Origin of the sequence: Vibrio sp. CUB2 (genome assembly GCF_001557945.1) — a bacterium.
GTDB lineage: Bacteria > Pseudomonadota > Gammaproteobacteria > Enterobacterales > Vibrionaceae > Vibrio > Vibrio owensii.
This window is the reverse complement of the sequence record NZ_LNRB01000009.1, coordinates 1-115343: the sequence shown is the minus strand read 5'-3', so window position 1 is coordinate 115343 and position 115343 is coordinate 1. Positions and strand designations below refer to the sequence as shown.

115 protein-coding genes (1 of these 115 running past the window's edge) are annotated in these 115343 nt (G+C 44.5%); 37 read left to right on the top strand and 78 right to left on the bottom strand.

Translation table 11 applies throughout. From position 1 onward, the window contains the following. Positions 1–3477, top strand: partial view of an RNA-directed DNA polymerase gene (locus ATB78_RS16000; protein WP_061009203.1) — the 3' portion only. The gene continues 369 nt to the left of window position 1, outside the view; the window shows 3477 of its 3846 coding nt (coding positions 370–3846); its start codon lies beyond the left edge, outside the window; it ends in the stop codon at positions 3475–3477. Next, on the top strand, positions 3474–3923 hold the full coding sequence (locus ATB78_RS15995) for a hypothetical protein (RefSeq protein WP_061009202.1): 450 nt from the start codon (positions 3474–3476) through the stop codon (positions 3921–3923). Before ATB78_RS16000 ends, ATB78_RS15995 begins: the two co-directional genes overlap by 4 nt. 636 nt (positions 3924–4559) lie before the next feature. On the opposite strand, the gene ATB78_RS15990 is transcribed toward ATB78_RS15995, so the two are convergent. From ATB78_RS15990 to ATB78_RS15975, 4 genes are all read right to left on the bottom strand, one after another. After that, complete coding sequence (locus ATB78_RS15990) at positions 4560–6440, bottom strand: AAA family ATPase (protein WP_061009201.1); 1881 nt, start codon at positions 6438–6440, stop codon at positions 4560–4562. After that, positions 6427–6864 (bottom strand): ABC-three component system middle component 5, encoded by a 438-nt coding sequence (locus ATB78_RS15985; protein ID WP_155647819.1) that lies wholly within the window; start codon positions 6862–6864, stop codon positions 6427–6429. Before ATB78_RS15985 ends, ATB78_RS15990 begins: the two co-directional genes overlap by 14 nt. A 67-nt stretch (positions 6865–6931) precedes the next feature. After that, positions 6932–7537, bottom strand: a complete 606-nt coding sequence (locus tag ATB78_RS15980; protein WP_155647818.1) for an ABC-three component system protein — start codon at positions 7535–7537, stop codon at positions 6932–6934. Positions 7538–7540: 3 nt separating this feature from the next. Then, on the bottom strand, positions 7541–7735 hold the full coding sequence (locus ATB78_RS15975) for a hypothetical protein (protein WP_155647817.1): 195 nt from the start codon (positions 7733–7735) through the stop codon (positions 7541–7543). A gap of 804 nt (positions 7736–8539) precedes the next feature. Here ATB78_RS15975 and ATB78_RS15970 point away from each other — a divergent pair. Further along, positions 8540–8764, top strand: coding sequence for a DUF2188 domain-containing protein (locus ATB78_RS15970; RefSeq protein ID WP_032802037.1), 225 nt, complete (start codon positions 8540–8542; stop codon positions 8762–8764). A gap of 362 nt (positions 8765–9126) precedes the next feature. Here ATB78_RS15970 and ATB78_RS15965 read toward each other — a convergent pair whose 3' ends face one another. Continuing rightward, the gene (locus ATB78_RS15965; protein WP_061009199.1) at positions 9127–9384 is read right to left on the bottom strand and encodes a hypothetical protein; all 258 of its coding nucleotides are present in this window, start codon (positions 9382–9384) and stop codon (positions 9127–9129) included. 405 nt (positions 9385–9789) lie between these two features. On the opposite strand from ATB78_RS15965, the gene ATB78_RS15960 reads away from it, so the two are divergent. Further along, positions 9790–10566, top strand: a complete 777-nt coding sequence (locus tag ATB78_RS15960; protein ID WP_045420528.1) for a hypothetical protein — start codon at positions 9790–9792, stop codon at positions 10564–10566. 69 nt (positions 10567–10635) lie between these two features. Beyond that, a complete protein-coding gene (locus ATB78_RS15955) occupies positions 10636–11382 on the top strand; it encodes a C13 family peptidase (protein ID WP_061009198.1) in 747 nt (248 codons plus the stop codon). 15 nt (positions 11383–11397) lie between these two features. Here ATB78_RS15955 and ATB78_RS15950 read toward each other — a convergent pair whose 3' ends face one another. From ATB78_RS15950 to ATB78_RS15940, 3 genes are all read right to left on the bottom strand, one after another. After that, positions 11398–12093, bottom strand: a complete 696-nt coding sequence (locus ATB78_RS15950) for an AraC family transcriptional regulator (RefSeq protein WP_061009197.1) — start codon at positions 12091–12093, stop codon at positions 11398–11400. Positions 12094–12485: 392 nt separating this feature from the next. Then, positions 12486–12980, bottom strand: coding sequence for a YcxB family protein (locus tag ATB78_RS15945; RefSeq protein ID WP_061009196.1), 495 nt, complete (start codon positions 12978–12980; stop codon positions 12486–12488). A 156-nt stretch (positions 12981–13136) separates the two neighbouring features. After that, on the bottom strand, positions 13137–13472 hold the full coding sequence (locus ATB78_RS15940; protein WP_038878143.1) for a helix-turn-helix domain-containing protein: 336 nt from the start codon (positions 13470–13472) through the stop codon (positions 13137–13139). 189 nt (positions 13473–13661) lie between these two features. Between ATB78_RS15940 and ATB78_RS15935 the strand changes: the two genes are divergently transcribed. Further along, a complete protein-coding gene (locus tag ATB78_RS15935; protein ID WP_061009195.1) occupies positions 13662–14087 on the top strand; it encodes a nuclear transport factor 2 family protein in 426 nt (141 codons plus the stop codon). Positions 14088–14160: 73 nt separating this feature from the next. On the opposite strand, the gene ATB78_RS15930 is transcribed toward ATB78_RS15935, so the two are convergent. The 3 genes from ATB78_RS15930 to ATB78_RS15920 form a co-directional block, all read right to left on the bottom strand. Continuing rightward, positions 14161–14421, bottom strand: a complete 261-nt coding sequence (locus tag ATB78_RS15930; RefSeq protein ID WP_038870892.1) for a DUF5062 family protein — start codon at positions 14419–14421, stop codon at positions 14161–14163. 83 nt (positions 14422–14504) lie between these two features. Continuing rightward, entirely contained in the window at positions 14505–15581 is a 1077-nt protein-coding gene (locus tag ATB78_RS15925) for a beta-eliminating lyase-related protein (RefSeq protein ID WP_061009194.1), read from the bottom strand. Positions 15582–15829: 248 nt separating this feature from the next. Continuing rightward, positions 15830–17056: a DUF819 family protein gene (locus ATB78_RS15920; RefSeq protein WP_009704516.1), complete on the bottom strand. Its 1227-nt coding sequence runs from the start codon at positions 17054–17056 to the stop codon at positions 15830–15832. A 465-nt stretch (positions 17057–17521) separates the two neighbouring features. Here ATB78_RS15920 and ATB78_RS29490 point away from each other — a divergent pair, with 465 nt between their 5' ends. Then, positions 17522–17698 (top strand): DUF6435 family protein, encoded by a 177-nt coding sequence (locus tag ATB78_RS29490; protein WP_104029181.1) that lies wholly within the window; start codon positions 17522–17524, stop codon positions 17696–17698. A 290-nt stretch (positions 17699–17988) separates the two neighbouring features. Continuing rightward, a complete protein-coding gene (locus tag ATB78_RS15915; protein WP_020196319.1) occupies positions 17989–18627 on the top strand; it encodes a hypothetical protein in 639 nt (212 codons plus the stop codon). 153 nt (positions 18628–18780) lie between these two features. On the opposite strand, the gene ATB78_RS15910 is transcribed toward ATB78_RS15915, so the two are convergent. Continuing rightward, the gene (locus ATB78_RS15910) at positions 18781–19194 is read right to left on the bottom strand and encodes a PaaI family thioesterase (RefSeq protein WP_061009193.1); all 414 of its coding nucleotides are present in this window, start codon (positions 19192–19194) and stop codon (positions 18781–18783) included. A 297-nt stretch (positions 19195–19491) separates the two neighbouring features. On the opposite strand from ATB78_RS15910, the gene ATB78_RS15905 reads away from it, so the two are divergent. After that, positions 19492–21252, top strand: coding sequence for an ABC transporter ATP-binding protein/permease (locus tag ATB78_RS15905; protein ID WP_061009192.1), 1761 nt, complete (start codon positions 19492–19494; stop codon positions 21250–21252). Between the two features lie 156 nt (positions 21253–21408). Then, a complete protein-coding gene (rcnR, locus tag ATB78_RS15900) occupies positions 21409–21681 on the top strand; it encodes a Ni(II)/Co(II)-binding transcriptional repressor RcnR (protein ID WP_061009191.1) in 273 nt (90 codons plus the stop codon). Positions 21682–21690: 9 nt separating this feature from the next. Here the strand turns inward: rcnR and ATB78_RS15895 are convergent, their stop codons facing one another. The 6 genes from ATB78_RS15895 to ATB78_RS15870 form a co-directional block, all read right to left on the bottom strand. Next, a complete protein-coding gene (locus ATB78_RS15895; protein WP_061009190.1) occupies positions 21691–21870 on the bottom strand; it encodes a DUF1289 domain-containing protein in 180 nt (59 codons plus the stop codon). Continuing rightward, positions 21871–22308: a hypothetical protein gene (locus ATB78_RS15890; protein WP_005440697.1), complete on the bottom strand. Its 438-nt coding sequence runs from the start codon at positions 22306–22308 to the stop codon at positions 21871–21873. Positions 22309–22532: 224 nt separating this feature from the next. After that, positions 22533–23003, bottom strand: a complete 471-nt coding sequence (locus tag ATB78_RS15885) for an ATP-binding protein (RefSeq protein WP_061009189.1) — start codon at positions 23001–23003, stop codon at positions 22533–22535. 211 nt (positions 23004–23214) lie between these two features. Beyond that, entirely contained in the window at positions 23215–23673 is a 459-nt protein-coding gene (locus ATB78_RS15880; protein WP_009704523.1) for a hypothetical protein, read from the bottom strand. A 112-nt stretch (positions 23674–23785) separates the two neighbouring features. Further along, a complete protein-coding gene (locus ATB78_RS15875; protein ID WP_061009188.1) occupies positions 23786–23977 on the bottom strand; it encodes a hypothetical protein in 192 nt (63 codons plus the stop codon). A gap of 197 nt (positions 23978–24174) precedes the next feature. Next, entirely contained in the window at positions 24175–24861 is a 687-nt protein-coding gene (locus ATB78_RS15870) for a glutathione S-transferase (protein ID WP_155647816.1), read from the bottom strand. A 252-nt stretch (positions 24862–25113) separates the two neighbouring features. Here ATB78_RS15870 and ATB78_RS15865 point away from each other — a divergent pair, with 252 nt between their 5' ends. Then, positions 25114–25506: a hypothetical protein gene (locus ATB78_RS15865; protein ID WP_061009186.1), complete on the top strand. Its 393-nt coding sequence runs from the start codon at positions 25114–25116 to the stop codon at positions 25504–25506. 17 nt (positions 25507–25523) lie between these two features. On the opposite strand, the gene ATB78_RS15860 is transcribed toward ATB78_RS15865, so the two are convergent. Then, the gene (locus ATB78_RS15860) at positions 25524–26528 is read right to left on the bottom strand and encodes a metal-dependent hydrolase (RefSeq protein ID WP_061009185.1); all 1005 of its coding nucleotides are present in this window, start codon (positions 26526–26528) and stop codon (positions 25524–25526) included. Between the two features lie 283 nt (positions 26529–26811). Here ATB78_RS15860 and ATB78_RS15855 point away from each other — a divergent pair, with 283 nt between their 5' ends. Further along, positions 26812–27603 carry a CLCA_X family protein gene (locus tag ATB78_RS15855; RefSeq protein WP_061009184.1) on the top strand — a complete coding sequence of 264 codons (792 nt, stop codon included), beginning with the start codon at positions 26812–26814 and terminating at the stop codon, positions 27601–27603. A gap of 114 nt (positions 27604–27717) precedes the next feature. Further along, positions 27718–29049 (top strand): MFS transporter, encoded by a 1332-nt coding sequence (locus ATB78_RS15850; RefSeq protein ID WP_061009183.1) that lies wholly within the window; start codon positions 27718–27720, stop codon positions 29047–29049. A gap of 75 nt (positions 29050–29124) precedes the next feature. Here the strand turns inward: ATB78_RS15850 and ATB78_RS15845 are convergent, their stop codons facing one another. Further along, positions 29125–30429: a ferric reductase-like transmembrane domain-containing protein gene (locus ATB78_RS15845; protein ID WP_240537407.1), complete on the bottom strand. Its 1305-nt coding sequence runs from the start codon at positions 30427–30429 to the stop codon at positions 29125–29127. Positions 30430–30690: 261 nt separating this feature from the next. Between ATB78_RS15845 and ATB78_RS15840 the strand changes: the two genes are divergently transcribed. Further along, positions 30691–31023 carry a PepSY domain-containing protein gene (locus tag ATB78_RS15840; RefSeq protein WP_041053161.1) on the top strand — a complete coding sequence of 111 codons (333 nt, stop codon included), beginning with the start codon at positions 30691–30693 and terminating at the stop codon, positions 31021–31023. Positions 31024–31080: 57 nt separating this feature from the next. Here the strand turns inward: ATB78_RS15840 and ATB78_RS15835 are convergent, their stop codons facing one another. The 3 genes from ATB78_RS15835 to ATB78_RS15825 form a co-directional block, all read right to left on the bottom strand. After that, positions 31081–31830 carry a phosphatase PAP2 family protein gene (locus ATB78_RS15835; protein ID WP_061009181.1) on the bottom strand — a complete coding sequence of 250 codons (750 nt, stop codon included), beginning with the start codon at positions 31828–31830 and terminating at the stop codon, positions 31081–31083. A gap of 132 nt (positions 31831–31962) precedes the next feature. After that, positions 31963–32292, bottom strand: a complete 330-nt coding sequence (locus tag ATB78_RS15830; RefSeq protein WP_033006297.1) for a YceK/YidQ family lipoprotein — start codon at positions 32290–32292, stop codon at positions 31963–31965. 246 nt (positions 32293–32538) lie between these two features. Further along, entirely contained in the window at positions 32539–33015 is a 477-nt protein-coding gene (locus ATB78_RS15825) for a YHS domain-containing (seleno)protein (RefSeq protein WP_061009180.1), read from the bottom strand. A gap of 110 nt (positions 33016–33125) precedes the next feature. On the opposite strand from ATB78_RS15825, the gene ATB78_RS15820 reads away from it, so the two are divergent. Next, complete coding sequence (locus ATB78_RS15820; protein WP_061009179.1) at positions 33126–33965, top strand: AraC family transcriptional regulator; 840 nt, start codon at positions 33126–33128, stop codon at positions 33963–33965. Here ATB78_RS15820 and ATB78_RS15815 read toward each other — a convergent pair. The 3 genes from ATB78_RS15815 to ATB78_RS15800 all read right to left on the bottom strand — a co-directional run bounded on the left by ATB78_RS15815 (position 33952) and on the right by ATB78_RS15800 (position 36660). Beyond that, complete coding sequence (locus tag ATB78_RS15815) at positions 33952–34302, bottom strand: DUF3147 family protein (RefSeq protein ID WP_005440716.1); 351 nt, start codon at positions 34300–34302, stop codon at positions 33952–33954. The two genes, ATB78_RS15820 and ATB78_RS15815, sit on opposite strands and share 14 nt — an antisense overlap. Before the next feature lie 677 nt (positions 34303–34979). Beyond that, positions 34980–35609 carry an SGNH/GDSL hydrolase family protein gene (locus ATB78_RS15805; RefSeq protein ID WP_061009177.1) on the bottom strand — a complete coding sequence of 210 codons (630 nt, stop codon included), beginning with the start codon at positions 35607–35609 and terminating at the stop codon, positions 34980–34982. 205 nt (positions 35610–35814) lie between these two features. Then, complete coding sequence (locus tag ATB78_RS15800) at positions 35815–36660, bottom strand: enoyl-CoA hydratase/isomerase family protein (RefSeq protein ID WP_033006300.1); 846 nt, start codon at positions 36658–36660, stop codon at positions 35815–35817. A gap of 326 nt (positions 36661–36986) precedes the next feature. Here ATB78_RS15800 and ATB78_RS15795 point away from each other — a divergent pair, with 326 nt between their 5' ends. Beyond that, positions 36987–37973 (top strand): zinc-dependent alcohol dehydrogenase family protein, encoded by a 987-nt coding sequence (locus ATB78_RS15795; RefSeq protein ID WP_045477829.1) that lies wholly within the window; start codon positions 36987–36989, stop codon positions 37971–37973. 114 nt (positions 37974–38087) lie between these two features. Here ATB78_RS15795 and ATB78_RS15790 read toward each other — a convergent pair whose 3' ends face one another. Then, entirely contained in the window at positions 38088–39053 is a 966-nt protein-coding gene (locus tag ATB78_RS15790; protein WP_061009176.1) for a phytanoyl-CoA dioxygenase family protein, read from the bottom strand. A 166-nt stretch (positions 39054–39219) separates the two neighbouring features. Between ATB78_RS15790 and ATB78_RS15785 the strand changes: the two genes are divergently transcribed. After that, positions 39220–40110, top strand: coding sequence for an AraC family transcriptional regulator (locus ATB78_RS15785; protein WP_061009175.1), 891 nt, complete (start codon positions 39220–39222; stop codon positions 40108–40110). A gap of 90 nt (positions 40111–40200) precedes the next feature. Here the strand turns inward: ATB78_RS15785 and ATB78_RS15780 are convergent, their stop codons facing one another. The 4 genes from ATB78_RS15780 to ATB78_RS15765 form a co-directional block, all read right to left on the bottom strand. Then, complete coding sequence (locus tag ATB78_RS15780) at positions 40201–40641, bottom strand: YtoQ family protein (protein WP_061009174.1); 441 nt, start codon at positions 40639–40641, stop codon at positions 40201–40203. Between the two features lie 33 nt (positions 40642–40674). Then, positions 40675–41304: a DUF1349 domain-containing protein gene (locus tag ATB78_RS15775; RefSeq protein ID WP_039839469.1), complete on the bottom strand. Its 630-nt coding sequence runs from the start codon at positions 41302–41304 to the stop codon at positions 40675–40677. A 199-nt stretch (positions 41305–41503) separates the two neighbouring features. Next, positions 41504–42106, bottom strand: a complete 603-nt coding sequence (locus ATB78_RS15770; protein ID WP_061009173.1) for an NAD(P)H-dependent oxidoreductase — start codon at positions 42104–42106, stop codon at positions 41504–41506. 25 nt (positions 42107–42131) lie between these two features. Then, the gene (locus ATB78_RS15765) at positions 42132–43025 is read right to left on the bottom strand and encodes a haloalkane dehalogenase (protein ID WP_061009172.1); all 894 of its coding nucleotides are present in this window, start codon (positions 43023–43025) and stop codon (positions 42132–42134) included. A gap of 133 nt (positions 43026–43158) precedes the next feature. Here ATB78_RS15765 and ATB78_RS15760 point away from each other — a divergent pair, with 133 nt between their 5' ends. Then, positions 43159–43725: a TetR/AcrR family transcriptional regulator gene (locus tag ATB78_RS15760; RefSeq protein ID WP_039839472.1), complete on the top strand. Its 567-nt coding sequence runs from the start codon at positions 43159–43161 to the stop codon at positions 43723–43725. 334 nt (positions 43726–44059) lie between these two features. Continuing rightward, on the top strand, positions 44060–44233 hold the full coding sequence (locus ATB78_RS30125) for an AraC family transcriptional regulator (RefSeq protein ID WP_346393701.1): 174 nt from the start codon (positions 44060–44062) through the stop codon (positions 44231–44233). Positions 44234–44331: 98 nt separating this feature from the next. On the opposite strand, the gene ATB78_RS15750 is transcribed toward ATB78_RS30125, so the two are convergent. Together ATB78_RS15750 and ATB78_RS15745 are read right to left on the bottom strand one after the other, a co-directional pair. Then, on the bottom strand, positions 44332–45480 hold the full coding sequence (locus tag ATB78_RS15750) for an AI-2E family transporter (protein ID WP_061009170.1): 1149 nt from the start codon (positions 45478–45480) through the stop codon (positions 44332–44334). A gap of 233 nt (positions 45481–45713) precedes the next feature. After that, positions 45714–46343, bottom strand: a complete 630-nt coding sequence (locus tag ATB78_RS15745; protein WP_061009169.1) for a DJ-1/PfpI family protein — start codon at positions 46341–46343, stop codon at positions 45714–45716. Between the two features lie 311 nt (positions 46344–46654). Here ATB78_RS15745 and ATB78_RS15740 point away from each other — a divergent pair, with 311 nt between their 5' ends. Next, positions 46655–47227, top strand: a complete 573-nt coding sequence (locus ATB78_RS15740) for a YceI family protein (RefSeq protein WP_061009168.1) — start codon at positions 46655–46657, stop codon at positions 47225–47227. A 118-nt stretch (positions 47228–47345) separates the two neighbouring features. Here the strand turns inward: ATB78_RS15740 and ATB78_RS15735 are convergent, their stop codons facing one another. From ATB78_RS15735 to ATB78_RS15705, 7 genes are all read right to left on the bottom strand, one after another. Continuing rightward, the gene (locus ATB78_RS15735) at positions 47346–47978 is read right to left on the bottom strand and encodes a cytochrome b (protein WP_061009167.1); all 633 of its coding nucleotides are present in this window, start codon (positions 47976–47978) and stop codon (positions 47346–47348) included. Between the two features lie 138 nt (positions 47979–48116). Then, positions 48117–51005, bottom strand: coding sequence for an Ig-like domain-containing protein (locus ATB78_RS15730; RefSeq protein WP_061009166.1), 2889 nt, complete (start codon positions 51003–51005; stop codon positions 48117–48119). 830 nt (positions 51006–51835) lie between these two features. Continuing rightward, a complete protein-coding gene (locus tag ATB78_RS15725) occupies positions 51836–52696 on the bottom strand; it encodes a hypothetical protein (RefSeq protein ID WP_061009165.1) in 861 nt (286 codons plus the stop codon). Positions 52697–52819: 123 nt separating this feature from the next. Continuing rightward, positions 52820–53698 carry a helix-turn-helix domain-containing protein gene (locus tag ATB78_RS15720; protein WP_061009164.1) on the bottom strand — a complete coding sequence of 293 codons (879 nt, stop codon included), beginning with the start codon at positions 53696–53698 and terminating at the stop codon, positions 52820–52822. A 224-nt stretch (positions 53699–53922) separates the two neighbouring features. Further along, positions 53923–55242, bottom strand: coding sequence for a peptidoglycan DD-metalloendopeptidase family protein (locus ATB78_RS15715; RefSeq protein ID WP_061009163.1), 1320 nt, complete (start codon positions 55240–55242; stop codon positions 53923–53925). Between the two features lie 226 nt (positions 55243–55468). Beyond that, positions 55469–56017, bottom strand: a complete 549-nt coding sequence (locus ATB78_RS15710; protein ID WP_061009162.1) for an ATP-binding protein — start codon at positions 56015–56017, stop codon at positions 55469–55471. A 43-nt stretch (positions 56018–56060) separates the two neighbouring features. Further along, on the bottom strand, positions 56061–56636 hold the full coding sequence (locus tag ATB78_RS15705; protein WP_276279125.1) for a substrate-binding domain-containing protein: 576 nt from the start codon (positions 56634–56636) through the stop codon (positions 56061–56063). 602 nt (positions 56637–57238) lie between these two features. Between ATB78_RS15705 and ATB78_RS15700 the strand changes: the two genes are divergently transcribed. Further along, positions 57239–58570: a cytochrome ubiquinol oxidase subunit I gene (locus ATB78_RS15700; RefSeq protein ID WP_061009161.1), complete on the top strand. Its 1332-nt coding sequence runs from the start codon at positions 57239–57241 to the stop codon at positions 58568–58570. A 2-nt stretch (positions 58571–58572) separates the two neighbouring features. Continuing rightward, a complete protein-coding gene (locus ATB78_RS15695; protein WP_061009160.1) occupies positions 58573–59565 on the top strand; it encodes a cytochrome d ubiquinol oxidase subunit II in 993 nt (330 codons plus the stop codon). A gap of 74 nt (positions 59566–59639) precedes the next feature. Here the strand turns inward: ATB78_RS15695 and mnhG are convergent, their stop codons facing one another. The 8 genes from mnhG to ATB78_RS15655 form a co-directional block, all read right to left on the bottom strand. After that, positions 59640–59939 carry a monovalent cation/H(+) antiporter subunit G gene (mnhG, locus tag ATB78_RS15690; RefSeq protein ID WP_045384992.1) on the bottom strand — a complete coding sequence of 100 codons (300 nt, stop codon included), beginning with the start codon at positions 59937–59939 and terminating at the stop codon, positions 59640–59642. Further along, positions 59939–60217 (bottom strand): cation:proton antiporter, encoded by a 279-nt coding sequence (locus tag ATB78_RS15685; RefSeq protein ID WP_032802226.1) that lies wholly within the window; start codon positions 60215–60217, stop codon positions 59939–59941. The genes mnhG and ATB78_RS15685 overlap by 1 nt, the downstream gene beginning before the upstream one ends. Positions 60218–60227: 10 nt before the next feature. Then, the gene (locus ATB78_RS15680) at positions 60228–60704 is read right to left on the bottom strand and encodes a Na+/H+ antiporter subunit E (protein ID WP_038896553.1); all 477 of its coding nucleotides are present in this window, start codon (positions 60702–60704) and stop codon (positions 60228–60230) included. Further along, entirely contained in the window at positions 60701–62269 is a 1569-nt protein-coding gene (locus tag ATB78_RS15675) for a proton-conducting transporter membrane subunit (protein WP_061009159.1), read from the bottom strand. Before ATB78_RS15675 ends, ATB78_RS15680 begins: the two co-directional genes overlap by 4 nt. After that, positions 62266–62619, bottom strand: coding sequence for a Na+/H+ antiporter subunit C (locus tag ATB78_RS15670; protein WP_061009158.1), 354 nt, complete (start codon positions 62617–62619; stop codon positions 62266–62268). Before ATB78_RS15670 ends, ATB78_RS15675 begins: the two co-directional genes overlap by 4 nt. Further along, positions 62619–65225: a hydrogen gas-evolving membrane-bound hydrogenase subunit E gene (gene mbhE, locus ATB78_RS15665; RefSeq protein WP_061009318.1), complete on the bottom strand. Its 2607-nt coding sequence runs from the start codon at positions 65223–65225 to the stop codon at positions 62619–62621. The genes ATB78_RS15670 and mbhE overlap by 1 nt, the downstream gene beginning before the upstream one ends. A 299-nt stretch (positions 65226–65524) precedes the next feature. After that, positions 65525–65716, bottom strand: coding sequence for a hypothetical protein (locus tag ATB78_RS15660; RefSeq protein WP_045384984.1), 192 nt, complete (start codon positions 65714–65716; stop codon positions 65525–65527). Positions 65717–65799: 83 nt separating this feature from the next. Continuing rightward, positions 65800–66735: a universal stress protein gene (locus ATB78_RS15655; protein WP_061009157.1), complete on the bottom strand. Its 936-nt coding sequence runs from the start codon at positions 66733–66735 to the stop codon at positions 65800–65802. A 497-nt stretch (positions 66736–67232) separates the two neighbouring features. Between ATB78_RS15655 and ATB78_RS15650 the strand changes: the two genes are divergently transcribed. The 3 genes from ATB78_RS15650 to ATB78_RS15640 all read left to right on the top strand — a co-directional run bounded on the left by ATB78_RS15650 (position 67233) and on the right by ATB78_RS15640 (position 69462). Next, a complete protein-coding gene (locus ATB78_RS15650; RefSeq protein WP_039839501.1) occupies positions 67233–67796 on the top strand; it encodes a carboxymuconolactone decarboxylase family protein in 564 nt (187 codons plus the stop codon). Between the two features lie 127 nt (positions 67797–67923). Beyond that, complete coding sequence (locus tag ATB78_RS15645) at positions 67924–68622, top strand: IclR family transcriptional regulator (protein WP_061009156.1); 699 nt, start codon at positions 67924–67926, stop codon at positions 68620–68622. A gap of 147 nt (positions 68623–68769) precedes the next feature. Continuing rightward, positions 68770–69462, top strand: a complete 693-nt coding sequence (locus ATB78_RS15640; RefSeq protein ID WP_061009155.1) for an SDR family oxidoreductase — start codon at positions 68770–68772, stop codon at positions 69460–69462. 212 nt (positions 69463–69674) lie between these two features. Here ATB78_RS15640 and ATB78_RS15635 read toward each other — a convergent pair whose 3' ends face one another. The 3 genes from ATB78_RS15635 to ATB78_RS15625 form a co-directional block, all read right to left on the bottom strand. Further along, positions 69675–70826: a carbohydrate porin gene (locus tag ATB78_RS15635; protein WP_081096607.1), complete on the bottom strand. Its 1152-nt coding sequence runs from the start codon at positions 70824–70826 to the stop codon at positions 69675–69677. A 228-nt stretch (positions 70827–71054) separates the two neighbouring features. Further along, complete coding sequence (locus tag ATB78_RS15630; RefSeq protein WP_061009154.1) at positions 71055–72305, bottom strand: aromatic amino acid transporter; 1251 nt, start codon at positions 72303–72305, stop codon at positions 71055–71057. A gap of 309 nt (positions 72306–72614) precedes the next feature. Then, a complete protein-coding gene (locus ATB78_RS15625; RefSeq protein WP_045477775.1) occupies positions 72615–73250 on the bottom strand; it encodes a LysE family translocator in 636 nt (211 codons plus the stop codon). 569 nt (positions 73251–73819) lie between these two features. Here ATB78_RS15625 and ATB78_RS15620 point away from each other — a divergent pair. Both ATB78_RS15620 and ATB78_RS15615 read left to right on the top strand, forming a co-directional pair. Continuing rightward, positions 73820–74488: a winged helix-turn-helix domain-containing protein gene (locus ATB78_RS15620; protein WP_009704576.1), complete on the top strand. Its 669-nt coding sequence runs from the start codon at positions 73820–73822 to the stop codon at positions 74486–74488. Next, positions 74481–74939: a hypothetical protein gene (locus ATB78_RS15615; protein ID WP_061009153.1), complete on the top strand. Its 459-nt coding sequence runs from the start codon at positions 74481–74483 to the stop codon at positions 74937–74939. The genes ATB78_RS15620 and ATB78_RS15615 overlap by 8 nt, the downstream gene beginning before the upstream one ends. A 28-nt stretch (positions 74940–74967) precedes the next feature. Here ATB78_RS15615 and ATB78_RS15610 read toward each other — a convergent pair whose 3' ends face one another. Continuing rightward, a complete protein-coding gene (locus tag ATB78_RS15610) occupies positions 74968–75579 on the bottom strand; it encodes a ParB/RepB/Spo0J family partition protein (protein WP_061009152.1) in 612 nt (203 codons plus the stop codon). A 127-nt stretch (positions 75580–75706) separates the two neighbouring features. After that, positions 75707–76174: a hypothetical protein gene (locus ATB78_RS15605; RefSeq protein WP_240537405.1), complete on the bottom strand. Its 468-nt coding sequence runs from the start codon at positions 76172–76174 to the stop codon at positions 75707–75709. 244 nt (positions 76175–76418) lie between these two features. Between ATB78_RS15605 and ATB78_RS15600 the strand changes: the two genes are divergently transcribed. After that, a complete protein-coding gene (locus ATB78_RS15600; protein ID WP_061009151.1) occupies positions 76419–77420 on the top strand; it encodes an NADH:flavin oxidoreductase in 1002 nt (333 codons plus the stop codon). 133 nt (positions 77421–77553) lie between these two features. On the opposite strand, the gene ATB78_RS15595 is transcribed toward ATB78_RS15600, so the two are convergent. Beyond that, positions 77554–78114: a hypothetical protein gene (locus ATB78_RS15595; RefSeq protein WP_061009150.1), complete on the bottom strand. Its 561-nt coding sequence runs from the start codon at positions 78112–78114 to the stop codon at positions 77554–77556. Positions 78115–78185: 71 nt separating this feature from the next. Continuing rightward, positions 78186–78530, bottom strand: coding sequence for a hypothetical protein (locus tag ATB78_RS15590; RefSeq protein ID WP_054823880.1), 345 nt, complete (start codon positions 78528–78530; stop codon positions 78186–78188). Positions 78531–78696: 166 nt separating this feature from the next. Between ATB78_RS15590 and ATB78_RS15585 the strand changes: the two genes are divergently transcribed. Beyond that, entirely contained in the window at positions 78697–79374 is a 678-nt protein-coding gene (locus ATB78_RS15585; RefSeq protein ID WP_009704583.1) for a response regulator transcription factor, read from the top strand. A gap of 14 nt (positions 79375–79388) precedes the next feature. Here the strand turns inward: ATB78_RS15585 and ATB78_RS15580 are convergent, their stop codons facing one another. The 9 genes from ATB78_RS15580 to ATB78_RS15540 all read right to left on the bottom strand — a co-directional run bounded on the left by ATB78_RS15580 (position 79389) and on the right by ATB78_RS15540 (position 88036). Next, positions 79389–79919, bottom strand: a complete 531-nt coding sequence (locus ATB78_RS15580) for a type II secretion system protein (protein WP_061009149.1) — start codon at positions 79917–79919, stop codon at positions 79389–79391. A gap of 15 nt (positions 79920–79934) precedes the next feature. After that, positions 79935–81206 carry a HAMP domain-containing sensor histidine kinase gene (locus ATB78_RS15575; protein WP_041053241.1) on the bottom strand — a complete coding sequence of 424 codons (1272 nt, stop codon included), beginning with the start codon at positions 81204–81206 and terminating at the stop codon, positions 79935–79937. An 11-nt stretch (positions 81207–81217) separates the two neighbouring features. Further along, positions 81218–81910: a response regulator transcription factor gene (locus ATB78_RS15570; protein ID WP_061009148.1), complete on the bottom strand. Its 693-nt coding sequence runs from the start codon at positions 81908–81910 to the stop codon at positions 81218–81220. Between the two features lie 17 nt (positions 81911–81927). Next, a complete protein-coding gene (locus tag ATB78_RS15565) occupies positions 81928–82470 on the bottom strand; it encodes a prepilin-type N-terminal cleavage/methylation domain-containing protein (RefSeq protein WP_061009147.1) in 543 nt (180 codons plus the stop codon). 40 nt (positions 82471–82510) lie between these two features. Further along, positions 82511–84208: a GGDEF domain-containing protein gene (locus ATB78_RS15560; protein ID WP_230677167.1), complete on the bottom strand. Its 1698-nt coding sequence runs from the start codon at positions 84206–84208 to the stop codon at positions 82511–82513. Positions 84209–84538: 330 nt separating this feature from the next. Next, complete coding sequence (locus ATB78_RS15555; protein WP_061009146.1) at positions 84539–85012, bottom strand: prepilin-type N-terminal cleavage/methylation domain-containing protein; 474 nt, start codon at positions 85010–85012, stop codon at positions 84539–84541. A 211-nt stretch (positions 85013–85223) separates the two neighbouring features. Next, positions 85224–86885, bottom strand: coding sequence for a SpoIIE family protein phosphatase (locus ATB78_RS15550; RefSeq protein WP_061009145.1), 1662 nt, complete (start codon positions 86883–86885; stop codon positions 85224–85226). Positions 86886–86906: 21 nt separating this feature from the next. Then, on the bottom strand, positions 86907–87167 hold the full coding sequence (locus ATB78_RS15545; RefSeq protein WP_005443088.1) for a hypothetical protein: 261 nt from the start codon (positions 87165–87167) through the stop codon (positions 86907–86909). A 254-nt stretch (positions 87168–87421) separates the two neighbouring features. Then, entirely contained in the window at positions 87422–88036 is a 615-nt protein-coding gene (locus ATB78_RS15540; RefSeq protein ID WP_005450075.1) for a glutathione S-transferase, read from the bottom strand. 284 nt (positions 88037–88320) lie between these two features. Here ATB78_RS15540 and ATB78_RS15535 point away from each other — a divergent pair, with 284 nt between their 5' ends. After that, positions 88321–88896, top strand: coding sequence for a TetR/AcrR family transcriptional regulator (locus ATB78_RS15535; protein ID WP_005375904.1), 576 nt, complete (start codon positions 88321–88323; stop codon positions 88894–88896). A gap of 1 nt (position 88897) precedes the next feature. Continuing rightward, on the top strand, positions 88898–89302 hold the full coding sequence (locus ATB78_RS15530; protein ID WP_061009144.1) for a DUF296 domain-containing protein: 405 nt from the start codon (positions 88898–88900) through the stop codon (positions 89300–89302). Positions 89303–89400: 98 nt separating this feature from the next. Here the strand turns inward: ATB78_RS15530 and nirD are convergent, their stop codons facing one another. From nirD to ATB78_RS15475, 11 genes are all read right to left on the bottom strand, one after another. Further along, a complete protein-coding gene (gene nirD, locus ATB78_RS15525; RefSeq protein WP_061009143.1) occupies positions 89401–89736 on the bottom strand; it encodes a nitrite reductase small subunit NirD in 336 nt (111 codons plus the stop codon). Continuing rightward, complete coding sequence (nirB, locus tag ATB78_RS15520; protein WP_061009142.1) at positions 89737–92256, bottom strand: nitrite reductase large subunit NirB; 2520 nt, start codon at positions 92254–92256, stop codon at positions 89737–89739. A gap of 10 nt (positions 92257–92266) precedes the next feature. Further along, on the bottom strand, positions 92267–93103 hold the full coding sequence (locus ATB78_RS15515; RefSeq protein ID WP_005450080.1) for an ABC transporter ATP-binding protein: 837 nt from the start codon (positions 93101–93103) through the stop codon (positions 92267–92269). An 11-nt stretch (positions 93104–93114) separates the two neighbouring features. After that, complete coding sequence (locus tag ATB78_RS15510; RefSeq protein ID WP_025609899.1) at positions 93115–94080, bottom strand: ABC transporter permease; 966 nt, start codon at positions 94078–94080, stop codon at positions 93115–93117. Between the two features lie 72 nt (positions 94081–94152). Continuing rightward, a complete protein-coding gene (locus tag ATB78_RS15505) occupies positions 94153–95517 on the bottom strand; it encodes a CmpA/NrtA family ABC transporter substrate-binding protein (RefSeq protein WP_005375887.1) in 1365 nt (454 codons plus the stop codon). Positions 95518–95782: 265 nt separating this feature from the next. Further along, positions 95783–96364 carry an ANTAR domain-containing protein gene (locus ATB78_RS15500; RefSeq protein ID WP_061009141.1) on the bottom strand — a complete coding sequence of 194 codons (582 nt, stop codon included), beginning with the start codon at positions 96362–96364 and terminating at the stop codon, positions 95783–95785. Positions 96365–96437: 73 nt separating this feature from the next. Next, positions 96438–97355: a dienelactone hydrolase family protein gene (locus ATB78_RS15495; RefSeq protein WP_005375880.1), complete on the bottom strand. Its 918-nt coding sequence runs from the start codon at positions 97353–97355 to the stop codon at positions 96438–96440. A gap of 229 nt (positions 97356–97584) precedes the next feature. Then, positions 97585–98538, bottom strand: coding sequence for a glycosyl transferase family protein (locus tag ATB78_RS15490; RefSeq protein ID WP_061009140.1), 954 nt, complete (start codon positions 98536–98538; stop codon positions 97585–97587). Beyond that, complete coding sequence (gene cobA / locus ATB78_RS15485) at positions 98535–99440, bottom strand: uroporphyrinogen-III C-methyltransferase (RefSeq protein WP_061009139.1); 906 nt, start codon at positions 99438–99440, stop codon at positions 98535–98537. Before cobA ends, ATB78_RS15490 begins: the two co-directional genes overlap by 4 nt. Positions 99441–99460: 20 nt before the next feature. Next, on the bottom strand, positions 99461–102124 hold the full coding sequence (locus ATB78_RS15480) for a nitrate reductase (RefSeq protein WP_061009138.1): 2664 nt from the start codon (positions 102122–102124) through the stop codon (positions 99461–99463). Between the two features lie 290 nt (positions 102125–102414). Further along, positions 102415–102849 carry an N-acetyltransferase gene (locus tag ATB78_RS15475; protein WP_061009137.1) on the bottom strand — a complete coding sequence of 145 codons (435 nt, stop codon included), beginning with the start codon at positions 102847–102849 and terminating at the stop codon, positions 102415–102417. Between the two features lie 362 nt (positions 102850–103211). Between ATB78_RS15475 and ATB78_RS15470 the strand changes: the two genes are divergently transcribed. The 6 genes from ATB78_RS15470 to ATB78_RS15445 all read left to right on the top strand — a co-directional run bounded on the left by ATB78_RS15470 (position 103212) and on the right by ATB78_RS15445 (position 112284). Next, a complete protein-coding gene (locus tag ATB78_RS15470; protein WP_061009136.1) occupies positions 103212–105428 on the top strand; it encodes an EAL domain-containing protein in 2217 nt (738 codons plus the stop codon). Between the two features lie 220 nt (positions 105429–105648). Next, entirely contained in the window at positions 105649–106905 is a 1257-nt protein-coding gene (locus ATB78_RS15465; RefSeq protein WP_061009135.1) for an aromatic amino acid transport family protein, read from the top strand. 766 nt (positions 106906–107671) lie between these two features. Then, positions 107672–109447 (top strand): diguanylate cyclase, encoded by a 1776-nt coding sequence (locus ATB78_RS15460; RefSeq protein ID WP_240537404.1) that lies wholly within the window; start codon positions 107672–107674, stop codon positions 109445–109447. Between the two features lie 8 nt (positions 109448–109455). After that, entirely contained in the window at positions 109456–109791 is a 336-nt protein-coding gene (locus ATB78_RS15455; protein ID WP_005439286.1) for a hypothetical protein, read from the top strand. Positions 109792–110046: 255 nt separating this feature from the next. Next, complete coding sequence (locus ATB78_RS15450; protein WP_061009133.1) at positions 110047–111825, top strand: S8 family peptidase; 1779 nt, start codon at positions 110047–110049, stop codon at positions 111823–111825. A 12-nt stretch (positions 111826–111837) separates the two neighbouring features. Continuing rightward, positions 111838–112284, top strand: a complete 447-nt coding sequence (locus ATB78_RS15445) for a hypothetical protein (RefSeq protein WP_061009132.1) — start codon at positions 111838–111840, stop codon at positions 112282–112284. 132 nt (positions 112285–112416) lie between these two features. Here ATB78_RS15445 and ATB78_RS15440 read toward each other — a convergent pair whose 3' ends face one another. The 3 genes from ATB78_RS15440 to ATB78_RS15430 all read right to left on the bottom strand — a co-directional run bounded on the left by ATB78_RS15440 (position 112417) and on the right by ATB78_RS15430 (position 115133). Further along, positions 112417–112677, bottom strand: a complete 261-nt coding sequence (locus ATB78_RS15440; protein WP_005439292.1) for a hypothetical protein — start codon at positions 112675–112677, stop codon at positions 112417–112419. A gap of 101 nt (positions 112678–112778) precedes the next feature. Then, complete coding sequence (locus ATB78_RS15435; protein WP_061009131.1) at positions 112779–114071, bottom strand: alkaline phosphatase; 1293 nt, start codon at positions 114069–114071, stop codon at positions 112779–112781. A gap of 132 nt (positions 114072–114203) precedes the next feature. Next, positions 114204–115133 (bottom strand): SRPBCC family protein, encoded by a 930-nt coding sequence (locus ATB78_RS15430; RefSeq protein ID WP_061009130.1) that lies wholly within the window; start codon positions 115131–115133, stop codon positions 114204–114206. Positions 115134–115343: the final 210 nt, after the last annotated feature.

The window sequence follows — 115343 nt, the reverse complement described above, 5'->3', positions numbered from 1 at the left end:
TCGATAGACGATCAGACCGTTTTTACTGCATTGATGATGCTGCTGGCTAACCATGTTGAAACTGAACAGGGTGACACCTCTACTCTGTTTTCTGATGTACACGATAAGGGTTTAATAAACTATGGTAACAGGCTTCACTGTAAGTACGTTGATAACAGTGCATCATACTCCTGGGGTAACAGTAATACATATAGTAAGTTTTTTACCGACTACCAGCGCTTTCTAGAGCGCCCTATCTACTTTGGTCGTGAAGCTAAGCGAGTTAAAACAAGCAAAGAAGAAATCTATGAAATTCATTTAGACTTTTCTAAGTTTTACGACTCTGTTGATCGGACGATACTTGCAGAAAAAATTGAGGATCTGGTCAAAGAAATAACTGGCAAAGAAGCTGATGAATGTATTAGCTACGTTCTAGATCAGTTTGCAGATTGGGAATGGACAGAAGAATCTCAAGACCTATACACAGAAGTGTGTAAAAACGAACACATACAGACCCTAGAAGATAATAAATGTATACCTCAAGGGCTCGTCGCGGGTGGTTTTTTAGCAAACATTTACATGCTTGATTTCGACAAGGACATTGCTGAGCTGATAGGCCAATATCTAGATGAAAACGAAAAGATACTATTAGTAGATGCTTGTCGATATGTGGACGACCTAAGACTGATCATCAAAGCAGACAAAAACGAAGTATCTGAGAATGAAATCCGTGAAGTGATAGCTGCTTACTTCAAACCATATCAAGATAATTTAGGTCTCATCCTTCAACCTCAAAAAACCAAAGTTAAAAAATTCAGCTCTAAAGAAGGAGCAATCTCATCTAAGCTTGCACACATACAAAATAAGTTAAGTGGCCCAATGCCACTACATGAACTAGATGAACAACTTGGACACCTTGAAGGACTAATTGAGCTAACAGATAATCTTGAGATCGAAGACTGGGATAGTAACGAATTCGAAGAAAATTGTATAAGTGAATTAGCTTTTATTGATAGAACTTTCAATGATGTACGTAAAGATACTCTCCTACGTTTTACAGCCAACAAAATCCACTCACTTCTTCGTCAAAAGCGAAGCATGATCGCACAAGAAGTTACCCCTTCTGGAGCCCCTATTCCAGGAGCATGGGATTATCTACAAGAGAGAATGGCTCGAAAACTAATATCAAAGTGGACTAAAGATCCTTCGCTTTTGCTACTTCTAAAAAAAGGACTAGAACTATTTCCTCATGCTCGAATACTGCGCCCAATCTTACAAAGCCTCGAGAGCATCCGAGACCATGATGACCTAGCACTTACCACTTTCGCTGAATATTGCTTAAGTGAAGTACTTCGCCACTCTGCTACCGCAATACATACAAAAGATCGGTGGGCGTTTCCTGCACACTCCGATCCAGAAAGCTACTTTGAATGCCTAGAGGATTACGCATGCAGTAAATTTGAAGTGCTAGATTCCTTTGAGGAGGCATTTAAAGAACAAATTTTGTTCTTTAGTCTTGTTCGTAATGACTCACCTCTTAAAGAGGTTATTAATATTGAACCATTTGATCTGATTACTCAGCTACTAAGTGGTTTCCGCAACGTAAACCTAAAGCAAAAACCTACTGAATTCACTACAGCGGTTTTACTAGCTAACCAACTAGCACTGGACAAAAGAAAAGTCTTGCGTTCTATATCAAGTGCACTGGAATCGATCTATAGTCGGCGTGCTCGCCCAAACGTATCATTTCCCTCACGAAGAGCCAGACAGCTAAATAGAGGAGATCTAAGCGATATATGTGAAAGACTCATGCTAAATAGCCCTGAGCTATTCGAACAATTATACTTAAAAGCGAAATCAACTGACTCAAAGTGGCCTAAGAAAGCCCACTCTTTTGCCAACTATCTTGGTCTAAATGACTATGCCAAAATCAAAGGAAATCTATCTTCCTACAATAGTAAATCAGTATCCCTTCTTTCGGTGATTAGAGCCGACAACAGCCCATTTAAGCATGAGAATGGCATACTTAAGCTAGTTCAATCGTCACTAGCTGAAATAGATAAAAACAACTTCGACACACCTATAGATATTGCAAATACAAAAGTCCGATGTAGTGATTGGGATGACTTGCTAAGCCTAAAATCATCATGTGAGCTCAAAGTCGAGTTAGAATTTTATGATGACGAGACCGAACTATTTCATACTCCCCCTAAATGGCTAACAGAAGAGCACAAACCACTCTATTACATTGGGATGTTCATTCGAAGTTGTCTACTGGGCTCTGTCGACTGGAGTAGCAGCAGCAGTCTCCAGTCTGAAAAACCTGCATATCGCGGTATAAAGTCCAATATGCTAAAAAGGCAGATCGGTATGATGCATTCACCTGAAGCATTTGGAGATAGCAAATCGCCGATGAGTGATTGGCTATCAACATTGTTGTTCAAGCTACTACAATGGCCTGGGGTTGAAAGCAACAATAGCTTATATTCATGGCCGAAAGCCTGGACTCTAGATGAACTAGAAAAGTGTATAAACAATCGAACTAATGACCAAGCTAAGTCATACTGTACACTCTCCAATATGCCAACCTATACAGAAAAAGTAAGGTTAGGATGGCCAAAAGACAAAAAACACCTAAATGTTGTCATGGTTCAATCACTTCTACCTTTGACAAAAGACTTTGATTTAGCTGGCTTAAAGTTAGATACACCAACATACAGAGCTAAGCATAGAAGGCACGTTGCTTCAGTTTCAGAACTAATCTTACACAACATCGCTAGCGTCGATAGTGTGAATGAAGCTCCAAACCTCAAAGGAAAAGTGGATCTTATAATTTGGCCTGAACTTTCTGTCTCACCCGATGACCTAGATATCTTAGAAAGGCTTTCGGATAAAACGGGGGCAATTGTTTTTGCAGGGATTGGCTTTAGCCATATTCAGAATGAGCGTGACCTCAATAACTCAGCTATGTGGATCATCCCAAATAAAGGAACGAATGGCAGGAGATTTATCAAGCGCCTTCAAGGGAAGAAAAACATGACTGTTGGTGAAGTAAACCAAATTATGCCTTGGAGACCGTATCAACTAATCGTAGAAATGATTCATCCTGCTCATGAAGAGAAAGAGGGCTTCAAGTTGACTGGCTCGATATGCTATGACGCCACAGATATTAAGCTAAGTGCCGATCTTAAAGACAAATCACACGCGTATATTATTTCAGCGATGAACAAAGATATTGCGACCTTTGACAGCATGGTTGATGCGCTCTTTTATCATATGTATCAGCATGTTGTACTAGTTAACAGTGGTCAGTTTGGTGGTTCAGTAGCCAAAGCTCCTTACAAAGAGCGATTCCATAAGCTCATTACTCACACACACGGTTCCAATCAAGTATCGATATCGACATTTGAGATGAATATGTTCGACTTTAGAGATTGTGGTCAATCCCTAAGAACTAACAAGAAAACAAAGACACCGCCAGCAGGAAACATGAAATGATTTGCCTCGACACTAACGCTGCTAACTTATTGACGTTTGAATTTTGGAATGAACGAGCTGATATCATAATGGCCGTTGTTGCTGTTCTTGCGCTAATGCTCACATTACAACAACTACGGTCAGGGAGACAGGAGTCTCGAAGAGCAACGGCTTATGCAACTTACCAAGAGTATCTAAAAAACTGTGCAGACAATCCAAAATTTGCTTATGGGAATAAAAACGACATTGTTTCGAATGGAGTCACTCACGAAAAGTACCCATGGTTTGTTTCGCAAATGCTCTTCACATTTGAACAGGTTCTAGAAACGTCAAAATCTGATAAACAATGGAGAACTGCAATACAGTCGCAGCTTGAAAAGCATGCATGGTACCTACAAGGTTCAAATACTGTAGAACGAGAAGAATGGAGTAAAGATCTAATGACTTTAATAAAAGAAGTCATATAAAAGTCGCAAGTTGAGAGACTTGAGAATATTCAGGATGAACTTGCGACAGACTCTTAATTGCTCTACTTCAAGTCAAACGAAAAATGCCCAATGTGTGGAGACATTGGGCGCCCAACAAATCTAGACCACTTTCTTCCAGCAGCTCATTCTCCTCAATATTCATACAGACCAAAGATGATGATGTTTGAAGTAAGTAAACTTCGCGTTTAATGAGTTATTTACGTAAAAAAACGACTGGTTTGGAACAAATTCTCAGTTCGTAAAGTACGGTTCGGGGTTTACGGACTGAACAATCACTCTAAGTGAGAGAGTTCTATTGAAGAGAGAGTTTTCAACTTAGTTAACCAAACCTGATGGCTTCATTTGCCATTAAACGGTAGGAGTTTGCAACTTGGTTATTTTTGAGAAGTATTCCAGATGGCTGATTTAGAACGCTAGCTAGTTTCCATCTTAGTTATCTGTGATCAGTAGAATCTAAATAGACAAAGGCGAACCGATTGGTTCGCCTTTTTTGTTGAAACCTTGAAGTATAATTGCGTAACTATACACACAATTCCAAACTAGAGTAAGAACATAGCGTAAAGATAAATAACGGCGAAGTAGTTGTAATCCGTCACAGATATAAACATCAAAGGTTCATACCCTTAAGGTCTTATTGTGCATATTATAAAAATCACCAACGCAGTACCCACTTTGGTTTAGATTGCTATCAATCATAGATGTAGTGAATATTATTTGATGCTCGACATTGAGAGAATTCGATAGTTTTACGATTTCACGCTGAAATAGTTGGCTTCGCTCTTCGGCCATCCCTTTGTCTTCTATGTTATCCATAAGCAAGAAACGAGGGTACAAATAAGAAGGATCTTCACAAGAGCATTTAAGCATTGCCAGTCTAAATGCGTTTTTTAGATAAACCATAGAACTTGCGGAGAATAGAGCTCTATCATCAATAGTTACTCGATCTTCAGCAAAATCGAACTCAACATTACGACCATCCACAAATATTTCTTCGTGACCAGCATCTGCTTTAAGAATACTTAGCGTCGCTTCTGAAAGCTTTTTCTTTTTCGCTTTAAGTTCATTTTCCATACGCAGAGTTAATCTATTGATTTCATCATCCAGTGAATTGAAATTTGTCTGTAACGTATCTCGCTCATCATACAATCCATAAAGCTTGGCAAATTCTTTCTTACTGTTGTTCAGAGCCTTAATCTCGTTACGCAACCCACCGATGTCAGCTAGTTTTTGTCTCAATTGAATATTCACAGTTCTCTGAGGCTTACGGATAATTTCGAGGTCTCGCTCTAATTCACCCAGTTTAGTTTCAACTTGGTTTAACTCAACTCTCTGTTCACCAAGCCTTTTTTGCTTCTTTTCAATAAGAAGAACAGATTCTGCAATTTGGAACTCTATTTCTTTCCTTACCTTAAAAGTGGGATCAACATTAATTCCTAATTCAGATTTTGTAGTGCCACACAAAGAACAACCTGTTGGTTGTGATTGGACTTCAGCTTGACAAGTTGGGCAATGATTAAACGCAATATCAGAAAGCGCATTTATCGTATCTTGAGTCTCCTTAAGTGCCTTTACTCTTCGACTCAAAGATTCAATAAACATTTTAGAGTCATTTATCTCAAAAGATGTTTTAGCGATTTCCTGCTGGCATGATGTGTAGTTTCCTCTAGCTTCCTGAACTTCCAAAATCAACTTCTTAAGTACTTCATCTTCCGAACTTCCATCTTCCGAAGGAATAGAAAATGCTTCAACTTCAAGTTCTAAGACGTCAATCGCTTTCCGCTTGTCTTCAATCTCACTATCGATTTCTTTAACAGATTTAATTGTGCCACCTAGAAATGAGTGGATAGTTTTAATTTCTTTGATTCGGTTTTCCAATGCCAGTTTCAAGCTCTGTAACCTGACTCTTTTTTCATACAGTTCAAAATCAGATAAGCCGATCAATAACTCACCTATAGCTTGACGCTTATTCGGTGAATCGAACTTATCAAACTTAAAGAGTCGATCTGGTGAAGTCATTTGATCAACATAAAGCATGCGAAGCAATTGATGCATAGTGATACTATTCTTGTCATCCGATTTTGAATAAGGCATGCCAAGCTCTTTAAACAACGCTTGGTAAAAGCTCTCTTTTGTGTTTGCGTTGTATGGATGGCGAGTCCAATCAGTTACAGTGGCAACTGCGGCAGCGTCATAACCTCCGCTGAAGATATCCATACCTTTTCTTCCACCCTCAGCAACTTCTCGCTTTAGCGTAAATACTTTGCCACTTAATGAGGCTTCAACAAATACAAAACTACACTGCCTAGCTTCATTCTTTAGTTTAGTTACATCCCCACCAAGCCCGTAGAATATAAAATCCGAGATCGTCGACTTACCTGAACTGTTAACACCTCGGATAATGTTTACACCTGTCGTAAATTTTTCATCGTAGGCAATACTATTACCTTTGGTAATGACTAGCCTTTTGATAGTTAAAAAAGGTTTATACTGCGTCATATCTGTATTCCATTAAGCCTGTTCTTTTTTTAAGTCCACTCTCCCCAAACACTTCAATCGCATTGAGGGTTTGGAATAACTTACAAAAGAGCACTGTAGTTTCATTTGAGTTATCTTTAATCAGGTTTTGAATTGATGAGTTATGAAACTCCTTCGAAATTCGTAATCTACCGTTATTTTCTTCAAAAATACCTTTCGCCTTAAGGATTTGGAGCGCTTGTATATGGTAGTCTCCCATCTCGGAAAATAGTCTCCTCTTGTCTGGTAGAACTTCGTAAGGTGGGTCAATAGAGCTAAAACTACGCTTTAACGCTGCAATTCCTTTCCTTCTTGGAAACTCAATATCTTTAACAAGGTGGGGAAATAGGTAGAACAAATCGTAAATACGAAGTCGTACTGAATCAAAGTCTTCAAGATCTTGCATACTCGCTATGCTGATAAACCTGAACATACAGTGGTAAAGATCGTTTCTAGGATGATAAATAATCACTTTAGTCCCACTCTATATAGCAATTACCTGTAAGTATATACAGTAGTCCGTATAACTCATCTTTGTCAATATTTAGGCTGCAACCATGGACACTTTCTAATACTGGCTGAATTATTTTGTTTTCGACTAAGTCATTGATTTCATAAATTTTAAAATCCTTAGACTTTATTCGAGGGGAGATCTCATGCAAAAATGTGGTTCTAATATTACTTAGGATGTAAGTGTAGAGTTCTTGAGCCGACCTATAATGCGAATACTGCATTATCTTCTTCGATACACGCTCTTTAACATCCATAGCGTAATCCAATAAAAAGTCTCTATTACCGTCAATCAGCTTTTCACCTAAATTGCGCAACTTACCTTCAACTTTTCGCTCAAGGAAATTGTTGAGCTGATTGGAAAACTCTTTGTACTGTTGATCTGTTTGAATTTCTCTTTCGTGCTCTTCAACAAGTGCCCTCAACCTATGATCTTGGCGATACATTACTGGCGCTTGATGATGGTGTGTTGTTATATGTGTTGAGTTGTCATACACATCTCTTCCTCCAACATTACGCCCAGCACTAACGTTGTCAAAAGAAGTTTTATTTGAATCAAGTACCGACACTTATTACCCTTTTTTGTCCCTACCAACAACGTCACCTCCAGCTCTAATATTGCTCATCTTTACGTTGTTAGAAGATGTTTTAGACCGAAAAAAGAAGTAACCCATAACCGCCACAAATAGGCTGATAACGTAAACACCCAAGCCAGAGAACAAAACATCAAAGTTTTCGCTGACCCAGTTCCAAGCTTTATCCATCACAATGACATCCTCATGATTATCCATAAATTTTATAATGATTTAAGCCGCTGTCACAATTGAACAAATTTAAAAAGACAACTTACCGTCACAATACCTGCAATAGCACTAACTACTAATCCAAGCGCGCGAACGAAAAACTACTTCTCTGTTAGACTGGTAACAGAAGAATTTAGCATCTCTCCATACCAACCTTTAAAAAACCCCAACACAAAAGTTAAAGCTAAACTCAATAGCAAACATGTTAACCCTTCAGACTCTATGAATTCGATATTCCGGACAGCATACATTTACCTCTTTATCCTCACAAAAGAGATGTTTTATTGTCTACATAGAAATTTTTAAAATGCCCGCAATTACACAACGACTATTTACGTGGTAAGTAGATTCCGAGGTTGGGTAGAATGACTGTAATAAAAACTCCAAGTGTAGTGCTTCTAACCTAGAGTCTAAGTTAGAACTTGTATAAACCCCGCACCTTAAGGCACGAAAGAGTGAGCACACAAGCCTGCCTTTCTTTTTATAACAACTTTTTAAGAGTTAGCGAAGTCTCTGAGTAACCTCACACATTCAATATCAGTATGGTTGCATAATTATTTCGTAACTAATTGATTGTATTTAGTTATGTTTGTCTTTTTTATAAATTGCTAACGGAGATACAATTATGCCAACAACAGGTGAGAAACCGGGAAAAGGTCCATACACTTGCAAGAAATGTGGTCAACGAGTTGTTCTAGATGACTACACAGATACGTTACCTCCTTGCCCTAGATGCTCCCATACTGAATATCGTAAAGGTTAACCAATATGGCAAAGAGTACGCATGTAGTTCCAAATTCAAATGGTGGTTGGGACATAAAGCAAAGTGGTGGTCAAAGATCTTCAGGTCACTTTAATACTAAGCAAGAGGCAATTGAACGAGCTAGGACGATTAGCCAGAATCAACAAACAGAATTAGTCATTCATAACAAGGACGGGCGGATTGCTGCTAAGGATAGTCATGGCAATGATCCTTTTCCACCTAAAGGTTAAATACACTAAACAAACAGTTTAAGGACCCGCAAAGTATAGTATTTTCACTATACGTTGCGTCTATCGTTTAAGATGGAATGCGTAAGCAGTGAATGAATTTACCACTTTTATAGCTCACGACATGCAGCTTGAGATTCCTAGTCTCGCCTAGGCTCGCTGGAATGACCCACCTTAAGCGCCGAGTGTAGTGGTTCAGCTTTTGAGTCTGAATTTGAGTATCCCACTAAACACCGAGCTTCAAGATCGAAAAAGGCGAACCGCTTGGTTCGCCTTTTCATTATTGAATAAGTTAACTGACTTGGGACGGAGACATTTAGGGTGTCAAACCAAAGCTAATCACGAATAGGTTGTTCCTATCTTCCTTAGTTACCAATCAGGTTATTGCTCTTCACCACCGCAACGTAGCTCTCAATCATTGGGTGATCGAACTGTTCTGATTCGTACATCACCCAACGTTGGGCTACGGTGAGATCAGTAAACGAACCATCCTTAAAGTCGCCGTGCAAACGCACATCTAATTCAGCGGCATACTTACCTTCGCCGAGGTAAGAGATTTTGATACGCTCGATATCTTGGTCGTCAGATAGCAATAAGTCATGTATCCAATGGTGCCATTCCATTAATTCATTTTAAGTGAGACTTTACTTTAAATACTAACTCCGCAGCGCGCTGTCTTAGATTCCTAGGCTCGCTGGAATGACCCAGCTGAAACACCGAGTGTAGTGGTTCAGTTCGTAAGCTCGAATTGAAGCTAATCCATAAACCTCAAACCTCACGTATTTAAAAGGCGTACAGCGGAACTAAGTAAGACTGGTTAGCTTGCTTGTGATAAAGCGCTCTTCCCTCCAACACGTGAGCACTTCTTTACTTGGTAGGTCTTGCAACATACTTGCTTTGTTTATCCACTTCACAATTCGAGCTGCTCTATTTCATAAATTAATTTGTATTTATTTACGCAAATATAAATCTCGCCGTAATTGTTGTCCTAATTTAAAGGTGAACCAACAACCTAATAAGGAAATACAATGTCAGTTAGTAAACATTTAGTGGTTAACCTGTGCAGCGATACTCTTAAAAGAGTTCAAAAGCAAAAACTCAACTTGATCATCATGCAAGGCACGGCATCTAATAATCCCGACAGCCTGACTAATTCGGTGGTGGCTAAGATCTCTCATGAAGATCTGTTTGAACAAAACCGTATCGAACTGCATCAGAAACTCATCGGCTTCATTACCAAATCGTCACTGATATCCGGTACACGTATTGATGCGACGACTTCACGTAACATCAATTTGGGCGACACGTTCGAGATTGCTGAAGACAACGCTTCGGTAACCGTCATAGAGCCTGATCATGTGTCAGATTCAGAAACGTTTTCGTTCGTTAACAAAGGCGATGAAACGACGGTGGGCTATTCAGTATACGGTGGCGAAAATGTTTCTCACGTTTGCGCGGCCCCTATCCCTGGGCGCTCGACACTGGAAGTGATGCCATTGAACAAATACCTTCTATACTTTACAGCCGATGACATTTTTGACCGCAACTATGCCATTACGACATTAAAGGGCAACGCTGCAGTCATCGAGTATGAAGACCACACTTCGAACCGTGAAGTGACTTGGGATTACCACACTGGGTTATGGAGCAAAGGAAGTGACTTTAACGCCATGTACCACCCAACCAATAACTGGTTAACGAACCTTGTTTCAACGGCGGGTTCGGTGGTTAAAACGGTGGGAAGCGCGATTAACTCACCACTTGGACAAGCTGCGATTTCAGTGGCTAAAAAGGTTCTGTTGTAGCGAACCATTGAGTTGTTAATTCAATGACGCCCCACCTTGGATGTGGGGCTTTTGCCGTAGGAGTAAATCATGAAAAAATATGCTTTGTTAGTTGCTGGGCGTTCGGAGCTGCGTCACTTGAACGATTTGGAACACTGCTATCGAACGCTAACTAATGAATGTAATATCCCTCCGCAGAACATCTTCGTCCTCTATTACAACGGGGCGATGCATTTTGATCTCATGGATTTCAAATACCTTCACTCTGCTCCGCTGTATTATCAGGACAACACTAGGCTAACCATTGATATTCGTGGTGAGGCGACGCCACAAACACTGAAGCAGACGTTCTCTAAACTTAGGCTCATGCTCTCAAGTGAAGATATGTTGTATGTGATGACTTCTGGACATGGCTCTCGCAGAGAGTTGTATTTGGCAAAAGAAATGGAAGAACCTAATACGGAATCTGAATTGAGCTGTGCGTTAAAGCATCCGGCAATTGGCGCAGAGCTATTCGGTCACTTGCTTGGCCAGCTACCTTCTTATCATTCACTCGTTGTTGTTATGGGGCAATGTTACAGTGGCGGTTTTCAAGATTCTGTTATGACCCATTCAACCGCCACCACAACGTTGTTTTCTGCGGCGTGTGAGGCGGATAAAGAGTCCGCAGGAGACGAGCACTTTACCCCTTTTCTTCACTACTGGATGACATCATTGGCTAGTGCACCGCTCAGTGAGCCAAAGGTTCATCACCAGTATGCTGTTAGCCATACCTTGCCATTTGATTCACCGGTTATCCGAGTCTCCACGAAACAAGCCACACTAGAGAATGAGTAAGTGTCTATGTTTAGGTTATAAGGATTTTCTAAATTGATTGGGGGCAACACCTGAATAGCTTTTGAACATTTTCGAGAAATTAGATACCTGCCTTATTCCTACATCGAGCGCGATGTCTGTGACGGAGTTTTTCGTTTCGTGTAGCAGTGAGGCAGCTTTTAGCATTCTGAGTTTCTTGATCCAATTGAAGACGGTTATCCCCATCACGTCTTTAAACATCCGAGTTAAATAGGTTCGATTGGTGCCAACATAATCCGCAATTTGCTTGAGTGTGAAATTGTCGTCGATGTGTGTCTCTATATAATGGCAAGCTCTTTGAACCATCAGAACGTTGTGATCATAACTGGGTTCATGTTGGGCCTTTTGACAGGCGTTTATCCAGTTTTCGTGGCACAGCAAATCAAAGTGAACTGGCGTAGGTAAGCTTCTGCTGCGGGTTATCTCCCACTCTTTCAATTCAGGTTGAAACATGGTTTTCGAAGGCGATAGTGCATGGCTTATCGTTAATATCGGGTTTTGTATTTCTTCACTAGACCAACCAACTTCTGCCGTCGAAGTTTTATCGTCTCTTGAGACAATCACTAAAGCTAGGGGGTTAGTGATTTCCGGCAAGTATCGAAAATTAATAACGGAGTACCCATGCTCGGTGAGAGTCTTCTCAATATTTCTTCGCTCTACAACATTGTTTCCTAGGTAAACTATATGGTTCATTACTCGCTGCACCTTTGTGGATGTCACATGTGCAACGATATGAATACAAATTGAACAATTCTTATTTCTGCGTAAACATCTTTAGTGAATTCCCCTCAATTCAGAGTGAGATCAACTAATGTAGCGATTGGTTTACAAGTCCTTCATTAAGCCCGCGCTTCAAGGCCATCGGTAGTAAGCAAAACACTCAATTAAATCAGCAATTAATGTGAACATTGGTCGTTTGCAATAACACAATGTTGCCTTCTCTCAGCGCCGCTTATCGAAAGTTTGGAGGCGCGCTTTATTAGATTCTTAGTTTCACTTGGCTAGTAGGAACAAGTATGTTGGTTGGTCACCAAGATCAAAAAAGGCGAACCCATTGGTTCGCCTCTTTTGTAAGTAAGAATTTTTTAGATCGCTTTCAATGCCGCGTGCTGCTCTACCATAAACGCAATCACTTCTTCGTTTAAGCAAGATTTGCTGATGTATTGGCGTTGTTTACCAAGATGAAGGATAAAGCCCAAATCGGTTTGTTCGAGTTGGTCGATTTCATTCCACGCGAGGCTGCGGTCAACTTTACCGCTTTTGTAGCGCACTCCGTCTGCATTCACTTCAAACACCACTTTACTGCCACGGCTTGAGCTGATGGTTTGACGCCATAGCCACCACGTTCGCTTGCAGTACACGCTGAACGCTTCAATCACACTCAATACGATAAAGAACCAACCCACATAACCGTTAGGTAGTAGTTCAAACTCCAATAAGACCACACCAAAGATAAGAAACAGTATCCCTTTTAGGTACGCTTGTGGGAACTTAACTGGCTGGCTAGTTTGATCATAACACTCGGCAAAGAAAGGTTTGTCGAGTGTGTATTCTGTAGTGAATTCGAAATCTTTAGACATGTATGGTTACTTCAAGGCTTCTGTAAATGAGTAATCTTGGTTGCACTCTCGCAACGCGTGCATTGTAGCGCTTCTCGGGACTTATCTTTAGTCCTTTTGATTCTGTTTTGTAAATCAATGATACCGAAAGACGACGACGGTACGATAAACCGCCTACTAGGCGTCCCAGTCATCGGCTTTTTGGACAATGAGTTCAACGACGCCAGCAAGCTCTTTACCTTTTTGGGTTAGCCCATAATTCACAGTAACAGGAATGGTGTCTTGTTGTTTCCGCCACACAAATCCATGCTCAGACAACAGCTTCAAACGCTCTGTAAGCACTTTGCTTGAGACCAGCGCTAATTGTTTGCGAATTTGACCGAATCGCATCTCTTCTTGTTGCCCGAGCAACCATACGATGTGCGCTGTCCACTTTGTCGATATCAAAGTTAAATATTTATCGACACTGCAATAGCCATCTGGCTGTACTCGATGATTTACTTTCGTCGGCATCGTCCTTTCCCAATTCATTCTTTGCTAAGTAAGTGTAATCAAACGCGACCTAGCAGACCAATAGTTACCTAGGCGTAACTAGTTACCTTTAGGAAGCTAATTTTAAATTGTAACCGACTTATCTATTGTGAAAACACAACAAGGCGGAGGCACAACTGCGACCTAAGCCAATATCAAAAGGATGAAGTTATGCGTTACGTTTTACTGTTTATCTCTTTTCTCTCCCTTGGCTTACACGCTGAGGCTCTTTATTCAAAACCACAAACACCTTCTGAGTTACATGCGTTATTTGGGCAGTATTTTGCAAAGAAAGATTTGGATGGATTAGGTACGCTTTTTCACCCAGACGCCGTATTTGTTTTAGATAAAAAAGGCAATCAAGCCAAAGGCAGAGAAGAAATTAAGCAGGTATTGAAAGGCTACATGAATGGCGATGTAGACATGCTCACCAAAAGCGTTTCTATTCACATTAATGACGACATTGCCATGGTGCGATCTGATTGGGAAATATTGAACGCTTCGCAAGGTAACAACATTCAAGGAACAGCATTAGAGGTGATGCACTATGTGGATGGTGGTTGGGTCTATGTGATTGACAATCCCAACGGCTATTGACGCCTAGATCAAACAAGGCGAACCATTTGGCTCGCCTTGTTAATGAATAATCGTTGTTATTTCTTCAGGTTTTCTATTTTAGAGGGTCGTTGTCAGGCAACGCACTGTGAATCCAAAGTGCCAGTCTGTGTTTAATGTTTGCGCCATCTAATTTGCTATCCGGTAGTGGCGTGATCTGTTTAGCATCAACCAAGAACAGGTAAATCGCTTTTACTCTTACTGGTTGTGGTGACTGAGGAAGGTCAAAGCCCTGCATCTTTGCCATCTTTCCGGCAATCTCTAGTGCCTTTTTAACCAGTTTATCTTCATTGTGAAGCTTGGAGCTTTTTGACATTGATAAAATCCTCTTGTTCGCTTGACCTCAGAATACATGAAGTAACGCCAGTGACGTGTTAATAAGCTCGCATATTGATAAGTTTATGCCTTATTACCGAGTAACTGATTGAAAAATGACCTTAATTCGTCATCATCAAGGTTGAGCAGGTAGTCGCCAACATACCATTCAATAATGGATTGATTTGGATGTGCCGTGACTTGCGGGTTACCAAACCAAATGCCCTTTTCCGTGGCAAACGTGTGTTGGAGTTCTTTCAGCTCTTCGCAGCTAAATGGCAGGATAAGGTGCAACATGTTTGCTTGAGGCTGAGTTGGTCTTACCGCTAAAGACGGGAACTCTTCAATGATTTTGTAGAGCTGTTTTGTTCGCTCAAACAGAGCCGGCATTTGTGACAACCTTTCATCAAATTGCATTGCCGCAGACACCACATAAGGTGTTCTGTGATACAGGTTGCCACCTTGCCGCTTCATCCACATTGAAGCCACTTCAATGAACGACTTTGAGCCAAGCAGTATAGATCCGCCCATGCCGTTGATGCCTTTGTAAAGTGAAACATAGGTCGTATCAAAACCAGCGGCGATCTCACGGTATTCTTTCTGATAGTACGCTGCGGTTTCCCATAGTCTTGCTCCATCCATGTGGAGATGAATGTCATTTTCGGCGCAGTACGCTTTGATTTCTTCCAGTTCATGCCATGAAGGTAGCTGACCACCAATTTCACGCATCGGGAGTTCATAAAGAACGGCTGCGATTTCATCCGGCCACGCAGTGAGATCTTCAAGCTTCCATGTTTGGTAAGGATTCCCTACTGGCAGAATATTAAAGCGATGTTGAAGCTGATAACCTTGTTTTTCATGCACTGGAATATGGCTAGATGCGTGCATGGCGACAATAGGATTACGCTTTTGTCTTGTGACAATTTCGAGCACTGTTGGCTGTGTCATCGTCCCTGTTACAACAAAAAGCCCTGCCTCGTAACCCAGCAGATCGGCAACCTTTTGCTCGAACGCTTGAATCGTCTCTCCCTCGCCGTAGACATCGTGATTGACGTTGTTTTCCTCGCACCACTTTGCCATTTTCGCAAAGTGTTCGGCTGGAGAATCTTCTTTATTACCAGGGAGATGGGTATGACAAAGCTGTTTTAGGTGGGCACTCATTGTTCTGTCCTTTGAATCAAAGCTTCAACAATGTAACTTGTTAATACGGAGGCGTAAACTGCATTTTCGCGATGCATTTTCTGGGTATGCCTCAGAGGTTTATTTCTATAACCGACGCAAATAAATGTCGCTAAATCACCGATACCATTACTAATTAAACCAAGCAAACTAGATACAAAAAGTCCGGCATGGTTGCTCCTATGCCGGACTTTTCTTTAGGTATCGTTAGATTGAATCGCGAGGTTAAATTATTGACCCGCAGCCAACTGCATTAGTAGACCACTGATGTATGCGCCGTATGTACCTAACGCATAACCAAGAACGGCCATTAGAATACCAACTGGTGCTAGTGCTGGGTGGAATGCTGCCGCAACAACAGGCGCAGATGCAGCACCACCAACGTTCGCTTGGCTACCTACCGCCATAAAGAACAGTGGCGCACGAATCAGTTTCGCCACAGCAATCATTAATACAGCATGGATGGTTAACCAAACGATGCCGATAAAGAAGTAACCTGGGTTGTCGAAGATTGCCGTTACGTCCATCTGCATACCAATCGTTGCAACAAGGATGTAGATGAAGGTTGAACCTACTTTAGATGCCCCACCGTGCTCAAGACTGCGTGTCGATTTAAAGCAAGAAGCAACAAGCGCAAATGTCGTTACCAATACGATTAGCCAGAAGAACCCCGAAGTCAGGCTGTATTTCGCCAGTTCTGGAGCGTTAGTCGAAATCCACGGCGCGATCATATCGGCAAAGTAATGCGCGAGACCGGTAAGACCAAACGCAATCGAAGCAATTTTAACGAGGTCGGTTGTTGTGGTTGGACGATCGTTTTCTTCTTGGTACTTAGAAACGGTTTCTTTTAGCTCTTCGATTGACGATGTATCCGCTTTAAGCCATGCGTCTACCTTCTTCTGACGGCCAACCATAATCAATAGGATTGCCATCCAAACGTTGGCACAAATAACGTCAACCGTAATCATTGCCGAGAACAGTTCGTCGTTTACCTCGAAGACTTCTTTCATTGCGGCTTGGTTTGCACCGCCACCGATCCAAGAACCAGCAACCGTAGTTAGGCCACGCCATACATCACCAGAAACGAGATCCGGAGAAACTTGGTCGATAATCAGAATCGCCAGAGGACCACCGATGATAATCCCTGCCGTACCGGTCAAGAACATGATGACCGCTTTCGGGCCAAGACCAATGATTTTGCGCAGATCAGCAGAAATGATCAAAAGCACCAACGCTGCTGGCAATAGGTAGCGGCTTGCTACGAAGTACAGTTTAGAGTTCGACGCATCAATGATACCGAAACTGTTTAGCAATGAAGGAACAAAGTAACAGAGTAAAAGACCCGGAATGATCGAATAGAATCTTTTTAGTGCGCTGTTTTGGCTGCTTTCCGTGATAAAGATAGCGCCGAGAATGACAGCGAGCATGCCCATGATTACCGCATCATTAGAAATCATTATAGTTCTTCCTTTAAGTTGAGCGTAAAAGTCTATTTTTTGAGGGGACGAACCATACCGACAACGCACCAATGTTACAAGGTGTAACAACGGAAACATTTTGAAATACTCTTACAACATCACATCCTTCATCTTTGAAGTCTTTATTTTCATGACCTGACCGTTATTTACTATTGACTCAAAAAAGATCGCTCCTCATTTCGCCAATAATGCCTTGTAGTTCATATGTAAAATAACGATATAAACAACAAACAATTAGCCACATGAATTCAGATAAGTTTTTGTATGGCAAAGTGAGTCAAAACTGTCCCCAGAGCCCTTTAATCAATGAGTCGAAAACCGTCATCTTTGGCGGAAGGTTGAACAAAAGAAAGACGTAACTAAACAATAGTGCGGTGTTAATGGTTTGAACCAAAAGCAGACAAAACGCGTAATAAAGGGAGGTTCTAAGTAAAGGATTTATTTATGTTTTCTTTCTTCAAAAACAATTCTGTCAAGAAACTCAAAAAGCGCCACTCAATGCTGCTTGAACAAGCGATGCAAGCGCAAAGACGTGGTGATATACATACCTACTCATTGCTGACGGCGGAGGCCGAAGAGCTTTTCGAGCAAATAAAAACCGCTCACAAGCCCCAGAGTTGAGTCCTACGTTAAGCTCGATGATCGATTAAGGTTGGATCAGCAACCAATAAAAGTATGAAGGTGAACGGTTTGGTTCACCTTTCTGTTATTACATGGCGAAGCGACGTTATCTTTTTGCTAACGGACGACTTAGTCAACATTACCAGTGCTCACTTCCGAGCAATATCATGTTCTCGTGATGAAAGAACAAGAAATTTCATTGGATTCGATATGTTCATATATGCTTATGCCTGTGAACTATAATCAATAAGATTCCACGCATTCTATAAATAACAACAAAGGACTGTGTTATGCCACAAACGTTAGATCAGGCTGTTCAGGTTTTAGACCGAGATTTAGAGGAGTTTTTACTTCGCTTCCCACTATCCATTACCAGCGCGGGCCAATCGAAAGGTGCTATGAGGTTTTACTTGTATAGCCATGGCGATACCGCTTTCGGGATAAATCAGGGGGTAAAGATGAAGGAGATGCGTTTCCGCCTTGGTCCAAAATCGTTAGTTAAAAACGCGAAAGCACTTCAATGTATTCATATCCCCGTTTCTCCTTTTGAACAACTTAAACCCGACTCCATTTCTAAAGTCACCCATTATGATGCTGCTGACTACTTGGTAACCACTCAATTGACCGGTTGTACCTTTGCAATCCGTAAAGGAAAAGGAGGTGGGCTTGAGTTTTTGCATGTTCAGCCAAAGGGGGACTTTAACGGCATGGAAGTACAACGTGCTGTCCAGAAGGAGTTCCAAGTCTCTTTTGGTAGAGGATCTGGCACGGACAATACAACTTATGGTGAAAATACTCGGGTTACGGTAATGGGCGCGCGAACCAATGGCCTATGGGTCGTCTATGCTCAATATCAAGACTCGAGTGGCAGTGTGACAAAAGTAGACTGTATTTATAAAGAACCAAGCTCCGTGGCGTATGTGGATTAACTGCATCGCTGTTTAGGTTCTTTACTCACTACGCCGATAGCAAAGAATGTGAGTTGACCAAATAGGTTGACTCACTTCCCTTTCCCTTCCGTAACAACCTTTCCTTTTAAACTCTTCTCGTGGCTCACTGCTGTACTCAAAAAGTAAGCAATATTAGACCTCAACAGCCTGCTGCATAAACTTGGCTTCAGCCTTTGAGTAGCACTGCTCACCAACATAGATTTCGCTTTCTAGCAAATACATGCCTCGCTTACTCTTGATGCAATGCGCTTCCACTCGGATTGAACTATTGAGAGGGATAGGTTTGATAAAGCGCACCTCTAGCTTAGCCGTCATTGCGCAGATATCTTGGGCGAAAAGACAGTGTGTCATAGCAGTATCGTGCAGCGCACTGATGGCACCGCCTTGCATCACGCCTTCATAACCTTGAACCTTTTCTGTCGGCACGATTTGCCCTTGCACGCCACCACTCGGCATTGCCGTAAATTGAATCGTATCGTGCGCGTTGAAAAACGGCTGGCAGCAGACTGCGCAATGTTGGTGGTTTCTAGGAGCGTGAATAGACATAAAGACCTCTGAGTTTGAGATTGTCTGTGGAACAAAACAGAATGAGTAAAGAGAACAAAGAAAAGAAGCGTTAAACTTGGCGAGCGACTGACATGGTGAATTCCTTTATCTATTTGAGGCATTCACTTTATGCCCTGTAATTAGCATATGCCAATAACAAAAAGTGAGAAATTAGGTTCCATCGAGCTGAATGCCTTGCCAGAAGGATCACTCTGTTATCGAAACTGACTCACCACTGGTTTCACGTACCAAAGTCGCTTACTATGCCAAGTACCTATAACGCTTTGTGAGCCACTCATGAGCAGTAAAAATAATAAAAATCTCGGCATTCTTCTTAAACTCAACACCTTCGTTTCACCTTATAAATGGCGCGTTGCTGCTGCCTTAGTTGCCCTTATCGCCACAGCTAGCCTAACGCTGTCCGTCGGTTACGGCGTGCGCATTCTTATAGACCAAGGCTTTGCTCAGCAATCGCTGCAAGAACTCACCAATGCGATTCAATTTATCGTCGGTGTGACGCTGTGTATCGCGGTGGGGACGTTCTTCCGTTTCTATCTGGTTTCTTCCGTGGGCGAACGCGTCAGCGCAGACATTCGTCTTGCGGTGTTTAACCATGTGATTACGCTGCATCCTAGTTATTTTGAGACCAATAGTAGCGGCGATATTATGTCTCGCCTCACCACTGACACGACGTTGCTGCAAAGCATTATTGGGTCGTCGTTTTCTATGGCGATGCGCAGTGCGCTTATGTGTATTGGTGCGATCATCATGTTGTTCGCAACAAACTTTAAGCTCACTTTGATTGTGCTGGCTTCTGTGCCGTTCGTACTGGTTCCTATTTTGGTTTATGGAAGACGAGTACGTGCCCTATCACGCCAAAGCCAAGACACCATGGCCGACGTCGGCAGCTACGCAGGTGAAGCGATTGAGCACATCAAAACGGTTCAAAGCTTTAGCTCAGAGCAGCATGAACGCGCGGCGTTTGCTGTCGAGGTAGAAAAAGCTTATGAAGTTGGCAGACAGCGAGTAAAACAGCGCGCGATTCTGATTTCTGGCGTTATCGTTATCGTGTTCAGCGCCATTGCTGGCATGCTTTGGGTTGGTGGCAGTGATGTGATTCACGGCAAGATGTCTGCTGGCGATCTAGCGGCATTTGTGTTCTACGCCATCATGGTTGCGTCTTCTATGGCAACGATTTCCGAAGTCATGGGGGAACTACAAAGAGCCGCCGGTGCAACAGAACGGTTGATTGAGATCCTTCAAGTAGAAAGTGACATCAGCGCACCAAGCAATCACCTCCCTATTACCGATGATATGCCAGCGGAAGTGACGTTTGATTCAGTGAACTTCAACTACCCTTCTCGCCCCGACCAACCCGCTATCAAAGGGTTAAACCTGACCGCCGAGAAAGGTAAGGTGTTGGCTTTAGTTGGCCCTTCTGGCGCTGGAAAAACGACCTTATTCGAATTGCTACAACGCTTCTACGACCCACAACAAGGCCAAGTATTGTTTGGTGGAGAAGACATTCGACAGTTCGATCCGAATGATCTTCGTCGTCAAATGGCATTGGTTCCACAACAACCAGCTCTGTTTAGCCACGATGTGTTCCACAACATTCGTTACGGCAATCCAGACGCGACTGACGAACAAGTGATTGAAGCGGCGAAGAAAGCACACGCGCATGAGTTTATTGAAAAGCTACCGGACGGTTACCATAGCTTTTTGGGTGAACGTGGGGTGAGATTGTCTGGTGGTCAAAAACAACGCATCGCGATTGCTCGTGCAATTCTGAAAGATCCAAAAATCCTTTTGCTTGATGAGGCCACCAGCGCACTGGACAGTGAGAGTGAACACCATGTTCAACAAGCACTTGAAGCATTAATGAAAGACCGTACCACACTGATCATTGCTCACCGACTTTCAACCATCCAGCATGCCGATAAAATTGCGGTGTTAGACGGCGGCGAGTTGATTGACCTTGGCAACCATCAGTCGTTAATGCAAAGCTGTGAACTCTATCAGCGCCTTGTCGCGTTGCAGTTTAAGCACCTAGAGTAACCTTCCATAAAGCCCGCTGAAATCAGCGGGCTTTGTTTTAAAACAATTCATCGCAAATATACCCCCGTTAGTATAAACACTACCCCCCAGTATAAATTCGGTGCTACATTACCGACTAACTCCTCTCTCCTGCCAATTACATTGAGTACAGATGCTATGTCACATACAGCCAAAGATAAGAAAAAGCTAACGGCCCGAGTCAGCAAGATACAAGGTCAGGTCAATGGTCTTAAAAAGATGTTAGATGAAGAGCAAGAGTGCCAGGACGTATTGCAGCAGATCGCCGCGATTCGAGGCGCGGTAAACGGTTTGATGAAAGAGGTCATCAAAGGCCATTTACATGAGCACCTTGTTCTAGAAGAAAACAAAGAACAACGAGAAGCAGATATGGACGTGGTGATTAAAGTTATCGACTCATACATTAAATAAAGCCCAGTATTACTGAGCTTTCATTTGAGACATTCTTTTTTGCAGATCTTTTTTGAGAGCATTGATGGCGTAAGGCTTCATCGATTTCCAAGCCTTACATTCTTCTCGAGTTCTTCCGCACCCAGCGCACCACCCTTTGCTATGGGAAAAATCACATACCTCAATACAAGGGCTTTTCTGCTTTTTCATTTATAACCTATCCAGCACTTTGTCGATGCTTGCCTCTAGTGCACGCAGTCGGTTGAACTCTTCAAACAAACGTTGTTCTAGGTTTTTAAAGTTGAGCGGCAGGGTTCGCTGGCAAATGCCATAGCTGTTATCCAGTGTCTTGTACCCTTTCCAACCAGCAATACGGCTCCCTTCTAGCTCTTTGAATTGACGTACAAATTCAGCTTGAGATGGGCAGTCTTCTTCCGCATGCATACAAATCGGAAACGCTTTTTGCTTCACTTGAGGCCCTTCGATATACGTTTCGAAATGCACACCACCTTGGTTTTCGTTGAACCAGTTTTGCTTATACAGCTGCAGGTACTCTCCTCGGTTATAAATTTCCCAACCATCTTCAAACCAATTCGCGTTCTGCAGCATTTTTTCTAGGTTGCGAAAAACACCCTTTACGTCTTTCATACAGTGACACTTCCCAGTGAGTTATGTTTTTTAAAAACTATACTCCCCTCCAGTATATAATACTACCCCCTAGTATATGTGGTTATTTGGGCGAGAAACGAGAAACGAGAAACGAGAAACGAGAAACGAGAAACGAGAAACGAGAAACGAGAAACGAGAAAGGCTGATCGAGTAAACGGTTATGTCAATGGAAAACATGGAGTGACGATTTGGGATGAGTTTGTTTATTTAACCCAAAGTACATTTTCATTTGATGTTGGAACCTCAAACCAAGACCAAAACAAATCCAACATTTCTGGCGACATGTGATACGAATTTCCATCTAATTTCGCGTTACGTGACAATGCTCTTTGTTGGCAAGTTTCGAAAGGCACATCGAGATAATGCACTTCACTGTCCACTCCAATGCTCGACGCCCAATCGACAATGGCTTCTCTATCTGTTTTGCGCCAAAAACCGAAATCAAATATGACTGGAACATCAAGAGAGAACAGCTGCAGTGCTGAGTCTTTGAATAGCCCCTGAAGTGTCGCTAAGCGGCTATCGAAAACGTCACGTTCCATATGCTCTCCATATATAGGGATCATCCATTCATCGATGGAGAAACGAAACGCTGAATGCTTTTCTGCAAGCGCTTTTGAATACGTCGTCTTACCCGAACCGATAAAACCACAAACAAAATAGATTTTGGCCATATTCCTCTCGTGCTCGCTCGTCTAGTTCGTTTTTCATGGTGACGGCTTTCCTTGTTAAGCACAACGTTAATGCATTGCATTAGTTCACAACTTGGGTGTTCTATTGCCGTCACTTTGAGCTAAAAACACGTAACAACCATCTCGGATTAAAACGAAAAAGGCGAACCAATTGGCTCGCCTTTCATGCTGTACTTTTGATCCCGCGTAGGACTTAGCCTTCTGGGTTTTCCTTCGCGTTGATTTCCGCGTAAGTGTGTAGAAGCTCTGTTAGCGTCTTCACCCATGCAAATACGTCTGTCGGTGTGTTTTGTAGCAGCTTTTCTACTTGCTCACAGTGCGTTTCAAGTGTGATGGCTTCTTCTAGACGGAATGAAATTGCGTAGAAGTGCCAAAGTACAAGACGCGTCATACGTTCGCTGTTCTGCTTCGCGTTGTCAGAATCATCAAACGCTTGCTGAATTTCACTTAGTGCGATTGCGGTCATGCGTAACATCGCATCTAGGCGCGCTGACAACATGCGGTCTTCACTGTCTACTTCTTCTTGGTCGAAGGTAAACAGCTCGTTCATCACATCTTCTGGCACCATTTTACTGATCATGCGAGCACTAAACTCTTCCAATTCATGGCGCGGCATAGTCACAAGACAATCGAATGTGTAATCACGAAGCATAAAATCACTCTACATCAGTTATTAACTTTTAGTTTGCGCATTCTAAGGGCTGTGATTTCAATTACCACTTTTTATTTGTTTGGATGTGCAGATAAAGTCCAGTAGCAGCGCGTTACTCTGAGGATTTGCTTTTCTGGAAGTACTGAACCGCTTTCCAGATCAGGAAGCCTGCGACACCGACAAGCAACACAGAGCGAAGAAGAATGGGCGCATCGTGTTCAAGTTGGCTTGCGTGAGGGACAATACTTGCAAACAACCGACTGGTAAAAAGCAGCCCCATCACCAACATAATAATCTTGTTCATACGCGCTACCTTTTAAATTCAAATACTGCGCACTAAACGCAGCTATCGAGTTGTTTGTGAAATAAGAGCCTTGGCCCTGAGTGAACGTAAAAGGATGCGCGTCGTAGGTGTGATCGTCAATGGATGAGGCAGTAAGCTAATATTGCAAATGTGAAGATGTGCTAGATGATTCCGCCCAAATAGCCTTAAGAATAGCCTTAATTGCCAAAGTATTGCTCTTCCCGAGCGTCTAACCACAAGTCATAGTTTTTCATCACTTTGGAAAACTGAGGACTTTGAATATAACTATTCAGCCACGCTTTTAGTTTTGGGTAAGGACTTTGCCTAAACCACTGTTTATCGATGCGGGCGTACTTACGGATGAAAGGCAGAATAGCAATATCGACCAGACTTTCTCGTTCCGAAAACAAAAAGGAATGCTGCGTTAAAAGAGACTCAAGCTTGATGAGTTCCCCTTCACACTCTTTACGAAGTTCATCTGCATTATCTTCATGGTAACGCTTCGCACAACCAAAGGCGTTCATCGCGGGTACAAAGTGCGATTCAAACTCTCCTATCACTTCGAGCATTTTAGGTAATGATTCTGGATGACCGCTATCCAAAAGATCATTCGGGTCACACTCAGAAAGCGCCCAAACCATAATGTCTAAGCTTTCTTCAAGTATCTGTTTTTGCTGCGTAGTCTCTATTGGAGGGCGGTTGGGGATCACTAATATTGGCACACTGCCCTTCGGCGATACCTCTAGCATTTCTGATGGCTTGTTATCGAGCTTGATAGAACGAATAAGCACGCATTGCTGGGCTTTGAGCAACGCAAATCTTGCACGAATCGCGTAGGGGCAATTGTGCAAAGAATAAAGAATGGGTGCCGTACCTTTCGTCATATTTAGTTCCATCAAGCCGTGGCCTTTGCTTCTATCTATTACTGTCTCTTCTTACTATTTTACTTTCTAACTCTTTCAATTTCAGAGTAGCAAGTTCTGCTTTTTCTATTCCATATAGAAACCATAAATCTTCATTTGAAATTACATAACTTTCAAAAAGAGGAAATCAATCTGGAAAAAGTTCACCGCATTTTGTGGTGCAAGCTGTGGTTAAAATTACTGTGAAATCCAGTAATACAAAGCAACAACATTATGAACAACGACGCGAAACAACTCTTTCATTACCTCTGTAAGCAATACGATGAGTTATCTAAGGACTTCGAATCTCGCCCTTTCCCTGAGTTTTCAGAAACCATTACTCACCCGTTGGGTTACTGCTTTGTCCGTTGTCCTGTGGGGAGTCAGCGCTTTTCCATTGTGTCAATCAACTTTGATCCTTCGGTACGTGGCCAAGGGGTTTTAACCGCGTTTATCAACTACGTAAGAAACAACCCGTATCACTATCAAGGTGTTGAAGTTGCCATCATTGAAAACAAGAACCTAGCGAAGAGCCTGCTGTCTCTGGGCTGGGAATACAAATCCTTGTTTAGTAAAATTTTCTTCTCCAAAAAGCCAACATTGATTAACGACTTTCAGTGCGCTTAATTACTCTTGAGTCACACTCAGTCCTTGCCTTTCAGCATATCGATAAATGTTTGTCTTGATTCTTGCGAAGTATCTCGATGTGTCGTGTAGGCCACATGGGTGTTTTCATCAGCAGATGGTGAAAGCTCAATGCCCCACAAGGCTTTTATTTGGTTTGGAACCATTGAGTAACGCACGTCTATAATACGCCTTTCATCGTCTGGGTCACGCGCGACAAAGCCATCAGAGAACCAACGAAATCGCTCAATATCTAAGGCCTGCTGCGATGTTGAGCTTAACCAAGGGAAGTCTTTACCGATGTCCAGTTTGGCAACCGACTCTCCAGAATAGATTTTTGTCGCAGCCCCTACTCTTATGGCATCCACGTAATAACGGCCCTCGGCTTCGTAGATGACTTTCCAAACCAAACTATTCGCGAACGTAGGTTTGGCCTCTAAGCGCACTGGAGCATGTTGCCTTACTTGTGCAAACTCCCATCCTGCTTCTTCTGCCCTGTCTCTTTGAATCATGCCGAACGTAAGATAAGCAAACGCCCAAACTATCGCGATTCGTGCATACCAAGAGTTACGTTTCAGCAAAACAAACACGACGCCTATTAAAACAGGAAGCGTGAAGGCAGGATCAATAACAGAAACGGTATTCCACGCATACCGCTCGTTGGTAAACGGCCACAAAAGCTGAGTTCCGTAACTTGTACACGCATCCAATAAACCGTGTGTGGCGTAGCCAAGTGCACAATACCACCAGCTTTGTGTGAACGATAAACCAAGCCTTTTAGCAAAAAGTGGATAGAGAACTAAAGCACAGAGCAAGCTGCCAATAGGAATAAACAGCAACGAGTGGGTGAACTGTCGGTGATATTGCAAAAACAGCAGCGGATCATTGGAAGAGCGAATCAATATGTCCAAATCTGGAGCCATACCAGCAAGAATTCCAAGGACACCTGCCGCCACCAAGTGTTGTTTTTTGCTTACCGCAAGAGACAATGAAGCCCCAACCAATCCTTGCGTTAACGGGTCCACGGCGAAATCTCCCAATCATGCTTAAAAACCAGAAATGTTTGCCACATAAAATATCCGTATTTCGATGACCCAAAACCATTGGGTGGAATCACATCAAAGCTATTGAAAATCAAGCGAATAAAACGAGTGTTAGTTTTAGTGTAGATGGATTGGACAAGTTCGCGAGCCTGCGTAAAACGAGATATGGCGAAATCTCCGACTCAGCCTTCTATTGCGGTATAATCTGACGTCTTATGTTTTGAGTATAAGTTTCCACTCCTTCAGCACCACTTCGAGGCATGTCTTGCAGTTAACCAGTTTTAAATACAAAACGCGTAAAGGCCCTGATTATCGCCATGGCGACCAGGTGTCGTTTGTCGACATCAAAGAAACATTTGGCATCGGCGGAATTCGTATTGGTAAGTGGGTGAACAAAGAAGAAAAAGATCTCGCGGCAAACTTAATATTCGATTCTCTCGCAGACTTAGCGTACATCCTTGCGCTACCGCCTTCGGCGATTGGACTTCGTGGTAATTTGAGCCTTGCTTTTGGTACTGGTGGCCGCAAAGGGGTTCAAGCACATTACGCTCCGAATCAACGTGAATTAGCCTTAGCAAAGAATGCAGGTGCTGGTGCGCTTGCTCATGAGTTTTGGCATGCGTTCGATCATTACATTGCTGAGAAAGCTTTCGACATTGGGGATCGTTCGGGGCCACAACGACAAATCCTATTTGCGAGTGATTGCTGGCTGAAAAATGCCGATCATTTCCCGCATCCACTCAACGAGCGATTACTGAAGATATTTGACGCCACATTGCTCACGCCAGACGGCCAAGATCGACATGACTATGTATCCCGAAGTGTAAAAGCAGACCAAGCGATGGGTTCAAGCTACTTTTCACAACCCACCGAGATGATGGCACGAGCATTTGAAGCCGTTGTGGAGTCGTGTTCTGGTATTGAAAACGCATACCTAGTTTCTGGCACAACAAAGGCCGACACCCTGCCTCTTTACCCAGATATCGCACACAGAAACGTGATATATGAAGCGCTTCAAGCGTACTTTCGCCCACTGGGTGACGCGTTGAGTCGTTAACTAAGGAATAGCGACTATTCAGAAAAATCTCGCGATTTCAAAGCACAAACCTTTCCCATCAATCTAAAAAAGGTTTATACATAACGTTATGTTATTCATATTGCTGAATGTTTCATGACGCTGAAAGAAATCCTCAAAATCCGTAACGTTCGCTGCTTCCTCATGTTCCGAAGCAGTTACTTTGCGCGCTTCTATTACCCCGTATTTACCCTGCTCTATTTGGATTACGGATTAACGCTGTCTCAATTCGCCATGCTCAATGTTGTTTGGGCAGCGACCATTGTACTTGCGGAAGTCCCTTCCGGCGCTTTTGCCGATACCTTGGGGCGAAAACGACTGGTGGTGCTGTCGTCCATCGTCATGTTCATCGAAATCGCAATGATCGCCTTTGTCCCTACTGGAAATCCCACTTTTGTTTTCGTTGTATTTTTGATTAACCGAGTGCTGAGCGGCTTAGCGATGGCGTTAGCAAGTGGCGCTGATGAGGCATTGGCTTACGACACATTGAAAGAACAAGGGAAGGAAGAACTGTGGCCGAGAGTGTTGCAGATTCAACTTCGTATTGCCTCTAGCGTGGGCATTGTGGTCACACTCGTAGGCGCTGCCATGTACGACGTCAACTTTATGGCCAACGTTTATCAGTTTCTTGGACTCGACAAGCCAGAAACCACGCAAGACATCATGCGCATCCCTGTTTACGCGACTTTGTTTGTTGCGTTGATCGCCATCTACGCCGCATTCAGCATGAGAGAAGAGAAAAAGGTCATACCAAGCAGTGAAAGCAAGTTGGCTTCAACCATGGCCAGCATGAAGCTCACACTCAACACCGCCAAGTGGGTATTGTCTACGCCTTATGTGCTGTTCATTCTGCTCTACTACAGTTTGTTCGAGCACACTTCACGAATGTTTTTGACCATGAACAGTCAGTATTACCGTGCGATTGATATTCCAATCATCTACTTTGGTTTGATCGGCGCTGGCATTAGTCTCTTGCAGATTATCTTAGCTGGCCAAAGCCGCCGTTTGGCAGAGAGTATGGCACCGAAAACGTTCATTTTAGTCATGGGCATCGCAACGATGGCGACCTACTATTGGATAAGTTTAGGCTGGTCGATATACGGGGTGATTCCTGCGCTGATTCTGATCTTTATTATCATGACGATGAACATTTTCATCAGCTACCACTTAAACAAGAAAACAGAATCTCACAACCGAGCGACAGTATTAAGCTTCAAAGGTTTGATGTTCAATTTAGGCTACGGCTTAATCGGTATGCTCTATGCCTATTACTACAAACTGCTCTCGCAAAACTACACCGAGGCACAAATAGAACAACACATCGACTTTATCGCATCGCTGTCTTCGTTCTTCTACTATTTCACGTTCTTGTTCATCGCTATCAGCGTCTATTTCTATATCAAAGATAAAAAACAGGCGATCTTCTAAGCCCTTGCAGCAAAAAAAAATAAGGCGAGCCATTTGGTTCGCCTTATTGGTTATTAGCGCGGATTTCAGTTGTTTCTATCTAAACTCAAACAACTCTCGATGGAATGACTTGGCTGGTAGACCGACATTAATAAGTGCTTTCTCAAGCGTCTTACCCAATTCGGAAGGCCCACAAAACCACACACTGCTGCGCTCCAGGCTTATTATGCGCTCAATGACTTCCGTGTTGGTGAAACGCCCTTCTTCACTTGTATTTCTCATGTATAGCTTTACGCCCGCTTCCTTTGCTCTACGTTGTAGTTCGTCCAGAAGCACCTTGTCTTCTTCTCGATAGCTGTAGAAAAGCGTTACGGACTTTGCTGTCCCTATCGCTTCAATTGCGGTTAAAAATGGCGCGATGCCGATACCTGCTGCAAACCAAATTTGTTGCTCTGTATCATCTTGGAAATTGAAACAACCGTATGGGCCTTCTATCTGAGCCGATTGTCCGACTTCAAGCGTCTCCATTAATGAACACGTGTAATCACCATTGGCTTTGATTAGTAATCGCACTTGGCCGTTTTCGTTATGAGCTGATGCCAAACTAAATGGATGTGGCCGTTCTTTATCGTCAAATCCGATGAATGCAAACTGACCCTGCTGATACATAAATTGAGGAGCTTCCACTTTCAGGACAACTTCACTTCCGCCGTTGATTGATTTGATACTACTAACCTTAGCGGGATAACGTTTCTTCTTACCGTTCAAACCTAAGATGGTAATCAAGCATCCTACCGTTGCTAACCCGCAGACCAACAGAAGAATAGCTCCAGTAACGGTTAACCATAAGCTTGCATCAAAGAACATCACCATGTGCAGCACTAAAAGCAGGTAAAGATATGGAAAGACTTTATGCGTAAGCTGAAAGACGTTGTGTTTGAACTTCTTAATCCACGCAATCAAAACAAAAGCCGCCGACAGATAGAAACCATATTCCCCAATCAACTGCGCCTGATCACCCAAGGCATCAATCAACTTCCAAAACGGAAAGGTTTCATTCTTTGGCTCAACGTAACCAAAATCCATCGCGAAATCATCGCTTAGAAATGCTACCCAGTGGAACAGAGCTGAAAAGACTGCCGAGATCCCTAAGTATTTGTGCAGACGATATTGCTTATCTAATCCGCCTAACCAGCGTTCCAACGGCCAGTGCTTCACAGTTAGAATTACGCACAATGACATCAAGATCATTGATACGACACCACTGTAATTGACCAAATAAGTGCGCACCTGCCAAAACATTGGCCACTCTAGTGTCGGCGTGCCTATTTGCAGCACCGAGTAAGGGATAAGTAAAGCAACGAATACAATGCCAAAGTTGAGCATCAAATTTCTGTTCATACGGCGAGTTCAATCCATCATGGTTTTAACTCTCGCCAAACTACCAATAGAAATGTGAAAAACTTGTAGAGCCCAAGCGTCCCGTACTTCCTGAATCGATCCCCCTTTTTTACGCCAGTCCCGGACGCGACAAAAATGTGTGCTTTTAGAACGAATGCCTTTCAAAGGGCATATTCACATTTCTTTTACGTCACCACCTACACTATGGAGACGCCAACGAAAGAATTCTCTCTGGTGAAATGAGAGCTTAAGGAGAAACCAATGAAAAAGTTAATCTTATGTTCGGCCTTGACCGCATTTGGTGTTTTGAGCCTTCCAAGTTACGCCGCGTCCGACGCGAAAATCATTAGCCAAGAAGAAGCCATTAAATCCGCACTCGGCGCTTTAGATGTTGAAGTGCTCGGCATTCGCCATGACGAACCAGATACGCAATGGGATGTCTTCGTTAAGAAAGGGGACAAAGCTTATGAAGTTGAGGTTGATGCCTTAACAGGAAAAATCGTCGCGGCTGAAGAAGAAAGCCTTACAGAGATCCAAGCAGAGTTATCTGGCGATCTATCTCATGAAGGCGTTATCGGTGATGTTGATAAGTAGATAGCTAAAAATGAAAAAGGCGGCACTGTGGCCACCTGTATCTGTATCGATTTGTCGTTATTGGGTTAACGCGATGTACTCTTGTTGCGCAGCTTGTAAGTCCTCAGCAAATTGTTTATCTGCCTTGAGCTTATCAAACACGATGTGCGCCACTTTTTGCCCTGCTTCTACATCACTCATCCAGTGTGCGTTACAAACGACTCGGCTGTAACCATAGTCCGCACCTCGCTCTGTCAGTGCTTTTGCATTGTTCGGCGCAATTGCTGCCGCAACGAGTGAAACCCCGTAGCCTGATGCTGTATGACCAGAAGGGTACGATCCGTCTTTAGATAGGTAGTCTTCGGCATAAGGTGTACAAGAAGGTAAGCCGTTTACCGCAAATGGACGCGCTTTGTTGTAGTGCTTTTTAGAGTCTGATGTCGCAAGACCAAAAGAAGCGATGCTGCGTCCTAAAACGGTATACATCGCAGGAGTGTCTTCCTTAGTAATCTTCACGCCCAATACATCACCATAAATCTTGGCAAAGTATTCTGGAGTAATACGCGCGTCTTGTGTCGCTTGAGCCATTCTCGCTGGGTCATCAACTGAAAAGTCGATAGCACCCACACGCTTATCTTCGATATCTTGTTTGCTGCCTTCTGCTGGTGGCGGTGCAATCAAATCTACGGTGTGTACCGTTTCAATATATGGTTGGTAAAACTGATAGTTTCCGTAGTCGATACGTTCAAGCGAATTGATGTCTGTTGGCGCAGAGAACACGTGAAATGCAGGTAAAGTTAGCGCTACGCAAATTAGAGCTTTCTTCATTTGCTTTCCCTCCAGAATTAAAGGTTTGTAGGAATATTCTTAACAACTGAATCCAATATTATCTGTAGCCCTTTAGTGCTGGAAGTTATAACAATTATTCCTAAAAGTTAATAATGGAATGAAGCAAAGCAACTAAATCATACTGCCACTTGGGCAACCTTGTGACAAAACACTGCCGTAGCTGGTCGTTGGAGTAAATAACATGATTAAATCAGCGGGCAGGAATACAACATCAGTAACCAATGACAAAGGCATATCAACAAAAGAAATAGGATATAAAGCGTAAGACACGGCTGAACCATCCAAGAAGCATGGCTGGCGCGCGACGGACAACGCCGTACCGGAAAATGGTTTACCGTACCCCCCTCTCGCATGTGCATCCATAGATGAACATCCCACCGTCAAAGAAGCCATTGCGATAACACTGAGCACTTGAAGTTTTTTAAGAAGATTGTTTTTCATGTCTGATAGGTTCCAACTGATTGTTATTGATATAAATTATTATTCGACAACAATAATCCTATCTGCATTTATAAAACAACCTATCTAACTAATTCGATTGGGAATAAATCAATTTTCGTGACAAATGTATCGCTTCTACCTTGGGTAAATAACAACTTATAAACGTCCGTTCCCTCGAGCCAATACACAAAGGCGAACTAATTGGCTCGCCTTGAATATGTGAGGAAAGGATAAAAACGACGTCCGTTACAGCTTATCTGCATCAACAACTTTAATCGTTGTCCAGTTGGTGTTGGCATCTTGAATAAAGCCTTGCGTATCCTCTAGCCAGCGCTTTTGTACCGATTTATCCAAGTTTAGGTAGAGTTTGCCACCTTCAATCTTCCATGCCTCTGGGTCAGTTTCAAACTTCTTACCCATAGCAACACCGAATGCACAGTAACCACCGTATTGCGGCGCATACGCTTGAGGATCAGCTTTGAACTGATCTCGGTTTGCAGCATTCACAAAGTGATAAATCGCATTGTTGTACGTAGCTGAATACTCGGCCTTTCCTTGAGTCGGGCCATTATCCGTGAAGTAAGCCACCGGATCGTAACCCTTGATAGCGAGATCATTTTCATCAACGCTCATGCCTACATCCGCAGCCATCAGTGAAAAACTGGTTCCGAGTAAAGCGGTCATTAAAGTGAATTTTCGACCAGTTGATTTAATGCGTGACATAGTAAGCTCCTTGTCTGTGTTTGTTTGCCTTGTGTGAATAAATTAGCCAACTATTCCGGTCTATAAAGGGACAAAAGACCAAAAAAGTACGCGAATCGTCCGGAGGTAACATGGATCTGTTGTCACAGCTGATGAAGCACTTCTCAATACGCACAGGCGTTTTCTATTCTGGACACTTGTGTGGCATCTCCTCGTTCCAAGCAGAGCACCATAACCGAGGCCATTTGCATGTTTTGAATGCTGGTGAATTGATACTGACAAGCGCAAATGAGAAGGCTCAAAAGCTTACAGAGCCTTGCATCATTTATCTACCAAACAATACGCCGCATAGAATTGAAGGGAGCGAAGAAACTGAATTGGTTTGCGCCAATGTGGATTATCGAGGTGGGCAGATCAACCCTCTATTGTCTGTCTTGCCGGATGTCATCGTTATCCCCTTTAAAGCGGTGCCGAACCTAACACCGGTTTTGAATATGCTGTCTTCGGAAGCAGGAGGAAATGGCATCGGACAAGAGTTTTTATTGGATAAGCTGAGCGATACCTTAATGGCGTTGATCTTTCGCTATCTTATTGAGGAAAAGCAAATTGAACACGGCTTGTTTGCTGCGCTCGCCCACCCTCGTTTAGCCCCCGTTATGACGGCTATTCATCAGCTCCCTGCCCGTCATTTTCATCTAAATGAATTGGCATCATTGGCGGCCATGTCTCGCACTCAGTTTATTGAGACGTTCAAACAAATCGTTGGGGAGACTCCTGGAGATTATGTACAAAAATGGCGTGTATCCGTCGCCCAGTCTTTATTACTGCAAAATAAACCGCTCAACTGGGTGTCTGACGAGGTGGGATACAACAGCTACTCGGGCTTTTCTCGTGCTTTCCAAAATGTATCTGGTATGTCACCTCGCCAATGGATACAGAGCCAAAAGGAAGACGAGCTTAAAGCAAGTTGATACCAAATTGTTTCGCGATCAAATTCGTTATCGCAAAACAAATTACGGATACAACACAGCTAATAAGCAAGGTAATCCAAAAGGAATACTTGCTCAGTAGATAAGGGAAAAGAAGAAACATTGGCAGTGTTGGTACAACAAACCAAAAGGTATAAAACGCGTGGTTAGACAGCTTCTCTGTACCTTGCCCTTCGATGTACATCCATACCAACGCCAATATGGTCACGGTTGGCAACGCGGCCACGAGCGCACCTAACCTATCACTTCGCTTCGCGACTTCAGAAATGAGAACCACAATCGCGGCGGTGGTTAAGTACTTTGTCACAATCCATAGCATTTTCGCTTCCTTGCTTACTTCGGACACTAATTAATCGACATTCTAGAAACCTACTCCAGTTGATTCTAGATGTTTTCTAAAGACTTACGGTACACCTTTGTCACATAATCAGACGGGTCGTAAGCGTTCTCTATTCTATCCCAACCAAATTTTTCATAAAGGCCATCGTGGTCAGTCGTCAGATAAAGGCTTTGGAAAACCTTGTTCCAGAACGGGCAGAGTAAACTGCTAAGATACAGCAAAGGTCTGACTATTGATAAAAATAATAAGTGGTTACAAAACGACCATTGCTTTGTTTATAAAATTGGAGAAAGATGACAATACAACGATTTATAGGAGGTGGTGTTATGACTTTAGTTCTTACCGTTCTTATTTTCCTAAGTTGTATTGCGATGCTCGCAATTGGTGTGATGTTTTCACGTAGGCCGATCAAAAGCGGAGGTTGTTGCAAAGCGTCCGATGTTGCGGATATGAGCGCACGTAAAAGGCAGTCCCGCAAGGATACATAGAATTCCCGCACACGAAAGCCCAGACAGCGGTTTAGCCTTGGCGTAAACACTCTAAGCTGCTTACGTCACCGCCTTTAGGGCGCAGGCATACTCGCCCTGCTTCTCAACCCTTTCAATACAGGCTTTTCCTTAGACGAAAAGCCTGTTTACTCTGTAATCTCTTAACATCTATGATTTTTGAAAAGACGCTAACACCATAGGTTGCAGTGCTTTAGCCAATTTTTCATGCTGGTCTTGTTGCCAATGAATACCTTCGTTAGGACAAGATTCCACCACGGTGCCAGCATCAAGAAATGCACACCCCAGTTCCTGTGCTCGGTTTCGATAATGAAAGCCAAACTCTTTGGACTTCTCCGCTCCGCCAATAAACATACTGCCGAAGAAACCAATCTCATACACGGGTGGCGGCGCGACTAAAAGAACTTGCGGCGCTTCCCGCTTTGCCCAGTTATCAAAGTTAAGAACCTCTTGCGCTAAGCGAGCTGCCCCACGAGAGATATCGAAAGCGGATAAACCCAAGCAGTTTTTCATGTCGTTCGTGCCGAGCATAATGATGACCAAGTCAGGCAGATGAGATTCCAAGCAAGGGCGTAAATAGCGAAGGCCATTTTTCTCACCTTCAAAAGGATCACCGTGCACAGTTGTTCGCCCTGGTTGCCCTTCCTCTATGACCTCATAACCATCCGGTAGAGACATTCGTAACAAGGATGGCCATCGCTCGTTTGGTCCGTAACGGCGGTCTTCATTCGGTACTGCGCCCCAGGTATTTGAATCGCCAAAACAAAGTATGGTCGGCATTAAACGTGTTCCTCACTAAAACTATCGCTTTGCAGTCTATCAAAAACGTTGTTCAAGTCTGTGATTTAATTCGAAAGATCATGCTCATAAACAAGGTCGATTGGCTTGCGAATTTAAGAACGATAAACACGTCGGCAGTTGAATACAAAAAGGCGAACCACTTGGCTCGCCTTTCTAGTGCTTGCTAAGAAACTAACGCAGCAGCTTAGTTGATGTCTTGTACCTTCATCACCAAGTCTTCCCAATTGCGTTGGTTTTCGATGTCATGCTCCAAGCCTTGATCATCGGCAATTTGGAAACGCTTAACTGCAGGCGTCTTACTCGTTGCTTGGTAAAGCCAGTAGGCTTCGGCTTTCAATGCTTCATCAATTGGCTTGTCGATTGACTCGTACACCATCTGTTTACAGGCATTGATAGACTCAGCTGGGAACTTAGAAATTCGCTGCGCCAATGCATCAACATAAGGGCCAATTTCATCGGGTTCTAACGCTTTGTTGATGGTGCCGTACGCTTCTGCTTCATCCGCATCGAAGTCACGGGCGCTCAAGATGATCTCTAGGGCTCGACCTAATCCCACCTGACGTGCCATACGAGATGCACCGCCACCACAAGGCAAGATGCCCATACCCACTTCCATTTGCATGAATTTGTATTTACCGCGAGCGGCAAAGCGCATATCACAGGCCAATGCAAATTCATGACCGCCACCGCGGGCAAAGCCTTCTAGCTTCGCAATTGTTGCTTGTGGTAGCTTGCTGATCCTTTCGAGAACCGCTTGAAGATCGAGTAACTTCGCTTCTTCGCGAGAAACGGCCTCTGTCGACATCTCTTTAAGCAATTCGGTATCGTAATGACAAACCCAAATCTCTGGGTTGGCTGATTGGAATACAACCACTTTGACACTACGATCACGTTCTAATCGCAGTGCTAACCCATTCAAATCCGCCAACATTTCCTGCCCTTGCACGTTTACCGTACCAAAATCAAACGTGACATAAAGAATTGCGTCTTCTTGCTTTGCAGTAAACGTTTTGTAGCCTTCGTAAGCCATATCCATTTCCTTTTTCCAATAAAATCATTAGGTTGCTATTTTTCAAAGCAACGCAATTAACGTTACGCCTCTAAAAAACATCAAACAATGACGCATAAAAAGAAACAGTATCTACGAAAACTAAAAGGTGATTTCCTCAATAACGGCTAGCAACAAATCACGCAAATCTGATCTTTACTCTCAATTGGTGAGTAAGTAACTCTGCGGTTTACTACTCGTATTATTATCAACAAAAACTTAAAACTGATTTCTTTTTCAGCCCAATTATCAATTTTGAAATCGCGCCTATACTGAATCCATACAAACGCACAACCGAGGAAATCATAATGAAAGCAGCCGTAATTCGTCAGTTTGGTAGTTCAGAAGTATTCGAAACAGCAGACGTGCAAAAACCGGAAGTCAAAGCGGGTCACGTCCTAGTTAAAGTCGCGGCATCAAGCGTTAATACTGTTGACATGATGCTACGTGAAATGGGTGAAGGTTTACCTTTCCACCCACAACTTCCGGGCATTCTGGGTATGGACTTCGCAGGCACCGTTGAGGCCGTTGGTGAAGGTGTTACCGAATACACGGTTGGTGATGAGGTTTATGGTTGTGCGGGTGGCCTTGGTGATCTTCAAGGTTCTCTAGCGGAATACATGGTGGCAGACGCAGACCTTATCGCTCACAAGCCAAGCAACCTTTCTATGCGTGAAGCGGCGGCAATTCCATTGGTTGGCATTACGGCTTACGAAGGTTTAATTCGTGCTGGCGTTCGCCAAGGTCAAAAAGTACTGGTTCATGGCGGCGCAGGTGGTGTTGGCCACATTGCACTGCAGCTTGCTCGTCACATGGGGGCTGAAGTATTCGCAACTGGTTCTACGGGTGTGAAGAATGACCTGATTACCGAGCTTGGTGCTACAGCTATTGATTACCGTACTGAGTCAGTAGCCGATTACGTTGCGAAACACACCTCTGGTGCTGGTTTTGATGTGGTCTTCGATTCGGTTGGCGGTGCAAACCTAACTAACTCGTTTGATGCAGCAAAACTCAACGGCCAAGTTGCAACAACTGTGTCTTTGCATGAGCAAGATTTGAGTACCGTTCACATGAAAGGCTTGTCATTGCACGTAGTGTTTATGCTTATTCCGATGATCCACAATGTTGGGCGACGTGAACATGCCATCATCCTAAAAGAGTTAGCTAAGATTGCAGAATCAGGCGCACTAAAACCGGTTCTCGATGAACACGAGTTTACCCTTGAGCAAGCTGGCGCTGCGCATGATCGTCTAGCCAGTGGTCAAGCGATTGGTAAAGTCGTCATAAATATCTAAGTTTTGTCTTGGTGACATTAACAGCACAATTCAAAAAGACCTCCGTGATGGAGGTCTTTTGTTTTTAGCTAACTTTATTTTCAGCTTACCTTGATTTTAGCCAGAGCAGTCTGTTTAGGCAGACTCAGGCACTTTCCAACTCACCAAACCTAGCAACTTCTCTCCTAGTGGTGTGAGTTCAGCTTGGGGATACTTCACCTGTTCCCAATTGCGTGGATCACCCGGAAAAGCAAACCCCTCTGGAGGAAGACGCTCTTGCCAAGAGCGAACACGCCAATCTCGAGTTGGTTGGTTATCTTCTTCTGCCGGAACCATAGAGATATATTGCGCCATACGTACTTTATCGGACTGGTTCGGGCGAATGCCATGAGGAAGCAGGCTATTAAAGATCAACAAGTCCCCTGCTTTCATCGAAATAAACTCCACCTCAAAACCAGTGAGATCTGGCACATAAGGGTCGCGGTCAGCAGGCTGGGTTTTGCGCCACTCTTCCAGTTGACGATAAAGCTCCGGCACACATTGGAAACCACCAGTTTCTTCGTCCGTATCAGACAGTGCTAACACACCTTGCACGTTTACCGGCAATGGATCGAGTGAGGAGTCCGCATCCCAATGAACAAATCCACTGAATTCACGACCTGATTTGTTCGGCGGGTTAAGGTTAGCGCGGTCAATAGTGACCCATAAGTTTTCCTGATCCCAGATATCAACAAATGCGTTATACACCTCTGGGTTCTGACGGTTATCCCACAACACTTGGTTGTTATAACACTCCACCATGCCAGAGTTGTTGAGCTCAACCATGGCATGGTCACGGCGCTGCGCTTGATACCAAGTGCTCGCATCGTTTGGGTCCATTTCTTGGAACTCCCATAGGAAATCCTGAGAACGCTTTACCGCTTCCGGTGAGATGATTTGACGAAGCACCAAATAACCATTGTGTTGCCAAAAGTCGAACTGTTCTTGGGTTAACTTTTTCAACAGCAGTGTTTTTTTGATGTCTTTTAGTTGCGCTGAATTGATGTTGGAAACACTGTTATTTCCGGGTGCGTTGTCGCCGAATCCGTATTTGTTTTTCATAGTGACTGATTCCTGTAGGGCTGATTATTATTGGTTTAACAAGCGTTGAGCGCTCTTGGTTAGTCACATTCTGACAACAATTAATCCAACAAAGTGATACAAAAAACGCAGATACTGATACTTTACCGTCATAGAAACATTCGCGTTAGATAGGTTTGTATTACTCATGAAAGCTCAATACGAAAAGGTTCAATACAGCCAAGACAATTCATGGCAACTGCTGATTCGGCGCTTAGAGGCTATTCCTTTCGAATGGCATTTTCACCCTGAGTATGAGCTGACACTGACTCTGAACAGCAAGGGGGAACGCTATATTGGCGATACGATCTCTGAGTATGAAGATTTTGACTTAGTGCTATTAGGCCCCAACATCCCTCACACATGGCAATCAAGAACAAGCCTAGAAACAGATAAGGAGCAGAAGGTTTATGTCTTGTGGTTTGACACACAATGGATAGAGGAACTCTCCCGTTTATTTCCTGAATGCCAAGCCTTTTCTCCCCTGCTACTCGAAGCTCATAGAGGGCTGCACTTCTCTCAGACTGTTGCGAAGCAATTGTTGCCTCTGTTTGAAGAGTTAGACACTGCGACGCCGATGCAAAAGCTCACCATCATGCTTAGTATTCTTGATGAGCTGAGCAGCACTGCTGATTACCAAGCCATATCAGTGAATCAAACCTTGAGCAGACAAGAGTCCGACAAGCGCCAACAAAGATTACTCAGCCAATTGCTTGAAGCGATACACGCAAACTACACCGAACCGTTATCAGTCACAGAGTTGGCCTCTTTGGTTGGAATGAGTGAAAGTACCCTAGGGCGTTTTTTTAACAAGATGATGGGACAGAGTGTCAGTCACTACATCACTCAAGTAAGACTGGGTAAAGGCTGTTCGCTATTGGTACAAACCGACAAGCCCGTTTCCCTCGTTGCGGAGTTATCTGGATTCAATAACTTGTCGAACTTCAATCGATTGTTCTTAAAATACAAGCAGCTTACGCCCAAAGCATTCCGTGCGAAGTTCACACAATCCCATTGCGAAACAAAAAAAAACGCATAGCCAAATGACTATGCGTTTAAGTATCTAAGTGCATTTAAAACCCTAAAGGTCAGCTTATATCTATGACGAAATAGAGTTAGCTTCGAGTGATTAAGGGTTTACCGTGTACGCGATTAACTCGACGATCTGTTCTGGAGTCGTTGCCCATGCCTGAGCAGAAGCATCAACTTCTTTAAGTGCATGGACAATGTTTTCATCATGCAAAGTGATGTAAGGCTTACCTAAAGCGGCACAGAAACCGGCATCAAACGCCGCATTCCACTGCTTGTATTTGTCACCGAATCGAATCACGGCAAGGTCACAAGACTTAATGGCGGTCTGAATTCGAATCGCATTTACTTTCGCTGATTTATGATCGCGCCAAAAAGGATTGTCTTCCCGGCCCAAGCCATCGCCCGCTGCATCACTGGATTCATGGTGCGTGTTGGCAGAGATAAACGACACATTCAGGTCTTTTGCTTCACAGCCTTTGGTGATTTGCTCACGCCAGTCGGTATGAATCTCACCCGACAGGTACACAGTTAACTTCATAATCCCTCACTTTGCTTCGTTGTGTAGTTGGATTTAAACCGCATGCGCTAGCCATTTACAAGGCTCTAAACGCATATCTGTGAATGTGGCGGTAAATGAAGATTTAAGCGGACTACAAGCATAGACACCAAAACTCACAACATTATTTGCCGGCAATGGTGGGTTGCACTTGCCCATTTCTGGGGTAGTTTCACCCAGCTTATGTAGGTGGAAGATTCGCATTTGTTTAAATGTCACGCCATCAAAAGAAGACTCAATCAGAAAATCTGGGCCACGGCGACTCAAGCGATACCAGATTGCTTCAGGCAGCGGGATGTCAGAGGTTGCCCAATCAGAGTAACCCAAGTTTGTCACGACACTGCCTAGACGTGAGAAAGCTTCGTTCTCATATTCTATAGAGGCTTTAAACCAGTTTTCACTGTCGAGGTAAATAATCAGACCACACTGATCAAATTGCGCCTGATAATCAAAACTCACTTTTGTGGTAAAAGTAAAATTCTCTTCTGATTCGATTTGCAGTGCTGGCGCATTATCATTTCTAAAGCCGTAGTATGAACGCTGCCAAAAATCGGTTTCTGGCTCCGTCGTGATGGAAACAAAGTCCTGTGTCACTTCGCTCACTTTAGGTTCAAAAATCCACTTACCGACAGTAAAATCTACCATTGTTTCATTCCTTGTTTATTCTTGTTCTTCACAACTCACGCCGATGTGCTTTATCAATCAGCCGCTTTGTATTATTCCATATTCCGTACTGCTGACAACGTATCCAGCTCAACAAACAAACACAATTTTTCGATAAATAAAAAGAGCGAACTGATTGATTCGCTCTCGTTCAGATTAGAATGCTATCTAGCTTGGCTGTTTATGCTAAACCTAAATCTTCATAAACATCTTCAAGCTCTTGCGTCATGCTGTCGTAGAGATACTGTCTCGGGTTTGAACGCTTAGGATCATCAATTTTCTCTACCAGTTGAACGCCAAAAGCCTCAATCTCCTCCGGTTTGGCCGCATCAGCATTAAACATATATTCAGGCTGAAGATAGTTCATTTGAATTAAGTTTGCCGTGAGCTGAAATGGTCGCAGCAAATCAGGTACCGTGGTGAAAATATCAAAGCCTGAGTAGAACTTTTCACGACCACCAACCGACACGACAAGCTGCATGTCTTTCCCTTTCAACTTGTAGCCTTTTGCGCCATATGCGAAATCGTGGGTTAGAACATCATCTAACCATTTTTTCAACAGTGGTGGCATTGAATACCAGTAGAAAGGAAATTGCAGAACAACGCGGTCATGCTCTAACAATAACGCTTGTTCCTGCTCTACGTTGATTTGGAAATCCGGATACTCCGCATAGAGATCGCGACTTGTGGTGATCTTGCCAGACTCCTCAAGCTGAGTTTTCCATGTTTGGTTGTTGCGCGAGCTTTCCAAATTTGGATGGAACACGAGATTTAAAATTTTCATGGGTGATTTCTCTTAAAAACGATGCTTAAAGCTTGAAATGTTCAACAGCCGCTTGAGCGACTTCTTTGCCGAACTCTTGAACAAAATGCCCCGCTTCAGGCACTTCCATAGGAGCAGGACAAGCTTTTATAACCGTTTGCATGTACCCCATTACGGCAGGACCTAGCATTTTGTCTTTCATACCAACAGCCATAAAGGTTTCCCCTTCCCATTCCTTACCCCAGAAAGAAACCGCTGCTGTAGAAATATCAATGCACGCTTGGTCTGGATTAGCGACCATCTTCGGCATCTTACGAACAGCTGCTTTGAAAGATTCATCAGGGAATGGGGCAGCGTAAGCACGAGCCTCTTCATCATCTAACGTTGGTGCGTACTTCTTCATGAAGAGGTCCAGCGCCAACTCTTCTGGTTCGACGATGTCTTTCTTCCATTCCAAGAAGGCTTCTTGAGTGGTTGGCCCCATCAACAAACCCGTGTTCATGATCAGTAATCGCTTAAAACGTGCTTTCATCGCTTGTGGCAAAGTTAGGCCAAGCAAACCGCCCCAATCTTGAGCCACCAACGTAATGTTATTTAGATCTAGGTGCTCAATCAGTCCAAGCAAATAGTTACGGTGGAACTCGAAGTTATGGGTGTCTTCCGATACTGGTTTGTCAGACTTACCAAAACCCAGCAAATCCGGTGCAATAACGCGTGCTCCCGTATCAACAAATACTGGAATCATTTTGCGATATAGATAGCTCCACGTTGGCTCACCATGAAGCAGAAGGAAAACTTCATCGGAGTTCGGGTTTCCCTCATCCAAGTAGTGACCTCGAATACCCTCATAGCCTTTTAAACCTTCTACATAGTGAGGTTTGAATGGGTAATCTTTTAAATTTTCGAATTGAGCATCTGGTGTACGTTGGACTTGAATCATGGGTATCTCCTTTTGAAATTAGGTCAACTGACCTACTGGTTGAAAAATTAGGTCAATAGACCTAATATGTCAATACTCTTTTTCAAATTAAGATCAAACGTGATCCTTAATCTAACGCTCTGAGATGTTGTAAATGCCTAAAAAGTCAGCAAAAGTAGAAAGAATTCTTGATATAGCAATCGAGCTATTAAAAACAGAAGGTGACTTCGGTGTAACGATGCGCAAGGTCGCAAGCGTCGCAGACATGTCTTTAAGCAACGTTCAGTATTACTTCAAAACGAAAGATGACTTACTCAAAGCCGTGGCCGATCGTTATTTCCAACAATGTTTAGACGATTTAAGAGCGTTACCGGTGATGGAAGAAGAAAAGGCATTGAGACCAATTGTCTCTATGCTGCTTTCACACGGTCATGAGCTTTCTGACATGTGTCGAATCTTCAGAGAGTATTGGGCAATCTCTACGCGTAATGAAAGTATTGAGTCTTACCTGAGCGATTACTATCAAACGATGGTCGTGGTAATGAAAGAGAAAATCGCGCCGCTAGCAAAAGATCAAACCTCGCAATCACGAGCAGTATCGATTCTTATCCCATTCGTTGAGGGATACTCTGTGACGGCGAAAGCGATGCCAGTTTCACTCGATGAAATGGTCGACACGATTGAAGCGATGCTACTCGTTAATTTACGCGGGGATTACTAGAAACATACAGCGCTACGCCATTTCAACAGGTATGAATATCAAAGGCGGCTTCCCCGCTGCCTTTTGCAAACCATTCAACTCTCGCTAACAGCTCGGATTTTCAACTTCAAACGCTTTAACACGCATTCACAACACGCCACTTTTGTTTGGTTGTCCCTCGGGGTTTTGTATACACATTGCGGTGTTTTGTGCACTGACTAAAAATCACCACGGAGTACGATAGTCACATCAACAAACACAAGAGAGATAACGTGATGACAGTACAAAAGGTTGAATTTGGGAGCTTGGGTCTAACTTTGGTTGGCGACATTTACCTACCCCAAGGTTTTGATGAATCGAAACAATACAAAACCATCGTAGTTACCCCACCAGCGCATCAAATCAAAGAACAAACCGCTGCAGAGCCTACACGCTTGGCTTTGACTATCCACAGTACTTCTCTCGCCTATTCAAAAATAAAGTCGGTTTAACCCCTTCCGAATACCGCACAGAGAATAGATTGCATTAAAAGCATGTTGATAGCGGATTAACAAACACAAAAAAGACGGTCATGTGAGCCGTCTTTTTGTTTATCTTCAGTAAAAACTGAATAAAACGTTAGTCGTTCTATTCCTTTCCTTTTTGCTCGGTTTCTTGAGTAGCGTCTTGTGCCTGCCCAGTCTCGATGACATCAGCAACATCTTGGGTTTCTGTACCTACCCACTTCATAAATACTTGGTAACCTGCCGCTAAGAAGGCTGCACCAATGAACATGCCAAGAATACCACCCGACATCATACCGCCGACTGCACCAATCAGGACAATGGGCATAGGGACTTCTAACCCACGTCCGAGAATCAGTGGTTTCAAGAAGTTGTCGATCAGACTCGCTGCAATCAATAACACAGTAAAGATTACATTATGAACCGTACCGCTATCTCCTGCCCATAGAATACCGACGGCAACCAAAGCAATGATGGTCACTGGCAATTGCACAATCGCAAAGATCAACGCAATGAGTGTAAACAAAGCGGCGGCAGGTACACCGGATAATGCAACAACTCCGCCGAATGCCATTGCCGTTAAGAACGCAATACCGATGATCCCCACGGCGACTTGTCTGATGGTGGCGGTGGTGAGTTGATGTAAATCTGGCCCTCTAACCTCATCGGTGAAGCTAATGAAGATCTTACGTATCGACCTTGCAGCAGGTTGAGCCCAAGCGAGCATAATACCGGCGATAATAATCGCGCCTATCAGCATAAACACGCTTTTCGCCGCTCCCGTTGCACTGTCAACGAACCAACTAAAGAAGCCTTTGATTTGAGGCTGACGCTTTTCGACAAACGTAGGCAGATCGTCAGCCGCTTCGAACCATACTGCGTGAACTTTCTCGCCAACTAAAGGCCAGGTTTTTACGCTGTCCGCGGGCTTGGTAATGACCAGAGTACCATCTCGATACGATTCAAATGCACCGAGTGTTTTCGAAGCAAAGGAGTTACCCACCATTGCTGTTGGCGTACCGAGAATCAGGACACCAATAATTGCTATAAGCGTTGCAGACCGAGCCGAACTCAACCCGAGCTTGCTTTCAATGACCAACTTGACTGGATAGAGCGCGATAGCCAACACTAACGCCCAGAGTAAGATAGGTAGGAATGGTAAAAACGCCCACCAACATACAATGACGATAAGCGTTGTGACGGAGAATCGTATCAAAGAAGTCGTGAATGCCTTCGCCAACACTTTTTCTAGGTTTTCGTTTGAATTACTCACTGTTTTTCCCTTTGGTTTCGCGCCATATTCTTATTCATCGGTAATCCGATAATCGATGACGCGTGAATAGACCCAACACAGTATTTATCCGCACTTAATGAAAGACCGATGGCTTAAATCGCCGCGGTTTCATAAACAAGTACTCATATAAAACCTAGTACACTTCCCCGTACATTCAACGGTTTAGTGAACAAGTTTGTGGTCAGTCACAAAGGGAAAATCAGAGCTATTGTTTATTCCGCTGAGCAAGTCACTTGGTTAAGCACTTCTGCTTCCATAATTGTGTTCGCGATAAGAGACTCGAATATCTCCAACTGCCCTGCTGGTATCAATTGGTTTTGGATTTCGCGTCGCTTATCAGAATCAAACAGGCGCTCTGCTAACCAACCAATGAGGTACATCAATGAAAAACAACCCCCCGCCGTTGAAATATTGCCCTCAACAACCAAAGGAACATCTTGAACGTCTCCGCCCATGCTCTTTAATACCGCTTTAGCATCAGGGTTCGTCGTGAGCTTTTTACCGTCAAGTAAGCCCAATTCATGCAAGATAAAAGAGCCCGCGCAGATAGAGCCAATTAACTGCCTTCCTGGGTTGAGCTTCATCGCGGACATGAACTCGCTATTTTGAAGCGCTGCTGGTATGCCTTTCTTGCCACTTGCGATGAGCACAACGTCTTGCGTTGTAACTTCAGAGATATGACCGTCCGTTTTTACCGTCATACCTAGATGAGAAATATGCTCTGGCTTGGTCCCTAGCACTTTGACTGTCCAACTGTCTTGCGTCCTTCCTAACAGGTCATACATCAAGAAAAAATCTACGTCTGTGAAATCATCAAACAACACAATCCCAACGGTATACATAAGCCAACCAACCTAACGAATGATAAAATGTGCAAACAGTGTAACGACAACCTAAGCAAGTCGCGAATCATCAATTAGAAATAGGTTCACACATTCGCGCCTGCTTAATAAGTCATTGCTAATTAGCATATTTTTGACATAAAAAGCGCTAATGGCATCAGTTACATTGATATCAAATCATCATTAGTGAGCGCACAATCACATCGAAAAAATCATCGAAATCAATCGATTTAATTCCTTATTAACTTTTATAAATCCGAACTACTATCAAGTAGAACCGTTGTTCAACGTATATAAGGTTAATAATAATAATGAGAAAGACTTTATCCACCCTAAGCATCGCGCTTGCGCTATTTTCAGGTGCATCGTTCGCTGCTGATAACTACACGCTAGATTCAAAATTCTCCTCAGTCAGCTTTGCTACCATCAAAAATCAGTTTGTTGTCGAACCCGCGACCATCGATGCCCTCAAAGGCACGCTTAACAGCGAAGGTCAATTTGACGTGTCTGTCGACCTAAACAGCATTGAAACTGGCATTCCAATCCGTAATACGCGACTCAACGAAATCTTCTTCGAATCGGCAAAACATGCCCCTGTGAAAGTTGTCGGTAAAGTCGATTGGTCAGCACTAGGCGAAGGCTCTCACAAGCTTAAAGTACCTGCTGAAGTGACACTGTTTGGTAAGACCAAGTCGGTAGAATTCCCAGTTGTGGTACTCAATGCTGGCGATACTGTGATGGTTAGCTCAAGTGCGCCTGTCATTATTGGCGCTTCAGATTTTGGTATCCCGGCTGAAAACCTAAAGAACCTAGCAGCAACGGTTGGCGGCATTAAGATTGCAGACCGAGTTCCACTCACGCTGAATCTCACCTTTAAAAAGTAGTTATTAGTCAAAAACGGCTTTATAACGCGAAACAAAGGCTTGGAGGCTCACCAAGCCTTTTTTCTTGTGGTTTAAACCGCTTTATTCAATGTGCGTTAACGCGCCGGTTTCCCTGCTATCAATTTTGCTTCGACGTAGTCAGCGCCATGCTTCTTAACACATCATTCTTACTCACGAAGTGGTGTTTCAATGCCGCCGCAACGTGCAACGCCACTAGCGTCGCTAAGGTGGCACAACCAACTCGATGAACCATAAAGAAAAACTCATTCACTTCGGCATTAGAAATTGGGTTTGGAATGCTAAACAGCCAAAAGAATGGGTACTCATGCTTAAGCATCAAAAAACCACTGACAAAGACAACAAACATAACAAGATAGATGGTGCCATGGGCCAATTTAGCAATGCTTTTCTGCGTACTAGGTATCGTGCTTGGTAGCTCCGGTGTCTTTCGAAAGAATGACCAACCCCAACGTACGATTAACAACACGGATGCAATGGTCGCGAATGACATGTTGAGCGTCGACAACACATGAAACAGTTGCGGCATATCCATCACAAACAACATGCCATAACCGGCAATCGTGGCGTAGATGATGATCACCGCCATTATCCAATGTAACCATTTACTGAACGCGTCATAGTGTTGTGACGTATTGCTTTGGTGTTGGGGTGAGTCACTTTTAGGTTTGAATGCCTTATTTTGAGCGTGCGGAATCGCTTTCTGGTGCTGACCAGAATCTAGTTTTGACATATTGTCACCACTGAATTTCAATTGGAATTTGCATGGGAATACTGCGAGCGAGAGGCGTTCCCATGATGAAGATTGAAGAAATAACGGAAGGCATGAGAGCCCTCCGTCGTTCAAGTAGATTACAAGATGAGGTGAGTACTACTTGCTTACACTGATCATGTCGTTAAAGTAGTCAACTTGTTCTGCCATGCTCAAACCTTGGTTGTTTGAACCTAGCGTCCACATAAAGAAACCACCATAACCGTTATCTTTCTGCCATTTAGCACGGTCTAGGTTGTTTTGACGCGTCTCAACAAAGTTGCCACCTGGCGCCCATTGGCTGTTGATCGTGTTACCTAAAACAATCTTCGACTTGTCTCCAATATATTCAGCATAGTTCGCCATCGCGACGTCGTAGAGGAAGTTTCGACCTGCGTCATATGTCATTACGTTGAAGAAATCGAAGTCGTTCTTGGTTGCTTTCAGCAAATCGATAACTTCACCGTGGTGAGATGAACGACCTGATGGTTCAATGTAAGAACAATTTTCGAACACAGTAGCATCCATACACTCAACTGGGTCTGCACCTACGTGGTAAGTCGTCAGAGACAGCACTTTCGTATTGCCTACTTTCTCACGGATCAGTTTGATCAGAGCAGTCAGATCTTGGTTCTCTTTGTCCGTGATTCGAGCGGCTTTCTCGAAGTCGAAATCTAGACCGTCAATGTGCACGTAGCCTGCTAGCTGGTATTTACTGTAATCACAACTACCATCAGGTTTTGATGCAAGACATTCACCTTCCATCTCTTCTGGTGTCAGATTCTTTTTGTACACAGGGAATGGCGTATGTACCAAATCAACCAATCCAGTTGCGACCGCTTCACGGCTTTGCGGTGTGCTGATCGCTGACCAAATGCTTTCGTACGTTTGACCACCAAACGCCACCATCATAGTTACGTTTTCATTGTCATGCTTAAGTGTTGACCAAGCTAGGTACTGCGTTGGCATCCAATCCGGATTGTAATCAGGTGGCGTTAGCATGCCATCGGAGATCGTAATGTTACCGCTCGCGTCCCACTTACCAAATGACAATAGGTAACCGTCACCCTCTGAATTGAACAACTGCTCGTAGTCATTCAAGCCCCATGATGTTAGGTAACTGATAGAGCGATCTGGGTTATCAACTAAACCACCGCCACCAGTGCTTTCTTTCACCGTAATGTTAGACGTTGCCGAAGTTTGCTCTTGGCTTGCTGTGTTAACCGCTTTAGCCGTGATCGCGTAAGCGCCCTTCTGTGCACCTAGCCATTCGTATTCGTATGGTGCTTCGGTGTCTTTGAATAGCTCATTACCATTTGCGATAAAGCTTACTGAAGTAATATCACCTTCGTAGCTCTTCGCGTCTGCTTTGATTGAAATCGCACGACCTTCAAAGTAGCTCGAACCATCAACAGGAGAAGACAGCGAAACCACCAAGTCTTTATCGGTGATCGCCAGAGAAATTGGTGCGGCTTCTGCACTTGCCCCTTGGTCATCGTAAGCAACGACGGTTAGCGTGTATTGGCCTTCGTCTTGTGCAGGAACTGTAATGGTGTAGGTATCGCCTTGTGATGGAGTGCTTGATGTTGCCACCACTTGACCATTCAACTGAACATCAACGCGAGCAACTTCAGTATCGTCAGTCGCATCGACAATCACATCGAACGCTTGGTTTGGTGCAATTTTTTGTCCATCTTGAGGAGATTGAACATCCACCACTGGAACTGGGTTAGGATCACATTGCCCTACTTCGTCCCACGCGTCTTTCCACGCATCTGGATAATCTGGGTGGCCTGTCCCCGGCGTCCAAACTGGGTTTCCACACCAACCGGCTACAGTACATGAATAGATGTTGCCGATATTGGTAACTTCATCACCCACCTTGTATGGAACGCCATCTTCGTATTGAGGAACATCGCCACAACTGGTGCCCGTGTCTGTCACAGTAATGGTTAGGCTCTTGCGAGTAACATGTTGTTCGTCATCTTGAGCTTCTGCGCGAAGCGTTGCTGAACCCGCAGTTTGTGCAGTCCAATCACAAGAGAAATCTTGTGTCGTTTTCGCGTCTAACTGACATACTTCAGCATCGTTAGCGAAGAACTTAACCGTCGCTAAGTCATCATCCGCATCGGTGACATTGGCTGAGATCGAAATCGTGTCACCTTTTTGGTGAGAAGAACCTGCATCTGGAGAGATAAACTCAATCACTGGAGGGTTCGGCGCGGTAGATTCTGATTCAACCGTGACTTGTACCGATTGTTCAGTCAGCTTTTCGCCACTCTCGTTGAACGCCATGACAGCAATTGAAGCGGCGCCAATTTCCGCTGGTAGCCAAGCTTGTTGATACTCGGTCGTTCCTTCGACTACAGGTTGTTCTGCCAGCTTGGTATTGTTGACCCAGAACTCTAGCTTGCTTGCACCTTCACCCTCTACGCTCGTGATGATGTCTACATTCGAGCCAGTGTAAACCACAGAGTTTTGTGCCGGCGCTAAGATATCCAATGAGAACTCTGGTGGAGGAACAACTTCACCATCGACTTTCACCACCACGGAATCTTCAAACGCATTGAGATCCTTCAGTTCGCCGCCAAAAGAAATGGTTAACGCCGCCGACTCACCAGATGCCAACACACTGTCTACCCAAGATCCTGCTGGGAATTTTAGCGTCACAGCGTTCAATACGCCGTCAGCTTGTGTTGTATGAGCGATCTCCCATGATGGGTATGAAAGGTGATTTGATGCCCAACCAATGTCGTTAATTGCGACAGGCAGTACGAACTCAATCACCGCCTCACGCATGTCTGCGCTGTCTGAGCCCGTGTTTTTGATGTCTAACTTATAGGTACTCCAGTACTCGCTTTCTGATTGTGCAACCGCATCGGTGCTGAACTCCGCTGCCATGGCCTGGGAGATCGGATTCAACAATAAACCAGAACAAAGCATTGTTAACCCCAACGTGCGATAACCAATGGAGTTTGTCTGCGTAGCACTGCTCTTTCTTAGATACATAATTAAGTCCTTAGTCTTATATTAATTATTTAGGTACTGCACAAAGACCTGCAATTAACGGTTCAACTATTTTTTGCAAGCACACTTAATTTACAAATAAAAATAACCAAGGCAAAAATTCTGTCTTACTTCTGGGATAAATATCAAACTTTATCTTTCATAGCGAATAACCACCCAATTTTATAAAGCTAATTATTATATCAAGCAGGTTTAAATTCATGTTAAAGAATAAACTTAATTAGCTTATTCTAATTTAATTCACAATAGCTTTGTTACAATCAAAAGAAAGGCGTTGTTTTGAGAAAATAGACGGCAACTTCTAGAGTTCTAACAGCAAGTTAGCAACATAAGCCTCGTTTCACATTCAACAAAAAGAACTAAATATGAGTTAAATAAAACCGTAAAAACATTAACTTAACTGTTTTTGTTGTAGTATTTTTCGCACAACAAATAAGTAGAAGATATAATTAAATCAATTTAATAACCAGCACAAATGACAGGGGGTGTAAAAGTGAAGAAAATCAAATAAATCGATTTTCAAAATATTATTTGGAATTAAAGTCACACATTTTTCATGCGCCACAACAAAAATACGAAAGAGAAAAATTAGAGCCTTAATTCTATTCATGTTTCATAAAGGCCTTAATAATCCAGTTATCACTTAATGTCGTTAATTCCTGTACAAATAAAAACCAAAGTTAAGCTGTTTTTATTTTACACCTGTATCACATTGATTTGTTTTCGAACTATTATTGGGTATATAACTCGCTTAAACGAAAAAAGAGAGCCCACAATGTGACTCTCTTTTTCGTGCATGTTGTCGTTAGATGCTATTTAAAGCCGAACTTACCATTGCCGTTCTTCCACTCTGACTTCGGTGGAATCGCTTCAATCGTGTCCCAATGCTCTACAATTTTGCCATTGTCGACACGGAATAAGTCATAGAACGCGACATGTTGGTTCATGAACTGACCTTCACTCACTGATAACACGAAGTTCCCTTCACCGATAATCAAGTGGTTCTTGCTGTATACCATCGGCATGCCCGCTTCCGCTAATTGCTTAAGTGCAACACCCAAACCACTCAAACCGTCGGCCACCGCAACGTTGTGTTGGATGTAGTCACTGTCTTTATCACCGATGAACTTACTGATCTGAGACATATCCCCTTTCATCAGAATGGTTTGTACAAAATCAGAAACGATCGCTTTGTTCTCGTCCGTTTTGTTTACATCTGTAATTTCTGTTGCACCGTCAAATTGAGTGTGACCACTTGGATTAGGTTTCGCCACGTCTTGTAAGTTATCCCAGTGTTCGACGATCAAACCATCTTCAAAACGGAAAATATCAAAGCCCGCTTTCGGTCCGAAAAAGTCGTATTCCGTGTGCAATGCCACGTATTCGCCATCTTGAATGGTACGAATCACTTTCGCTTTCGCACTACCTTCTGGCAGCATCTTCATTACTTCTCCAAAGCCCGCTAAACCATCTGCAACCGCAAGATTATGCTGAATGTACTTGTTTGGGTTGATGTATGAAATCGCGTTTTGGTCGCCCGTTTCAATGCTTGAGATAACCGCGACAGCTTTATCACGATTCGACAATTCATCGGCATTTGCAGCGAAAGAAGCACTAGCAAAAGCGGTGGATGCGATAACAGAGCTAGCGAAAAAGCGAGTCAATTTGTTCATATTATTTTCCTCTTGTTGGCTTGAGAACAATAATAGGAATGAATCAAAGACTCGTCTGTGTGGATGTGCGTCGGAAAATGGTCAATATCGAACATGAACACAAAAAGGCGTTCATACTCAACATCATAACTGTGGTTCGGCGTACTGCTTCTGGAATTGGCTTGGTGTCATATCAGTTTGATTTTTAAAGTATCGAACAAAATTACTCGCATCTTCAAAACCAAAGTCAAAAGCTAACTGTTGCGTCGTAACGTTACTCACCACCAAGCGACGCTTTATCTCTATCGTGACAAACGCATCGATCATCTGTTTCGCGGTTAAGTTGGTTGCCAGCTTGCAGATAACATTTAATGTTTTGTATGTTGACCCCATCTGCCCCGCATACCAGTTCGCATCACGGATATGTTCATAATTGGCTTGGAGCAAATCAAAGAAACGTGCGAGTTTGTAGCTCTGCTCTTTGGTTAACTTATCGTGCCTTTCTTCAGGTCGAAGACGATGCAGCATTAGGGCGAAAGAAGAGAAAAGATACATGACGATCAATGGGTCGGAATGCTGACTTTCAATTTCCTTGATAACCTCGCCAATAAGCAGTTTGGCACTCTGGCAGGTGGCTTCGTCTAAGCTCAATAGTGGCGAACGAGCTTGGTTTAAATGCGTTGGAGTGTAGTTAGGTAAACGCATGTTGGCATGCACTTGGTCTAAAAACGCTTGGGTGAAAATGATCACTTTGCCGGAGGGTTTGTTGGACAAATCGAAAGCTTGCACCTGCTCACGACGAACAAAGAGGATGCTGCCAGATTCAAACGGATACTGCTTAAAATCCACCATGTGCACACCACTGCCTTTTTCGATGTAAACCATCATAAAGAAGGTAATGCGATGCGGTTTTTGAGGTGAATGGCTTTTGTACTCTTGCCCATACAAACTTTCTAGATCGAAGATTTCAATCTCTGCTTGATTCGATTTCTTATGGTCAAAGCCTACGGTTGGTATTTGCATTCACCCTCCACTCGTTACTACTTGTATTTTGGTCAATTTCTGTAGGAATGCGAATCGAACTGTATCACATCGTGTAACTAAGGAGCGTTTGAGGAGGTAAATGTATGCCTAACCTCCCTAAACCAACATGCTGCTTAAAATAAGCCAGTTCATAAAACAACATGCCTCTTAAAACACAAAGGCAAGCCGAAGCCTGCCTTTGTTCATTGATCTATGCAAAGAGTCTAAGACGTCTTTTTACCCTCGCTCGCTTTTGCGTTGCTCGCATTTTGCTCGGTAGCAACCATGTCATCAAATTCAGAAACTCGTGCTAAGAACGCAGGTTTGTCTTTGTTTGGGATCGAACTCGCCAACGGCAAATCGGCTGTCATCGAATCTACGGCACGGTTGCGCACCAGTACCTCGAAGTGCAAGTGTGGGCCTGTTAGACGGCCTGTCGCTCCCGAAAGCGCAATCTTTTGTCCACGCTTAACGTGGTCGCCTTTCTTGACCAAGAAACGGCTCAAGTGCAGATAACGAGTTTTGTACACGCTGTTGTGCTCAACCACTAAGTATTTACCTGCGTAAGGGTGGTTACGAACGGCAATCACTTTGCCATCACCCGTGGAGTAAACTGGTGAACCCACAGGCGTCGCGAAATCGGTGCCATTATGCGGTTGAATGCGGCCTGTTACAGGGTGTCTTCGGTTCGGGTTAAACGGAGACGTAATACGTCGGAATTGTTTATCGACTGGATAGCGGTTAAAGGCTTGCTCTAGGCTGTTTCCATCACGGTCATAGAAGCGACCATCTTCAGCCAAAAACGCTTCTACGTCTTTACCACGCATCTTGATGGCAATGCCCTGCACTTCGGTATTGCCTGTTAAATGGTCATCGACGTACTGACGACGCACCAACACATGAAAGCTATCGCCAGCACGCAGTTCACGGGCAAAATTCACTTTGTCACGAAGCACGCGCGTAATGTTAGCAATCTGGGTGGTGGTTAATCCTTGTCGGTGCGCAGAAGATGAGAAACTGCCGTTGATCTCACCAGAGTACATTTCCTCACGCCATTCTCCCGGCTCTTCAACAAAGTCATAAGCAAATGTGCCATCGTCGTTCTGCGTGTAAATCGAACGTTCAACAAGGCTTTCGTGGAAAATCACTTGTTGCAGTGTCTTGGTGTCTCTATCTACCACAAACTCAAGGTGGTCACCTGGTTTGATGGTATCCAGTTTCAAGGAAGTTAAATCGGCTTCAAGTAGCTTTTGCGTGGTTTCGTATGGGACGCCCCACGAGGAGAAAATCGTGCTAAGTGTGTCACCTACTTTAACGAAATAGTGAATACGTGCAATGTTTTCGTGATCTTGTGTTGCCAGTTTGGCGCTTGGTGTCGTGTCGTCGGCCTGAGGCTCATGTACGTGAGTGCCCTCTAGCTCGGAATAAGGCGTGACCTTAATGGTGATTTCTTCTGGTTTCGTTTCTGCTTGATAGGTGAGATAGGCTGCAAGAGAGAATGCGGTAGCAGCGACAGCAATGAGTGAATAACGAACAAACTTCATAGTACTTGGGATAATCGGAAACAGTAATTGTTATGTTATAACATCTGAATATCAAAATTTAAACATTGCGTATTTGAGAACTTTGTTTCTAAGCTTTTCTAGTCTCACTAAGCGCCTATTTTGCTTAAATAAACCTTACTGTAAAAAAGGGTAAATTCCTCTTACCCTCTCTATGATTGCGTGATCCCAGTTTAGTTCACTCTACTACTCACAACTTCTATGAATTCTATATCAACTGTCGATCTTTTAAGCGTTCGAGAATAAAATCCACGCGTTGTTCGATACTCATCGTCGGCACTTCTATCAACTCATAACCATATTGATGATATGCCTCTATCATAGCTTGATACGTTCTTACGGCTTCCGCAAAGTCTTGTTTTCGTTCTTCATCATTAGCAAAAATGGCTTCCCAAGGCGGAAAGATAAAGACAGGGTTGGCGTAACGGATACGCTGACACGCATCCATTAATGCTTGTGGAATGGGTAAGTTTTCTAATTGGCTATAACCGTATGAATCCACAATACAGCGGTCAAAGAAGACAAGCTCATTGAGTTCTTCGAAGGCTTGATGGTGTTCTTTCTCTTCACGTACCATCTCATCACGAAAGGCTGTTTTGTCTTTCCACGGTAAAGCATCACCATCCAGAGCAACTTGCTGTTTAATCACTTTGCGCCCCACTTCTGGCGCGCAAGCGTAACCAAGCTCAATCAGCTTTTCTATTACAGAGGTTTTGCCCGCACCTGGGCCACCTGTAAATACGATTAGGTTGTTCATGTAGACCTCGATTGTTGAAGCGTAATGTTCGCCTTCCGCCCTTTTATGTCGGTCTTCGGTTATTCTCGAATCGGTGTTGTAGAAGAAGTTTGATCTCTGAAAGAAGCCAGTTAATCAATGGGGTATCTTGAGTTTGATAGAGGTAATAGGCGTACACATCCATATTTTGCTTGGGTAAGCCTGTGCTGGAATTAACCGTAGGATGAATAGCGACGATATCGTCTGGAAGTGTCGTCATGACACTGGCGACTGGGAAGAAGGCATCAGAATGTCGGATGGCATTAAAGTTAACCTCCGGCGAATCCGATTTCAACAAAATATCCGGAACATGACCAGCTTTTAACATGCTCTGCTCTGCCGTTTCGTGTCTTGTTTGCCAATCTGGAGTACGAATCAACACCATTGGATACTTGGCTAAATCATGAATGGTAACAACATCGAGTTGTGTGAGCGGATGCCCTTGTCTGACACAAAACATGAAGTGGTTCTTGGGCATCAACTCTTGTTTGATCTGTTTGGAATACCCTTCTGGGCCGTAATCCAAAGCGACGTGGATTTTTCGAGATAACAAAGCCGATTCTACTTGAGAACGCCAATTGCATTCGTCAGTGCAAGACAAATAACTGGTTCAATGGTTAAGCGCTTTCATGCTGGAACTAAAATATGCACTTAAGTGCATTATTTAACTATTAATTAATGGCGAATTAAACGTAGTCACAAAACAATGAAATGGCTGGCGAAAACGTCAGTGTTCCACTCGATTGTTGTGTTTTTCAAGATCTCCGAGTGGTTAGCCAAGCACTCTTATGTATCTAGTAGTCATTGACTCGCGCGGATGATCCCCAAGTCCACGCCCTTTTTTTATGTGTTAAACCAAAATCGGACATCCAAAGCAAACAGACGCAAATATCCTTACTAAAAACACTGTTTCTGTAATTTTATTTCATAATTATCGAAACCATCATAAGGATAATTCGAACTAATCTTAATTCATGCAGCTTCAGTTACATTTGCTTTCTTTTACTCACTTCTCGCGACTATTAGCGGTATTTTGAGACAATTTCCTACACTCCTTTCTTTGTCTTAGTTGATATAAATCATGGTTAGAAGAAAACAGCATCACCTGTATTTCTCGATACATGAATCCAAACTGCCCGATTTTTCGTAACTAAATTACAGATAGACACGATTTTTAGCACGGCACGTTTTTGAGGAACCAAGATGTTAGATACCCTCATGCTGTCGCGGATCCAGTTCGCGGCCAATATCAGCTTTCATATTCTCTTCCCGACCATCACCATCGCGTTGGCGTGGATGTTGGTGTTTTTCAAGTGGCGATATAACCGCACACAAGCCCCCGTATGGCTCGATGTTTATTACTTCTGGGTCAAGATATTCGCTCTTACTTTCGCCTTAGGTGTGGTATCCGGCATTACGATGAGTTTCCAGTTTGGTACCAACTGGCCAGGCTTTATGGAACGAGTCGGAAACGTAGCAGGACCGTTGCTCGGATACGAAGTGATGACCGCCTTCTTTATGGAAGCGACCTTCCTTGGCGTGATGCTTTTTGGGCGAGGACGAGTACCGGAATGGGTTCATACTCTCGCCACCGTTCTGGTTGCTGTTGGGACAAGTATGTCCGCATTTTGGATTCTGGTGCTTAACAGCTGGATGCACACACCAAGCGGCTATGAAGTGATTGACGGTATTGTGCATGTAACCAGTTGGAAGGAAGTCATTTTCAACCCTTCATTGCCGTACCGTCTTCTACACACGCTATTAGCATCGGCGCTTACTGCCAGCTTCTTGATTGCGGGTATCTCGGCTTATCAAATAATGAAAAAGCCAGATCATCGCTCAGCCAAACTTGGCCTAAAAGTCGCGTTGTTTGCGGCGGCTGGATTCATCCCGGGACAAATCTTTGTCGGTGACCTTCACGGGTTAAACACGCTTGAACATCAACCTGCAAAAATCGCAGCGATGGAAGGAGTGTGGGAGACCGAGCAAGGCGCGCCTCTTCTTCTGTTTGCGATGCCAAATGAAGAAACTCGCAGCAATGATTTTGAAGTGGGCATCCCGAAGTTAGCAAGTTTGATTCTTACTCATGAATTAGACGGCGAGATCCAAGGCCTCAACGAGTTTGCGCCTGACCACCCACCAGTGAAGCCCTTGTTCTTTGGTTTCCGCGTGATGGTTGGTGTCGGTGTTCTTATGCTGCTGGTTAGCTGGTATGGCGCGGTGAAGCTAGCACGTAAAAAAGCGCTACCTAAACCTTACCTGTACACGGTATTAGCGATGACGTTCTCTGGTTGGATAGCCACACTGGCGGGTTGGTATGTTACTGAGATTGGTCGACAACCTTGGTTGGTCAGCGGTGTATTGCGTACATCAGAAGCCGTCACCACGGTTGCGAGCAGTAGTGTGATGACTTCGCTCATTATGTACTTAGCCATTTACGCGGCATTGCTGGTTGCGTACATCCATACCCTGTTCTATTTGGCGCGCAAAGACGTTGCAGCCCATGAAGTCCCACTGACACAACAAGAGGCCTAATCATGCTCGACTATCTACCAGAAATTTATCTTCTGCTGCTTGGTTTCTCGGTCTTTATGTATGCCGTGCTCGACGGCTACGATCTTGGCGTCGGTATCCTTTTACCGAGTGATAATGAAGCGCAACGTGACCGAATGATAGCGTCTATCGGCCCTTTCTGGGATGCGAATGAAACGTGGTTAGTGTTAGCCGTTGGTATTCTGCTGATTGCCTTTCCTACTGCTCATAGCTTGATTTTGACGGAACTTTATATGCCGACCGCGATTATGCTTATCGCACTGATCATGCGTGGCGTGGCGTTCGACTTCCGCGCCAAAGCGAACTCGGATCATAAGCCTCATTGGGATTGGTGCTTCAGAATTGGCTCGCTAATCACCGCACTAACTCAGGGTTACATGGTGGGTCGTTACATCATGGGGTTTGAGCAATCAACCGAAGCATTTGGCTTTGCATGGTTAAGCGCACTTTGTGTAACGGCGGCGTATGTTTACATCGGTGGCGCATGGTTGGTACTGAAAACGGAGGGTGATTTGCAAATACGTTCAGCACGTTGGTCTCGTCGTGCTGGTTGGTTAGCGGCGTTGGGTATCTTGGTAGTGAGCGTTGTAAACCCGATTGTAAATCAACAAGTGGCCCTGCGCTGGTTCAGCTTCCCAGAAGTCTTGTTGCTTGCCCCAGTTCCGCTGATTGTGTTTGCGACCATCTTCCTCGTTGATCGCTATTTGCGTCAGGTTCCAATGGTGAATGATCTGGGTGTGCGCTGGCCTTTCTTTGGTGTCACCGTCATTTTCGCGTTGAGCTTTCTTGGTCTTGCGTATAGCTTCTTCCCAGAAGTTGTGCCGGGATTAATGACCGCACAAGAAGCCGCTTCATCACCTGCGACCTTAATGATTGTGGGCTACGGTGTGATGATTGTTATGCCGATGATTTTACTTTACACCTTTATGGTGTATCGAATCTTCAAAGGCAAAGCGACAGAGCTTAGCTACAAGTAGACAAGACAATTACCTACATAGAAACGCCGCTGATTTAGCGGCGTTTTTGTTTCTACTCACAAGTCACATAAGCCCTATTTCTTGTTGTTTCTCCAGATTTGATAACCACTTTCTTGCGTCGCCTTACCCAACAAGTGTGCCGCTACCGGGGCGGTAATAAAGATAAACAACATAGTGCCAATCACTCGTGAAATTACCGTGATATCCGGTATCGCAATCGCCACCGCCAATAACAACGAAGCTAAGCCCACCGTACCAGCTTTGGTTGCAGCGTGCATTCGCGTGTAAAGGTCAGGCATTCGTAAGATCCCAAGACTCGCGATGAGCGTAAACAAGGTTCCGAGACAGAGTAAAATCCCTACAATAATGTCCATTACACCTCTCCTTTTCTTTTGAAGATCAACCTTGCAAAGGCAATGGTTCCGAGGAAGGCCACTAGACCGAGCGTGATAGCAATATCCAATAAGGATTGTTGCCCACTATCTAAGGTATAAACAGCAATAAAGCCCACTGTCACAAATGAAATCAGATCAAGCGCTATCACTCTATCGGCCAAAGTTGGACCAAGAACCAAACGAATGAATGCCATCACAACACTGAGCAACAAACCAATATAAGCGAATGTGATGCTCATCTGTAACCAACTACCCACTTGTAATCCATCAGCCACGCGTCACCTCCAAAATCCGTTTTTCTAAGCCGTCTTTGATTTCTCGAATTACCTTTTCATGCTCGGGTGCAAACATCGCGTGCACAACCATGTGCTTCTTATCTGGCGTGACGTCTAAGCTCAAGCTTCCCGGAGTAAGTGAAACCATGTTAGCGAGCAAGGAGATCTCTAAATCTGACTCAACATCTAACGGTACATAAACAATATCTGGGTCACTCAAATGGGTTGGCGTGACCACATCCCAGACGACTCTGGCTACCGATATCACCATCTCATAACAGAAGAAAAGAAACAGGCCGACCAAAGCACGGAAGCGTCGGAAGTAACTGGTTTTCAACCCAAACGGTTGACTGAGTCGCAACGCCAAAAAGCCAACAACAAAGCCAAGAATAAAGTTCGTGCCTGTATAGTTGCCGTTTAGCAGCATCCAAGCCAGAGCGAGAAACAAATTCAAAAACAGATAAATCATTGGTTCCCTCCCGATGTATTCAATACCACGCGTTCAGCTATCTCGCTGTCAGCTATTGCAGTGTCAGCCAAAGCACTCTCTCCAAGAACCGCTTTTACGTAAGCTTGTGGCTCTATCAACTGATCTGCTGCGAGTTCTGCAAATTGATAAAACGGCTCGGCTGCCAAACCAATAATCAGACTTAAGGTGGTCAATGTGGCTATTGGCACGCAATACAATCCTTTTGTGTACTTGTTCATTGGCTGCGCTTTCAGTGTTTGCTGAGACTTTTTCCAAAACACTTCGTTCCAGATCTTGGTCATCGAGAACACAGTTAACAGACCAACTAAGAGCGCGGCCCCTGCAAGCCAATACAACTCGGTTTGCAAACTAGATTTGATGACCAGGAACTTGCCCCAGAAGCCCGACAAAGGTGGAAACCCCGCTAAAGAGAATGCAGGAATGAGAAACAAGAAAGCGAGCCAAGGCATGGCTTTGTATACGCCGCCCAATTGCCCCAGGTTGCCCGAGCCATATTTACGCTCGATAAAGCCGCCAATCAGGAATAAATTTGCTTTCACTATGATGTGGTGCACGATGTAGAAAATCGCGCCCGCAATGGCAAGCGGCGTGTAGATCGCCAATCCCATGATCATGTAACCAATCTGGCTGATGATATGGAAAGAGAGAATCTTTTTAATGTCGTACTGGCTCGCTGCCCCCAATACGCCAGTTAACATCGTAAGCCCTGCCACCCACATCAAAGTCGGCTGCCAACCGCTTTCTGATAACGGGAAAATCAAGGTGAACACACGGATTAATGCGTACACCCCAACCTTGGTGAGCAACGCAGCGAATAGTGCGACAACCGCGCTCGGCAACGTATTGTAAGAAGCAGGTAGCCAAGCAAAAACAGGAAACAACGCCGCTTTAATGGCAAACGCGAATAGGAACAGTACCGCGAGCAAGGTTTTGGTGTCAGACGGAATCAGTGCGGCTTTGGCGTGTAAATCTGCGAGGTTCAAAGTCCCTGTAGCACCGTAGAGTAAGCCAATCGCGAGCAAGAAGACCAAGGTCGAAATCAGATTGAGCATCACGTACTTCACTGCTCCATCCACTTGTTGCTTTGATCCATCTAAGATCATCAAGCCAAACGATGCTATCAACATCACCTCGAACCACACGTAGAGGTTGAAAATGTCGCCAGTAAGAAACGCGCCATACACGCCGGCCAACAAGACATGCATTAGCGCATGAAACGTGCCGTAAGACGCCTTTTCTTGCAGATCGCCCATGGCGTAGAACACGCTCACTACACCAATAATGGCCGTCACCATCACCATGGCAACGGCAAGATAATCCGCCACAAAAACAATGCCAAATGGCGCCGCCCATTGACCGAATGCCACTGCTTGTGGACCGCCGTTGATGACATCGTGCGTCAACAATGCTGCAATCACCAAGGTTGCCAATGCACTTGTGCCACTTATCGCATCCACCAGCGCTATGTTACGCTTCGTGCAGAAGATGGCGACTGCGGTAAGAAGTGAAACAACTACGGGTAACGTCAACCAAATCGTCGTCATTCATCCTCCTCAGAATGTCGCATCGCATCCACATCTGCCGAGCCTGCTTCAGAATATGCACGGTAAAACAGCATTAATGCGAACACCAACAAGCCAAAGCCAATCACAATGGCAGTCAGAATTAAGGCTTGAGGAAGCGGGTTTGCCGCACCTACTGGTGGCAACACTGAATTCGCCTCGATCAATGGCGGTAGTCCGGGAGTTAAACGTCCGGCAGTGAAAATCGCGATGTTCACCGCACTGCTCAACAAGATCAAACCGAATAGTAAGCGTAAGATGTGTCGTTCAAGCATGAGATAGACACCAGCCGCGACAAACACACCGACCACGAGACTCCATAGTATTTCCATCAGTCCAACTCCTCATTTACGCGCAGTAACATCCCCATGACACCGCCAATAATGGCTAGATAGATGCCGACATCGAATATCAGCGGTGTGCCAAGTGGCAGAATGTCTTTCCACCACAAACCCGTTAAGAACGGCAAATTGAAGGCAAAGCTCATTAGGCCAGCCACAAAACTTAAGAAAATGCCAAACAGAGCAATGCTAAATGGCGCGTAATACAAGCGGTCACGAACATACTTTGGCGATTCTGCAAACATCAGTAGCGCAAAACCAATCACAGCGATCAGCGCACCAATAAAGCCGCCACCCGGCTCGTTGTGACCTCGTAATAAAAGATAAAGTGAGAACACCAACATCAACGCTGCAACGATGTGTGCGGTAGTCGCAAAGATAAGGGAACGGATACGGTTGCGTTTGTGATAGTGCGTTTTCAACAAGCTAACCGCAGCGATCCCCGCCATTACGACCACAATCACCTCGCCTAACGTATCGAAGGCTCGGAAATCGACTAAAATCACGTTGACGATGTTGCGTCCATGCCCACTGGGAACGCTATTCTCTGCGAAGAAATCAGCCAGAGTGGAATCTAAAGGTTGTGCGGTGATGTTTATCAACAACGCCGTTACCGACATACCAATCACACCTGCTATCGCCCCATGCAGTAATCTTCGACGTACAGAATGTTGTGGCACCGTCAATAAACCCGGGATGTGGCGTATCAAGAGCACCACAAATACGACCATCAAGGTTTCTACCAACAACAAGGTTTTCGCGACATCTGGTGCGCTGTAAAGCATAAAGACTAAGGTGGTCATAAAGCCCACCACGCCAAGGGCAGAGACCGCCAGCAAACGAGACGTGGTAAAGGTGCAGACTAAGGCAGCCCCAATGAGCAACAGTGCAATGCTGATTTCGTAGAAACTAATGTCTGCTAATGCAGCAAAGCGAGCTTGTGGGATCACTAACGGGCTACTCAACAGCAATCCAGCCAGCACGATAAAGAACAACAACACATAATGGCTTAAGCGCTTTTGCTGCAATAACTGCGTTTGCCATTTCGCCAAACGCATCATGCCAGCCATGATTTTGTCGAAAATGGACTCTGCTGTTGGCAACACAGGAACATTACGCTGCCACCCAACCAACAACCTTGGGTAGACTCGATACAATACAAAACCGAGTAACAAAGTTAATGCGCTGAGCGCCAACGGAAGATTCACGCCCTGCCACAGCTTGGCTGCTTGCGGTGCGGAGTCAGGCAAGCTCGACAAAACACCCGGAACAACCACATTGTTGTTGATCCACCCTAAGCCAAATAACGGCGCAAGCACACTGGCTATGGCAAGCAGCATTGCTGGTATCCATAACCCTTTACTGGCTTCCACTTTCTTGGCTGGCGTTGGATTACCTTCATACGTCGCGAAGAAAGGTTTAACAATGAGCGCCAACGCTAGTGCCACCATGGTGACGTTAACCAGAAGGAATATCGTAGTCAGGATGACACTCACTTCCAGACCGGATTTGTACATGTACTCTTTGCTTAAGAAGCCGAGTAGCGGTGGTACACCTGATTTAGACAAGGCGGCAAGGATTGCGGCTATAACACTGAGTACAAGGACTGCTTTCAAACCATGCAGCATTCGAATATCACGCGTCCCTGTCGCTTTATCGATATTGCCCACCACCATAAACAGCGCTGCTTTGTAGAACGAGTGCGCCAAGATAAACAGCAGCGCGGCCATCATTGCTAACTCAGTACCCATGCCAATCAATAGCACCAATTTACCTAAGGCGACGTTCGTGCTGTATGCCAGCATTAGCTTCAGATCGGTTTGTTTAAGTGCTAGCAGCGCGCACCATATTGCGGTAAAACCGCCAAAAATACCGAGCGTGTAAAACCAAATCTCGCTGTGTGAATAGATAGGTAACACACGGGCAAGCAAGTACACCCCAGCCTTCACCATAGTGGCAGAATGAAGATAGGCACTCACTGGCGTTGGCGCTGCCATGGCATTGGGTAACCAGAAGTGGAATGGAAACTGCGCCGATTTAGTAAACGCACCGAGTAAGATCAGAATCAACGAAGGCAAAAACCATTTATGTTGTGCAATCAGCGCACTTTGCGCGACGATGGTACTTATCTCATAGCTGCCAGCCATTTCACCCAGCAGTATCAGACCTGCTAATAACGCTAAGCCACCAGCGCCAGTGACAATAAGAGATTGCAATGCATTCTTGCGGGATTTGTCTTTCTCATGATTAAAGCCAATCAAAAGATACGATGTGATGGTGGTGAGTTCCCAAAACACAAAAAGGAGCAGGATATTGTCGCTCGTGACAACTCCGAGCATGGCTAACATGAACAGTGTTAAATACAGGTGGAAAGAGAATCGAGACGAATGCCCCTTCAGGTAAGCCAGTGCGTAAATCTGGATAAGCGCACCGATGCCGCTGATCAAACATGCAAATAGGAAAGACAAGCCATCCAACTTGAAGCTCAGGTTTACATCTAAACCCGGAACCCAAGCCGCTTGCCAACTTACGCCTCCCGGCTCATACCAACTAATGAGCGAGACGAAAATGACTATCGGCAGCAAAGGAAAGATCATAAGAACCAGCGAACGATCTTTTGAGCCTTGTGTGTTTTTATTCCCTATTACGCTATTCAATATCGCCATCCATTTCGTTAGGTTCACACTTGGATGGTGACTCATAGAATCAACGGAAAGACCGCCCTCTCCTGATACTTCAGGCTTCAACCACAATTGTCGATTTGGGTGTTAGAAAGGCAATCCGAGCAAGACAGGTGAACGGATTATCTAGAATGCGAAGGCTTTGAAGCAGACCGCTGAAAACTTAAGTCACGATCATCCATTTCAATATAGACTTATATTCTCAATGGTTCGAGCTACTTGCTGTCGGGGACGACGTAGGAGCGCAAGTCGCTAAAGGTGTTGGCTTGGTTTATTACGTAAGCCGACTCTTCATGCACAAAGTTAAGTGCATCGTAAGAACAGTCGCCGATTTCGTTTCTCGGACACACATGAATGTTCGAGCGTTCAACCATTTCAGTTTGGCAAATAGGACACAGTTTTTTCATACCATCCTCCATTGAGAAGTCATCAGTCTGTCGTGATCGTGCTTACCTCAGTGTTTCTCCTTTCAATATTCGCGAATGACTGGTTATTTAATTGGGGATACAAAACCCTCTGGCTTCATCGCCACCAAAGAGCAATTGATCGATTGGAGAATGTTCTCGGCCGTATTACCAATCACAAACCCTGAAATACCGGTTCGAGCTAAGGTGCCCATGACCAAAACATCGATTTCTGTTTCATCGACACACTCTGGGATTTGGTCATCTGGTTTACCATGCAGATGATGAATCACCATCTCACCAGAGATACCTGAGTCCTCGATCAAACGTTGAAGTGCTTGTTCGTGATTTGCTTTCGCCCGAGACACTTCATTGGCCAACTGCGACTCTTCTACTTGGATCCAGACATGGTTATCTAGATAGTTCTCCAAGTAATGTTCCCAGCAAGAGATAATGTGCAATCGGCTGTCGCACGTGTCTGCAATCGAACGAGACAGTTCCAGCAATCGACGCGAAAGCGCTTGTTGCTCGTCGCTGACCGTCATGGGATCCACGGCAACGGCAATACGTCGTTTGTCTCTTGGTTTAGAAATTGGTCGGTGAAGCCATACCGGGCAAGGACACTTGCGCAATAGCGTCATGTCTATCGCTTTAAAACCTTCAGCTCCTTCACTGAGCGGCTCAGCCTCTTTAATGATCAGGTCGTTATGATTTGTGATGGCTTGTTGGATAATGCAAACCGCTGGTTGTTCACTGCTTTGTACTCGCAACGGAAACGGCACTTGCTCTTCAGCAATGTCGTGTTGTTCACGTAACTTTTTCACACTCTGCTGAAGCGAATCGTGCAAAGATTGCTCGTAGCTTTGTTGATACTGAGCGAGATCGGTAGGAAAGTCTGGACAGGCAATTAAACCTGATACAGGAACGCGATTGTTGGCCGCAATTCTGATCGCTTGACCCAGTGCGTCACTGTGCCCTGGCAGTCCTTGCGTAGCAAAAAGTATGTTCTCGAATCGTCTCATACACACCTCCTTGATTGACTAAATATTAACCAAGTTAAACGGCCTTTTTCTAGCACGTAATTGTAACCACTCATTAGATGAATGATATTTGTTCTCATTCAGTTATTTACGTAACAAATCACCGCAAATACGTGCAAAAATCCCCCTTTCCGGCAGTGACATGTAACAAATTACGTCAATATTGATTAGAAGTTTTCGTCCATACCCCCAACATCCCTACTCATTTTTGCATCTTACACTATGCTTATTCTGGCCAATTTAAAGTCCGTCTTAGATAAAAGGTAAATCCGAAATTCAAAAATTTAATCATGTTAATTAATAACTTAACAACCAAACCCAAGCTTCAAAACAAGTTCAAAACTAGGTTACTAAAAGTTAACTAATTGATATTAAGATCTAGGTCACCATAATAAACCACATAACGCAGTTCGATTTGATGAACGCGCTTACATTCAATGTCAGGCACACAGTGCAAAAATCTCACGGAGAGAAAACTCATGACTGAATTCACTTACTACACAGCTGAAACGGCACCCGAAGAATCAAAAGCATTAGTTGAACAATCGCTAAAAGGTTTTGGTATGTTGCCTAACCTTCATGCGGTTCTCGCAGAAGCACCTGCTACGTACGAGGCTTACAACAAAACGTTTGAACTCTTCATGAAAAACACCACACTCAGTCCGCTTGAACAACAAGTGGTGTTTATGACCTCTAACTTCGAAAACAAGTGTCATTACTGCATTCCTGGTCACACATGGATGATGAAAGCCGGCAAAATGCCAGACGAAGTGATTGAAGCGTTACGTGAAGGCACACCAATTCCAGACGCAAAATTACAAGCCTTGCATGATTTCACTAAAGAGTTACTTGATAACCGCGGTCATATCGGTGACGACAGACTACAAGCGTTCTTGGATGCTGGTTTCACGCAGCGCCAAGCGTTAGAGGTATTGACCGGATTGGCGGCGAAACTGATTTCTAACTTCACCAATGCGCTAGCGCATACTCAACCAGACAAGCCATTCGAGAAATTCGCTTGGACACACCCTAGCGAACGTTAATCACCAAAGTTTCTGATACTTACAAGCCCGGCGATGGACAGATCGTTGGGCTTTTCTAATTCAACAAGAGAAGCTATTCTCAGGCTTTGTTCCTTCACATTTCTCACACCGTTACCCGAGTAAAAACGTGTCCAAAGAACCCAAAAGAATTCAATCCGTTGAGCGAAGCTTTACCATTCTAGAAGCGCTTTCTTTACATAATGCGCCTATGTCATTACAGCAAGTCAGTGAAGCTGTCGCGCTTAATAAAACCACGGTGCACGGTTTACTCGCGACCATGAGTGAGTTGGGATACGTTTCTCGAGTAAAACAGGGCTACACATTGGGACTGCGATTTCGTGATCTCTCCAAGCCACTTGAACAAAAGGACGAATCGATTCGTCGGCACTTTGCTTCTCTCTTAAAGAAGATGGCTCAATTGACAGATAACACCGCCTATCTTGCCGTTCAAAGTGGCGCACAGGAATACCTTTATCTGGATGCCATCGAACGAGATAACCCACTAACGATCCGCAGCCCACGCGGCAAACGTGAGGGGCTAACTACCTCTGCAATTGGTAAAGTCTTTTTGGCCTTTGATGAGGAACTCCGACGACGCTTGCGCTTGCAAGACCAACTCTCCCCGTCGTTAGAGAAAGAGCTGAACGTGGTTGCCGACAATGGTTATGCGTTGGACTTAGAAGAAGCGGAACCGAACTTAAACTGCCTTGCCATCCCGCTCTATCTTGAGGGAGAGCTCGTTGCCGTCGCGGGTGTTAGCGGTCATGCAAAAGAACTAAACCAGCAGCGTTTAATTCATTTTGCGTCCGTCTTTTTGAAACGCTAACACGCCTCCTATCCTCGGGAAAATAACCACTTAGCTTATTGAATTCGACATTGTCGAATCTTGCTAAGTTTGTTCCCTTTCTAGCGCCTTTTGTTCCGGTTCACTCTTAAACTCACCACATACTCAATGAATGTTTAGGAGTTCCCTATGCCTACTGTTTTAATCACTGGTGCAAATCGTGGTCTTGGTTTGGAGTTTGTTCGTCAATACGCAAACAAAGGTTGGCATGTGCTAGCCGCCTGTCGCGCGCCAGAATCAGCAAATGCACTGAATGAACTAGCAAAAAATAACGACAACATTGAGCCATTAACGCTCGATGTAACAAAAGAATCCGACATCAATGCCCTAGCAGATAGTCTGAATGGCCGCCCTATCGACCACTTGATCCTAAATGCAGGCGTGCTTGGTGACGATTGCGCGAAGCTCGGTGAAATGACACAAGCTAAATGGCTAGAAGTGTTAACGATCAATACCGTTGCTCCTGCTCTACTTATCCAAGCGTTACAAGACAACGTTGCAGCTAGTGAACTCAAAACCATCGTCGGTATCTCGACTCGCGTCGCAAGCCTTGGTGATAACAGCTCAGGCAACATGTACAGCTACCGTACGTCTAAAGCGGCACTGAACCAAATTCTGGTATCAGCAGCGCAGAACCTTCGCGAGAAAGAAGTGAAAACATTGGCGATTCATCCGGGCTGGGTACAAACCGATATGGGTGGCAAAGACGCGACCTTTACCGCCGAGCAAAGTGTGTCTGGCATTATTAATGTTGCGTCAAACTTAACGCTAGAAGAATCTGGCAGCTTCCGAGTATTCGATGGCTCAAGCATTGAGTGGTAATCGGTACACAGAAGCCAACCAGTTTCTTTTCTCATGGCACATTAATTAGCCATTATTTAGTTGAGACTTTAAGACCAAACGAGAGAATGAAGGCGCTAACAACACGTTAGTTCTCCAATCCAATTAGCTACACACTCCTTTGTATCTTGTGGTCTTTGACACGCGCGGCCGTCGCCGCGCATTTTTTTACTCAAATGTTCAACGACGCGAGATTAAAACGTTAGTCTTGCTCTAAGGCCAAAGATCAACGCATTTTCCTCGCTTGGATTCCACGCTAAATCACTGACGTACTGAAGATTAGGAGTCAAGGACAGCGCACCAAACTGCATACGGTAGTAGATTTCTGCGTTGACTATCTCGTCGATCTCCATCGGTAAGTTCGGCTTAGCCCATCCCACGGCCATGCCCAAAGTATTACCATCAAAGCCTAAGTATCCGGTTCCGAACGTGAACGATGATTCGTACAGTGATTCATCGCCGTGTGAGACTCCCGCTCTGACAAACGGCATCCAATCACCCATAAGGTAGGTTGCAGAAACATTCACACCGTAGTTTTCAGTTTCTTGTTCCTGTTTTCCATCACTGTGCCATAAGGTCATGTGGATGTTCTGAACATAGAAAGCATCTTTCGCCCCTATCCAACCAATTTCCAAAGACTTAAAGTACTGGTTATCACGCACGATGTGGCTCAACCCGTCAAACGGTTCCGTTGAATCGGCGAGCGCATCCGAAAAGCTCACTAAGCCATAAAAATTATCCGAAGTAATATGCCTTAGAGTGAAACCTAAAGTGGACTCATCTGGAATTGGGATCGTACCAACACCGGTGCTGAATTGGAGATTTGAAAAGCCAGCATAAGGATTACCAAGCGCGTAAGTATCGACATAATCCGTACTGTCGAGGAACCCGACCATCAGTTCGGTATTTTGTTGGTTGAACTCTTGTCGCCAGTACAAATTGGTTAATCGAAGACCAATGTCGCTGAATGCAGGTTGAATGATGCCGTAACCACCTAAATTATCGAATATGTACATCAGCGGTACATCATTAGTTAAACGATGTTTGTGATCGACTCGAAGTTGGACTTGCCCAACATTGCCACTCTGATCCTCAAACGCCGTCCAGTTTGCGGTAACACGACCGATACCAGAAACCGCATAGTCGTCTTTGCCTTCCATCGCGGCACCCGAGCCAAGACCGAAAAGAAAGTAGTCTCCGTTAATTTTCAAATTGCCGTCGACATACGCTGCACTCACAGGCACCGAACTTAACAAAACACCTAATAATCCAGTGTATTGTAAAGCGCTTATTTGTTTTTTTGATTTTCTGTTCGAGTGATTATTCTTCGTGTGATTAATTGTCATTTTTAACGTCCTTTAATTGTTTCTATCGTTATTGCTTGACGAAATACTTAAATAAAAAATCCTTCTTCAATGAGAAACTCTCAGACTATTCATTTAAATGGGACATCGAAATTTAAATAGAGATATCCGCACCTTAATGGAAACATCAGGTGTCATTTCAATTCGTAAAACGAATTCAGGTCATATTAGTTGGCTTTTATATTCGAGTATTCGTCATGAATATTGAATTTATCCCGTGAACATGGGGATAACATCAAGTAATGTCAGCAAGTGGATGACCATGACCGCGATACCAAAAAGTAAAGAAGCCCACAGCACGGCACTTCCGCCCTTTACCGTAAAAGTAGGCTCTGCACTCTTATCGTTAGAGTCTTCGCGGATGTCGTCTGCTTTTCGCTGAGCTCTCAGTTTGGCAACCAGAGCCGCTGGAATAATACAGGCCCAGATTGCCGCAGCGAACGCTGCATAGCCGATGGCAATAAGAAACCCAAACGGGAATAGTAAAGAAAGAACCAGTGGAGGGATAAAGGTTACGCACCAAGTTTTGGTTCTACCTTCTTTGGTGTCATCAAATTTGAATAGGTCGGCAAGGAAATCAAACACGCCAAGTCCTACTCCAATAAAGCTTGATAAAATAGCAGCGACAGAGAAGGCACTGATGACTTGTGAGATAAACGTCACTTCAATCACTTTGCTCAGCTGATTCAAGAGCGCATCTGCATTGCCACCCGCTTCAATGACATGGCTGAATTCACCACGAGGTAAGTTACCATATATTGAGAGCAGCCAAGCGCTATAAACCACAAACGCAATCACCGTTCCGCCTATCAACGCCTTACCCGCTTTACGTTCACTTTGGTAGTAGTCTCTCAAGGAAGACACCGAGTGATGATAGCCAAACGAAGCAAGCGCAATTGGCAACATAGGCGCCACGTAAAGCACGTAGTTCGCGCCCTCGTCACCGGAATTCAACAACACGGACAGATCGATTTGGCTTGCTAATCCTGAGATCCCAAACACAAACGAGATAACCATGAAAAGGATCAGCAGTACTGAAATTCGGTCCACCCAACGCGTTGAATGCCAAACGAAAAAAGAAAACACCATCACATACAACAATGAGGTCACTTTGGCATTGACTGAAAACATATCCGCCAATACCAACCCAGCAGAGGTAATGTAGGCGTACAACAGGATACCGCCAACAAAATACACCGCTAAGTTATTGATGATACTGATAGGTTTACCTAACACGGTTTCAGTTACCGTGCTGAACGATGCCTTGTAAGGAAAGGAAGAGTACGCTTCAAGCAGAAGCCAACCGGAGAACGTCATGATGATCATAGTGCCGAATAGAATCAGCAACGCCCACCATGTCCATGCGCCTGATGCTGCGGTAGGCAAGCCAAGCATACCAGCACCAACACAAACACACGCAATAATACAAGCACCACCATAAACAGAGGGAGACTTATTCATACTGATGCTCCTTAATATGGTCTACACACATCTGACCCAGCGAATCAATTCGTGCTTCTGCACAATAACTCCATTTCTTCCAATATAGTGTTTTATCTTTTGGTGTTAATAATTCAACATTGTTTATATTTATCATTACTTTTCCCTTTTTATTTTGCACTATTATATTTAAACGAAAAAATTAAATAGCCCTCCTATTATTGATGAAATTATCTTAAAATTTTTATACCAAGATTAAAGCCAAGTTTTAAAACCCAAAAATCCTTATCGTGAAGATAATTTTCACGAGCTCACTTAGAAAACTCATATCTAGTTAATTACCGCCAAGAGCCCTAATAAAATGAATATCGAGCCTGCCCACTTCGACAAATAAATCCATGCATTGTGTTTTAAAAGCAGTGCAGCACGTAATCGTGATGCAAGTAGGACACTCAATAAGTCAGCACAGCTAAATACAATGTTGGTGATGATGCCGAGTAGTAACAGCTGAGGCCAAATATCTGGCCCAATATCGCGACTTACAAACTGAGGTAAAAAAGCTAAGTAAAATAACGCGGCTTTGGGGTTTAGAACATCTACGATGATGCCATCAACAAAGACCCTCTGGTCAGAATCATGCTGACAACCAGATTGTTGTTTCTCACACCAGACTTGTGTCTGAGCTTTGTAGATTCTGGTAATGCCAAGCCATATCAAGTAGACAGCACCAAGATGTTTCATTGCCTCAAATACCATTGGTGATAGTACGAAAGCGGATGACAAACACACCGCAGATAAGACAACGTGGAAGTACCCTCCCAAATGCAACCCAATAACAGAAAGGATACCCGCTCGCTTACCACAACTTAAGGTTTGCGCCACGCTATAGAGCATTGCTGGCCCAGGCATAAAGGCATAAAGAAATATCAACAAAAGAAAAGCCGTCATTTCTGGCGTTTGGATCATCCGAGACTCCCTTTGGATGCAGAACAAAGATGTACAAATAACTCGTTCAATTCGCTCCGTGATATGCATTCCACAATCATGTTTATTAAGCGCAAAAACCTATGTTAGAAATGTAAGCATCCTCTACCTCGCTCAATAAAGGTAATTAATCATCGTTAAATAAGAATTAATAATTGAAACGTTAGAATGCATGGAACGATAAGTAATCCCCTCAACGACCATGCCCTGATTGCGATTACCTAAAATATCTTCACTTTTCAGATTCATTCCTAAACATTAAATAGCCATATCTAATTTCTTCATCTTGTTGACTGCAACCAATTGACTGAAATTGTGCGAAGAAATTCTTCATATATATGCCTGAGATCGGTTGGATAATAAAGGGTGACGACATTTAACAAATATGAATAAATAGTCCATTTTTTTGTGGGCAAGATCCCTATAAACAACAATCGAACATGTAAATTAATGATTAATTACTTATATATTTAACATTAAACCAACACCATAAGGGTGAACTTTCATACCATTTATCAGCGTTCAAAACTAAATAATAAAGGTGGAGCTTTATGAGACCTCAACAAATAGACAGCATTGAAGTGCCAATAGGAAACTGCACGCTGAAGCGAACCGAATCCGGCGCTGAGCTCATTCTGGGAAATGGCAAGTCATTCTCGATTACCATACCTGAGAGTTGCATCTTAGATCGTTTATGCAAAAGCCCTGGTGACGTTGTCGTGAAGGATGAATTGATTCTTGAGGCTTGGGGAAGTGCGGAGATTATCGGTCCAAATTCGCTGCCGGTCGCGATAACCAACTTAAGGAAGGTGCTAGAAATCGACAATATAAAAATCCTTAATGTGCCTAAGAAAGGCTATCGGATCCAAATACCCAAACAAAATACAGACGTAAAGAATAAAGACAAAGATTCTTTGATTGATGAACCCTCTAATGTTCAAGTCGATGCGTTAGTGACCCATACCGTAGAAAGTTGTCGTTGCGAAAAGCGAAAGTTCTTTCTCTCGATATTCATGATTTTTGTTTGTGTTTATATATTGTTCTTTTGGTGGCTTTCATGGGTGAATTTAGAATGTAAAGAACTTAAAACAGGTCAAATTTGCCATATTGAAGGAGATAATCCACCTTCACTCTTAACTAAAAATAAAACAGGGAATTACTTTTACTCTACTCGTTCTGGCTTAATTGAATTAAACAATGAGGAAAAAGCAAATGATTAATAGAACCGTTATGGCACTCGCTCTGCTTTTAACTGTAAGCATTATTCTAACGATTCTTTACTCGTATATTAATGGAGCAACATGTCGCTATTCCATCAACTTTAAAACCGATGAGAGAGATACTTTTATGACGTGCTATCGAGGCAAGGTTGTTGCCATGCATTCAAAGCAGAGTGAGCAAGGAGATTTGTTATCTAAATGGAAGGTGGAGGCAAGGCAATTTAAGCTAGGCGATCAAGTCATTCATTTCATCTACAGTCGAAATCCGATAGTCGATGATCGGTTGCAAGACTCTAATGACCACTTTAACCATGTGACATCAGGGTATCGTGTGCTTTTTTATAACTCTAAACGTCATGGTGACAAAGTGTATTTGTTTAAGAACTTTCCGCGATACAACGTACACGTCGGCACAATCAACGGAAAACTCGATTATTGGGACCAGCAGTAATCTACCCTGCTCTGTTGTGCTAGCGAGATTACTCCAAGTAAGCAGAGAGGCTAGTTTGTCGTGAATACTCCCCTAGGTCGCCAACCTGAAGCATCTTTGATATTTCGCCGTCGAGCATTCCTATTTCTTGGTTGATACGCTCGTTACTCCAACCTAGTTGAACGAGGTTGATGACAAGATCCGCAAAGGCCTCAGAGTCCGTGGTTCCTCGGGCGCTGTTATGCCGGATAGACGAGGACATGCAATTCGGTAGGCAGGTATCAAATACCACGCAAGGCGCATAACCGGGGATAGGTTGTAAAACAGGATGTGACTGTATTAGCTCAAATCGATGAACACCATCAATAATCGTAAACGCTTTTCCTTTGTCGATTTTGTTCACAATGATCGGGGATGTGATCCCATCTATGAGCAAAGAACGTTTCAGCAAATCGCGCTCCGCCGGCTCCATCGTATTGGCCTTATAGCCATTTGCTTTGATTTTAGCAATGGGAAGCAATTTCACGTTACAGACTGGCGGTAGATTCGATGACATTTCATAGACGAGTTGTGTAAACGTATTGTAGAGCGATACCTTCTCCTCGTTGGATAGGCCGCTCTGTTCTTGCTCTGATGAGCTTAACTGTGTTGTTTTCACCATTTGGTGCTCCTTTGACAGTGGTGATTGAGAGAGTTTGTGATTGAACGATGGAAGAGATGAATTCGGGACGTGGTACTGCTGCGATATAACGGCTTAAGCTATCTTGCGTTTTCCCAAATTCTTTATGCTATTGCTTTTGAACTTTTAAGATTCGCGCACGCCATTGTTCGAAGTGTTCAAACAGCTTTTTTCCGAGTTCCGGATGGTTATCTCGGCGCGAGAGGTAAAAACGCTCTACACAAAAGTAGAGGTTAGAAACCATCACTCCTGAAGCATAAACTTGCTTGCCATCAGGTTTGCACATCCGTATGCAGAGATAACCCGCTGGCCGATTACGCGCATTTTCGATAAGGCAGAACAACACACCTTGGTCGAGAATTTGTGCACAAAACGTCTCTGGCGTGTAATAGAGGTTGGTGATCCGAGATTGGCTAAAATCGAGCGCCCTACGCGACTTTTCGTCGTCCTTTCCGCTTTCAAGTATTGAGCTAGATATTGAACTCGATTGAAACATACAATGCCCAGTTAACTGCTCGAAGTTAAGCCGGTTAATAGCTTCAAAATCTGTCGGGCTGACCTCACGAACCTTCCACATACACACCTCTTCTTTTATTCGGTTCCGGTGTTCTTTCTTCTGTCATCGTGCATATTGTCGACGCACAAAAACGTGATGCTTCAGTTCAGCGAAGATCGGTAATGAGTAAAATTAAATTAGCGTAATTTATGAAAATGTAAGATAGAAATTCGAAGTATTCGGATTGAAACAGAAGATTCGCACTCATATTCTTGGCAAAGTGACATAGAATGTTTGCTCTTATTTCGATATCACGAGGGATCGTATGACTCGCTTTACTCCATTGAACGTCGCGAAACACCAACTCAACAATCGTTTAGTTGTGCCACCTATGGCCTCTCAAACCGCGACAACCGATGGCATTGCCACCCAAACCACCATTCAACACTATGACAAACTAGCGCAATCGGGTGCAGGTCTTGTGATGGTGGAATACAGCTTTGTGGATTTTACCGGCCGAAGTGAACCGAACCAGTTAGGTGCACACAGCGATGACTGCATTGAGGGAATGCAAGCGATTGCAAAAGTCATTCATGCACGCGGTGCAAAAGCAGGCTTTCAGATCACCCATTGCGGCGGTAAAGCGCAGTTAGAGGTATGTCCTGATTTAATGGGACCTTCTGGCATAACCGTTCCCGCTTACGATCGCGTGTTGCCACAACCAAAAGCAATGACGTTGGAAGACATGCTTGTTTGGCGTCAGAACTTTATCGATGCTGCGCTTCGTGCCGACAAGGCCGGTTTTGATTTTGTCGAACTGCACTGTGCCCACGGGTATGGCTTGAACCAAGTTCTTTCTCCAGTAACAAACAAACGTGATGATCAATACGGTGGCTCATTAGAAAACCGTACTCGTTTGGTGGTCGAGATCATCGAAGCAATCAAAGCCAATAGCAACATTGGGGTGATGGTGCGCATCCCCGGTCAGGACCTTTATCCAGAAGGATTAACCCAAGAAGACATGGTAGAAGTGTGCCAGTTGCTAATCAAAGCAGGCATAGACATCATTGACGTGTCATCTGGCATTGGGGGATGGAATCGACCTAAAGATCGCCGCGGCGAAGGCTATCTGGTATCAGAGTCCACCTTCCTCAAGCAAGCGGACTTGGGTGTTCCTATCATTGGTGTTGGTGGAATTGAAAGCGCAGAGTACATCGACCAAGCCGTAAACAACGGTTGGCTCGATTTGGCAGCTGTTGGGCGTGCCATCTTGAAAGACCCTCTCGCCTTCAATCAACAAATCATGCAGCAAGAAGTCAGCGCATAACCTCCCTATTCAAAAAAACAAATGCCGAAGTGAACTGCATCACCTCGGCATTTTTGTTTTCGTGGTTGTTTCTGTTTTTTGGTTATCTTTACTTTCGTGGTTATATTTACTCACGGTTAAGGCAGAAGACGAATTACCACTTGACGATACCCAACGTCACTTTAACGCCGCCAACGAGCGTTGACCCGCCATAATCTTTTGCAAGACGCAGCAAAGTGTCATGAAAGCCCAAGTTTGGAAATGCCGCTTCCACTTCTGCAATGACTTCTTTACGCAACCCCTTACGAACGCTGCCTTTGGTTGCATCAATCCAGTCTGCTTTTCGGCATGCTTCGATGACTTTCTGGTGCGGCCCTTTATACGGCGAAATCTTATGGTGCCAATGAATCGCACCGCGCAAAGCATCAGGATCTAACCCCCACTCAAAGTGTTCATTATCTGCCAAAGCAACCGCTTCAGAAGGCTCGAGATAAGCCAATTCATGGTCAGTCCACAAACCAATGTCGTGATAAACAAATGCCGTTTCAACTAACTGCTCGTACTGCTCATCATTGCCGAGGAAATGCATCGCATAAGTGATGGTTCGATAAACATGATTACGATAGCCCGGAAAGTCATCTCCGATTTGATCTTTATATTTGGCAAACAGCAATTCGACGCGTGGACGCTCCAATTTGATTTCGATTTGCGACATGTTTAATGGCCCCTTACCTTTCTTATGTCATCGTTAAAGCATAGCACCAGAATTTGTTTGATTATGGTCACTTAGCGCTCTTGTTTCTCACCCTGTGCCAATCTCATCGCTTTGTTCACCGCCACAAGCAATGCTTCATATTCTTCCCCATAAATATTGGCGATAGGTACAACGCTCCCAGTCTGATTCATACGCTCGATATCATTGGTAATGCACGTAATGGGTTTCACACAGTTACGAACCAACCAATAGATTGTTGTCCACGTAAAGACACCAGCAATAAAAAGCAGTGAGATAAGAACTTCTATCGAAATGTTCGGCCTTGATAGCGCAACCGTAGACACAGCAATCGACGCCCAAAAAAGCATATTGCACGTTGCCAACAATGCCACCTTAAAGTTAGTAGAGCGCCTCATTGCAAACTCCATTCATTCAATTGGTTGCTAAATTAGCATTTCGTGGGTTATCAACTGGTTAAAGCGACCGTTATCGTGACCTAAAATTTCTATTTAAGTATTTGTTTTTCTGCGGTTCTGGCTTAATAATCTATACTTCGCTTACCGCATTCTGCTGGAGAAAAATGTGACGCGCTCAAATACACTTCAATTGCTTTTGGTCGAAGACAACTTGGAACTGGCAGAAACCACTGTCGAACACTTTGAGCTTGAAGACATTAGCTGTGATCATGTCTCGAACGGCGTGGCCGCTTTAGAGTTAATAGCCAAGACGCACCACGATGTCGTGATATTGGATTTGAATTTGCCACGCATGTCCGGCATAGAGGTGTGTAAGAAATTACGAGAACAAGGCAGTGATGTCCCTATTATTATGCTGACTGCGCGGGACACATTAGACGACAAAATCGTTGGCTTTGAAGCAGGTGCTGATGACTATCTCACCAAGCCTTTTGCCTTTGAAGAGCTGTTAATGCGCGTCAAAGTGCTCTCTCGACGACGCAGTGGCGAAGTGAACCTTCTGCAGTTGAAAGACTTAAAAATGAACGTGAAAGAGCGCCATGTCATGCGTGGTAGCGATGAACTCAAACTCTCTCCTACTGGCTATCGAATTCTAGAAGTCTTGCTGCGCGCCACTCCAAACCCCATCAGCCGTGAAGACTTAATCCAGAAGGTATGGGGAGATGAACAACCGGACACCAACAGCTTAAAAGTGCACATGTTCAAATTAAGGCACGCACTTGATGATAATTATGAAGAGAAGCTACTCCAAACCATCAAAAACTTTGGGTTTGTCTTGAAGTAACCCCTCAACGGTATTTAGCAAGCGTCAGTCAGTAATCTTACTTCCGGAGTGGTGATGTTTTGGTACATCACTTGGCATTGGAAGTTGACGCTTTTCTTATCCAAATCAGAAGTGAAGAAAATATAGATTTGGTTGTTTGGCGTGCTTTTGTCAGTAAACAGGTCAGCAGCATTGGGATCTTTTTGAGCCGTAGTTAAAGATACCGCATCAATATTAAGCCAAGCTAAGACTTGCTTGTTCATGTCATCGAATGAATCATTACCGTCTACGCGTGGGTAACCATCTCTGAGCGGAACCACAACGCCATTGATGACGATCTCTTGCTCACCTTGATCCAAGCCTTCGACAATGGCACGCGTATGCACCATTTCTAGACCTGCTCGCATTGCTCCCTCAACCGTCTCCATAACCGCCACCTTTGAATCCTTTTGCAAGTTCAGAAATCTCGGCGCAGCAACCACGGCGAGAATACCCAAAATCACGATAGCGATAACGAGTTCAATCAATGTAAAGCCTTTGTTTTTCATGCCTACACTTGTTTTCATGCTGAGAATTGCCCTTTAAACAAACGTCACTTTCACTGCGCGACCATCTTCCAGCACTTGTTCTTCATACTGCCAGTAATACTTGTCGCAGATTTTCTTGATGATCAACAAACCCAAACCAAACCCAGTCGTTTCGTGAGTCAGGTCTTTTTGTTTATCTCGATTGATCACTTGTACTTCTAACCCTTGCTGCTTGATGATGACCTCACCTTCATTGGTGTGCTGAAAGGCATTGCGCACAAGATTGGTAATCACGATTTTGCACATTCCTTCTAAGTGCAAACATTCAAAGCTATCGACCGAGGTTTCAACCTCTACCTTCTTTCCAGATAACAAGTATCGTTGCTCGTTCACGACCTGCTCGGTTAATACACCCAAACTGGTCATTGTCTCTCTGAGTTCTGTCGACTTTTCGTGGTTGAGCCATAACAAACTGTCACATAAATCGGACATGGCTAAGCTGTTGTTTTCGATTCGCTGTAGATTCTTCAGTAAACGCTCTTTAGGCATATCACTGGCGATCATCTTTTTCATCAGTTCCGAATTAGAGCGAATAACCGCAATTGGCGTTCTTAACTCATGGCTGGCATAACGAATGAAATCTTGCTCTTTACGAACACTTTTTCGTACCGCCGACACCGAGGAGTTAATAACTCGCGCCATCATGTTGAGCTCAGAAAACTTAAAATCCGGAACCTTGGATAAATCGTCTTTCTCTCGAATATTGATTGCCCAGTTTTTCAGCTCTTCAACCGGTTTGGTGATTCTCTTGATGATGGTAAATACCCCAACCAAAAAGAAGATCAGCAGTACAGTGACAAAAACAACGATGTAATCTAACTGAGGTAATAAGTTGATATTTAGCGTGTCGGCGAAATCATCGAAGGCGTTTTTGTTGATTTTGACTGCGACAAATTTGGTTTGAGCATCCACTTCGCTTTTGATCAACAGGTAAATAAAGCGGTTGGCGTTTCTTCCTGCGCGATACTCAGTCTCCGTCGCTTTAAATAACTTCCCTACCGCGAGTTCTTTTTCAACAAACTTGAGTTGAAATGCCAAGGGTAAATCATCCCAGTTGGCCGTGATGATAAAAGGCGGGTTGATGATGGGTTTGCCTGCTTGCGGTTCTTCCGTTTCCGCTTTCACCAGCATGACACCTTTGGTCACAAGATCGATACCAGTATAGAGGTTATAGGTGCTATAAGAGCCCGCAACAACGGCAAGGATTAACCCTAACACCGCAGAGACGGTGATGACGTACACTCTAAGACTGTCTTTGATCTTCACTGATGATTTTCCTATTGATGCCGCGACTCGGACTTGAGCACATAGCCAAAGTTAGGAAGCGTATGAATAAGCTTGGTGTTTTGTCCCTTATCCACCGCCTGACGCAGCTTAAACATGTGAACTTTCAAGCTGTTACTCTCTGGTGACGCATCGCCCCAGACCAATCGCATTATCTTACTTCGACTTACTGGTGAAGGACTAGCGCTCATCATCACTTTTAAAATATTGTAGCAAGTCGGTGATAACGTTAGAGCGATTCCCGCCCGATAAGCTTGCCTCTGGGTGATATCTAACACCAAATCGTCCACCACTAAACGATCTGGCGTACCGCTACTTCGCTTCAACAGCGCAAGAACACGGGCCATTAACTCTTCTAGCGCGAAGGGCTTTACCATGTAGTCATCCGCACCAGCACTGAACCCTTTAAGCTTGTCGCTGAGTTCACTTCTTGCGGTGAGCATCAGGACGGGTAAATCGATGCCATCAGCACGAAGGATTTCACAGACTTTGATGCCGGATAAGTGAGGCAAATTCACATCCAATATCACCAGATCGTATTCATCCGATCGTGCCAACTGTAATGCCATTACTCCATTAGCTGCATGGTCGCTGTGAATACCATGCAGCTCCAGATATTCCATAATGGTTTTTGCTAGTTCAACATTGTCGTCCACCAGCAGAACATGTTTGTGCGTGACTTCCATTTACGTTTCGCTCGTTATTAACAATCTTCAGTTTCCAGTGTTGTAATACTGTGCCCTGTTCTACTTGCCGTTGCTGGCGTGTAGTGGATTCGGCAACGCAGTGTGTCGAGTTCACTCCAATCGCCATAAAACTGTGGGAAGATCCAAAAGCCGCCGTCGTAATCCGTTTCAAAGTTGAGTTTGTCTTCACCGTGCAAATCATCGTTAAGAGGAGAAACGTCAACATTCACCAAAGCTTTGAACTGAGACAGCGCTTGATTCGGAAAGACATCAAACCATGGATAATTGTCAGCATTGGTTAAACGAATTTGCTGACCATCAATGACCATACAGCGCATTTGCTTGTGGTAATCACAAGGTTGAATCTCAGTAGACGGTATTTCTGATTTGGCAGAAAACATAGCAAACGAGGACTCAATAGCACCTTTGGTCGCTTGCAGTGTTGCGATTCTCGCGTCGGATTGTAATCCCATGAACTTAGGAGCCGCTGTCACCGCTAACACGCCTAAAATCACAATCACCACGATCATTTCAATGAGAGTATAACCTTTGTTTTTCATTTAAAACTCCTAACATTTACAACATCCCTGTTAGAAAGTTTTAGATAACGTAATCCACACTTAATTGGCGCTTAAAGCGTCGTTTTGCCGAGTACATGTTCTTGTCAGCTAACTCAATCGCAGCATCAATATCGTGATTCACGACTTTTGATAAGCCGTACGCGAATGACAAATCAAAACCTTTTTCTGCAAAGTAACGCGCCATTTTCGCGTTTAGTGCGTTCAATCGATTTTCAATGTCTTCGTACGCTGAAGAGTCAAATACAATCACAAATTCATCGCCACCGTAGCGAATCACCACATCTTTTTCGCGCAGCGATGAACGTAATAAACACGCGAAATCCACCAAACAATTATCACCAATACGATGGCCGTAGTTGTCGTTTATCGCTTTAAAGCCGTTCATATCAAGAAAAGCCACGATGCGATTATCGTAAGACGCTAGGTGGTACTTTAAGAACGAACGGGTATAACACTTGGTCAACTCATCCTTGGTTACATCCATTAGTCCAGTATTCGACGGACAAACGGTCGCAATGATGAATTTTTTGCCGTTGTAGACCATTTTTTCGCGAATCGTGTCGTACTCAATGCCCTCGAAAAACTCTTTGTCTTTGTGGAACATAAGATGTTCGTCTTGCAGCAAGTTCTTGTCTTTCTCTAAGCACAAACGGTAACTTTCGTTTTCGTGGATGATCTCTTGCGGTTTCACACCAACGATACTGGTTCCGACCAACTCTCGGTGTGCCGCGTTATCAAAAATCACCACACCTTGCTCGTTTCTCATGATGACCAGCTTTTCAGCTGAATCGAGCATCGACACAACGCCATTCGCAATAATCGATGTATTATTGAAATAGATGTCTCTTAGGTTGCTCAGAGTCGTATTTACGTCTTCGTTGTGCACGACGCCCAAGATGTCATGGTCTTCAATAAAGCGATTCACTTCTTCGCTCTGTACATCTTCAATATTGTTTTCAATCAGAAAGTTATAAAGCTTGTAATCTAAATCCAAGCTCATTCGTAGCAGTGCTTCTACGGGTGCATCTTGCTCAAGGTTGGAAAAGCAATCTAGCTCAACAATCTCCTCTAGCGGCATTGCTGGATAGAAGTAGAAACCTTGAATCGTTGGCTTTTCGGCAAACAATTCGATCAGTTCTTTTTGACGCTTGTTCTCAACCCCTTCAAAAACAACTTTGTGTGTACATAGCGTTTTGATCTTTGAGTACAAAAACGACAGGTGCTTAAATTTGCTGTAGTTTTTCTCAATGTCATGAACCAACGAACGGTCAAATTTGACTTCATCCGCACCGATAGTGAGTGCCAAATCCGCTCTCGCGAAATCTTTACCGAAATCATCAATAGACAGCTTGATGCCGTTGTCTTTTAGCAGCGCCACATGACTAAGAAATTCATCATTCAGCTCAACACCTTGATGCTCAACCAGCTCTAAAGAAACGTTCTTTCCTTTTAGCTGCTTGATCGCACTGAAGACAAAGTAATCATTCAAAACGCTGGTTGGGTAGATGTTGATGGATACCGGAATTTGAATGTCAAACTTCGCGATGTCTTCCAAACAACGCTTCATCACAGCTAGATCAAGCGCCATGTTGTCTTTCACTTCGGCGAAAAATTCAGGCAGTGTTTTTTCAACGTCGACTGGTCGTAGCAAAGCTTCAAGACCAACGATCACGCCATCTTTTAGTTTTGGTTGGTACAACAAGTTGAAATCTGACATTAAGAGACCTTTATAAGTGTTTTTATTGAGTTGGTATTCACGTAATTCGCTGACCAACACGTTTAATGACACTCGCCTCTACTTCCTGTTAATCATTAACAAGGTTAAATTCCATCTCAAAGCCAACGCTTTAAGAGGCACAGTGTGTGATATGAGTCATATCTTAAATTTCTCATGGTTAACGCTAAGTTAACGCCAGCCCTCGTTTTAATGATTAATTTTTATCGTCACCATAACGGTATGTTTTAAGGGACTTTTAGGGGAACTTTTTGAGGGAATACGCACGAATTTTGAGCACAAAAAAGCCACTGTTAAAAGTGGCTCTAAGAATCATTTTGTTAACCCACTGCACTCTGCCGGATCTTTGATAACCACGGCTGTTGCTGCACTAGTCACACCGGCTTGTGTGTACTTGATGCAAGTTTTGTCATAACCCGCAATGCCGAAGTGAATTGAAGTGCTACCAGGGATTTCTTTGTGTGCCCAGTCTTCTCTCAGCCCTTGCACCACAATAGATAGGTCATTCAAGGTCGCTTTTGGGTATCCGTAGGCGATAGCCAAATCAAGCGTACCTGTGCCGTCAGTATCCAATTTAGCCTCTTTTGCGCGTTCGACACCCATCAACGCCGCTTTGCCGTAAACAATGCCCATCGCACCGTTCATCGCCCCTCTTAATCCAGCAATTGCCGCGTTTCTCGCATCATCTTGCAAATTCAAGAATCGAGGCGCTGCCGTCACAGATAAAATACCTAAGATGACAATGACCACGACCAATTCAATTAAGGTAAAACCTTTCGCCTTCATTTTTTATTTCCCAACTACAAACGAGAGAAAAATCACGATGACAAGAGGCAGAAGCCCTGACTCTCCATCGGTTGACGGCGAATATACGACGGGGAAAGTTAACGCAGGGTTAACTCAAAACGGGCAGAAAAAATAAAGTTTAGGCAATCGATTAGCACGCACAAAAACATGCGTGTAAGAGGAAGATTTAAGCAGTATCACAAGCAAAAAGTTACGATTTCGACGCCATTACGACCGTAAAACAATTGCGATCCCCTTGATGTGATACAGAAAACCCGTTTGTCATTTGGGCTATGAGCATCAAGCCTCGTCCTGAAGGCATCCAACTCTCTTCATCGAATAGATTTGGCGTCTCAATTTGCTTTGAGGTGTAACTTTGAAAGGTTTCATCAGAAATGCGATTGCCATAATCAAATACGCGCACTTCTATGTTGTGCTGCTCACCTTGTGTTAGTTCACATTCTAACTCAACCGTTTTTCCGGTTTGTTCTTGATAGGCATGGATGAAAGCATTGTTCATCAACTCAACCACACACAGCTCAAGGGTTTGCGCGACGTGAGAAGAAACCGAAGTTTGTTGAAGGAACTCAACCAATTCGAGACTCGCTTGGCGTGAAACTTCTAAAGACGCTTGATAGGATTTCTGGAATACCGAACTTGTCGGCTTAGCGGCTTGCGATTGTGCACAACCCAACCATTGCACTTTCAACAAGCTCACATCATCGTCGATTTCTGGTTTTCCTTGCCAGTTTTGCACTTGCTCCAAAACGGCATTGGTTTGTGCCTTTTCTGGCATCGCTTTACTCTCCTCGATGTTGGATAGCAGTCGGTCAATGCCGTAAAGCTTCTCGCCTTGCTTGGCTTCCAATAAGCCATCGGAGAAGAACCAGAGTGCGTCATTAGGCTTGAGTTGGATACTTCCACCTTGGTACATCATCGGCTCCAATGCCCCGACGATGAAGTTGTTGTCACCAACAAGTTCCAAGCAGTTGTGTTCCGTCTGTTGCCAAACGAATTTAGGGTGCCCTGCTGTGCAATAATTCAGTTCACCGGTTTCGGTGTTCAACACGGCATATTCGATAGTGAAATAGAGTTTGCTGTTTTGCGTTTGCTGGTAGCGTCGATTAAGCCTTTCAATCACAGCTGCAGGCTCACTGATGCGGTACTCGTTGTCGCTCCAGTCTAACGTTATCGACTCCGATTTGTTACGTTGTGACAAAGTTTGTTGAATCGAGAATGCCATTAACGCCGAAGAAATACCGTGCCCGGAAACATCGAAGACATAAAACGCAACGTGGGACTCATCGAGCTCGACATAGCCCAACATATCCCCACCGATCTTGGTACAAGGAACATAAGTGAAGCTAAATTGTGCCGTGTGAATCTGTTCTTCCACGGGCAACAGTTGTTCCATTAACTCTCCGGCAGAATCCAAATCCTGCTGAATGGTTTGATACGCTAAATCGAGCTCTTGGTTTTTTGTCGTGAGCGTGTTGTGCAGCTCTAAGGTACGAAAGCCCGCTCGGATACGCGCTTGTAGTTCCTCTACAGACGTTTTCTTGTCGACAAAGTCATCGGCGCCTGCATCCATGCCTTTGATGATGGATTCTTGATCGTTACGGGAAGAGAGAAGCACAAAGAAGATATAACGAGAAAACGCCGACGATTTGAGCTCACGGCAAAGCTCAATGCCACTGATGCCCGGCATCATCAAATCACTGAGGACAAACTGAATGTCAGTTCGGTGAGTCAGCACTTCTAACGCAGACTCACCATCTTCAACGGCAATGACCTCGTACCCTTGCTTTTGCAATGCACTGGTCATATAGAGCAGGACCGTTTTGCTGTCGTCGACCAACAATATGGACTTCATACCTCTCCTTGCCTGTTTGTTCTATTGCAGTACGCTACTCATGGATTGGGCATCTCTGAAACGGCTGTAATCTTCCGCTAAAAGTTGATGTTGATAACGAGTGTAAGACAACGCCTCATTCGAGATGACGATTTGGTTTTCTTTTTCCATCAATTGCCCACGCAGCAATTCGATTTGTTGATGCTGCTGACTGTGGTTTTGATACATTGCAACGAGTCCGCACACAGACGCTACGAGCAGCGTACACAACACGCCATTGATGGTTTTACTTCGAACACGCATAACCTCTCCTTGTCGCTTGGTGTCCTTCATTACTTGGTGAAGTCCAATAATGATTGGGACGTCTACAAACTAAGAACTCAAGGTTCCAAAACGCCGTGAGAGCCAATTGATGTTGTTGCATTAACAGAGTTAATTATAGGAGAAAGGCAGAAAAAGAAGAGAAAACTTGAACAAATTGAAGATCTTTGCGCTTAAAACGACAAAAAGCAGCAAGTCTACAAAAGCCTTGCTGCTTAGAAAAATCACACTAGAAGTTAACCTTGAAACGCTTCACGCACCGATACTTGTTCAAACCAACGCGCAATATTTGGGTAGGTTTCGAACACTTCAATACTCAAACCATTTACGGCAAAACCAACAAAAATGTAGCCGGTAATGTCTACGATGGTGAAGTTGTCAGTAGCGATATGTTCACTTTCTGACAAGCGTTTGTCGAGAATTGGCAGGAATTCTAATACGCGAGATTTCGACTCGTCACCCCACGCAGCCACACAGTTTTCGCGGTCTTGGTAAATTGCTGTGATATTACGAAACGCCTGAAAAGCCGTGTACAAGCCTTGGAATTCGACAACGCGATGCCACATTTCCACCTGAGCACGTTCGAGCTGGTTAGCACCAAACAGCGCAAGATCATTTTCAAACGCTTCATCTAAGTAACGACAAATCGCCACGCTTTCACAGATCGTCGTGCCATCATCCAGTTCCAGTAGAGGCACTTTGCCGTTAACGCTTTTCGATTTAAACGGTTCAGATAGGTTATCGCCCTCACGAACGTTCAGCGCAATTCGCTCAACCTCGCCACCGATTTCCTTTAGAAAAATGCTAACTCGCTTACAACTTGGAGTCATTGCGGTTTCATAGAGCTTCATTTCACATCCTTTTATCTTTTTCTAACCGATTGGTTAGGATATACTGTAGCCAGTTTATAAACGATCAGTCAAGAACTTCACTATCAAAAATTTTCAAACAGTTGTGGGTCTGTTTGCTGAGCGAGATTTTTGATGCCGTTTGTGAGTTCACATGAATTTGGGGGCTGATACCCAAGAATAGATGGGTATTCATCATATTGGTTCAGTTCGAACGCTAGAGGTTCTCTGTACCATCCCTCCAAAGCAATTTAATTACCCGATAAGCAGACCCAGGCAGGTAATTTATGGCAAGAAAAGCCAACTTCGACCGAGATGAAAAGCTTCTCGTGGCTATGGATGTGTTTTGGCGCAAGGGCTTTGCGAACACGTCTATCTCGGATCTCACCGACGAGTTGAACATCAACCGCTTCAGTCTTTACAACACCTATGGTGACAAGCAACAGCTCTACTACGAAGCGCTCGATACCTACTTGAAAAAGGTCTCGCTACCGTCACTGAATGATTTGGAAAAAGACGACGCGTCTTTACCTGAGTTAGAATCGTTCCTCAAATCCTTTGCTGAGCTGCAGCGCAAACGCAACTGTGGGTGTTTTATTCAAAATGCGTTGATTGAGCATGCAGGTGAAGACGATGACGTACTGCGTAAAGGGCATTTCTTATTTGACCATCTTATCGACATCATTGCGGATGCGCTGACCAATGCGCAAAAAGAAACCTTAGTGCCGAAAACGCTGAAACCAGAAGAGCTTGCTCGTTTTGTTCTCAACAACATGCAAGGCATGCGCGTGCTTGGCAAAGCCAAACGTTATGCCGATTTGGATACGGCGCTTTCCTGCTTGCTGGTTTTGATTAGGAAGTGACATGTCGATTGAAGTGATAGCGGTACGTCTTACCAAAGGTATGGACTTAAAGCTGAACCTAGCGAAATTGGTCGAGCAGTATGGTATCAAAGCAGGCTCGATTGCCTCATGCGTTGGCTGTGTCTCTGACCTCAACCTTCGTTTGGCAGGTGCAGAAAGCACGTTAACCAAACAAGAGCCATTTGAAATTGTCTCTGTGATGGGAACCCTAACGGCTGGACATCAACACGTTCATATCTCGGTGTCTGATCGTGAAGGACGAGTTTGGGGCGGGCATTTGCTGGAAGGCACAGTGATTGATACTACCGCAGAATTGATCATCCATTCTTACTCAGAACTTGAGTTTACCAGAACGATGGACGACTCGACCGGCTATACCGAACTGCAAGTGAACCCTTCCAAATAGTAAAAAGCTCCAGAGCCATACTGTGCTGTCTCTGGAGCTTTATTCGCTTGTCTCTTACGCTAAGAATTTACTCATATCGAGCAAACTAATTTCGAGGATCATTCTTCGGCTAAATAACAAACCTGATTATCGTCGATCGTTACTTGCCACGTTTTTAGGCAGTGCGCTTCGTCTTCCAGACATTGCCCATTCTTTAAACTGAAGTGCTGTTTATACAGTGGTGATGCAACACACATCTCTCCATCAATATCACCGACAATCCCTCGACTCATCACATAAGCCTTACCAATTGGGTCCCAATCTTGAACGGCGTAAACACCGCTATCAGGAATGTAGAATAGCGCGACATGCTCGCCTTCAATCAACACCGTGGCACCGATGAACGGCATTAGGTCATCAAGCTGACACAATTTCACTTTGGTTAAAGCTGCCATTTACACCTCCTGTTTCACTGGAATACGCTGACCGCGCACACGCTGGTACGGCAAGACTTTGCTGCCCGACGTGCTGTTCAAGAAAGGACGGAAGCGTTGCAATTTTTGAGGATTATCCAACGTACTCTTCCACTCACATTGATAGGTATCTACGACTCGTGCCATTTGCTCATCCAATGCATCACATAGGTTGAGAGAGTCATCCAAAATCACTTGTTTAAGGTAATCTAAGCCCCCTTCCATGTTCTCCATCCACACCGACGTGCGCTGCAAGCGATCAGCGGTGCTGACGTAGAACATCAAGACTCGGTCGATCATGGTGATCAACTCTGATTTGGATAAGTCGGATGCAAATAAATCAGCGTGTCTTGGTCTCATGCCGCCATTACCGCAAACGTATAGATTCCAGCCGTTTTCAGTGGCGATCACCCCAATGTCTTTACTTTGCGCTTCTGCACACTCGCGAGTACAGCCCGATACGGCAAACTTAAGCTTATGGGGCGCTCGCAATCCTTTGTATCGGTTCTCTAACTCAATGGCTAATCCGACCGAGTCATCAACACCATAGCGACACCAAGTAGAACCGACGCAAGATTTTACGGTGCGCACCGATTTACCGTAGGCGTGCCCTGTTTCAAAACCGGCATCAATTAAGGTTTGCCAGATTTCAGGAAGCTGTTCTAACTGCGCACCAAATAAATCCACGCGCTGACCGCCAGTGATCTTGGTGTACAGATCGTATTGCTGAGCAACTTCGCCTAGCACGATGAGTTTGTCTGGTGTGATTTCGCCGCCCGGAACACGAGGCACAATTGAGTAAGAGCCATCTTTTTGTAGGTTCGCCATAAAGGCATCATTAGAATCTTGCAGAGATTGATGCTGCGGCTCCATGATGTGTTCATTCCACAAAGAAGCAAACACAGATGCTGCTGTCGGCTTACAGATATCACACCCATGTCCTTTGCCATGCAGTGCAATTAAGGTGTCGAAGTCTTTGATTTGTTCCACTTGGCAAATATGGAACATCTCTTGGCGACTAAGCTTAAAGTGCTCACAAAGGTGGTTGTTAACCTCTACCCCCATGGCTGCCAATTGAGTATCCAATACCGACTTCACCATATTGCTACAGCCACCACAGCCAGTACCGGCTTTGGTGTTGGCTTTAAGATCTGTCAGGTTGGTAGTGCCAGCTTGAATCTCGGCAACTAAGTCGCCTTTTGTGACGTTGTGACAAGAGCAGATGATAGCGCTGTCTGGCATCTCTCCATCAAGCATTCCGGTATCAAACAGCAGGTTCGCCGCGTGGTCTGGCAGGACCGTTTTGTTCAAATAACACTGTAAGAGCGCATCGTAATCGCTGTTGTCACCAACAAGAATTGCACCGAGCAATTGGGTGCCGCTCGCATCAACCACCAGCTTTTTGTAGATGCCTGCGACCGCATCTTGCAAGACCATTTCTTGAGCACCTTCGGTTTGCATTTGTGCATCGCCGATAGACGCCACATCCACCCCAAGTAGCTTGAGCTTGGTGCTCATGTCTGCGCCTTTAAAACCTTCGCTTGGCATACCAGTCAAGACATCGGCAGTGGTTCTCGCCATGGTGTAACCGGGTGCGACTAAACCAAAGATCTTCTGCTCCCAAAGGGCACATTCGCCAATCGCGTAAATGTTCTCATCGCTGGTTTGGCATTGGTTATTAATCACAATGCCGCCTCGCTCGCCTACTTCTAGCTCAGCTATTTTTGCCAACTCATCTTGAGGGCGAATCCCTGCGGAAAAGACAATCACATCCACTTCGAGAGGATCTTTGTCTTTAAACACCATACGATGCTTAGCCGTTTCACCATCGCAGATTCGTTCCGTACCCGTTGAGGTGTGAACGGTTAGCCCTAGCGCTTCAATCTTCTCTTTTAGCACCAAGCCTGCACCATCATCTAATTGCACGGGCATCAGGCGAGGCGCAAATTCAATAACGTGAGTTTCTAGCCCCAATAGTTTGAGTGCGTTTGCCGCTTCTAAACCCAACAAGCCACCGCCAATCACTGCGCCTGTTCTTGCACCTTCACATGCCTTTTTGATTTGTGAAAGATCATCAAGCGTGCGGTAGACAAACACGTTGTCGCGGTCTTTACCTTCAATTGGCGGCACAAATGGGTACGAACCGGTCGCGAGCACGAGTTGGTCGTAACCCAGCACATCTTCACCATCAAGCAGAATACGCTTTTGCTCTCTGTCTATGCCTGTTACTTGGCTGCCAAGTACGAGTTGGATGCCATGCATGTCGTACCATTCTTGGTTACTCAGCATCAAATCATCATGAGACTTACCCGCAAACAAAGAGGACAACTGTACACGGTCATATGCGATAAAACGCTCTGCACCAATCACGGTAATTCGGTGCTCCAAATGCGCGTTTTTCTGCACTAATTGCTCGACGAGGTGTTGCCCGACCATACCGTTGCCTACCACAACGATGTGGCTCAATGCGTTCTTTACAGGGATCGTTAAAGGACTGTTCATCGCTGCCTCCTTATGCCGTTTGCGCTGCGGTTTTGGGTTTGTCTTCTTTCGAAGCAGGAATCTCGACTTTGGATTGCTTCTCGTAAAGGAACTTCAACACCGCTTGTCGACACTTCTGATACTGCGCATCATCCGCCAGTGCTACACGCTCACGAGGGCGCGGTAGATTTACTTCTAACACCTCTCCAATGGTTGCCGCCGGTCCGTTAGTCATCATCACAATTTTGTCGGATAGCAGCACCGCTTCATCCACGTCGTGGGTAATCATGATGACGGTGTTGTTTAGCTCGGCTTGAATCTTCATCAGTGCATCCTGCAAATGCGCACGAGTTAACGCATCCAACGCGCCAAATGGCTCATCCATCAGTAGAACCTTTGGTTGAAGTGCCAGTGCTCTGGCAATTCCGACTCGCTGCTTCATGCCCCCAGAGATTTCATCCGGCTTTTTGTGCGCGGCATGCTGCATTTGAATCAACTCCAAATAGTGATTCACTTGCTCCTGAATCCACGCTTTGCCCTTTTTGCCAGCAATTTGTTTTACTGCGAGCTCAACGTTTTGATATACGGTGAGCCAAGGCAATAACGAATGGTTTTGGAACACCACTGCGCGGTCAGGTCCCGGTCCTGCCACCTCTCGTCCATCGACGATCACACCGCCGTCTGTTGGCATGTGCAGCCCTGCAACTAAGTTCAATACCGTTGATTTACCACAGCCAGAGTGACCAATTAGGGATACAAACTCGCCTTTATTTATTTGTAAATCGACGTTCTTAAGCGCGATGAACTCGCCATCTGGCGTTGGGAATCGCATCCCTAATCGCGTTAGATCTAATAATGCTTTTTCCATGATCTTTTCCCTTATCTCAACGCTTGTTGTTTATTCCAAGACAACCACTTTTGAAGTTGCAACATGCCTCTATCGAGCATCAAACCGATAAAGCCGATGGTGATGACTGCGACCATAATACGACCCAATGATGCCGAGCTGCCGTTTTGGAATTCATCCCAAACGAACTTGCCTAACCCTGGGTTCTGAGCGAGCATTTCTGCCGCAATCAACACCATCCAAGCGATACCTAAAGAGAGACGTAAACCTGTGAAGATCATTGGAATGGCAGAAGGTAATACGATGGTGCGAATGTGCTGCCACCACGAAAGTTGAAGCACTTTGCTCACGTTGACCAAGTCTTTATCAACGCTCGTTACGCCCACGGCGGTATTAATCAGCGTCGGCCATAAGCTACACAGCGCCACTGTGATCAGAGAGTTAATGAACGACTTAGCAAACATCGGGTCATCACTCACATAAGTGGCACTTACAACCATAGTGACGATAGGCAGCCAAGCTAAAGGTGATACGGGCTTGAGCAGTTGAATGATTGGGTTGAACGCTTGATACAGCCCTTGATTCAGACCAAGCACGATGCCAAGCGGAATCGCGATAACCGTCGCCAGCAAAAAGCCCGCAGTTACGGTCACTAAGCTTGTTATGATTTGGTCGAAGAACGTCGGTTTACCTGTGTAGGGACGAATCTTCACTTCCGCGTCTGGATTCTTCGCTAACTTCGCAGCATTACGTTTTTCCTGACGTTCGATAAACGCTTGTTCCTTTTCTCGCTCTTGCCAATGGTCATCGACAAGGTTGCTGAACTGCTGAAAAGTTTGCACAGGTCCCGGTAGCGTACCTAATGAAGTTTGCACTTCTCTCGCTGCTAAGTGCCACATTGCCAAAAAGATCAGCAAGCCAATGACGGGCAAAAGCACCAGCCGACTTCGGTTCACTACCTGCTTAGCAGGAAACAGGGAAATGACATTACTAGACATACTCACTCCTAAGAAATTTACATCCTTGTTGCCACAAGCGAATTCCCTCGCCTGTGGCGTTTATCGTTATGGTTAAACCTTGTCTTTTCCTTTAAGCCCGATAGAGAACTTCTCTAGATATTTATTTGGCTCGCGACCGTCATAAACGATGTTGTCGATAAAGTGTGTTTGTGGCGCACGGAAACCATCTTCAGCACTAAAATCTGGGAAGTCTTTTTTGCTCAACACACCATCTTCAATTAGCGCTTGAGCTGCTTGTTGGTAGATATCTGGACGGTAAACCTCTTTCGCCACATCCATGTACCAATCATCGGATTTCTCGCTTGAGATTTGTCCCCAACGGCGCATTTGAGTCAGATACCAAATCGCATCGCTGTAATACGGATACGTGGCGTTATGACGGAAGAACACGTTGAAGTCTGGCACGTCTCGTTTGTCGCCTTTCTCGTATTCAAACGTGCCGGTCATTGAGTTGGCGATAACTTCGGCATCGGCTCCAACGTATTCGCTTTTTGATAGCATCTTCACTGCTTCTTGGCGGTTGGCATTGTCGTTTTCATCCAACCAATGTGCCGCTCGAATCAAGGCTTTTACTACGCGAATGTGCGTGTTTGGATACTTCTCAGCCCAAGCTTTGGAAACACCAAACACTTTCTCTGGGTTGTTCTTCCAGATTTCGTAGTCGGTCACGACTGGTGTGCCAATGCCTTTGAATACGGCTTGCTGGTTCCATGGTTCGCCCACGCAGTACCCTTTGATCGTGCCCGCTTCCATCGTCGCTGGCATTTGTGGTGGCGGTGTAACACTCAAAAGAACATCAGCATCCAACTGGCCACTGTTATCGCCTGAGTCTGGTGCGTAAAAGCCTGGATGAATCCCCCCTGCCGCTAGCCAGTATCGCAACTCATAGTTGTGCGTCGATACAGGGAACACCATCCCCATGTTGAACGGTTTGCCTTTATCCAGATAGCTGTCGACCACAGGCTTCAGTGCATCCGCTTTGATTGGGTGAACTGGCTTGCCATCTGGTTGCTTTGGAATGTATTGCTTCATCTGCTCCCAAGTATCATTGGAAACCGTGATTGCGTTGCCGTTCAAATCCATACTGAACGCAGTAATCACTTCTGCTTTTGTGCCAACACCAATCGTTGCGCCCAATGGCTGACCAGCAAGCATGTGCGCGCCAGCAAGCTCACCATCGATGACTCGGTCTAAAAGCACCTTCCAGTTTGCTTGCGCTTCTAAAGTGACGTACAAGCCTTCGTCTTCAAAAAAGCCTTTCTCATAAGCAACCGCCAGCGGTGCCATATCGGTTAACTTAATAAAACCAAACTTCAAGTCTTCAATTTCTGGTTCACCCAACTCTGCCTTTACGCTGACCGTGGTGAATACCGATAACGAAATTGCTGACACTTTCAGCATCGAACTCCATTTCATTGGTTTGCTCCCATAAAAAAAGCGCCACTACTCCGAAGAGCAGTAGCGCCGTTGCTAAGTCTACAATTACCGCCGTTGATAATTGAGATAAGCGATTCAACAATAAACCCAATTCTACTAATCCAATTACTGTGCCAACTTATTTTTCACAGTAAATACAATAAATTAGTATATCTTGCCGTTTGTTATTCCCTGTTATTGCTTGCTGATAGTGCAACACGCACCACGTTAGAAAACGCACCCTAACCCCAAAGTGGTAGAGCAACTAATCCAACACTTCCAAAGTAGTTATCAAATTCTTGGCAACTTGTGCGAGCGTTTGGCTCGATTGCATGGCCGAATTTCTAAGCGCTTTATAAGCCTGATCTTCATCAACGCTGTGCATCTTCATCAGCAGACCTTTGGCTTTTTCCACCAACTTGCGCTCTTCAATCTTGTGGGTCAGCGATTCAATTTCCGATTGCATACTTTCGAATTTCGCTCTCACTAATGTCGCATGTTCAATCCAAGGTTGAAGTGCAAACTCACTATCATGCGGCATGAGCACATAGTCCATTTTTTCCGATAAACGATTGATATCATTGGATGATAATTGCTTTAAGACGATAAGAAGTGGTGCCGATTTTCTGCGGCAGAAATCGACGATCAAACGCAGTTCCGCGGTTGGTTGCTGCCATCCAACCACAACGCTTGCTGACGGTTCTCGCTGCATAAGCGTTTCTAGTTGTGCCAATTGGCAGCCAATGATGTTGTCGTAATCTTTGCTCAACAAACCGGACAATCGAGCCTGCTCTTGGAGGCTATCGCAGCATATTATAATGGGTGTTTTTGACGTTGATTGAGTCATGCACATTCCTTGTTTATATCTCACTCACTAAGAGAGACATAACAAGGAATGTGCCAACTAAAGTTGAAGCGTTTTAACTAGAGGCGAGATGTTCTTTGAAGAAGCCGAGTGTACGTTCCCAAGCGAGCGCCGCTTCTTCCGGTGCGTAGCGTGCTGTTGAGTCGTTATGGAAGCCGTGGTTGACGTTCTCATACATTAACGCTTGATACTGTGCGTCGGTTGCGATCAATTGCTGCTCATAAGCAGGCCATGTGTCGTTAACACGCTTATCGAGCCCTGCAAAGTGAATCATCAACGGCCCTTTGACTTGCTTTTGGATCTCTTGAGCCGCAGGTGTTCCATAGAAAGGCACACCTGCATCGAGTTCTTCTGGCATAACTGCTGCGAGCATGTTGACAATGTATCCACCGAAGCAGAATCCAACCGCGCCCAATTTACCGTTGCCACCCTCGTATTGTTTGAGGAAGTTAGCGGCTGCAATAAAGTCTTGTTCGATCTTGGCTCTGTCCATCTCTTTCTGCATTGCGCGACCTTCATCGTCGTTCCCCGGATAGCCGCCGAGTGGATAAAGTGCGTCTGGAGCGAAAGCAATAAAGCCATCTTTTGCAAGTCGTCTTGCGACATCTTTGATATAAGGGTTCAGACCTCGATTTTCATGAATCACCAACACGGTCGGCGATTTTAAGGTCTTCTTCTGTGGCATCACCAAATAGCCACGCCCTTCTCCATGCCCATTTGGAGATGGAAAGGTTTCGTAAGTTGCTTTGATGTCAGGATCGTTAAATGAAACTTGTTCTGCGAGTGCGTAATTCGGGGTTAACGCATCGACCAGTGCTGTCATGCTAAAGCCAAGCACCGCAAGGCCACCCAGCCTGTTAAGAAACTCACGGCGCGTGATTTTTCCGTGGGCGTATTCGTCGTACCAATCGAAGGCTTCTTGCGGGATCGGATGAGAAGCCTTTTCACTAGGAGTGGTATGCTTTAGAACCATTATCCATGTCCTCTGTGTCTTACCATATGGGATTTTCTCATTCTCAAACGCGAAGCGAGAAACGAACGCGATTGAGGCTAAAACTGCGGTTTCACCACTCTGATACGGAGCAAGGTGGTGAAACACATCATTGGCGAGCTAGGATCTTTTACCTTCTTCAAACAATAGATAATGGATTCAGATTCAACAACTTTGCGTCGTTGGTTTTACATTAATTGACAATAGTGCGTTATTGCTGGCCGCAATAGGCTTGCCAGTAAGAGAAGGCGCGTTCGAATGCTTTTTCCCTGTCGTGCATTTGTGCAAATAGCACCACTGTCATTGTGGCAAGAACCGTATTTGCCATTTGGTTCATGTCATCTTCTGACGTCCCAAACGAGCAGTTCGCAGGCATTGGCACCTCAGACAGCATTTGCTCCGTCCAGTAGTGAGATGTCACGCCGCTTGTTTGGCTTAACCATACGGTTTGGCTTACTTTCGGGTTGTATTCTGACTCACCAGATTGCCCTTTGAATGACACAACGGCATGAGCGGTTTGACCAATCTCGTATTCGACTTCAGCATGAAGTTGCTGGAATCCCGGATGGAAGCTACCACGAATACCAACCGTCGCCTGCCCCGGATTCAATGCACGAACCACGGTATTAATCGGCGTTCTAAGCCCATAACGATTCTTCCAACCGATCATGGTTTCTGCTTGAGGAGCAAACGCACTCAGCGGCAGATACACGATGTTTTGTGTTTCTAACACACGCTTTGCGTCTTCCGCTGATTCCGCTTTGTTGATAGAAAACTTATCGAGGTAATCTTCGGCATGCAAACGACCAGATTGACGGTCGTGATAGCCGTGCATCAGCACTTTATGACCATTATCGGCGAGGATCTTGGCTGCCAACAGGTGCCAAGGCTGCCCTGCCGCTTCACGTTTGCCTGCATAACATGGCCAGTCAATGTCTGCACCAATAGCTGGCATGCGGGATTGGAATGCTTTCACAAAGCCAGCGATTTCTTGTTGAGTCTCGTTCTGTACACGGATCAGCATCAATAACATTGCCATCTGATCGTCGTCGCACTCACCGTTTAGGTATTCATCCATAACTCGAAACGCTTGGTCAAAGTTCAGTGGTTTTCTACCACGTTCGCCACGACCGACTGTTCTAATACATTCCAAAATGCTGCTCATATTCCCTCGTATTCCGTCACTGACTGTACGGTTTCTATTAGTTGTTCGCGCAGTTTGACAACTTCTCCCATCACAATCAATGCTGGGCTCACGCCTTTAAGTGTAATCGATAAATCATTGAGCTGATTGAGTTGTGTAACATGCACTTGTTGTTGAGGGCTGCAACCATGAGTGATGATCGCGACTGGGAAATCCTCTCTCAAACCGGAGTTGATTAAACCCGTTTGTATTTGAGATGACTTTTCTAACCCCATATAGAAGACTAACGTTTGTCCGCTTTGCATCAGTTGGCTCCACGCTTCAAATGCGCCTGTTACTACTTGCCCCGTCACAAAGGTAACGCTACGAGCAACGCCACGATGAGTCAGCGGAATCAAGCTGTTTGCTGAACATCCAATCGCAGCAGTAATACCAGGGATGACTTCGTAAGCGATTGAGTGTTTGACGAGTGCTAACGCCTCTTCGCCTCCACGGCCAAATACAAAAGGATCTCCCCCTTTTAAGCGTACAACTCGCTTTCCTTGCTGAGCGAGCGACACCATCAAATCACAGATTTCTTCCTGAGCAATGCTGGGTTGTCCGCATCTTTTGCCCACGTAAATCCAATCAGCTTGTGGCGAAGACAACTCCAAAATATCTTTGTTAACCAAACGGTCGTAAAGCAACACCTCTGCCGACATAATCGCTTTTACAGCCTTTACCGTTAACAAGTCAGGATCGTGCGGCCCTGCTCCGACAATCGAGACAAAACCTTTGTGGTTCGCGTCCAGGTCTAGTGAATGGTCTTCTAAAAGTTGGTTCAGTTTGCTTGCTTGGTCATGCTTAGAAAAGCGAGACGAGCGTTCTTGATTCTGACTCGCTTGTCCTTTCTTAAACCAAGACTTTTGATAAGGCGCTTCCATGTGCTTATCCTTTTTATGACTTACTTTATTTGAATAGCCAGACTTTGCTGGTTCGCTTGCTGTTTGCCCTTTTGATGCTGATGGCTGTCGACCATTTGTTTGATTTGAGAAACACACGAACCACAGTTAGTACCGCATTTGAGTTTGTTTTGAAGCTGGGTCAGTGACGTGCAGTCTTGTTTCTCCATCGCGTCATGTATTTGTTTATCGGTGACACGGAAACAACTACAAACCAGTTTGGCACTGCTTTGCGATTGAGTGATGGTCAGCAGTTGCGATAGCTCCATCGGTTTGCCAATCAAGCCGGTAAAGTTGGTGTAGCCGGTTTGAATCGGTTCACTAGACACCACTAAAACAGAGCGAATGATACGAACGTCTCCAACAAGGTCGTAATCCACCGCTAGCCAACCTTGGGCAATATCTATCGTAATCCTGCGGCTCTTTTCTGTTCGACAAAAACTCTGCTTCTTTGGTCGCTTATCGTGTGCAAAGCGCCAAATGCCCAAATTGCTTTCTGCTTGAAATGCGCTGTAGAGAAACTTGCCGGAATCAAACTGTGTACCGATGAACATACCGTAGGTTTTTACCGCTGCATCTTGCACTTCAACATAAGACGACTTAAACGCAGGCTGCCCAGAAATAGGGTCTTTTGCGCTGTTTACTATCGCATTAACACTGCTTTCACCGCCATATCTACCCGCCCAGTGCATTGACATAAACAGCTCCTGAAAACCCAAACCTTCATCGATAGCAACTTTGGCATAAATACTGGTGTTTGAAGTAGGCTGAAACAGCTTGGTGAGTTGTCCTGCTTTTAAGCGATTTTGAGTGGCAGAGAGTGTGTTCATGTACACGGTTGGTTCTAACTCAGAGGCGGCAAGGTGTGCGATATGCCCTGTGCGAGTCATGGTATGCCATTGGTCGCGTTGTCTGCCCGTATTGAGCCACCAGCCTTTTGTTCTCTCTAAACGCGTTGGAGATTCACTGGTCACGACAAAACGCGCTTTACCATCTGGGTGCGAATAGACGCCATCAGCAAAAGGACGCTCTCCTCCCCATTGTGTTGGCACCCACTCTTCGTATTCTTGCTCGGTTAAGTTGGCGTATTGAGAAAGATCTAGCTTCAATGGCGAATCTGCATTCATGCCTGTCATCGCGGCATATTCTCTGAATACCGCCCGCTCAGAAGTAAACGCAAAGCCATTTTGTGTCTTTTCCAATGCACACAAAGCTTGTCCAACTTGGCTTATCGCCCACCAATCTGATTTTGCTTCACCGGGAGGCGTTTGAAACTGACGCTGCCTTGAAAGTCGACGCTCAGAGTTGGTCACCATGCCTTGTTTCTCCCCCCAACCAGCGGCGGGCAGCAACAGGTCTGCGTAATGCGCTACATCCGAATCCGCTGTGATATCGGAAACAATCACAAACGGACAAATCTCTAGTGCACGTTTCACCAATTGGTTATCTGGTAAAGAGACAACGGGATTGGTTGCCATGATCCAGAGAACTTTAATCTCACCACGTTCTACCGCCTCAAACAGTTCAACGGCTTTTAAACCGGGCTGAGTGGCAATTTCTGGTGAATCCCAAAACGCTTGCACTTGCTTGATAGACTCTGCGTCAAAAGCACGATGAACCGCTAACTGGTTTGCCAAACCACCGACTTCTCGTCCGCCCATCGCATTCGGTTGACCTGTAATAGAAAACGGCCCGCAACCTGACTTGGCAATTTTGCCTGACGCCAAATGTGCATTAATAATGGCATTGCCTTTATCGACACCATTTTCGGCTTGGTTAACTCCTTGGCAAAACAGCGTGATTGCGGTTGGGCTTTGCGCAAACCAATGGAAGAATGTCATGAGTTTTTCTTCTGAAATCCCAATGGAAGACGTTAGATTAGTGACATCGTAACGCAAGTTAGAGACTTCTTCTTTAAGTGTATCAAACCCGTCGGTATAAGAATTTATGTATTCAGAATCAATGCATTGCTGTTCAATAAGAAACTTGAGCAGCCCATTGAAGAGTGACACATCACCATCATTTTTAATCGGTAGATGCAAATCAGCTTGCTGCGCGGTGACCGTTTCACGAGGGTCAATGACCACCAGCTTGAGATTAGGATTGTTTTCTCTTGCTTGTTGAATGCGTCGAAATAAAACAGGGTGCGTCCAAGCGGTATTCGCACCGCAAATTATCAATAGCTCAGTCTTATCAATATCGTCGTAATTGACGGGAACGACATCTTCACCAAATGCTCGTACATGAGCCGCAACCGCCGAAGACATGCACAAACGCGAGTTAGTATCGATGTTTGCGCTGCCAACATAGCCTTTCATGAGTTTGTTGGCGACGTAATAGTCTTCCGTCAACAACTGGCCAGAAACGTACATCGCGACGGAATCAGGTCCAAACTCCGCTTTCGCTTGATGAATCTTCTCTGCAATTAGATCCGTGGCTTGTTGCCATTGCACTTCTTGCCCTTGAGGTCGCTGCTTGGTAACAAGCTTTGGATACAGCAAGCGCGAAGGCATATCCAAGCTCTCTGCCAACGCGACGCCCTTTACGCACAGTGATCCCGCATTTGCAGGATGACACGCATCCCCAACGATTCCTTTCGCATTGACCTCGACACCACATCCAACACCACAATAGGGACAAGTGGTTTTTTTGCATCCTTGCGACATTCCGCCCCCTGATTCTTTCCTTAGAATGACGAGCTACAAGCGAAAAAAAACCTCTCCCGAAACGAGAGAGGCTGCATTGCCTATAAAAGCTCAAAAAAGTAATACCCTATCCGCTTAACCGCCTGCTAAGGGAAAGCGGCGCATCGAGTTAACGATGAACGTAATCTAAATTGCAAACCCGATGCCAATTTTATATTGCATTAAATTTCAATAACTTAACAAAATCCGTTTTCGCTTTATCATTGGCAATGCACTGATTAGGTGCGAATTTGAATCACAGAAGTGCAAGATTAACGGGCTAGTGCCATGACCAGTCTCGGCTCTCCATCACCGAAATAATCTTCTTCTTTTTCCAGAACTTTAAAGCCTAACGAAGTGTACAACTTGTAAGCCGGCGCATTGTTTGGATCGACAGTTAACTTAATAACAGAACCGGAACTTGCTTTTGCGATCACATTCTCCACAAGCGAACGTGCAATCCCCTTTCCTCGATGCTGACTATCTACCGCAAGTGACAAGATCCAATGGGTGTTTTGTTCATCACTTTGTGCCATCAAAACATAGCCGGTGACTTGCTCGCTTTGTTTGGAAACCACCAATCCCTGTTGCCAGCAATCAAATGCTTGTCTGAAGAAGAATCTTGGATATGCATGATGCCCAAACAACTTGTGTTCGAGCTCGTATAGTGCAACTAAATCTTGTTTTTCTGCTGAGGTGATCTTCATTGTGGTCTCTTCTGTTTACGGCATGACGAACGAAATATAGTGGCGAAATGAGACGGAACCTAACGATTTCATGAACTTCTTTTGATTTTATTGATAGTCGTACCTCTAAATTGAAGTATTCTGCGCGACTTTCCATGAGAGCTCTTTCATATAAACGGAACGTCGTACCAGTTTTTATTTGATTGTTAGCGCTTTTTTGTTGAATAATCGCCGCTCTTATATACAAAAATAATAAAAACAATACGGACGAACACCGTCCAACATGAGCAACAACGCTCATTTTGCTAGGCGAATCATCATGGAAATGAAGAACTCGCGTTTACGTCAGCGCTTCGATTTAGTTGTCAGAATTAGAGTGGATAATGTCGGTGTCTGGATTCGAGCAAATCAACCCTTTGCTCGATTATAAAAATAAAAAGTGGTGGCAGTTTTTAGGCATTCAAATCCTAATCTTTTGCGCAATACAAGTTAGCTATAGCCTCTCCAATTTCTATGTGATTGCGCAAGATCGCGTTCACGTACTCTCTTTTACGGCTGCTTTCGTTGTTACCGTAACGCTACGATACAGTTGGCGAGTCCTCCCGACTATCGTGGCAGGACTGCTGTTTTACTATGGATTCTTTTCCAAGCGTCCATGGGAAATGGCGGTGCTGTTTTCTGTGCTGCTCCCCGCACTGCCTTTGTTGTTTTGCCAGTTGTATCGTGCAGCCTTAAAACGCGTTGCTGCGTATAACTTCACGGTTAAACTTGGCTACTACGCTGCGTTTATCGGAATTCTCTATCCAATTGCAAACACCGCATTGCTCATGTTGATCAGTGTAATGCTAGGTGGATCCTCTGACTTTTCTTTCGAGTTTGTCGCTTACTCAGTGTTAAGCGCAATCCTGACTCAAATGGTACTTACCCCACTGCTAAGTCTTGGTCTTAGCTATGTACTTGATGGAGAAAACGCGCCTTACATAAAACTCGATCGTGCCATGATGGCAGCCTACTCCAACCCTTTGCATTATCGGCTATGGCTGATGGTGTGTGCGCTGTTTTTAGTGGCCGGAATCTCGGCACAAAATCCGTTAACTCTGAATACACTTAGTTTAATGCTGCTGTGTTTGGTCGGCATGGGACTCGGAAAATTTGGCTTACTTCGTCCAATGCTGATTGGCGCTGCAACACTGCTCGTTTGTGTCGAGAACATCATCAGCCGCTACAACCTAGGTTTCATATCACGTGAACAAGTTTATGCGATGTTGCTGGTTTTGTTTGTACTGACCATGCTCACTTTTATGCTTGGTGCTCATACAATAAAGAACTATGTCACGACACGTAATGCGATTCGAAAAGAACGCATCGATAGCTTTACGGGGTTATACAATCTCGCGCAATTAAAAGAAGATGTCGCAACGCAAACTCACGCGACATTGATCTACATTGACCTTGAACCAACCCTTTCCAAACTCAACGGTCTCGGGCACCAAGGCCGCGCGCAACTGATGAAACAGTTAAGCCAGTATTTGGCTGCCAATACCGAGCATTTAAAACGCGCTTATCTGCCACCTTTTGCCAGTGGGTTACTCTGTTTCGCCCCAAAACTGCCCAAGATGGAAAGCGAATTATCCAAATTGATTGGGCTTTTAGATCGATTCTATTTTTACTTCGACGACAGCGCGGTAAGCCTTGTAAAACGTACAATCCAGTGTGCTTCCATCTACGGAAACCACAATCTTGATCCTTTGATCTCCAAACTGTGCGAGCAACAAGGTCGCGACACCGCATGCGTAAACTGGGTAACACACAATCAAGAAGAAAATAAGACACTTAACCAATTGAGCTTCATCCAACAGTGCTTTCGCGAAAACGAATTTGAGCTCTATTGTCAGCCTTATCGAGCGCTATCGGATAACGCTCAAAATGCCCACTTTGAGATTTTGCTGCGCCTTAAACCCAAACAAGGTGAACTTATGTCTCCGGCTGAGTTTTTCCCTTTAATCAACGAGTTCGGGTTAGAAAGAGAGCTAGATAAATGGGTAATCGAACACACTTTCAAAGCGCTAAAAAACCATATTGGAGATTGGGACTCGATCGGGCGATGCGCCATCAATCTGACCGCCAAAGCGCTGAATTCACAGGGTTTAGCGGAGGACATTCAAACCGAAGCGAATCTACACCAGATCCCGATGAACAAACTGTGTTTTGAAATCACGGAATCGGATGCACTTCGTAATGAACCAATTGCAATTCAAAACTTAAACAGACTTCGAGAAGCAGGTTCCACCATCGCACTAGATGATTTTGGCACCGGTTATGCGAGCTTCGATTATTTGCGTCGCCTTCCCCTCGACGTGCTGAAGGTGGACGGCTCATTCGTGAAAAACATTGTCGACAGTGAAAATGACCGAATCATCGTCCAAGCCATCAGCCAAGTCGCCTGCAGCATGCAGTTGGTTACGGTTGCCGAGTTTGTCGAATCAGAAGATCATATCGATACACTAAAAGCGCTAAATATCCAGTTTGCTCAAGGGTTTGGGGTCGCAAGACCACTGCCGCTTTCGGACCACCTTACAATGTTATCGAACAAAGCTTAACCACAACATCTAAAACCATAAAAACAGAAAATTTCGCGATATAGTTTCAAATTACTCATGCCAAACTGGAACTATATATCGCTTTTTTCAAATTTTCATGGTTCGATAGTTTACTGCCCTGCCTTTTCACTAGCACGATTCACCACTTGGCCAATGTGATAACAATCACTAAAACATATAACATCCGCGCGATTATTATTTTTATAAAGGCGAGTTTTAAGTGAAAGAATCTCGAGATACGTTAAATTTTAGTGAATTAAACACAACAAATACTTGGACAAAACACGATACTCATTGGGTATTAAGCTTGTTTGGTACTGCCGTAGGTGCTGGCATTCTGTTCTTACCAATAAACCTTGGTATTGGTGGTTTCTGGCCGCTGGTTGTCATGGCGATTCTTGCATACCCAATGACTTACCTAGCGCACCGTGGCCTCGCTCGTTTCGTACTGTCATCAAAGATCAAAAACGCAGACTTTACCGATGTTGTAGAAGAACACTTTGGCGCGAAAGCGGGCCGTTCCATTTCGCTGCTGTATTTTCTTTCTATCTTCCCGATTCTTCTTATCTATGGCGTCGGTATTACCAACACCGTTGACAGCTTCATGGTCAACCAAGCAGGTATGGAGCCATTACCGCGTGCCCTACTGTCTGGCGTATTGGTGTTTAGCTTAATTGCCATCATGATGGCGGGTGAAAAGGTGATGCTACGTGCGTTTGCCATCATGGTTTACCCATTGGTGGCGATTCTGGCGTTTCTTTCATTTTATCTAATGCCAAACTGGAACATGCCATTGATGGATGCACCAGAAATGTCGTCTTTTGCAAGCACAATGTGGTTAGCGATTCCCGTGGTGATCTTCTCGTTCAGTCACGCAGCAGCAATCTCTAGCTTTGCAAATGTACAGCGTCGCCATTATGGAGAAGGTGCGGACGTAAAATCAGAGCTTATCTTGCGCCGTACTAGCGTCATGCTGATCGCGTTTGTTCTTCTGTTTGTGTTTTCTTGTGTATTAGCGCTTTCTCCAGAACAACTGGCAGAGGCTAAATCACAGAACGTCTCTGTGCTTTCTTACTTAGCTAACGCTACGGACAATCCATTTATCGCAACACTTGGTCCACTGGTGGCATTTGTCGCGATCACCTCTTCTTTCCTTGGCCATTTCTTAGGTGCACGCGAAAGCCTAAATGGTTTGATCACTAAGCATTCAGATATGCCGAAACGCCGTGTTGATCACATCAGTGTTGTGGTGCTTTTCGTGTCTATTTGGATTGCGGCAATCATGAACCCAAGCATTTTGGGTATGATGGAGGCACTATCTGGCCCGGTTATCGCGATGATCTTGTTCATTATGCCGATGTTGTCGGTATACAAAGTGAAAGCACTGCACAAATATCGTGGAAAAGTATCGACATACTTTGTACTGATGACGGGTATTGTTGCGGTAAGTGCGTTGGTTTTTAGCTTGTTGAGTTAAGAAAAGAGACTTAGGTGGGATTTTCAGGGGAATACCTTATTTTTTATTAAGGTAATTCCCTGAATTTTGCTATGGTTTTCTGAACAGTAATGAAAAATTACTGTCTCATTACATGAGAGTGAAAACGCCTGCGATCATTAGTACTGACGCGATGCAAGTACGGCCGATAATACCGAAGCGGGAAGGTTGAATCATTTCGTTGTGCATAGGCAATCTCCTTTTTTGTTAGAACAGCCAATTTTTCATGGCTTAATAACACTATGTCTAAAAACACCTTTTTTCACAAGACATACCAATATTAAATATTTATGACAGTCTGATGAAATTTTAGAGATCGAACGATTTTTTAAGACTCATTTCCCTTCTTCAACCATTGCGCACTAGAGTATTTCAAGCTTTTTGTCATTGCAGCAAACACAAGCAAACCAACATTAACCACCCTATCAAGGCGTTCGTATTTAAGTAGGTCTTTTTAAAAACGCCCATATTTCATATGCCTAATTACATTCATCTAATAACTAACTTTTTCAAACAGATAAAATAGATAAATCTGTGGGTATTCACTGATAAGAAGTGATAAACTTTTAGGGTGTTTCAATTTATAGAGTTAGCTTTTATCAACAGCCTAAAGCTTTTCCCGTTTAAAACGTTACGATACCTATTTCCGATTGTGTTTGGCGCTTTGTGCTCGACAAATAGCATTGCGGCAGATAACGCGAATAAAGAAAGCTATCTCAGACACCATCTCACCATAAAAGACTATCCGATGCTTGAGTTCTACTTTGACTCCATCGGCAAGCCTCGTTCTATCAAATCAAGTGATTTAACGCTTCCCGCAGATGCTTCACCAAATTCAGAAGCCTTGTACTATTTTGCGCGTATTTATCTAGAACGTTATGAAGGGGTTCCCCTACCCGAGATTCCGGATCTCGTGTCGTTCGGCAAAAAGCATGAGTTACCTTGGGTCATCGCTGAAGCCAAGTTAAACCAAGCCGTCGAATTGGTGGAAGCAGACGACGTTTGGCAAGGCGAATTGCTGCTGCATGACGTCATCAACATTTCACGCCAAATCGGTTACAACTCGCTACAAGGTCGAGCGTACCGCTGGCTTGGTAATGCGGAATTACAACGAGCGCAAGTACAAACTGGTTTAAAACACTATCGTACGGCTTACGATTTGCTTGAAAACTCTGAGTTTGAAATCCAGACTGCGATGACTCTTAATAACATCGCATCGCTCTATATGGAACTGTCTGATTGGGATCGCGCTAAAGCCTATCTTGACCAAGCCATCAGTGGTTATCTCAATAGCAACGAGAAATACGACAACAGCCTGTTCCTTGCAATTATGTATGCGAACTTGAGTGTCATTAACTACGGAATGGGTAAATACGAGGAATCGGAACATTACTTCGAGCGTGCGGCAAAGCTCTCTATGGATACGGGCTCAGTAAGAATAAAGCACAACTCCGTTTCTAATTTATCGCAGCTACTTAGCACGCTCGGTAAAATGGAAGAGTCTTATAAGTTAGCTCAAGCTTGTTCGGACCTCCCTAACCCACAAAAACTGAAAGGCATGAAAGCCGCTTGTCATGAGGCATTTGCCGAAGCTTATCTTAAAGACGGTAAATACGAACAAGCCATTGAAAGTGCGAAACTCGCGCTAGAGGGCTTAAGTGAAACAGCAAGTGCAGAAACCAAACAACAAATGGATCTGTACTTAGTCTTGGTTCGTGCTCATCAGGAATTGAAGAACTTTGAAAAAGCGTTCGACAACTTGGGTCGTTTACGTAACTTAGAGAAGAGCTTCGACAATCATGTTCATGGCGACGAGATGATTAATATCAAGCTCGATTTAGAAGCCAAACTGGCTCAAAAAGAACTGACATTACTTGAAGCGAAAAATGCCCTGCAAGCATCGGAACTTGAGTCGCAGCGCTATCGCGAAATCTTTTACTTTCTCATTGTGGCCGCGATTGGCTTCTGGCTATTCCGCTACATTCGTCAGATGAACAAGATCAACGAAGAGCTCACTCAGCAAAACACCACCGACCCGTTGACTAAGATACATAACCGACGTTATCTGCCAAATTGGTTAGATAACATGGCGAAACGCAGCCCGGGGCGCGAATTTGCTTTGGCCGTGATTGATATTGACCACTTTAAAACGTTCAACGACCAATACGGGCATGACTTGGGTGACAAGATGCTGACTCATGTCGCGCGTATCCTTGATGAAGCAACTCGATCTGGAGACTTATTGGTACGCTGGGGTGGTGAAGAGTTCGTCTTATTATTTGAAATCCGCCACGCCGACGACTGCGCAAAAACCTTAGACCGTTTGAGACTTGCAGTTGAAAACAACAACCTAGAGGTTGACTCAGACTCTCTAGGCGCGACAATCTCTCTCGGCGCGGTTAACGAGTTAAGCGCGCAATCCATCAAACAAGAGTGGGATCAATGGTTTTTCGCTGCTGACCAAGCTCTGTATGATGCCAAACAAGCTGGGCGAAACCAGTTTAAAATTCACTCGACGTCATAGAAAGCACAATGAAGAAAACATGGATTATTGCTGCCCTATCGCCATTCATTTTGGCCGCATGCAGCAATCAACAAGCCGCACAATTGGGAATGAGAAGCAGCAGTGTGAATGTATACGCTCAACAAATGAGCAACATACAGCTATGTGAAACCCTGTATTACAATCGAGCGTCCAACCAAACTCGTGTTGCCATTGGCGCTGAGTTTAATCGCAGAGGCTTAAACAAACGTTGGTGCGATCAAGAATACAAGAAGTTCTATGTAGAAAAAGTGGTTGACGGGCTGCTGTCTCGTAAAGAACAAGCCCCTACAGAACCTGAGCCAACCATACAACCTGCCATATAAATCACCCCATTCCATAAAAAGCAGGAAATTACTCTAATATTCCTGCTTTTTAAACACGCAATCTTTTCTCCAAATATCTAGAATCTTTCGTGACTTCAAGCATTTAACGTCAAGATAATGTCGTGCGTCGAAAAACAAAAGTAAATAAGATGTAAACAGTTTTCGTCTCCATTCTTACCCGCTAGCTTTGTTTAGACCTGTTTAAAGGAGTATCGAACAGGGACAAAAATTCCAAACAAAGACATGAGGTCACAAATGGAAACACGCATTAATCGCCTATTCGCTGCGATGTTAGCAGTAGGCATTTCACCTGCCGTCTCGGCTTACGATCCGCTCTACTCAGAGCAATGGCACCTAGATAACACAGGCCAAACTGCATTTGCAGCCAACCCTGCTGTTGCGGGTAACGACTTAAACACCAAACTGACACAAGCAATGGGTATTGCGGGTGTAGGCGTAAAAGTTGCGGTCATTGACTCTGGTGTACAGATCGACCACCCAGACCTTGCGGGTAATGTAGTCACAGGTAGCAGAAACTTCGTTGAAGATTCACCATTCCCAGCCGATTACCCAGTAGACGCAAATGGCCACGGTACTGCTGTTGCTGGCCTAATCAGTGCGGTTGGTAACAACGGTGAAGGCGTTCGCGGCGTTGCTTCTCGCTCGTCTCTAATGGGCTTTAACTGGCTCGCTAACCAAACTCTTGAAGGTTGGTTGATTTCACACGGTGCAGACGCGTCCACTAGCGATGTCCGTGTATTCAACCAAAGCTATGGCTTTAGCCCTATCACACCGATTCCTTTCGATGAGAACGATCCACAGTTCAAACTCGAAATGGATGTGATGAAAGACGTCAGCGAAAGCAATGCTTGGGGCCGAGGTGCGGTCTTCGTGAAGTCTGCAGGTAATGGATACCGCTACTTCAATACCGGTCGTTTCTTTGTGCTTCCGAGCGATTTCTTCGCTGGTGGCGGTAACCAAGGGCTACCAATGCACAACTCGGCACAATCTTACGATAACTCAAGTTATTACAACCTAGTCACTAGTGCACTTCGTGCCGACGGTACTCGTGCGAGTTACTCTTCCGTCGGTGCTAACGTTTGGGTTGCTGCACCAGCCGGTGAATATGGTCAAGATTTCCCTGCAATGGTTACAACCGACTTGATGGGCTGTGAAGCAGGTCAAAACACCAGTGCTGATCTTGGTATTAACGGCCTACACGGTGGTACAGAGCAAGATCCGAGCTGTAACTACACCAGTACGATGAATGGTACCTCTTCTGCTGCGCCAAACACTTCAGGTGCGATTGCGGCAATTATGTCGACAAACCATGCGCTAACTGCTCGTGATGTGCGTGCGTTACTGGCAGAAACAGCAAGCGTGACTGACAAAGATCACCCTGGCGTTCAGCTTGAGTTCGTGAACAACCAAGGTGAACTAGTGAGCTACGAGGCGATTTCACCATGGCAGAAAAACGCAGCGGGGGTCGACTTCCACACCTTCTATGGCTTTGGTGCGGTTAACCTTGATGAAGCAATGAAACGAGCTCGCATGACAAACAATGTTCTGCCTGCACAGATCATTACTCCATGGGCAAGCAATGCGACTGAAGTCAGTGTTCCAGATGCAAGCTTGGTGGGCGGCTCTTCAGCTATCGCAGTGACCGATGACATTACGGTTGAATCGGTACAGGTGAAACTCACGCTTGAGCACTCACGTCTACCTGATTTAGCAATCGAACTGATTTCTCCATCAGGTACGCGTTCTGTTCTACAAACGCCGCGTAACGGCCTTGTTGGTCAATCACTCGATCCAAACGTGACAGGCTATGAGAATCAACTTCTGCTTTCTAACCAGTTCTACGGCGAGGACGCAAAAGGGGAATGGACGCTACGCGCTATCGATACAAACGGTGATGAAGTGTTCTCATTCATTGCATATTTCAACTCTTCAGCTATCTATGATGTACCGATGGCAAACAACGCAAAACCTGGTGTTATTAAAAACTGGTCTATGCGTATCTTCGGTCACTAAGGAGTCATTCACATGAAATTTATGACATTTTCTATTCTGGCTCTTTCGACTATGGCAACCGCTGTCCATGCAGAGCAACAACTAGCAGAACAACCAGCGCCAGAGTTGTTTGTGGCATCAGATGCCGTCGAGATTAACGGCCAAGATTACCGCAAACTCTCTGTCGATAACCTCTCAGAAGCAGCAGAACTGCATGCAGGCGATGAAGTGTTTAAGAACGCGTTTAGCAACGTATCGAAAGCCACTGGCCTGATTTTCGTTACCGTGAAAAATCCAGCGGATGCGAAAGCCGTGGCTAAAGAGCTCAAACTTGACGTTGTATTTGCACAAGGTGAGTCTGCAGTACTCAAAGCGTCTGAAGGCCAAGACCTGCTTGGTATCAGCGATTACTTGAATGCTGACAGTCGCGTAAAAGCGTCTAAAATTGAACTTAACAGCGGTAAATTCCGTGCACAATAATTCTCTAGCAAAGAGAAGTTGGCTCTGAGCACTATGACGTAACACTTGGGTTAGCGTTATAGAGCGATAAAAATAATGCCTCAGCAATTGCTGAGGCATTTTTTTGATTCATTTTCACTTTGAAGTGTCACATCAGACGTAAGTATCAACGTGGTTCATTTTATTAATGATCTTCTGACCATCAATGCGACGCACAACCGCCCCATCCTCATTCTTGATTACCATAGTTGGTTTTCCAGTTTGGGTACTCAATTCTGCACTCACATCAATTCGATTCGCTTTAAACGCCAGATTCATATAACGACTGGCGTTTTTCAAATCGAGCTGACTACTGGTTACATAAGGGTTTGCTTTATTCTCTATACGCATCACATCAAAGATTCCGCACTGCATGTTGCACAAAAACTAAGCTATGCTAATTCGCTCTATTTGTCATGCAAAATTATCCATAGAACGGTGATCTAGGCGACAAGTTCACGTGACAATCTATCCTGTTAATCTTGGATGAATGAAATCAACTTCTTGGCAATGTCAGTGTTATTTTGTGAACCGACAAACTGCTCAGAACCTTTGCCATAGGCGAATACTTGAACGTCAACCGCAGTGTGCCCCTTTGTTGTCCAGCCGGTGTAGCTCTTCTCGTTGATGATGCCTTTCACTTCTTTGTAGAGCGTTTTCGCCGGCTCCTCACTCAATTTCGCATAAGCCAGTTTTCTACCTTGCTCTTTAGACAAAGGCCAATCAACAGATTCATTCCATGTCGCGATCATGTCATTTGACTGCGCAAGAGACATCGCCAAAGGCCATGCGGTTTTATGAACACCTTTGATCACTTCAGTATCCCACTGATACTGTCCATTCGCGCCAAGAGTTAAACCGCCAGTAGAGTGATCTGCCGTGACCACCAGTAAAGTATCGGGATGACCATCCACATAGGCTTTCGCTAACTCTACGGACTTGGCAAAGTCGCTCATCTCTGCCATTGCACATGCAATATCATTCGCATGGCCACACCAGTCGATCTGGCTTCCCTCAATCATGACAAAGAAGCCATTATCCTGACGCTGCAGTAGAGACAAGGCTTTATTGGTCATCTGTTCTAATCGTGTTGAATTTTCATCAAGTGCAAAAGGAAAGGCCTTGTCTGCAAACAAACCTAATGCAGGTAAGGTTTGTAGTGCAGGCAATTGTTTGAAATCCGTGATGTACTGATAGCCTTGCTGTTTGAACTCATCAACAAGGTTACGATCATCACGTTCGAAATAGCGCACACCGCCACCCAGCAGTAAGTCGACTGGCAGTTGGTCATCCACTTTGTTGTCGATGTAGTCATTGGCGATGGCATCGTAGTTTCGGCGGGATTCATTGTGCGCGGCAAAACTTGCTGGTGTCGCATGGTTAATTTGCGAGGTTGCCACTAAGCCTGTCGTCATCCCTTCTTCTTTGGCCATCTCTAACATGGTTTTGATTGGCTGCTTATTGGTATCCACCGCAATCGCACCATTGTAACTTTTCACACCTGTACTAAGAGCCGTTGCGCTCGCCGCACTGTCCGTAACATAAGTGACGTCATCAGGGTATGTTTTCGCCATACCAACCAAAATGGAATCGAAGATAGTCGGTTCAATCTCTTCGGTTTTTGGATCATCGTGGTAATAACGATAAGCGGTGGTAAACGCGGGGCCCATGCCATCACCAATCATAAATATGATGTTCTTTGGCGCATCATCTGCAAAAGTAGGCGTGGCAAAAAGGCAGGCAGTAATTAGGGGGTATTTAAGCTTCATATCTCATCCATGACATAATACGATGGTGCCACAAGGGCACGCATCAACTTGTGTATCGTTCTAATTTATAAACGAATACTATCATGCAGTTGAGATGAAACATGGCGTTGCTTCATAGTTTTACAACGCACATCATTTCTTGAAGACAATCACTTCCGTCAACAAATCTGCTTTTTCGGTTTCATTTGGATTGTTCAGGTAACGCTCGATACCCAATGGCTTGGTTTTGACTTTGATGCCGTTTTGTCGAGTAAGATTCATGACAAACGACCAAGCATTCCCTAAGAACCAGTACTCCCCTTTGTGTTCAACCACATAAGTTTCACACTCAGGGATCGTCCCAGCCACAAAATCGCCAGTAGCTGCGACGCCTGCTTTCACTGGCAAGCAAGTGATGAATTCGAAGTAACCTTGCTTCATGTCCATAGAAAGGTAGTAACAGAATAACTCCCCTGTCACTGGTAAGCTTTCTCGCTCTGCCATCTCGTACAATCGCGCCACATGATCTTGCATGACGGGCCCCAATTCTGGAATGGTTCCGGCCCCCATTAAGCCAATGTAGTTAATTTCATTTTGTTTGCGGGAACCGACGTCGGTAAGTTGAGACAGCACTTGGCCCGTTTCCATCTGACTTTTCAGCATGCGAAGTCCACGGTCATAATCCATACCAATCATTGACTTAAACATGTTTTTCAAGAAGAACAAAAACCAAGGGACTCGCGATTGCATCATCCATTCAACCGTGCACCCATTCTGTGACGGCGTCACTAAAAAAGTCACTTTTGCGTGGCTTTTGAATGGTCGGAAGAAGTGAAGTTCCATATCTAGGCGGTGTTCTTGTGTGCTCTCAAGTACCATCGCCCCTGTCCCGATACGATGACCATTCCACTGATACCCAGAACCAACGACACCTTGTTCATCACTGTAGGTGAGTTCGCATTCTGGCTCCATAATGATCCACGGCGACCACTCTGGCCAATGAGTAAAGTCTTTCAAGTACTCGATGATGTCACTTTGTGTCTTTTCAATTTCGATACTTCGATTGACCTGATACGAGAGCATAACCACTCCTTGCAATTCACTTTGACTCTTTTGAGTCTAATCGATATCGAATTTTTTTCTTGTTTCACTGGCAGTTAGATACAAAAATGTATGGTCCGCCCCGTTATTGCAACTACAATTAAGTCATAACGGAGTTGGTTTGCGCTAATGTATTCGGAGTCCTTGTTGGGAGCACTAGCTTCCCAGCTCCACGATGATATCTGCGCCAGA

Bases quoted from the DNA above. Each gene is read 5' to 3' on its own strand.
- ATB78_RS15580 (WP_061009149.1), bottom strand. From the start codon at position 79,919: ATGAAAACAAGTGTAGGCATGAAAAACAAAGGCTTTACATTGATTGAA.
- ATB78_RS15935 (WP_061009195.1), top strand. From the start codon at position 13,662: ATGCGTTACGTTTTACTGTTTATCTCTTTTCTCTCCCTTGGCTTACAC.
- ATB78_RS15500 (WP_061009141.1), bottom strand. From the start codon at position 96,364: ATGACTCAATCAACGTCAAAAACACCCATTATAATATGCTGCGATAGC.
- ATB78_RS15660 (WP_045384984.1), bottom strand. From the start codon at position 65,716: ATGAAAAAACTGTGTCCTATTTGCCAAACTGAAATGGTTGAACGCTCG.
- ATB78_RS15885 (WP_061009189.1), bottom strand. From the start codon at position 23,003: ATGGCCAAAATCTATTTTGTTTGTGGTTTTATCGGTTCGGGTAAGACG.
- ATB78_RS15650 (WP_039839501.1), top strand. From the start codon at position 67,233: ATGACTGAATTCACTTACTACACAGCTGAAACGGCACCCGAAGAATCA.
- ATB78_RS15635 (WP_081096607.1), bottom strand. From the start codon at position 70,826: ATGACAATTAATCACACGAAGAATAATCACTCGAACAGAAAATCAAAA.
- ATB78_RS15960 (WP_045420528.1), top strand. From the start codon at position 9,790: ATGTCAGTTAGTAAACATTTAGTGGTTAACCTGTGCAGCGATACTCTT.
- ATB78_RS15925 (WP_061009194.1), bottom strand. From the start codon at position 15,581: ATGAGTGCCCACCTAAAACAGCTTTGTCATACCCATCTCCCTGGTAAT.
- ATB78_RS15430 (WP_061009130.1), bottom strand. From the start codon at position 115,133: ATGCTCTCGTATCAGGTCAATCGAAGTATCGAAATTGAAAAGACACAA.
- ATB78_RS15540 (WP_005450075.1), bottom strand. From the start codon at position 88,036: ATGAAGCTCTATGAAACCGCAATGACTCCAAGTTGTAAGCGAGTTAGC.
- ATB78_RS15770 (WP_061009173.1), bottom strand. From the start codon at position 42,106: ATGAAAATTTTAAATCTCGTGTTCCATCCAAATTTGGAAAGCTCGCGC.
- ATB78_RS15835 (WP_061009181.1), bottom strand. From the start codon at position 31,830: ATGAAGAAAGCTCTAATTTGCGTAGCGCTAACTTTACCTGCATTTCAC.
- ATB78_RS15555 (WP_061009146.1), bottom strand. From the start codon at position 85,012: ATGAAGGCGAAAGGTTTTACCTTAATTGAATTGGTCGTGGTCATTGTC.
- ATB78_RS15530 (WP_061009144.1), top strand. From the start codon at position 88,898: ATGTCGATTGAAGTGATAGCGGTACGTCTTACCAAAGGTATGGACTTA.
- ATB78_RS15805 (WP_061009177.1), bottom strand. From the start codon at position 35,609: ATGCCGACCATACTTTGTTTTGGCGATTCAAATACCTGGGGCGCAGTA.
- ATB78_RS15545 (WP_005443088.1), bottom strand. From the start codon at position 87,167: ATGCGTGTTCGAAGTAAAACCATCAATGGCGTGTTGTGTACGCTGCTC.
- ATB78_RS15785 (WP_061009175.1), top strand. From the start codon at position 39,220: ATGAAAGCTCAATACGAAAAGGTTCAATACAGCCAAGACAATTCATGG.
- ATB78_RS15780 (WP_061009174.1), bottom strand. From the start codon at position 40,641: ATGAAGTTAACTGTGTACCTGTCGGGTGAGATTCATACCGACTGGCGT.
- ATB78_RS15740 (WP_061009168.1), top strand. From the start codon at position 46,655: ATGAGAAAGACTTTATCCACCCTAAGCATCGCGCTTGCGCTATTTTCA.
- ATB78_RS15535 (WP_005375904.1), top strand. From the start codon at position 88,321: ATGGCAAGAAAAGCCAACTTCGACCGAGATGAAAAGCTTCTCGTGGCT.
- nirD (WP_061009143.1), bottom strand. From the start codon at position 89,736: ATGGCAGCTTTAACCAAAGTGAAATTGTGTCAGCTTGATGACCTAATG.
- mbhE (WP_061009318.1), bottom strand. From the start codon at position 65,225: ATGATCTTTCCTTTGCTGCCGATAGTCATTTTCGTCTCGCTCATTAGT.
- ATB78_RS15795 (WP_045477829.1), top strand. From the start codon at position 36,987: ATGAAAGCAGCCGTAATTCGTCAGTTTGGTAGTTCAGAAGTATTCGAA.
- ATB78_RS15730 (WP_061009166.1), bottom strand. From the start codon at position 51,005: ATGTATCTAAGAAAGAGCAGTGCTACGCAGACAAACTCCATTGGTTAT.
- ATB78_RS15850 (WP_061009183.1), top strand. From the start codon at position 27,718: ATGACGCTGAAAGAAATCCTCAAAATCCGTAACGTTCGCTGCTTCCTC.
- ATB78_RS15560 (WP_230677167.1), bottom strand. From the start codon at position 84,208: ATGTCAGATTTCAACTTGTTGTACCAACCAAAACTAAAAGATGGCGTG.
- rcnR (WP_061009191.1), top strand. From the start codon at position 21,409: ATGTCACATACAGCCAAAGATAAGAAAAAGCTAACGGCCCGAGTCAGC.
- ATB78_RS15765 (WP_061009172.1), bottom strand. From the start codon at position 43,025: ATGATTCAAGTCCAACGTACACCAGATGCTCAATTCGAAAATTTAAAA.
- ATB78_RS15675 (WP_061009159.1), bottom strand. From the start codon at position 62,269: ATGACGACGATTTGGTTGACGTTACCCGTAGTTGTTTCACTTCTTACC.
- ATB78_RS15455 (WP_005439286.1), top strand. From the start codon at position 109,456: ATGAAGAAAACATGGATTATTGCTGCCCTATCGCCATTCATTTTGGCC.
- ATB78_RS15825 (WP_061009180.1), bottom strand. From the start codon at position 33,015: ATGTCACGCATTAAATCAACTGGTCGAAAATTCACTTTAATGACCGCT.
- ATB78_RS15760 (WP_039839472.1), top strand. From the start codon at position 43,159: ATGCCTAAAAAGTCAGCAAAAGTAGAAAGAATTCTTGATATAGCAATC.
- ATB78_RS15710 (WP_061009162.1), bottom strand. From the start codon at position 56,017: ATGAACAACCTAATCGTATTTACAGGTGGCCCAGGTGCGGGCAAAACC.
- ATB78_RS15490 (WP_061009140.1), bottom strand. From the start codon at position 98,538: ATGAGCAGCATTTTGGAATGTATTAGAACAGTCGGTCGTGGCGAACGT.
- ATB78_RS15990 (WP_061009201.1), bottom strand. From the start codon at position 6,440: ATGACGCAGTATAAACCTTTTTTAACTATCAAAAGGCTAGTCATTACC.
- ATB78_RS15595 (WP_061009150.1), bottom strand. From the start codon at position 78,114: ATGTCGCAAATCGAAATCAAATTGGAGCGTCCACGCGTCGAATTGCTG.
- ATB78_RS15695 (WP_061009160.1), top strand. From the start codon at position 58,573: ATGCTCGACTATCTACCAGAAATTTATCTTCTGCTGCTTGGTTTCTCG.
- ATB78_RS15735 (WP_061009167.1), bottom strand. From the start codon at position 47,978: ATGTCAAAACTAGATTCTGGTCAGCACCAGAAAGCGATTCCGCACGCT.
- ATB78_RS15895 (WP_061009190.1), bottom strand. From the start codon at position 21,870: ATGAAAAAGCAGAAAAGCCCTTGTATTGAGGTATGTGATTTTTCCCAT.
- ATB78_RS15435 (WP_061009131.1), bottom strand. From the start codon at position 114,071: ATGAAGCTTAAATACCCCCTAATTACTGCCTGCCTTTTTGCCACGCCT.
- ATB78_RS15495 (WP_005375880.1), bottom strand. From the start codon at position 97,355: ATGGTTCTAAAGCATACCACTCCTAGTGAAAAGGCTTCTCATCCGATC.
- ATB78_RS15745 (WP_061009169.1), bottom strand. From the start codon at position 46,343: ATGTATACCGTTGGGATTGTGTTGTTTGATGATTTCACAGACGTAGAT.
- ATB78_RS15800 (WP_033006300.1), bottom strand. From the start codon at position 36,660: ATGGCTTACGAAGGCTACAAAACGTTTACTGCAAAGCAAGAAGACGCA.
- ATB78_RS15615 (WP_061009153.1), top strand. From the start codon at position 74,481: ATGATTAATAGAACCGTTATGGCACTCGCTCTGCTTTTAACTGTAAGC.
- ATB78_RS15830 (WP_033006297.1), bottom strand. From the start codon at position 32,292: ATGAAAAACAATCTTCTTAAAAAACTTCAAGTGCTCAGTGTTATCGCA.
- ATB78_RS15450 (WP_061009133.1), top strand. From the start codon at position 110,047: ATGGAAACACGCATTAATCGCCTATTCGCTGCGATGTTAGCAGTAGGC.
- ATB78_RS15655 (WP_061009157.1), bottom strand. From the start codon at position 66,735: ATGAGACGATTCGAGAACATACTTTTTGCTACGCAAGGACTGCCAGGG.
- ATB78_RS15620 (WP_009704576.1), top strand. From the start codon at position 73,820: ATGAGACCTCAACAAATAGACAGCATTGAAGTGCCAATAGGAAACTGC.
- ATB78_RS15565 (WP_061009147.1), bottom strand. From the start codon at position 82,470: ATGAAAAACAAAGGTTATACTCTCATTGAAATGATCGTGGTGATTGTG.
- ATB78_RS15890 (WP_005440697.1), bottom strand. From the start codon at position 22,308: ATGAAAGACGTAAAGGGTGTTTTTCGCAACCTAGAAAAAATGCTGCAG.
- ATB78_RS15815 (WP_005440716.1), bottom strand. From the start codon at position 34,302: ATGCTATGGATTGTGACAAAGTACTTAACCACCGCCGCGATTGTGGTT.
- nirB (WP_061009142.1), bottom strand. From the start codon at position 92,256: ATGAACAGTCCTTTAACGATCCCTGTAAAGAACGCATTGAGCCACATC.
- ATB78_RS15915 (WP_020196319.1), top strand. From the start codon at position 17,989: ATGCCACAAACGTTAGATCAGGCTGTTCAGGTTTTAGACCGAGATTTA.
- cobA (WP_061009139.1), bottom strand. From the start codon at position 99,440: ATGGAAGCGCCTTATCAAAAGTCTTGGTTTAAGAAAGGACAAGCGAGT.
- ATB78_RS15965 (WP_061009199.1), bottom strand. From the start codon at position 9,384: ATGGAATGGCACCATTGGATACATGACTTATTGCTATCTGACGACCAA.
- ATB78_RS15865 (WP_061009186.1), top strand. From the start codon at position 25,114: ATGAACAACGACGCGAAACAACTCTTTCATTACCTCTGTAAGCAATAC.
- ATB78_RS15605 (WP_240537405.1), bottom strand. From the start codon at position 76,174: ATGTGGAAGGTTCGTGAGGTCAGCCCGACAGATTTTGAAGCTATTAAC.
- ATB78_RS15550 (WP_061009145.1), bottom strand. From the start codon at position 86,885: ATGAAGTCCATATTGTTGGTCGACGACAGCAAAACGGTCCTGCTCTAT.
- ATB78_RS15840 (WP_041053161.1), top strand. From the start codon at position 30,691: ATGAAAAAGTTAATCTTATGTTCGGCCTTGACCGCATTTGGTGTTTTG.
- ATB78_RS15700 (WP_061009161.1), top strand. From the start codon at position 57,239: ATGTTAGATACCCTCATGCTGTCGCGGATCCAGTTCGCGGCCAATATC.
- ATB78_RS15480 (WP_061009138.1), bottom strand. From the start codon at position 102,124: ATGTCGCAAGGATGCAAAAAAACCACTTGTCCCTATTGTGGTGTTGGA.
- ATB78_RS15475 (WP_061009137.1), bottom strand. From the start codon at position 102,849: ATGAAGATCACCTCAGCAGAAAAACAAGATTTAGTTGCACTATACGAG.
- ATB78_RS15715 (WP_061009163.1), bottom strand. From the start codon at position 55,242: ATGAAGTTTGTTCGTTATTCACTCATTGCTGTCGCTGCTACCGCATTC.
- ATB78_RS15920 (WP_009704516.1), bottom strand. From the start codon at position 17,056: ATGATTTCTAATGATGCGGTAATCATGGGCATGCTCGCTGTCATTCTC.
- ATB78_RS15440 (WP_005439292.1), bottom strand. From the start codon at position 112,677: ATGCAGTGCGGAATCTTTGATGTGATGCGTATAGAGAATAAAGCAAAC.
- ATB78_RS15460 (WP_240537404.1), top strand. From the start codon at position 107,672: ATGCTTGAGTTCTACTTTGACTCCATCGGCAAGCCTCGTTCTATCAAA.
- ATB78_RS29490 (WP_104029181.1), top strand. From the start codon at position 17,522: ATGTTTTCTTTCTTCAAAAACAATTCTGTCAAGAAACTCAAAAAGCGC.
- ATB78_RS15985 (WP_155647819.1), bottom strand. From the start codon at position 6,864: ATGCAAGATCTTGAAGACTTTGATTCAGTACGACTTCGTATTTACGAT.
- ATB78_RS15930 (WP_038870892.1), bottom strand. From the start codon at position 14,421: ATGTCAAAAAGCTCCAAGCTTCACAATGAAGATAAACTGGTTAAAAAG.
- ATB78_RS15680 (WP_038896553.1), bottom strand. From the start codon at position 60,704: ATGATTTATCTGTTTTTGAATTTGTTTCTCGCTCTGGCTTGGATGCTG.
- ATB78_RS15505 (WP_005375887.1), bottom strand. From the start codon at position 95,517: ATGAAATGGAGTTCGATGCTGAAAGTGTCAGCAATTTCGTTATCGGTA.
- ATB78_RS15945 (WP_061009196.1), bottom strand. From the start codon at position 12,980: ATGTCTAAAGATTTCGAATTCACTACAGAATACACACTCGACAAACCT.
- ATB78_RS15470 (WP_061009136.1), top strand. From the start codon at position 103,212: ATGTCGGTGTCTGGATTCGAGCAAATCAACCCTTTGCTCGATTATAAA.
- ATB78_RS15510 (WP_025609899.1), bottom strand. From the start codon at position 94,080: ATGTCTAGTAATGTCATTTCCCTGTTTCCTGCTAAGCAGGTAGTGAAC.
- ATB78_RS15950 (WP_061009197.1), bottom strand. From the start codon at position 12,093: ATGAACCATATAGTTTACCTAGGAAACAATGTTGTAGAGCGAAGAAAT.
- ATB78_RS15820 (WP_061009179.1), top strand. From the start codon at position 33,126: ATGGATCTGTTGTCACAGCTGATGAAGCACTTCTCAATACGCACAGGC.
- ATB78_RS15670 (WP_061009158.1), bottom strand. From the start codon at position 62,619: ATGGAAATACTATGGAGTCTCGTGGTCGGTGTGTTTGTCGCGGCTGGT.
- ATB78_RS15515 (WP_005450080.1), bottom strand. From the start codon at position 93,103: ATGGAAAAAGCATTATTAGATCTAACGCGATTAGGGATGCGATTCCCA.
- ATB78_RS15995 (WP_061009202.1), top strand. From the start codon at position 3,474: ATGATTTGCCTCGACACTAACGCTGCTAACTTATTGACGTTTGAATTT.
- ATB78_RS15870 (WP_155647816.1), bottom strand. From the start codon at position 24,861: ATGACGAAAGGTACGGCACCCATTCTTTATTCTTTGCACAATTGCCCC.
- ATB78_RS15775 (WP_039839469.1), bottom strand. From the start codon at position 41,304: ATGGTAGATTTTACTGTCGGTAAGTGGATTTTTGAACCTAAAGTGAGC.
- ATB78_RS15610 (WP_061009152.1), bottom strand. From the start codon at position 75,579: ATGGTGAAAACAACACAGTTAAGCTCATCAGAGCAAGAACAGAGCGGC.
- ATB78_RS15875 (WP_061009188.1), bottom strand. From the start codon at position 23,977: ATGAACAAGATTATTATGTTGGTGATGGGGCTGCTTTTTACCAGTCGG.
- ATB78_RS15940 (WP_038878143.1), bottom strand. From the start codon at position 13,472: ATGCCGACGAAAGTAAATCATCGAGTACAGCCAGATGGCTATTGCAGT.
- ATB78_RS15600 (WP_061009151.1), top strand. From the start codon at position 76,419: ATGACTCGCTTTACTCCATTGAACGTCGCGAAACACCAACTCAACAAT.
- ATB78_RS15955 (WP_061009198.1), top strand. From the start codon at position 10,636: ATGAAAAAATATGCTTTGTTAGTTGCTGGGCGTTCGGAGCTGCGTCAC.
- ATB78_RS15970 (WP_032802037.1), top strand. From the start codon at position 8,540: ATGGCAAAGAGTACGCATGTAGTTCCAAATTCAAATGGTGGTTGGGAC.
- ATB78_RS15845 (WP_240537407.1), bottom strand. From the start codon at position 30,429: ATGAACAGAAATTTGATGCTCAACTTTGGCATTGTATTCGTTGCTTTA.
- ATB78_RS15910 (WP_061009193.1), bottom strand. From the start codon at position 19,194: ATGTCTATTCACGCTCCTAGAAACCACCAACATTGCGCAGTCTGCTGC.
- ATB78_RS15640 (WP_061009155.1), top strand. From the start codon at position 68,770: ATGCCTACTGTTTTAATCACTGGTGCAAATCGTGGTCTTGGTTTGGAG.
- ATB78_RS15880 (WP_009704523.1), bottom strand. From the start codon at position 23,673: ATGCTTCGTGATTACACATTCGATTGTCTTGTGACTATGCCGCGCCAT.
- ATB78_RS15630 (WP_061009154.1), bottom strand. From the start codon at position 72,305: ATGAATAAGTCTCCCTCTGTTTATGGTGGTGCTTGTATTATTGCGTGT.
- ATB78_RS15790 (WP_061009176.1), bottom strand. From the start codon at position 39,053: ATGAAAAACAAATACGGATTCGGCGACAACGCACCCGGAAATAACAGT.
- ATB78_RS15445 (WP_061009132.1), top strand. From the start codon at position 111,838: ATGAAATTTATGACATTTTCTATTCTGGCTCTTTCGACTATGGCAACC.
- ATB78_RS15725 (WP_061009165.1), bottom strand. From the start codon at position 52,696: ATGAACAAATTGACTCGCTTTTTCGCTAGCTCTGTTATCGCATCCACC.
- ATB78_RS15590 (WP_054823880.1), bottom strand. From the start codon at position 78,530: ATGAGGCGCTCTACTAACTTTAAGGTGGCATTGTTGGCAACGTGCAAT.
- ATB78_RS15720 (WP_061009164.1), bottom strand. From the start codon at position 53,698: ATGCAAATACCAACCGTAGGCTTTGACCATAAGAAATCGAATCAAGCA.
- ATB78_RS15570 (WP_061009148.1), bottom strand. From the start codon at position 81,910: ATGGAAGTCACGCACAAACATGTTCTGCTGGTGGACGACAATGTTGAA.
- ATB78_RS15625 (WP_045477775.1), bottom strand. From the start codon at position 73,250: ATGATCCAAACGCCAGAAATGACGGCTTTTCTTTTGTTGATATTTCTT.
- mnhG (WP_045384992.1), bottom strand. From the start codon at position 59,939: ATGGACATTATTGTAGGGATTTTACTCTGTCTCGGAACCTTGTTTACG.
- ATB78_RS15905 (WP_061009192.1), top strand. From the start codon at position 19,492: ATGAGCAGTAAAAATAATAAAAATCTCGGCATTCTTCTTAAACTCAAC.